Source organism: Providencia sp. PROV261 (assembly GCF_028477945.1).
Classification (GTDB): Bacteria; Pseudomonadota; Gammaproteobacteria; order Enterobacterales; family Enterobacteriaceae; genus Providencia; species Providencia stuartii.
The window spans coordinates 115344-230686 of record NZ_JAMPMC010000010.1; the positions used below are offsets into that span (position 1 = coordinate 115344).

Consider the following 115343-nt stretch of genomic DNA (forward strand, 5'->3'; position numbering starts at 1 on the left):
TGACATTTAAGATCTGCTCTTGGGGAAAATCAATCGCGGTTAACATCTCAACCACTTTATCAAAATTACCTAAATATCCCGCATAATGTGAATCAGAGCCCAATGAAACCCAGCCACCCACTTCTTTCACTGCTTTAGCTATTGCCAGACAATTTGATTCACTGCCAACGCGAGAATGCAAAAATGATGAGTTATTCATTTCCAATGCGACATTACACTCTTTTGCTGCTTGAGCAACCGCACGAATATCAATCGGGTATTTAGGGTTCCCCGGATGCGTAATAATGTGTACTTTGCCGCTTTGAATTGTGGCAATCATCGCTTCTGTATTATCCGCCTGACTTTGTGGTGCAAGAACTGGTTCATGAAAGCCCGCTAAGATAATATCTAATTGCCTGTTCATTTTTTCATTACAGTCGATTTCACCTTGCTTATTTTTAATATTCGCTTCAATACCGTAGAGCAAACCAACGCCATTCACAATACGTGGCAAAATAGGCATATTGGCAAAATGCCACTGATGTGGAGCATCGTCCATTTCAGGGCCATGATCTGTAATGGCAAACAGTTTTATCCCTCTACGTGCTGCCTCGGAAAAATACTCATTAACCGTGCTATAGGCATGTGTGCTGGCAATAGTATGCGCATGCAAATCAACTTGATACATATGCTACCCTTCTAATTCTATTGTGTGCCTTCCGACACTATCAAATAATCAAATGATCATTCAAGCTAACATATCAAGATGTTATTACGATAGCGATGCCATAACTCATATTTTAATGGATACGCCAATATCAGCAGTGACACGCCTAAATAACAAATAAAAAGAGCGAATATCTACTCGCTCTCTTTTCCTACTGCAATGCTATCTTTAATCGACAAGAATACGTTTGTTGGTCGCTCCCCAAAGAATTGACATTTCAGTAAATAATGCTCCACTGATATCTTCAACCTCTTCGGCAGTGATTTCACCATTACCTTGTTTACCAAAGAAAACAACTTCATCTCCGGGTTGGACTTGCTTTAAGTCAGTCACATCGACCATCACGGTATTCATTGATGTCTTTCCTAATACAGGCACCGTTTGCCCATTAATTAATGCGTGCCCCGCATTGCTGAATACTCGGCGGTAGCCGTCAGCATAACCGACAGGAATATTAGCCAATACAGAGTCACGTTTTAGCGTATAGGTTCTGTCATAACCGACCGTGTTTCCTTTAGGGTAATGATTCACCGAGGCAATATTCGATTTTAATGTCATGACACGCTTATAGTCTTTCGTTGCTACCGTGTCACCATAGAAAATACCGCCAACACGCACCATATCAAGCCATGACTCAGGTACAGTGATGGTTGCATAGGTATTCGCCACATGCAAAATGACATCTTCACGCTTCAATCCAGTTACATCAAGGACTTGTTGTGACTGCTTTTTAAACTTCGCTAAATCTTTGCGGATTTGAGCCTCATCTTCTTCAGGATAATGCGACATGATGCCAACAACTTTTAGCTGAGGTAATTGAGCAATCATTTTTGCGTCATTGAGGCCTTGCGCATGACTCACTTCTAGCCCATTACGTGACATTCCCGCTGAATTCAACGCTAAATGGATTGGTATTACTTTATTTTGCTTTTTACCAATATCATTTAAACGCTGTGCCATATCGAGATTACCGATAAGCTCTTCAACGTCATAGGCTGTTGCTTGTGCCATTTCTTGTTCAGTGGCATTACGCACTCTCATCAAACGGCCTTTGAAACCTAACTCTCTGACTTGTTTAAATTCTTGATTATTTGTTAAGCCAATACATTGCACATTATTTTCAATCATCAGAGGCGTTACCAGCGTCAAATCATGACCATACGCATCCCCTTTCAATACAGCACAAAGCGATGACTTATCCCCCAGCAACGCCTGCACTTTTTTAATATTGAAATCGAGTGCACTACGAGAAATTTCTATCCAAGAATTATTCACAATAATGGGTTGGACTTGTGCGTCAGGGATCGCTTTGGTGTTGGTGTTTGCAGGTTGCTGGCAAGCTGTTGCGACCAATAGAGGAAGTAAAGCAAGATATCTCAACCGAAATGACATCTTTTATATCCTTAGTAATCAATGAAATAGATTCTCCAATAAATTATTTTTATAATTATGGAGAGTGAAAATATACATTTGATGCATATAGGATAGAAATAATATCAAGTTGAATATTTTGAACAAGCAATTAATGCAGTAAAAGTGAATAATTAATTATTTGATTAAGGGTGAATAATAACCAAGCCATTCAACAAAACAAACATAACCATTTGATAAATTTACATTAAAAAAGGTTTTCCTATCGGCATTAGCTAAAAGCACGTTTCTATGACGTGCATACAAACCCGATTAATCATGCTATTTATCAACATTATTTAGCCCATCATGGAAGTAACATATTTAGTCACTTCCATAAAGCGAGCTTTACATCTAGTTATTTTGACGAATTGACAATATTAGTTAACTTTGTCAACATCCAAATAAGATTATCTAATAGTGTCAAATTTGCATTAGCCTATATGGAGCGTGGATGTGCCAATAAAGATGCACCAAGAAGAAATTAATCAACGACAAACGCATATTTTACAATCTGCTCGTTGGTGCTTCTTAAATTTTGGATTTAAAAAAACCTCACTTGAGGATATTGCGAACAGAGCCCACCTTTCTCGTACACTGTTATACAAACATTTTAAAGATAAAGAGCAAATTTTTATCAACGTATTTGTTGAATGGTTGGTATCAAGGCAACCTAGCGCCAAAAAAGTGGCTCACTCACAACGCTCCTCACAAGAGCGTTTAATGCAAGTTAGCCAATTACTGATCCTCGAACCTTGGGCTGACAGGATAGGCGCACCGATGGGTGCAGAATTTTATGATATCTGTGAGCAGCTTGCCCCTAGTATTGTGCAGCAGCACCAGCAATTTATCCTGCAATGTGTTGCAGTCATTTTACAAGATGAGATGGCAGCAAAGGTCTTTTTATTGGCATTAAATGGCCAACTTGCAGATAACCCAACCACCACCGAATTATTTCAACGCACAAAAATACTCGTTGACTGTTTTACAGCTCCCGTTTCGATTTGTTAAAAAATCAGTCAATCACCATCATGTAGTAAGTTGTTTTCCATATTGAAATTAAGAGCGCGGGGCTTTTTTAGTGCTCATATATTAAGGAGAATTACATGAAAAAGAACCTATTCGGTGCCACCTCCACCGCTGATGACGTTTTAAATAACATCGATTTAAGTCATAAACGTATTCTCGTTACAGGAACTTCTTCTGGTCTTGGCGTTGAAATTGCTAGAGCATTAACCGCACGTGGCGCTCATGTTATTGGTACCGTTCGCCATACTGCTAAAAGTGAAAAGCAAGCTCACGCTATTCGTGGCGCTAACCCACAAGGCAGTTTCGAGCTCGTTGAATTAGATCTTTCATCTCTTGCCTCTGTACGCACATGCTCTGACAAACTACTCGCAGCCGGAAAACCAATTGATATTATCATTAATAACGCTGGTGTGATGGCGACACCATTTGGTCATACTGCCGATGGTTTTGAAACTCAGTTTGGTATTAACCACTTAGGTCATTTTGTACTTGTTAATCGCCTAATACCTTTATTAAATTCAGGCGCTCGTGTTATTAGCGTTTCCTCAGCAGGACACCGTTTATTCGATTTTGATATTAACGATCTTAATTTCTCCTATACTGACTATCAGCCACAACTTGCCTATAGTCGTTCAAAGACTGCCAACATTTTATTTGCTGTTGAATTTGACCGCCGTTATCGCAACCTGGGTATTCGCGCTTGCGCTATTCACCCCGGTAATATTGCTACTAACTTGAGCCGCAATATGTCAGCTGAAGATCAAGCCGAAATTGGCACCATGATCAATTCACTTAACCAGCAAGCCGGTTTATCCAGTTTAGAAACTAAAACAATCCCACAAGGTGCAGCAACCACCGTATGGGCTGCTGCCGTCGCTGATGCGGATGAAATTGGTGGTCAATATTGCGAAGATTGCCAAGTTGCACAAGTTAATGATGGACCGGGTTTTTTCGGTCTTCGCACTTATGCTATCGACCCACAACTTGCCAAAGCATTATGGCTAAAAAGCGAACAAATGGTTGGTGAAGCATTTCCTCAGAATAGTTCACTGCCGATAACTTAATTACCCCTTTGCACGGTAAAAGTTATCTAGTCCATCCGCCCCTTTTCAATTAAGGGGCTTTCAAGCATGTTTGCCTTTACGCGGTTTATCAACAACAAATAAACTAATTTTTATAAAGTTCCATTTTAGTTACTTTAAATGAGTATTTTTATGCTAAAGCTCTTTTTTGGTTACACTACCAGCAACCTTTACTTAATAAAAATAAAGTACCATAATAGTTACATTATCAGTTATTTTTGCATTTAAAGTCACCAAATAGGGTCTTTATATGAATAATAAAATAAGTGCTATTGCACTTGCAGAGCAACTTGGAGAACGATTAAAACAGGCTCGCTTGAATCAAAACCTAACGCAATCTGAGGTCGCAGAATTTGCTGGTGTCGCACGTAAAACAGTTATCAATGCTGAGAAAGGTAAAGCGCAACTAGAAATTTTTATCGCTATCATGCAGGCTTTAAATTTAACGGAGCAACTTGATTTATTTTTACCTGCACAACCTATTTCACCTATACAACTAGCTAAATTACAAGGAAAAAAGCGCCAAAGAGCATCTGGTCAGCGACAAGAGAATGAAGAGGAGCACATTGAATGGTAATGGAAGTTATCATAATCAAACCATCGGTGCACTCAGTTTTGATACAGAGAGAAAGATTGGTGCTTTTGAATATGAACCCAGTTTTCTCAAAAAAGGGATTGAACTATCCCCTTTAAAAATGCCTTTGTCTTCAACAATATTTCGCTTCCCAGAATTAGACTTTAACACCTTTAAAGGCTTTTCTGGTTTAATCGCAGACTCCCTACCCGATGACTTCGGTAATGCAGTCATCGATGAAACGATTGAACATGTCTCGAAATGGCCAACGTTAGCAAAGGAATGGGATGTGCCAAAGTCATTAATCGACGAGGTAAACGCGAATTTAAGGTTGAACATTTAATAAGGCGGCAATCACTTTCCGACCATTCGATTAATACTTCTTCACGCGTAAAAACCATCTATCCATACTCTCTCTCTTAGCTAACGCTTTGTATTTTATCGCCTCTTTAATGATGCTTAGCCTTGTTCTTAATCACCTAATAAAAAATTCAATCTTCAATTATCTTACGCCTAGTAAATTGACATTACGACATCATGATGTCATGATTAGCGAATGAAAATTGAACAAGAACACACACCACTTTATGCTCAAGTCCAAGCGGCTTTAGCAGCTGACATCTCTACCGGTATTTTACCCCCCGGTAGTCAGCTCCCATCCGAAGAGGCAAAGGCACTTTCGTCACAGAGCCTAAAATCACACAAGAGTTGACCGAATTGACAGGCTTTGTTGAAGATATGTTGGCTCTAGGCCGTACACCAACGGCTCGTTTGCTCGGAACACAGGTCGTGCCCGCTAAAGCTGATGTCGCTAAGCAGCTTTCAGTTTCAACAGGCAGCTTGGTGATGCAAATTAAACGCGTCCGTCTAGCCGATGGTGTCGCAATGTCTTTTGATGAGGCCTACCTACCACAGGAGATTGGTGAAAAGATCACTACGCATGACCTTGATGTTGAGCCAATTTTTTCTCTACTGGAAGATAAATATCACTTACCACTGACCGAAGCAGAATATCGACTTGAAGCAGTTACCGCTTCTGCTGAAGTCGCACAGGCTCTCAATATTCAGCCGGGGGGTGCTGTCTTTATGATTGAACGTACATCCTATACTCATGGGCATCGCCCTATTGATTACGAAAAACTCTATTACCGTGGCGATCTAATTCGTTTTGTGACTCGCTTGGTTCGACGTCCACGTGACCGTTCATGATAGGGAAATTAAGTCATGGGATCTTTATGGCTAGTTTTAGCTGCGTTTAGCGCAAGCGCCCTTGGCGGTGTATTAGGTATGGCAAGTGGTATCTTTATTGTACCCATCCTGATATTCATCTTTGGTATTGATATTCATATTGCGATCGGAGCAAGTCTTATTTCTGTGATTGCTTGCTCATGTGTGAGTGCTGCTCCCTTTCTTAAAAGACGCCTTGCAAATGTAAGATTGGCCATCGTTCTTGAAACGGCTACGACGATTGGAGCATTAACGGGTGTGTTTCTTATCGGAATAATTTCAACGCCAGTGTTATATGGGCTATTCGCTATTATTCTTGGGCTTTCTGCTAAACAAATGTTGACTCGAAGGCATCAAACACATCATGTCACTTCTCCACCTACAAGCTGGGCAAGTCGATTACAATTACACGCCAGCTACCCTGATCATGTCGGAAAAGAAGTCAGTTATCAAATAGGGCATTTACCACTCGGTATGTTACTTATGTACGGTGCAGGTTTACTTTCCGCACTACTCGGTATTGGTTCTGGTGTTCTTAAAATTCCTGCGATGGATTCTGCTTTACGACTCCCTCTTAAAGTTTCTTCTGCCACATCAAACTTTATGATCGGTGTTACTGCGACTGCCAGTGCCTGCGCTTATTTTGTTCGTGGTGATATCGATATTGATATTGCGGGGCCTATCACTTTAGGCTCGGTTATTGGTGCGCTCATTGGCGCGCGCTTACTGATGTGGTTACCAGCGGAAAAATTGCGGATCTTTTTCGTTATCATTCTCGCGCTATTGGCAGTTCAAATGCTGTTAAGTGCTTTTGATATCCAACTTTTGGTTGAGTCTGTGTAGAATGAAGAAGCTCACAAGAAATATAGAAATACGGGATCAACTTATTGCGAATTTGCTCTGGTATGGTACATGGTTTGCGACAGTACTGATAGCCATCGGCGTTATTATCAATGCACTTGCTGCCTATTTCCCATTATCATTCGGCGGTTATCCCATCATAAAAATAGGTATTATTTTATTTATTTTTCTTCCTGTTGCTCGAGTCATACTCATGCTAGTGCTATTTTTACGTGAGCACGATTATCTCTACGCTACGATTGCTTGTTTTGTTCTATGTACAATAGCGGCAGGTGTATTTATTGAAATAAACCTCCCCTAGCCTGACGTGTTGTCTATTCTTCTTGGATCACAAAAGTTTATACGTCTGTTTTAGAGCCTTCTCTGTAGAAAATAAGGAACATTATTCACCAGATGGAAAAACTAGCCCAGATGGGAGTTTAGCGTACTTTAGCAATAACTAATCATAATCCTAAAGCAAATTCATTATATGTTTGATAAAAAGGAAACTCTCTATCCTGAATTTCAAAGAATAAAATGAAACGGTTCTATTTATATTTTTTGTTATTATTTTCAATATCATTACATGCCAATGAGCAATGCGATCTTATCGCTTCTATATATGGTGCTGAAGCTGGATTTAATTACCAAACAATGGTAGTCAAAGACGGAAGTAGAGCTTATTTTTATTCTGCACCGGATAAGAATTGCCGATTAGCAACATTTATTATTTCAGGTGATCAAGTAGAAGTCTTCCGTGAAATTGGTGAAATAAAGGGTGTAGAGTATTTATATATTCGTTATCGAGATATAAATAATCAATTTGTCACAGGATGGGTACAAGCACAATTTTTTCAAAGTCTGAAAAGTAAAATCACAACCTCTAAAAAGTGTGCGAATATAAAAGAACAACAAATCGGTATTAGTTTTCCTGTAAAGAATAATCACTATCAAATTATCGGTAATAAAAAAGCGAATTTTTACTCAGCACCTGATGACTCATGCATCGTTGACGACGTATTTGTTATCCCTGGAGACCAAGTTTCAGGGCAAGAAGATGCTGAAGGTACATTTATTCTTGTTAATTATTATACATCAACGGGTGAAATTGTTAGAGGATGGATAAAAAAAGAGCGGTTGTGGCAGTTAAATCATGGTGACAGTTATCGCAATGATATTAATCCATCCAGCCTTGATTTAGCCATTAGAGTTGTTTCGCTCTGGATGAATGTAGAATATTCCTGCCACTTTTATGAAGGTATAAATAATAATAATAGGTTTCGTTTATTAGTACGTGAAGATCACCAGTCGTCGCGCTGTCGAGGGGGAGGTGGTGATCCAGCAACCACTCCCGTTGTCGCTTATTTTGATATTGATAAAATAACAGGTGAAGTCGACTTTGATGGACTAAACAATGAACTATAAGTATATAGGCGATATATTAAGGCTAAGAGATTTTTTGACTACGTAGATAATTAAAGCATTATTCGCTAAATTTTCTGAGTAACTAAGCTCAATTGGATTCTTAATTTTAATACTACCAATAGCTTGATCGCCCTCTTTAGCCATTATTATTTCTGATAGCGTCAAAATTATCGGTAATTATCAACGATTAAAGACTGTTAAAAATAAAAAAAGCAACAGTAAGTAACTGATGCCTTTGAATTTATCGACAACTAAAAACTGTTATCAACAATAGCTAAATTATTCCCACTCAATTATCAATGATAAGAATATTCATTAACATAACAGCTAGTTAGAAAGGTGGATTTTCTCAGTACCATCATCCATACCATACGCAGAATTTTTTTATTTTTTGCTACTTGTCGACGTTTTAGTAGGCTTTAGACCAAGCAGAGGATTCTAAATAGCAGCGTCTAATATCGCTATACTTTTGCCAGTATATTTTCCCTCTAGGAAATGGGCTAACAGTTTTCATAAAGTCACGTACCTTTTGCAGCAGTTGCCTCATCGAACAGTACTGATGACTGCGGTTATCGTGTCATGTAACGCTTGCCAGAGCCATTCAACGTGAATCGCCCATGGTGAATAAACTGACTGATAAATCACCCTGAAATTTGGGTTTTCCTTCAGCTATCACTGTGTTTCCCTGCTTTTGTGGATAACGTAGTCGTCTATGGGAACGAGGTCACTCACTCCACAGAGCCTGACAATGCTGAGGATACAGACAGAGGCCAGGTGGCGTTCTGCAAAAAGTCATATGATAATCTTGAAGTGTCACAATCGGTTCTTGATGAATGGCTGGTTCACTATAATAATGAGCGAACCCATTAGGGGAAAATGTGCTGTGGCCGGACGCCGATGAAAACGTTACTTGATGGAAAGTACATCTGGGCTGAGAAAAACTTAATCCAGATGTAATCTGACAGATACCTTTATAAATAGCTGGTAATTGTCAGATCATGCCTAATCTAATACAACTTAACTGTGTAATAAGCAATACCGAGGATGGATATGAAACCAGAGAAATTTGCTGAAACTGCAATAGGATTTACCAAAAGCCCTCTTGGTATCATTGCACTTTTTATTGTTCTCGTTTATGGATTTGCCTCTTTCGTCGTTGGCTTTGGTAATAGCTTATCAGAGCATATAGCTCTCCTTATTTATTTCATGGTTTTCTTTCCTGTCATTGTGTTTCTTGGCTTTCTCTGGCTTGTTGCAAAACACCATAATAAGCTTTACGGTCCGTCAGATTTCAAAGATGAAAATAATTTTTTAAGAGCACAAATAGCTACAGCAGCATCATTGGCTGCCGCCGCAGCAAAACAGCCTGAAAATAGTGTAGAGGTCACTGAAAGCCAGCTGCAAAAAATCGTCAATGTTGTATCCAATGCAAAACGGCAGAATAAGCATGAAAAATGGCGAAATCGTATTTTATGGGTGGATGATCGACCAGAAAATAATGTTTACGAAAGACATGCATTTGAGGCACAGGGAATAGAGTTCGCTTTAGCTCTTTCAACTAACGAAGCCTTGGAATTGTTAAAAACAAATAAGTTTGCAGCTATTATTTCGGATATGGCTCGCAAAGAAGGAGCGCAAGAAGGTTATGTCTTATTAGAAAGATTACGCGCAATGGGAGACAAAACTCCTTTTATGATCTATGCGTCCTCAGATTTACCAGAGCACAAGAGAATGGCAAGAGAAAGAGGTGCAATTGGCTCCACTAATCGGGCAGAAGAACTCTTTCAAACTGTCATGGGTGCGATTACCAATGGCTCATAACAAAGCCATTAAATTCGCCCTCTACGGTTGCCGGACGCTTACAACGGCCAGTATCTCATTTGTCGATTAGATTGACCTCATCATGCCCTTGTAAGCACTTCCGGCTAGACTGTTTTGGAATACCGCCATTTTATTGGTAATGGCTTTTATTTTTAGGACATAGCCGATGTTATAGAATTACGGCCTTAAAAATAGAAGTCATATACTCAATAAAAAATGCCAGTCAATAAACTGACTGGCATTAAAGTTAGTTGGAAAGGCTTAATTTGCTATTTATAGCCAGCCCTACTCCCATTCGATCGTTGCTGGTGGCTTACCGCTGATATCATACACGACCCTTGAAATCCCATCGACCTCATTGATAATGCGGTTTGAAACACGGCCTAAGAAATCATATGGTAAATGAGCCCAGTGTGCGGTCATAAAGTCGATTGTCTCAACTGCACGTAAAGAAACAACCCAATCGTATTTACGACCATCACCCATCACACCAACAGAACGCACAGGCAGGAATACCGTAAATGCTTGGCTAACCTTGTGATAAAGCTCTGCTTTGTGTAGCTCTTCAATAAAGATAGCATCGGCACGACGCAGAAGATCACAATACTCTTTTTTCACTTCACCTAAAACACGTACGCCGAGGCCTGGACCAGGGAATGGGTGACGATATAGCATGTCGTATGGCAAGCCAAGTTCAAGACCAATTTTACGAACTTCATCTTTGAACAGCTCTTTCAATGGCTCAACTAGGCCTAACTTCATATCTTCTGGTAACCCACCGACGTTATGGTGAGATTTAATGACATGCGCTTTACCCGTCGCTGACGCCGCAGATTCAATAATATCTGGATAGATAGTACCTTGTGCCAACCATTTAACTTGCGTTTGTTTTGAAGCTTCTTCATCAAACACATCGATAAATACATGACCAATCGCTTTACGTTTTGCTTCTGGGTCGTGAATACCTGCTAATGCACTCAGGAAACGATCTTCTGCTTTCACATGGATAATGTTTAGGTCAAATTTACCTGCAAACATCTCCATCACTTGATCAGCTTCGTTTAAACGCAACAAGCCGTTATCAACAAATACACACGTGAGTCGTTTACCAATCGCACGGTTTAACAACAAAGCGGTTACAGAAGAATCGACACCGCCAGACAGTGCTAAAATCACATGATCATCGCCAATCTGCTCTTTGAGGCGTGCTACAGTATCATCAATAATCGCCGCTGGCGTCCACAGAGCTTCACATTGGCAAATATCCTGCACAAAGCGCTTCAGAATATTGAGGCCTTGGTAAGTGTGTGTTACTTCTGGGTGGAATTGAACACCATAGAATTTTTTCTCTTCATTTGCCATGATTGCAAATGGGCAGTTTGGTGTGCTTGCGATAGTTTTAAAATCCGCGGGGATCGCAGTCACTTTATCGCCATGGCTCATCCAGACATCCAGCACTGGCGTACCATTTTCGTTGAGTGAGTCTTGAATATCACGGAACAAATCACATTGCTCAGTGATTTCAACTTTTGCGTAACCAAATTCACGCTCACCAGAAACCTCGACGGTACCACCAAGTTGCATTGACATGGTTTGCATGCCATAGCAGATACCTAAAACGGGTATACCTGCATTAAATACATACTCAGGAGCACGTGGGCTATCATTTTCTGTGGTGCTTTCTGGGCCACCAGAAAGGATGATACCGTTTGGATTGAATTCACGGATTTGCTCTTCTGAAACGTCCCACGCCCAGAGTTCACAATAAACGCCAATTTCACGAACACGGCGAGCAATCAGTTGTGAGTACTGTGAGCCGAAATCAAGGATAAGAATGCGATGCTTATGGATATTTGTTGTCATTTGAGGAGAATTCCAAAAATTCAAGTCAAAAATAAAAAATTGGTAGCTCCGTAATTAACTACGGAGCTACCCTGAATCATTATCTGTTATTGTCCCAGACGGTAGTTCGGGGACTCTTTAGTGATGGTTACATCATGTACGTGGCTTTCTTGGATACCCGCACCACTAATACGGACAAACTCGGCTTTAGTACGAAGATCATCAATAGTACCACAACCTGTCAGCCCCATACAGGAACGTAATCCACCCATTTGTTGATGGATAATATCTTTTAGACGGCCTTTATAAGCAACGCGCCCTTCAATCCCTTCTGGAACTAATTTGTCAGCCGCATTATCAGACTGGAAATAACGGTCTGAAGAGCCTTTAGACATTGCGCCTAATGAGCCCATGCCTCGATAGGCTTTATAGCTACGTCCTTGGAAAAGGATAGTTTCACCCGGAGATTCTTCTGTTCCTGCAAACATGGAGCCAACCATAACACAGGCTGCCCCTGCGGCAATCGCCTTAGAAATATCGCCAGAAAAACGAATACCGCCATCGGCAATGACAGGGATACCTGTTCCTTCTAATGCCTCGACAGCATCAGCAATTGCCGTAATTTGCGGTACACCGACCCCCGTCACAATACGCGTAGTACAAATAGAACCAGGGCCGATACCCACTTTAACGGCACTCACACCCGCTTCCGCTAGTGCTTTTGCACCTTCAGCCGTTGCGACGTTACCACCGATAATCGGTAAGTCTGGGTATTTTTTGCGTGTTTCACGAATACGTTGCAATACACCTTCAGAGTGACCGTGTGAAGAGTCGATCAATAATACGTCGATTCCCGCAGCCACCAGCGCATCAACACGTTCTTCGTTGCCCGCGCCAGCACCAACTGCCGCACCAACACGCAGACGACCTTGTTCGTCTTTACAAGCATTTGGTTTACGTTCTGCTTTTTGGAAATCTTTAACTGTGATCATGCCTAACAGGTGGAAGTTATCATCGATCACCAGGGCTTTTTCAACGCGTTTTTCGTGCATTTTTTGCAGTACAACTTCGCGAGCTTCGCCCTCTTTTACCGTAACGAGACGCTCTTTCGGTGTCATTACCGCAGTGACAGGCTGATCCAGATCGGTAACAAAACGAACGTCACGACCTGTAATGATCCCCACAAGCGATTTATCCGCAGCCACAACAGGATAACCAGCAAAACCATTACGTTCTGCCATTTCTTGAACTTCGCGGATCGTTGTCTCAGGGGTAACGGTAACCGGATCAGTTACAACCCCACTTTCATGTTTTTTCACGCGACGAACTTCTTCCGCTTGGCGCTCAATAGACATGTTTTTGTGGATAAAACCAAGGCCACCCTCTTGAGCCAGTGCAATCGCAAGATCAGATTCAGTCACTGTATCCATCGCTGCAGAAAGCATAGGAATATTCAGGCGGATAGTTGCAGTCAGTTGGGTTGATAGATCGGCCGTGTTTGGTAATACGGTTGAGTGTGCAGGAACGAGCAATACGTCGTCGAAAGTTAGAGCTTCTTTTTTTATGCGTAACATAGGCAATATCTCACCAGGCAGCGTTATGGAAAGGTATAAAATATTGCCGCGGCATTATACACACCGAAACCGATTGCCTCCAGTCCTTTTTTGAAAAAAAACTTGATAACTCCTCTGACTAGGTTAGTATCAACCAATTAAGTCATTGTTTTAGAATTTGATCTAGCTCACATGTCGACTCAACAAAATAGTGGAATTTATTCTGTCAGCAAACTCAATCAAGCTGTCCGTGAACTTCTAGACCGCCAAATGGGTAAAATATGGCTGACAGCCGAAATATCAAACTTTTCGCAACCTAGCTCTGGTCATTGGTATCTCACATTAAAAGATGACAAAGCTCAGGTTCGTGCGGCTATGTTTCGCGGACAAAATGCACGCGTCACATTTCGTCCACAAAATGGTCAACAAGTTTTAGTACGGGCAAGTGTCACACTTTATGAGCCTCGTGGTGACTATCAAATTATCATTGAAAGCATGCAACCGGCTGGCGAAGGTCTGCTACAGCAGCGTTTTGAGTTACTCAAACAAATGCTAGGCGCAGAAGGCTTATTTGATGTAACACATAAGCAGCCCTTACCCTCCCCTGCAAAACGCATTGGTGTTATTACCTCAGCAACAGGCGCTGCATTACACGACATTCTGCATATTTTACGTCGCCGTGACCCATCACTCCCAGTTGTGATCTACCCAACAGCCGTTCAAGGAGATCAAGCTCCTGCACAAATTGCCCGAGCGATTGAGTTAGCCAATCAACGAGGTGAGTGTGATGTACTGATTGTGGGGCGTGGTGGTGGCTCATTAGAAGATTTATGGGCGTTTAATGAAGAAATTGTCGCTAGAGCTATTTTTGCTAGCCGATTACCTATTGTTAGTGCGGTAGGTCATGAAACGGATATCACGATCGCCGATTTTGTGGCCGATGTTCGCGCTCCGACGCCTTCGGCTGCCGCTGAATTGGTTAGCCGTAACCAAGTGGAATTAATTCGCCAATTACATTCTGCTCAACAGCGTCTTGAAATGGCGATGGATTATTACCTTGCAGGGCAGCAGCAACGTTTTAGTCGTTTACAGCATCGCTTACAGCAACAACATCCACAACTCCGTTTAGCAAGGCAACAACATCAATTGAGCCTGCTTAATCAGAAACTGACCCAAACTATCACAAGGCGGTTGCAAACCGCTCAGCTACGCCATGATCAATTACAACGTCGGCTGTCACAACAAGACTTGCGGCCTCAATTACAACGGCAACATCGGTCGCTACAACAGACACAATACCATTTACAGAATATGATGACCGAGTTACTGAATAGCTATAAGCAGCGTTTTGCGGTCGCTTGTTCAAAAATGGAAACGGTCAGCCCACTGGCTACATTGGCTCGTGGCTTTAGTATTAGTGAAACCTCTGACGGTGCAGTATTGAAAAAAACTTCTCAGGTGAAATTAGGCCAAAAGCTTAAAACACGCCTAAATGATGGGTGGGTAGAAAGTGAAGTCACTGATATCACTAAAATGAAAATGAAACGTGCACCTCGTTCTGTTTTAAAATAGGCGTAAAGGGTATCAACACGTTGATACCCTGATATTGATTACGAGTTAGAAGCGAACGACACCACCTAGCATATATGAACGCCCTCTTGCCGTTGCGTTATTATTACCACGCACTTCCATAATGGCCGTCGAATTTGAACGGTTCAAGGCGTCAGAATAAACCTCATTGGTCACATTATTCACTGTAAACATCAATGTGACATTTTTATTGATTTCATAATCAGCATACAAGTCAATAACTGTCGGTTGCTTTTCATATTTATCTTTCAATGCATCACCATTATTATCAACTAATGATTCAACGCCAATACGCTTTGCTGGCCCTGTAACAGTAATGACTGAGCCTAATGTCAACTTTTCATCTAATAACCGAACACCTGTATCTAGCGTCAAATAATAGTCTGGTAACTCAGTAAAATCCCCCGCGCTAAAATCAGCAACGCTGGCTATCGAATTAGGCTGGTCACCCGTCTCTTTGGTATAAGATAATGTTGAATAAAAAACGCCTGCATCATAATTAGCTTGTAATTCATAACCCCGTAAGTTGACCTCGCGTGGATCGTTCATATAGATATAACTTTTCTGCATAAAATCCGGGAACTCTTTATCCCAGACACTTTCATTCATCAAACACCATGTAAATTCAGCGTATGATCTTGGTCGACACAACAAATAAGGCTTACTGGTAATATAATCCTTAATTCTAGTATGGAACCAAAGCGCTTTCATCGTGAATTGGTCATCTTGCACGATGAGATCAGGTCTCATGCTGTTGAAACCAATTTGCCATGTTTGTGCTTTTTCTCCTTTTAAGAATGGGTTCATTGAGTTACCGCCATTCTGAGAGAAAAATACCTCTTGGGAATTTGGTGCACGCATTGAGTGTGCGTAACTTACAAAAGGTTGAAATTCAGGAATGATTTCTGCCGAAAGCAATACCCCCGGGTTGAAGCCTCCCTCTTTTAAGTTTATTGATGCGTCGCCTTGAGGGAAACATTTAACGTCATCATCGCAAGCGGGTTTAAACCCTTTTAGCTTGTAATGTGCATAATTCAGATTAAAAGTGGCTGAGTAAATATCATATTTAGCATTGAATTGCGTATACAAACTCATTAAGTCTAATGTGCCACTGGGTGAGAACTGGTTATAAATGATTGTATTTTGGTCAGATACCGAACTTACTTTACGTTCATATTTATTTTTTAACAGCTTAGAACCTATTTTCCATTCATAGTCCGTCTCCCCATAAGAAAAACGACTCGTATTGGCAAGATTGATCCCATCTGCATTATTTTTGGATTCACCTTGACGTAATGCCCAACCCAATGAATCCCCTTCAAATGTCTGCTTACTCTCTCCATGACTAATAATAAGCTCAGTATCAATTAACTCATTAAGTGGCGTATATTTATATTTAAGATAATAATCCTCGCTATTTATTTTACGGCGAGTTAATTTATTTTGATAAAAACGCCCACTAAATTCTAATTCATAGCTATCATCAGGTTTATATTTCAATTTGGTGAGTTGCGATTGGGGTTTTTGTTTAAAAGTATGATCAGTGGCAAAATCATCACTATCATAACCTGCACCATTTTTATAATTCGCGGGGATATTATGACCACTGACTGCAATTAAGCCACCTAAATATCCATCATTGGTATTAACTGGCGTTTTCCCTGCAACGGCAACCATGCCATTATAGCCTAATCCATTATCCCCCCAACGGGCTTTGCTTCTTAAGCCATATAAGTTGCCATCAAAAATCACATCGTCAATACCGATAGTTCTAAAATTAGCGCTACCTACAAGTGCATTGACACTCTCTCCACCATTTAACTGCCCTTTTTCAACTTCAACTTTAACAATAAAATTGGGATCAATTAATGCCCCAAAATCATTATTTGGTTGTTGACCATGGGTGTAGTTACTCGGTGAAATGCCATAATATGTTTGGCTAATACCATCCACCATCATATTAACACGACCAAATCCACTCAAACCGCGGATATTGACATTGACTGTACCTTGGCTCGCGTCCATTTGGGTGTAGGTTCCCGGCATAGTACGAATAATTTTATCTAATCCTTCCAGTTTATTTTGCGTACCTACTGCACTAAATGCCCCTGGCTTTTCCAAGGCTTTAACTAATGGCGTTTGTTTCTCAGTACCTGAAATTTTTAATTTACTAAATTGTACGATACCTTTATTTTGTTGTTGCTGTGTATCTTCTGCAAAAGCAATACTATGAAGCCCAGCACATAATAAGCTGGCTCCTACTATTTTTAATTTATTATTCATTAAACCATTCCTGTAAACGCGATAATTAAACATGCGCTCACATGCATCCAAATAAAATTTAATGCTTTAATTTTGCCATGCAACTGTTCGGCTATCGTTAAGAAACAATAGCCGAACCATTTTACAATAATGAGTTATTAGTATATTCGTTTTTCAATTGTGGAAAATAATGTTTTTTATCTTCCAGCATTAAAATAAAGCTGTAATCTAGGGCAATATCATCCAATGCATTATAGCGGCCTGATTTACCACCATGCCCTGCATTCATATTTGTCTCTAACAATAATAATGAATCTCCTTGTTTATATTCACGCAATTTTGCCACCCATTTTGCCGGCTCCCAATATTGCACTTGAGAATCATGTAAGCCCGTTGTCACTAACATATGAGGGTATTTTTGTTTTTTGACATTATCATAAGGGCTATAGGCCTTAATACGCCAATATGCCTCTTCATTTTCAGGATTACCCCATTCGTCATATTCACCGGTGGTCAATGGAATTGATGGATCTAACATTGTCGTCACCACATCAACGAATGGAACAGAAGCCACAACCCCTTCATACAGTTCAGGCGCCATATTCACTACGGCTCCCATTAACAGTCCACCTGCACTTCCTCCCATGGCATAGACATGGCCTTGTTTTCCATACCCCTGATTTATCAGTGCGTTTGTCACGTCAATAAAGTCAGTGAATGAGTTCATTTTATTCACTGTTTTCCCTTGTAGATACCACCGTTTACCCAGTTCACCACCACCGCGAATATGGGCAATCGCATACACAAAGCCTCTATCTAGCAGTGACAGACGTGAAGAGCTGAATGAGGGATCAATGCTGTAACCATACGCACCGTAGCCATAGACTAATAATGGATTTTGCCCCTCTTTAAATAAATCTTTTCGGTAAACTAATGAAACAGGAACTTTCACACCATCTTGTGCCGTCACCCACAAACGTTCACTTTGATATTTGGATTTATCAAAATCTTTCACTTCTTGCTGTTTTAATAACTGCCTTTCTTGTGTCTGCATATTAATTTCATACACAGAAGAAGGTGTCGTCATTGATGAATAGCCATAGCGCAACTTATCGGTATCAGACTCTGGGTTGTTATCAATCCATGCCATATAGGCGGGATCATCAAAACGGACATAATTTTCAGCTTTGGTTTGCCAATTAATTTGACGGAGATTAACCAAACCGTTTTGCCGCTCTTCCAGTACTAACCATTGGTTAAATAGCTCAAAATCTTCCAAATCCACATCATCACGTGGAGCGACTAAAGTCTCCCAATCGCTTTTGCCATCATGACTTGTGATATACAGACCAAACAATGGGTGTTGATGGTTCGAACGAATATAAAATTGACCGCGAAAATGATCAGGATAATATTCAACGCCCGTTTTACGAGGTTGGAAAACATTAGCCTCATTATGTGGCTTGTTTGCATCAATTAAGCGATATTCCGACGTCTCAGTACTTGTGATTCCAATAAAAATATAATCTTTGGAAGTTGATTTAGAGATGCTGACATAAAAAGTATCATCTTTTTCTTCATACATCATGACATCTTGATGCTGTTGTTCACCGATTTGGTGGCGGAACACTTGATATGGCAACAAGGTTTGTAGGTCTTTATTTACATAAAATAAAGTGTTGCTATCATTGGCCCAAACAATATTGCCCGATGTATTCGTTAACTCATCATTTTTCCACGCTTGGCTGTCTAATGAACGGAAAGAGACCGCATAGTTATTACGACCCTCTCTATCTTCCGCAATCGCCACGATTTTATTGTCTGGTGAAACGGTAAGCGCACCTAAACGGTAGTACTCGCTCCCCTCCGCTCGTTGATTACCATCAACCAGTGTTTGCCACTCTCCTTCGCTATTCACAGGTCTGCGTTCATAAATAGGATAGTTTTTACCTGCTTCAAATCGGCTACGATAGGTATAGCCATTAAAGTCATAAGGTACAGACTCATCATCTTGTTTCATGCGTGAAAGTAATTCATCATAAATCTGTTTTTTTAATGGCTGGCCCAACGCCAGTTGCTGTTGACTATAGGCATTTTCTTTTTCTAAATAATCAATAACTTCTTGTGATTTTCTATGGTCGTCTCTCATCCAATAATAGTTATCGACACGCACATCACCGTGTGTCGTCATTGTATATGGCTGCTTTTTCGCTTTTGGTGCTGACATCTGTTCCTCCGCAAGGGCATGGCCTGCATGTAGTCCAATAAATGCTATTAGACAGAATTTAGCGATTCGAGTGGATACTGACAATAAATCTGTTCTTATAATCATTCTGTTACCCTGATTAACCGTTAGTTTTCAAGTGTGAAGTCTATTGGCATTCTTACCGTAACTTTGCCATTCCTAAGCATTTCGGCTGGAGGGATGGGAAGTGGTTGTGCTCGAGAAAGGACTTTTTCGGCTTCCCTATCAAGAGAGCGAGTTCCTGACCCTTTAATCAGTGAGCTTTTAATAACATAGCCCTGCGCATCAACGTCAAATTCAACCACAGGAATTCCTGTGCGGTTACGTCGCCGAGCATCATCAGGGTAGCGTTTAAATTTATTCAATTGGCCGAGAACGAGAGCCTGCCACGCTTTTTCTGCATCCAGTTGCGATTGTGATTGACTATTGAAATCAGCCGCAATCTTATTGCTCTGTTTCAATGCAGCAGCATCACTAGTCACAGGCGCTGAATTTGATTTTGAGTTATCACTTTCAAGCTTTTTAATAGGCTTTTTAGGCGGTTCTTTCTTCTCTTTTTTAGGCGTCGGTTGCGGCTTTTTCTTTTCGGTTTTGGTTACTAACAGTTCAGCATTTTCATTTACGGGTGCGGTAGGTAGCTCAGACTGCTCAGGTTCAGCTTCTTGGGCTTTACTTGCCACAGAGACCTCCTGCACTTGGCCGATATTCACTTCTGTAACCTGTTTAGCTTCCGCTTCCATGGAAACTTCCACCACAACGGATGGTGGTGGCACGGGATTATCCCACTGTTGATCGTCAGAGCTGCGTAAAAAAAGTCCAATAACTAAAAAATGTAATGCAATTGCAACAATAACCGCACTACCCATTTTCATACTTTGGTTCTGGTAGTGCTCAAATGTAATCGTACTCATTTTAATCTTATTTGCTGTGCTAAAAACTCAAATGATAATCAATTACATATGCAAATGAAAACTATTTTTATTCAAATTTGTTTCATTATCACAATTACATTACAAATAATTATAAAATGATTATTTTTCAACCGCTTGATTTACACTAGGCGTATACCAAACATAATCCGCATGAAGATTATCGATAGCATTCCCTTTTTCTGAAATGATCAGCACAGTAAATTCAGCATCAGGAGCCAGATCTTGCACATGTAACGGTACACCAATAGCTCGTGTCGCATGATATCCCCCCACAAACAACAAGGCTGGGGTTGGTGCTTGTAACAGTGATTTAGCCATACGACGATCACGCATTTGTTGAATAACCGTCATCTTTTCAACCTGCTCCGGTGTTAATTTGCCGTCATGAGAGGTTTCAATCGTCTTACTGATCAACTCCTGCACGACAGGTTGAGTCGAATATACGCCATTTAATACTGGTGGATTTTTGTATGCTTCCTTGACCTCTTCCTTATTCAAATTTGCTGAAAGTAGTGGGTACGGGGCTTTTAATAGTTGTTTAGTCAACTCGCCATACTGCTCCCACGGCCATCCACTATTCCATTTAATCGACGACTGCAATTTTTCATCGCGAATATACGGATCTCCCTGCATTTGTGCTTTCACTGAGTTAATACTTTTTTGCTGATCTGGTTGGAGCATTTCAAGTAACACTGAGCCTTGTGGACGCGTTTTGTGCATCTCTTGAGCCAGCCACTGCTCTATTTGGTGATGATACATATTGTCGTGTTTTTCACCGACAATAACGCGAGATGATTGAGATAACTGCTCAATAAGCTGTTGAGGTGTAATGGATTGACCTGATTGTAAGTCAATGATTTGCCCTTGTCCGGTAAGCTGACTATCTAGCTCTACCGGCTTTTGTTCTATTTGCTGTGCACAACCCGCAACCAACAATAGCGCCATTGCGATAAGGGAGGACTTTGCCTTCAATGTTACTGATATCATTATCTTTTCCATCTATTGAGTACAGGATTACCCAAAATACAGATAATGAGAATGATTTTCAATTAAAAAGGCCTCTAAATATTAAAATTTAGAGGCCTTTAGATATTAAGTTAAATTATAGTGGATGTGTTTGTGCTTCAACAGCAGCCAATGCCACCATATTAACAATACGACGTACAGAAGCTATCGCGGTGAGAATGTGTACAGGTTTTGAAACCCCCATTAACACCGGACCTACCGTCACACCATCAGAGCTTGTTACACGTAATAAGTTATAGCTAATACGTGCCGCTTCCATATTTGGCATGATCAACAAGTTTGCTGACCCTTTTAGTGGGCTATCAGGCATGACATCTTTACGGATAGATTCAATCAATGCAGCATCGGCATGCATTTCGCCATCGATTTCAAGATGCGGTGCTTGAGCCTTGACCAGCGCTAATGTATCACGCATTTTTTGTGCGGATGCACAATCAGAAGAGCCGAAACTGGAACGGGATAACAGTGCCACTTTCGGTTCAATACCAAAACGGCGCACCGTATCGGCTGCCATTAAGGTAATTTCCGCTAGCTCTTCTGGTGTTGGATCTTCGTTCACATAGGTATCGGCAACAAACGTGTTACCCGTTGGTAATAATAGTGCGTTCATCGCCCCTGCTGCATGAGCGCCTTCACGGAAACCGAACAGATTTTTTACTACGCTATAGTGTTCGCTGTAACTACCAACGGTTCCACAGATCATACCATCCGCTTCACCACGAAGTACCATGATACCGCCGATTAAAGTCGGGTTACCAATCACCGCACGACGTGCCATCTCTTGTGAAACACCACGGCGTTTCATGATTTGGTAATATTCTTGCCAGTACTCTTTGAAACGTGGATCGTTTTCATTGTTAACCACTTCAAAATCTTTCCCTAGCTCAATATGCAGGCCAAGTTTTTGAATACGTTTCTCAATCACACTTGGGCGTCCAACTAGAATTGGGAATGCTAAGCCAAGGGAAACCAACTCTTGTGTCGCATGTAATACGCGCTCTTCTTCCCCTTCTGCCAAAACAATACGTTTTTTCTCTTTTTTGGCTTGTGAAAAGATAGGCTTCATAAACAAGTTTGTTTTATAGACAAACTGGTTCAGTTTTTCGATATAAGCATCAAAGTCTGCAATTGGACGTGTAGCAACCCCTGAATCCATCGCCGCTTTTGCCACTGCTGGCGCAATTTTAACTATCAAACGTGGATCAAAAGGCTTCGGAATAATGTATTCAGGGCCGAAGAATAAGTCTTGGTTGCCATAAGCAGAAGCAACTTCCTCACTCTGCTCTGCCAACGCTAAATCAGCAATCGCATAAACACAAGCGAGTTTCATCTCTTCGTTGATGGTCGTTGCGCCAACATCCAACGCGCCACGGAAGATGAACGGGAAACACAATACGTTGTTCACTTGGTTAGGATAATCAGAACGGCCTGTACAAATAATGGCATCTGGACGTACTTCTTTTGCTAATGGCGGTAAAATTTCAGGTTCAGGGTTAGCAAGTGCTAAAATAAGCGGGTCTTTCGCCATGGTTTTCACCATGTCTTGGGTCAGCACACCAGGACCAGAACAACCTAAGAAAATATCTGCATTTGGGATCACATCCGCAAGGGTTCTTGCGCCATTATCTTCAATGGCATAGGCGGCTTTTGTGACATCCATTTTTTCATCACGGCCTTTATAAATCACCCCTTTGGAGTCGCAGACTGTGATATTTTCGTGTTTTAAACCTAGTGCAACAAGCAGGTTCATACATGCAATTGACGCTGCACCTGCACCTGAAACGACTAGGCGAACATCACCGATATCTTTTTTAACAATACGAAGGCCGTTGATCACCGCCGCCGTACAAATAATTGCGGTTCCGTGCTGATCATCATGGAACACAGGGATATTCATTCTTTCGCGCAGCTTCTGCTCAATATAAAAACATTCAGGCGCTTTAATATCTTCTAGGTTGATACCCCCAAAAGTTGGCTCAAGAGAAGCAATAATATCAACAAGTTTATCGGGATCGGTTTCATCAACTTCGATGTCGAACACATCAATGCCAGAAAACTTCTTAAATAGCACCCCTTTCCCTTCCATAACGGGTTTACCCGCCAAGGCCCCAATATTACCTAATCCCAAAACCGCTGTACCGTTTGAGATCACACCGACAAGGTTCCCTTTCGCGGTATAACGATACGCTGATAGTGGCTCTGAGGCGATTTCAAGACATGGAACCGCAACCCCTGGTGAGTATGCAAGAGCCAAATCGCGTTGAGTCGTTAATGGTTTAGTCGGTGTTACAGTTATTTTTCCTGGATGAGGAAACTCATGAAAATCAAGAGCACTTTGTTTTAATTTATCATCCATCATCAAGTCCTTTCAAAGTAGGTAGGGTAAAAGCAGTAAACAGTATAAACAGTTCAGACAAGCAAATCATGATCTTGATGACAATTTACAGAAAATTCTTTCGGTTACATCAGTTAGTAATACGAGTTAGCCTAAAATATCACCTCAAACTCTCACTCAATCAATATACTTGAAGGCCAATTATATATTATAGATATAATTACTTTTGATAATTTTAATCATATAAAAATCGAGTTATTATTTTTTTGGTTTTCTATTTCGGGGTTCTGAATATTAATTATATAAATTAATAATTAAATACAATGAGCATTAAAAAATAGTAATAAAGGTGAAAACTGAAGGCTATAACATATTTAATGTAATGGCGTGTTTGCTATTAAGCTGCCCTCTTTTATTATTGTCAGGCATAAAAAGGAATCTACTATGTCTTCCCAAACCGTTATGATTATTGATGAACATCCTATTTATCGCTATGGTTTACGGCACCTTATCGACTCAGATGCATATTTCACTGTCGCAGCTGAATGCTGTAATTGCTCTGAAGCACTTGATATTGCTGACAAACTACAACCTGACATAATACTAACTGATATCAATATTTATGGTACTAAAACATTCGAAACAATTCGCTTATTACGTAAACGCTGCCTTAAGTCGTATTTATTAGTTTTATCATTTTCAGCTTTAAAAACAGATATCTACAATGCTATTGATGCAGGCGCACAAGGCTATCTGCTTAAAAATAGTGAACTTGATATGCTGATGAATAGCATGCGAAAAGCAGCGGCTGGGCACCATGTATTTAGCGAAAAAGTCTATCAATATCTCGTTAATCGCCATAAAATTAATGACCCATTATCATCATTAACGCGCAGAGAATGCGAAATATTGCATGAAATGGCGGCTGGATTAAAAAATAGGGAAATTTCCCAATTACTTTTTATTTCAGAAGAAACAGTAAAAGTGCACATCCGTAATTTACTTAAAAAACTAAATGTACGCTCCCGATTAGAAGCAAGTCTAATATACATGAGAGCAAAATAATATATTTACTATAATTAATTTATTATGAAATAATTTAATTAACTATTAATTTAATCATTAGATTAACTTTTCTTTCCCACAGAAAGCTAGATCCTGAATAGATTTTCGCGCATTATGTAGGGCTAACAGTAAATCATCAAAGGAAAATTTTATGTCAAACAGCACTTCTTCCCCTTACATTATGTATGGTATTAAAAATTGTGACACGATCAAAAAGGCGCGTCGCTACTTGGAAGATAATGGCATTAATTATCAATTTCATGATTACCGTGTTGAGGGGATTGATGATGCCTTATTATCGACGTTCATCGCTCAGCTCGGTTGGGAAGTTTTAGTTAATAAAAGAGGCACAACTTGGCGTAAACTCAGTGATGCTGAAAAAAATGCCGTTGTTGATGCTGAAAGCGCCAAAAAAGTGTTATTGGCTGAACCTGCGATGATCAAGCGCCCAATTCTCGTTTCAGCAGACAACCGCTATCTTGTCGGTTTTTCCGCTGATGAATATCAACAATTTACTCAATAAGCCGGAGCGCAGTGATGGATTGTCCTGTTATACAACTCGCTCAAGAGCTTATCTCTCGCCCATCAATTAGCCCTGATGACCAAGGGTGTCAGGCATTATTAATTGAACGACTCGAAAAAGTAGGGTTCACCGTTGAAAAAATGTTATTTGATGATACGGCTAATTTCTGGGCTTATCGAGGTACCGACGGCGAGACCTTAGCATTTGCAGGCCATACAGATGTCGTTCCCGCTGGGGATGAGACAAAATGGCAAACGCCCCCTTTCATACCAACCATTATCAACCAACACCTTTATGGTCGTGGTGCAGCGGATATGAAAGGCTCCGTTGCAGCTATGGTCGTCGCTGCCGAGCGTTTTGTACAAAAACATCCCGATCATCGTGGTCGGTTAGCCTTTTTAATCACGTCCGATGAAGAGGCAAAGGCGACAAATGGTACGGTTAAGGTCGTTGAAACGTTGATGCAACGTAATGAGCGGTTAGATTACTGTTTAGTGGGTGAGCCTTCTAGCCAAACTCAACTCGGTGATATCGTTAAAAATGGCCGCCGAGGCTCTATCACGGCGAATTTAACGATTTTAGGCACGCAAGGGCATGTCGCATATCCGCACCTTGCCGATAACCCAGTACATCGAGCGACAAATTTTTTACAAGAACTTGTATCAACACAGTGGGATCAAGGTAATGAATTTTTCCCCGCGACCAGTATGCAGATCGCCAATCTTCATGCGGGTACTGGTGCGACAAATGTTATTCCGGGTGAGTTTTTCGTTCAGTTTAATTTCCGATTTAGCACAGAATTAACCGACAAAATCATCCGTGAGCGTGTTGAAGAGATGCTAGCACGACATCAATTACGCTATGAAATTGAATGGAAGCTTTCGGGCCAGCCTTTCTTAACCCGTACAGGGAAATTAGTCGACGCCACCGTGCAAGCCATTCATGAATTCACGGGGCGCACTACAGAGCTCTCAACGAGTGGTGGGACATCTGATGGGCGTTTTATTGCTCAAATGGGGGCACAGGTCATTGAATTAGGGCCACTCAATGCCACTATTCATAAAGTTGACGAGTGTGTCAGTGTACATGACCTACAGCAACTGGCACGGATTTATGAACGCATAATGGAGCTACTGTTACTATGATGACCATCGCCATGCTCACCGGCCGTTCAACCGACCATCTCGTGACATTAGGCGGTAATCACCGCCTACAATTTAATGCGACAAAAGCATTTTTGTCCATGCAACAAGCGGCGGCGAAGGCTGGCTTCAAGCTCCAATCCGCCAGTGCATTCCGTGATTTTTCACGTCAGCAACTGATTTGGAATGAGAAGTTTACCGGAAAGCGCCCCGTTCTTGATAAACAAAGTAATCCGCTAGATATTAGCGTATTAAGCGAAGGCGAATTATGTGAAGCTATTTTGCATTGGTCCGCCCTGCCGGGCGCAAGCCGCCACCATTGGGGCACGGAAATTGACGTCTATGACCCATTGCGTCTCCCTGAAGGGCAATCACTGCAACTTGAGCCATGGGAATACGAACAAGGCGGTTATTTTGCTGAGCTGAATCAGTGGCTAAGTGACAATATGGCCACATATGACTTCTACCGCCCTTTCACCGCTAAAAATGCAGGTGTTGCCTATGAACCTTGGCATATTAGCTATTGGCCCTTATCCCATGACGCTGAGCAACTGTTGACCCCTCAAGTGGTTCAATCTGTTTTACAAGAAGAAGTTATCTTGGGTAAAGATTGGCTATTAGCGAATCTAGAATATGTTTTTAATCGCTACATTAAAATTCCAGAATAGCCTCAAAAAGCGCCAAATCTCTTGGCGCTTTTTCATTTAACACCATCATACTTTATTATCATTCGGTACAGGTTTATCTATCACCGGTAATCGATACATAAAAATCACTAGCCAGCATAACAGGACAAATAGACCTAACTTTAACCACCAAAAGTTCACAACCCAAATTGAAATCGTAAACGTAACTAATATCACGGCTATCGCTTTAGGTTTAGCACCTTTTGGCAAACCTTTATACGTTTGCCAATGTCGGATATAGCCACCAAACCATGAACGATAAAGTAACCAGTGATGAAAACGCGGCGATGAGCGAGAAAAGCACCATGCTGCCAATAAGAGAAAGGGGGTTGTTGGCAGTACCGGCAATACAACGCCTAAGCATGCTAATATTACCGCGAGCCAACCTATTAGGATCAACAATCCTTTTTTTATATTCAAAATGGCTCTCCCAACGGCTTCAAAAACATGATTAAATAAACCCAATGACTAGGGTATACCCTATCGAAATTCAAATAGTAATGTGATGCCAAATGTGTGCCTGTAAAAGTTTCAACTTTTCATCCACCTTTTTAATCACCTCTTATTAGCAAGCACAAAGGCGACATATGCATTGGTTAGCAGATTATTGGTGGGTGATCCTACTGATTTTAGTTGGCGTCATCTGGAATTCTATCAAAGAGATGATGCGAGTAGATCATAAAAAATTTCTTGATAATAAACCCGAGCTTCCCCCTCATAAAGATAACAATCATCTTTGGGATGATAACGATGATTGGCCTAAAGATAAGAAGGGCTAATTTTTTGCGCTATCGTTTTAACAAGCTCAGGGTGGTCACGTTGCACAACGTCTTTAACTTCTGCCCTTGCTTGTTGTAACCACGCTTTTTGCCCCGTTAATGATAGCTGTTGGCAAATCTCTTCCAAAGATAACTGTAGTTGAAAATAGAAACGCAGCAGCTTCAACCCACCTTCTTGATGCGCTAATAAACGTTGTATCGCCGCACTACTCGCTGCCAACGTACGATGATAAAAGCCAAATCCAACCAGTTCAATCCAATCTTCAGACGTTAAATGCTGTTTGTCACATGTCGGCAAGTGAAATAGCTCAAGGTCACGACGCCAAAAGAGATCCCTTGGCAAGTTGTGTTTGGCTTGCTCACACATGCGTTGTGCTTGTGATGATAGTGGTAAAATCGCCATCGCCGTGTAACATCCACTGCTTGCTTCAAGGTGTTCACCAACACGTACTAATTGATAACCCGCTTGTTGCCAAAAACGTAATAACTCCGGTGTCAGACCAAAACTCACTGATAAAAAATCTTTGCCTTGGTAAACGGCCTGCTGTTTTTGAGCGTCAAGCAGTTGTGAGCCAATTTTTTGTCGGCGATAAGCAGCCTCAACCGCGATCCTCGTTGCACGTAGTGATGACATCTGAGGCGCCTCAGGGAAGTAATAATGAGCAGCAAGGGATTGGGCCACTAAACTCCCCCTAGGGCGGCGGAGACCAGCCCAAATTTGCCAACTTAGTTGGCTATCTAACCCACCTTCTTCAACCATCCATAAGGCTCCAATCAATTGCGTCGCCGATTTGGCCAACATAAATTGCTGGCGACTTGCATCAAGTAACCGACGAAGATCGAGAGGGGATGTTCGATAATGTGCACTGGTGAGTAATCCATAAAAACTTTTCAGTTGTTTAGGATCATCAACTAATTGTTGCTGGCTGATAGGCTCAATTAGCTGTAATGGCAAGTGATCGTTTACACCTTCAGGCTCTTCTAGTAATAATGCCTGATTGAGCCAATGTTCAAGGGGATCATGCTTAGCCCAGCGGATAGGCTCGACTAAATCGAGAGCAGTAAAACCGCCCAATTGCGCACAAAACTTATTGATAAAGCCTCGCCCTGTTCCTTCATAGCCATCCACCGTTGTCGTTAATAAAACACGTGGAAAATAATTGACCAGTTGGCGCAGAATATAACTTGGAATCGCTGCCGCTTCATCAATAATCAACCAATCAGCTTTTATGTCACCATTCTTCTTACAGTAACGTAATAATTCATCTGGCGCCCAAAAATTGAGCGGCTGACCGGCTGATTTTTCTAGTGTTTGTATCGCGACTTTAGCAGGCGCACAGCACCAGCACTCCCCTTGCCAGTTGCGGATCAACATTCCTGCAAGGGTCGATTTCCCTCGCCCACGGGGAGCGATGATCCCCCAAACACCGTCATTTGCGGATAACAACTGTTCCAGTACATATTGCTGAGCCGGTGTCGCCTCACCCGAAGGTGGTTGCCAATGCTCTTTTTCGGGTAAAAGAGAAAAATGCGCTGGCTTATCTTGTTGCCAAACCAGCACGTCAGATTGCGCCTGTATCAACTGCTGTAAATGATGCACAAAATTAGGCGTGGCGATCATGCCATTTTGCTCATTCCATCGAATACTATCGTTATCCAATGAATACGCCCACTCAGCTTGTGGTGGCGTACATAAAACCAGCAAGCTCCCAGCCTTTAATGCCCCAGCAAGCATAGCGAGAGCCTCGCTATGCAAACCTTCTCTTGCATCAAAGACCCCATGTAAAAACTCTCTGCCTAATAATAAATGTGCATTTTTAACGGGCAATGCCCCCGTTATTGTTGATGAAAGGGCCTGCCAATCACCCGCGATAATTGATTGAATTTCATTTAATCGTTTATCTATCCACAAGCTCTCACCAGAGAGCACCAACAAGCGCCGATGACCACAATCATTAAGTTGAGCACAGATTTTAGGAAGTGAATAATTCATATACCCGCTAAGATTTACCGATCAATAATGACAAGATCCCTGCTGCGATAAGAGGACCAACAGGAACACCACGGAAGAGTGCTACGCCGATAACCGTGCCAACAAGTAGGCCTGCTACTGTTGAAGGTTGATGTGACATTAACGTAACACCACGGCTTCCCAACCAAGAAACTAACACCCCGATCACAATAGCAAGCAGTGATTTCCAATTTAAAAAGGAACCTAATACATCTTGTGCTGAAATTTTACCACTAGCAATAGGAGCCATCACACCAATAGTTAATATTAATATCCCAATCGTTAACCCATATTTCTCTACCCAAGGAAAGAAATTATTTAAAGGTGTGATCCGCACCACCAGCAAAAATAACATAGCTAATGTCACCGTCATATTATGACTGATGATCCCAAGACCCGCTAAAACCAGTAAAATTATCAAGGTAGGATCGACTTGACTCATATTGTATTCCCTGTAAAACGTGCTGCTTTTGCTTATAAAATTAGCGAAAGATAAAAAGTACGGCTTATGTTATTGGCTCACCGAATAAGAAGCAAACGTCACGGCATATTATTGCCCGATATATTGTTGAAATAAGATATTTACAGGCTCTCCTCCGATAGCGATCATTTTATTTTTGAAAGATGCGGGTAAATCACCATTCGACTCGGAAGGTAATGTCATTAATTCAGTAATGAACGGGTCTAATCCTGATGGATTATTGGCGACCTTCTGTAAAATAGTATCTAATTTTCGCCAAAATGTAGCGCCTTGAGAATAGAACTCAGCATAAACAGAGCGATCCCCTGCTTTAAATCGCTTATCTAGTTCAATAAAAGTATGTGTCACTGGAGCATTTAATGGCATCATTGCAGATTCAATTGACGAAACAATTTGTGGCTGGCTTTCCATCTGTTTTAATGCTTTCAAAGCATAATATTGGGCAAGGCCTTCCTCAACCCAAGCTGGCTGCGTTGATTTATTTTCCCTTATCATATCAATAAGTTGATGAAATTGCTCATGGGCAATAACAAGTTGGGTTTTTGCATTATTGAGGTTAATGTTTTTATCATCCTTTTTATCAGAATATAAATAGTTAGCCACGAAACTGCGACCACCCGCCGCCCCACCAATAAAGCCATTTTTTTCATTACTGCCGAGCCAAATCACCAACAATGTATTATCACGCTTGTCTTGAGGTGAAATTGATAACGCTTTGGTTAAATACTTTAAGGCTTGTTGGTGATAACCATTTAGCTGATATTGATCGGTTAACGTGACGTTGTCACTAAAATAGCGAACTTTCATATTCATTAAGTCCACTTGTTGCAATCGAATATCCCCCACTAAATAAAATTCAGGCGCCTTATAATAGGCAGGAACCGACCACGAGCTTGTATTTTCAGCTTTCGCGCCATAGATAGCGATCCCATCGGCAGCACGAATAATCCCCTCTTCATCATTGACTAAGCGCAATAATGACGTAGGCTCAGAAAGCAATATCTGTTTTTTGTTTTGATATTCACTGGTAATGAAAATAGTCGCTTGCTTCGAGGCGTCAACATGCCCTTTTGCAACTTTATTAGGGAGGACATGCCACGAAACCCGTTCACAACCTATAGGCACAATCCATTCATTTTCGGTATTTTTCTTTAACAACGTACCTTGGCACTGAGGATGGTTAATTTGCGGTTTTAACCCCCACGCTTCCCCTCTCACGATCAATTTTTGTTCCTGCTCGGATTTAGGTAAATCCATGGAGAGCGTTAACATCCCCTCCGTTGATAGATCATCAATGGTATAATGGGTTTTCGCTGACGCATTTATCAACCCGAAAAATAAAAGCGTGGTTATCAATATGGTACGCGTCAAATGGAACACTTTAACCTCATATTTGGGCAGGTCATACATTAATATAGAGCGACTTCCCACTCTTCAAAAGGAGGGTCAGCGTTAAAAGAAGCATCACAGTAACTTCGAATATAATCCGTTGCTCTTTTCTGCGCATGAGTAAAATTCAATACTTCCCCTGCCTCATCAATTTCCAGTGTATTGATAAATATTGCGTACGCTTGTTCAATAGCACTCGGCTCCTCGCCATACAGTGACAAATAATCAATCCCCTCGAGCATGTAATGTGAACCACTTGCCATAAAATAGCTGAAAGTTCTAATCGCCCCACTAACGCTATGGCTGAGCTTCATCTGAGCCTCCTTAAAATGTATTTTGCGCTGAAAAGGTGTTGCAGCTATTGATATCTCCCGTCTCAAACCCTTTTTTAAACCAAAAATAGCGCTGTTGTGAGGTGCCATGCGTAAAACTATCTGGGATCACGCGACCTTGGCTCTGCTGCTGTAATCTGTCGTCACCAATTGCCTGAGCCGCATTCAACGCGGATTGTAAGTCGCCATCGTCTAAGATGCCCTCTTTATCCATATTGTGCCCCCAAACACCCGCAAAACAATCGGCCTGTAATTCAAGTTTCACCGACAGTTTATTGGCTTCTTTTGTACTTACACCTTGCTGTAATTTTCTTACTTGCTGTTCAATGCCTAATAAGTGCTGCACATGATGGCCGATTTCATGAGCCACGACGTACCCTTGCGCAAATTCACCACCAGCCCCTAATTTGGTTTTCATGTCATTATAAAATGACAGGTCGATATAAATTTTATTATCAGCTGGGCAATAAAACGGCCCCATAAATGCTTTACCTTGCCCACACGCTGTCGAAGTACCATTGCGATAAATGACTAATTTAGGCTGCTGGTATTGTTTGCCTAGCTTTTTAAATTCCGTTTGCCAAACATCTTCTGTGGAAGCAAGCATCACTGACGTAAAGTCGGCTAACTGTGCCTCTTGTGGGCTAATGGTACGATTTTGGGCTTGTTGCGAAGAGTGATTACCGATAGGCTCTCCGGTAATTAACCCCGTGAGATCAACGCCATAATAGCCAGCTACGACAATAACAATCAGAATAACAACGCCACTTTTTCCTCGTAATGGAATTCGTATCCCCCGACCATTGCCTTGAAAACCCCCTGATGAATTTTCTGATCTTCTATCTTCAATATTGTCGCTACGACGACGGTCTTGCCAACGCATAATCACCTCTATAATCAGCAAATAAACGGTTTAGTCACAGTTTAAACTCAAAATCGTTACAATTGACTTAATTATTTTTATTCATACCACGTCATCGCCTGCTTAGCACTCTGAACTAACACAGATGTTCAACATTTTAACCTTATTAATTAAGTGGATATATTGTTTTTTAACTGATTGTTTTTCACTTAACGCAAATTAATCGCAATTCCAATTAAATAAGCAATAGAAAACACTTCGTTACTGATATCTCCTAGATTGTTACTTATAATAATATGAGGTCAATATAAAATTATTATCACTGACGATATCACTGTATTTCGCCGAGTTGACAAATCACCTTACTATTCAAGTCGTCATATAATTAGGATCACTCATATGAATGTAGCTTTCCCTCCCGCCTCCAATGCGCGCTATTTTGCCCTGCGATTACGGCCCGGCGAGGATGTTATTCCAACACTGCGTCATTTTATTCAGCAGAACCACTTAAAAGCCGCTTTCATTGCTGGCTGTGTTGGTAGCTTAACTCGCGTTAATTTGCGTTTTGCAGGAAAAGAGACAACCGATCAATTTGTTGGTCGATACGAAATTGTTTCACTTATCGGCACATTAGATAGCGAAGGCGAACATTTGCATTTAGCCATTTCAGATGAAAATGGTCATGTGCAAGGGGGGCATATGATGCTGGACTGTACCGTTAGAACAACGTTAGAGCTTGTTATTGGGGAATTAGAGCATATCACTTTCACTCGTCAATATTGCGAATTATCTGGATATGACGAATTAGCAGTTTCTGAACGCACGCCCCACAACTCCCATTCTTCTGTTCATCGCTAAGGAGCGGTGTATTCATGCCAAAATCATCTACTCTTTCGAGCCGTACTTTAGCGTTAATTGTTTTTTCAATCGCTATTAACATGTTAGTTGGGCAAATAAGCTCAAGCATTAAGTTGCCAATTTTTCTTGATTCAATTGGCACAATCATTTGTGCTTTATTAGCCGGCCCTTGGATCGCTGCATTAACCGGATTATTAACCAATCTATTATGGGGATTACTCAGTGGCCCAATTGCCGCCGCTTTTGCCCCTGTTGCAATGATGATAGGCCTCAGTGCAGGGTTACTCGCTCATGCTGGATTTTTTCGGACGTTACCTAGAGTTATCTTTTCCGGCATCGTCATTACATTAGCATTGATGTTAGTTGCTGTGCCTATCCGTACTTATTTATTTGCAGGTACAACAGGTAGCGGAGCCGATTTTTTCGTCGCTTACTTCCATGCTGTGGGAGAAAACCTACTTGAATCTGTTGCCATTACCGTACTAGGAGCCAACATTGCAGATAAAATAGTGTCGGCACTCATTGCGTGGTTATTAGTGCGTCGCTTACCGCTGCGTGCACAACAAAACTTTCCAAATATGGCGCGAGTAAGATAAATATGCATCCTTTTACCTCGCTGACATTATGGTTCTGGCTCAGCTTTACTGTTGTTCTATTACCATTTGACTGGCCGTTAATTGTCGTCAGCCTGGTGACTTTTGCTATGCTACTCGCATGGCGCCAAGCACGTTACCGCTATCGCTATGTTATTGGCTTGATGCTACCAATGGCATTAGGGCTATGGCTGATCCATAGTGGTTGGCTAACCTACTGGCTGACAGGCGAGTTTTCTGTTGCGACACAGCAACAAAAAGCCTTGGCTTTATGGTTTCGGCTTTTAGCCATTATCAGTAGTGCACAACTGTGGCTACAGTATGTGTCGACTGAAAAATTGATTAGAGCGCTATTTGCTAGCCGTTTACTAACCAGCTTTTCATATTTATTAGCTGGGCCACTCTTGTTTGTTGAACAACTACGGCAACAAATCAGCAGTATCAAAGAGGCACAGTTGGCACGAGGCGTCCCCCTTGATGGCAATCTGTTACAACGATTTATGTCATTACCGGCATTGATACTGCCACTCGCGACCCAAGCACTCAGCGAACTGGCTATCCGTGGAGCTGCCTTGGATATGCGTGGTTTTCGTGCCGTGAGTCAGCGAACAACGTTGGACGCCCCAAAAGACAACCTCTTTCAAGCCATTTGTCGTTATGCCATTTTAGTCATTATCATCATTGAAGGAGGGATCGACTGGTGGTGGTAAATTTACAACGACTATGTTTTACCCACAAAGGTGCGGGATCAACCACCTTAGGCCCTATTGATATACAATTAGCAGCAGGACAGTGGCTTGCCATCTTAGGGGGCAACGGTAGCGGTAAAAGTACACTCGCTCAACTGCTCTGTGGTTGGTTACCTGAATTGATTACAGGTGAACTTAGTGGTGTCGCTGAGGTTTTATCACAACCCATATCACAAGGCCACTTAGCAATACTCAGTGCGCAACGCCAACTGATCCAACAATCACCACAATTACAATTATCCGGTTGCACATTCAATGTGGAACAAGAAATTGCCTTTGGCCCTGAAAACCTTGGGTTACCTGAAGCACAAATCAGGCAGCGGGTTAACGAAGCCATTGCGCTTACGGACTGCGAAGCTTTACGCCATCGACACCCCGCGACCTTATCAGGTGGAGAAGCCCAACGCGTTGTCATCGCAAGCGCACTCGCCATGCAGCCTAAGTTATTATTATTGGATGAGGCATTTAGTCGCCTCACACCAAAAGCCGCCCATACCCTGCTACTTGCGTTGAAACGCTATTCTCAACGTACCAATTGCAGTGTGATCCTGTTTGAGCGCCAACTACTTCCTGCGATGAGTTTTTGTGAGCAACTGATGTTATTAGATGCAGGTAACGTCATCGCCACAGGTACTGATAGAAAAAAACTTTTTTCGGCGGCACAAACCACCATTAATATGCCCGATGCTTGGCGTGCACTTGGTTATTTAATCAATCAAAATGCTTGGCCTACTGACATTCCCAATGATAACAACGCATTACTTAAGGCATTTAAGGAGTATTATGCTACTTTTTGAACATATTGATTATCGTTGGCCTAAAAGTACCCAAGAGACCATTTCACAGCTTTGTTTGCGTCTCGAAGCGGGCGAATGGGTTGCATTAGTTGGTGACAATGGTGCTGGAAAATCGACACTCCTGCGGCTTGCTGCGGGTCTATTGCGCCCAACACAAGGTGAGATCCACTTTAATCACCAAAAACTTGCCGCACTGAACGCTATACAACGTGCCAGTCAAATTGGTGTTTTATTCCAAGAGGTCGAAAAACAAGTTTTCCATAGTCGAGTAAAAGATGAAGTCGCGTTCGGCCTTAAACGACAAAAGCTATCTCAATCAGAGATAGAAAAACGGACGTTGGAAGCCCTTGAATGTTGCCATTTGCAAGATGTTGCCAATAGTCACCCTCTTGATTTAGATGCAGGCCAACGGCGTATGGTGGCTGTCGCCAGCCTGAGTGCGATTTCCCCCAAAGTGCTGCTATTAGATGAACCTACTCGTGACTTTGATGCACGTTGGCTCGCTTGCTTTGAGCGTTGGTTGGCATTACAGCGTACGATGGGCACGACGCTACTCGCCATTAGCCATGATCTTGATTTTGTTGCTCGCCATTTCAAGCGGGTTATTCATCTATCAGCAGGTAAAATCATTGCTGATGGTCCGCCTGAAACCGTACTTAACCACCCTGATTTACAACCGGAATCCGTGCTTCCAACACCAACACTGTATTCATTGAGTCACGCATTGGATATCGCGTTAGAAAGCGACCCTAAACGTTGGGCTGATAAATTTATCCGTATTAGCCGCGAGCCAATCTGACTTTTCAGCTTGAACGTTATCAGTTTTTATATGGTTGTCGACCCTTGATATCAACACTAAGGTTTGATTTATTGCGGTGATAACGTCTTAGCTTATATCTAGATATCGATATCAGACAGGTAAAAAATACCATGTTAATGGTAAACTATCCCGAGTCAAGGTTGGACAAGTGTGTGTCATGCTGCTCTGTTTTATTATTTGTAGCATGATAGGCCCGATGTATATAAATAACCCGTAAGAGAACTTTGGCTGTATGGACGAATTAAAACCAGAAAACTAATTATCTTCCTAAGTAAAAGCTGTAAACATCCATTATGCAGCTTCCCCGCTAAAACAGCTCAGTAAAACCGATAACCTAAACGCCAAGATGTTAGTTAAAGCGTCAATACAGTTGTATAATGAAAAGTGGTCACAATTATCTGTGTTATATGTATGAAACTAAAATATGAATTCCTTAAATATCACTTTGTATTCTATGATCTGATCTTCGAACAGATGACTAAGGTTTAATCATGCGGGCAATCCAAGCGCTATTTTGTATCTTCTCCCTACTATTTTCGGTGATAGGATACTCTGCTGACAATAAGTTAACCTTAGTTATTGCAGGTATGACTTCGCAACAAGTGGTTTCTATTATGGGGGAACCTTCTGATTCAGCAACGATAGAAAATGCCACCCTATTGCTCTATACCAAGCGCCCCACCATGCTTAAAATGCAAAATACTATTCAACACTTTATTTTCCTTGATAACAAATTGGTAGAGTATGGTGAAAAGCATATTGAACCCACACATTCAGCCTATAACCTGATATCTGCCACTGAGCAACTACAGTTATGGTTAGCAGAGCAAGGCAAAGATCTTAATCCATCTGCGGCGGCTCATGACCTTACGACCAACAAAAAATAGCACCAATAATAGCGGCTTAGCTTTCTAACATCCCCCTCATTTAAGGGCATTTCGTCCAAAAAATCGAATGTCGAGTGTATTCGCAAAGTTACACATCGTATTTTCAAAACTAAAAATGTTGATAAGACAGCCGTCATTCTCCTTATCGCCCATGAATAACAGATGAGCAGCTAAAGGCACCAAACCAACTCATCGCTGACATAATCAACTCGCCCTTTACACCATGATTTTTAGAAAAAGGAAATTCCTTGAAAACGAAAAATGAGCAACATGCGTGTCCATTGTAATGCCATGTTTCTCATCTACGACACGATAATTGATAGGTGGTCGTTCTTCGGTTGTGTCGGTGTACAACAGCATCACAGCATCGATTTTGCGAGTGAGATGATTTTCGACCTAATGCCATGGTTTCGAACTGACATCATTGAGGGGAAGGTTTTTTAGGTTGCCGCTTAGTGCATTATTCATACTGATTAGTTCAAAACCCTCACTAAACAGCGAGGGCTTTGTCAGCACTCTAAGCGACTTTTTAAAACCGATTAGATAACAAATTAATCTAATTTTACGCCGATACGACGCGCAACTTCCTCGTAAGCTTCAATTAAGCCACCGAGGCTTTGACGAAAACGGTCTTTATCCATTTTATTGAGGGTCTCTTTATCCCACAGGCGACTACCATCTGGAGAGAACTCATCACCAAGTACGACCTTGCCTTTGAACAGGCCAAACTCCAATTTAAAATCAACGAGGATCAGCCCTGCATCCGCAAAAATTTTTGATAACACTTCATTGGCTTTATAACTTAAGCGCTTCATTTCCGCCAAGTTTTCTTTGTTCACCCACCCAAAAGTTTCACAATACGACTCATTCACCATCGGGTCATGTTTTGCATCATCTTTTAAGAACAAATCAAACAATGGTGGATTTAATTCCATCCCTTCTTCGACGCCAAGACGTTTAACCAAAGAGCCTGCTGCACGATTACGAATAACGCACTCTACGGGCACCATATCCAGTTTTTTTACCAATGCTTCTGTGTCAGAGAGCAACGCTTCCATCTGTGTTGGAATACCCGCCTCTTCTAATTTGCTCATAATAAAATGGTTAAACTTATTGTTTACCATCCCTTTACGCTCGAACTGCTCGATACGCTCGCCATCGAGTGCTGATGTATCATTACGGAATTCCAGAATTAAAAGGTCAGGATCCTCAGTGGTATAGACCGTTTTCGCCTTACCACGATACAACTCAGCTTTCTTTTGCATCTTACACACTCCAGAGATGGGATTATTCAATTAGGGTATCAACCTGCAAAATTGTGTCTGCAGATCCAGATAAGTAACAATAAAATGGTTGAAATTTACCCTTTTACCGTTACTTTTCTGCTCTGTTTCAATAAGTTATTGAATAAAAGAACCTGACAAGCTAACTAACTGATATTCAATATTTTATCTACTGTACCTAATTATAATAATAAAATCCACGCACAGACGCAAACGATTACTTAAGCTTAAACACTGGTTTTTTGTCCATTTCGCTGACCATAAAAATGAAGCTATTAATCGATTGGCATAAAGAAAGGTTGTAGGTATGACTTAAATGCAAAAAAGCCGCAACCTCAAATAGAGGCTGCGGCTCCATAACAAAGTAATAATTACTTGTCGCCGACTTTACTGAAAGCCGCTTTCAGTGCAGACACCATCTCATCATTTTGTTTCTGAGTCAGTGGTGTACCCTTAGTATTAATAAACTGCAAGCTACTGCGGTTATTCAAATCACCGACTTGAATTTTATAATCCGCTTCTGGAATTGATGGGTCATCAATCCCTAAATTTTGCCATTCTGAACTGCTCAGGCCTTTATAAGTTACCATCACAGAGCCATTTGAACGACTGCGATCACCCACTTTCATACCGATGCTTTCCAGTTTACGTGGTAAACGCTCCCAAACAGCATCAAATGGTGCACGTACGATGACAACAGGCAAGCCCGTGGCATCACTGCCAGATTGAACATCAATAATGCCATATGCACTTTGGATACTATTTTTATTGGATGTATCACGTAAAGCATACAGGCTATCGGTTAACTCATTTAGCAATAATTTGTTATAACGCTGAATTTCAGCCTGATCCGTCACCGCTTCTGTACCTTGACGTAGGCCTAAATTCGTTACCGTCAGCGCGATCATGCCCCCTTGAGGTTGCACAGTGACTTTATGACGGCTTTCTAATGGAACGTCTTCATCCGCACGTTCCCATTTTACCCAATCCGTTTCAATCGAGCGCGACCCATCGTCTTTTGTCGTGACTGGAATATTACGCTGTTCCAAAATCATAGTGACTTGTGACCATAGCGCACTATTCTCAGGTGTATTTTCAAGCAACAAGCGGCTTGCTTCCGCGCTATCTTCAGTACGTGAACCCGCTAATTGCGAAATAGACAGTACAGGAGGGCGAATATCGAGTGCTTTACCTACTGGGCCAGATGAGGCAACTTTAGGGACGTCATATTCGCCATTTTGCAATGGTAATGTCATTCCCTGAGGTATATTCAACACTTTCAATGGCGCGGCATCGAGATAATCTTCGTTACCGCTGACCTGACGTTTATAGCGCTGATCGCTGGAACAGGCTGCCAGTAACACAACGAGTGACAGGCCAGCAACCTTCATAACCTTCGATTTTTGCAATAATGTTGCCATTAAAATTCCCTAAATTTTACAGTAGCCCAGCGAATCTCAGGGCCTGCTCCACTTTTTGTTGGCCTGACTCTGTTAACGGTGTCATTGGTAACCGTAATGTAGCGTCAGCAATCAAGCCAAGACGGTGGCAGCCCCATTTCGCTGGAATTGGATTAGGCTCAACAAATAACTGATGATGCAGACCCATCAGACGTTTGTTTAATTCACGAGCCTCAGTATATTTGCCCGCAAGCGCTAAGTCACACATTTTTACCATTTGTGCGGCTGCAACGTTAGCTGTAACAGAAATAACGCCCTGACCACCCAACTGCATGAAGTCGAGTGCCGTTGCATCATCACCGGTGAGCAACACAAAATTATCATCAACCAGTTCTTTGATTTGGTGAACCCTTGCTAAGTTCCCTGTCGCCTCTTTAATTGAAACAATATTCGCCAATTTAGCCAAGCGACCTACCGTTTCAGGCAATAAGTCACAACCTGTACGTGATGGTACATTATAGAGAATTTGTGGCAAGCTCGTGTTTTCTGATATTGCTTTAAAATGCTGATACAACCCTTCTTGTGAAGGCCTATTATAATAAGGTGTGACTGTCAGACAAGCAACAACACCTGAATTTTCAAACTCTTTTGTCAGAGAGATAGCTTCTGCAGTGGCATTTGCGCCAGCTCCTGCAATGATGGGGATGCGTCCGTCTGCCAGTTCTAGAGTTGTATGCACCACTTCAACATGTTCTTTATGAGTTAAGGTGGCAGACTCACCCGTTGTCCCAACAGACACAATCGCAGAAGTGCCGCTCTCAACGTGGTAATCAACTAATCTTTTCAAACTTTGTTTATCCAAACGACCATTTGAATCCATTGGTGTAATTACCGCAACAATACTGCCAGTTAAAAATTGTTTATAGTTTGTGTTTGAGTGAGACATAGCTATACCCCCTAAATAGTTTAGTCTCCATGGTACTTTTTCATTTCAAAGAAGAAAACCACCCAACCACAGGTTTTTAATGAATTTTGTTAATACCGCTAGGATTAACTTAAATAGAAGTAATAATTCTCGATCATGACTCGCAAGAGTGAATCTGCCCTCTTGGCAGATTCTTATTTTTGTGGTTTCCTTACCATCATCACCAAGCAGATTTTGTGCTTGAAAACATTGAGCAAAAAAGCGAATCTGCAAATTAAAAAATAAGGAACAGACTTTGCCTAAGACTGAACAGCAATTTCTTGTAATTACTGCGCTGGGTACCGATCGTCCGGGCATTGTGAATACCATCACTCGATTGGTGAGTGAATGTGATTGCAACATCGAAGACAGCCGTTTAGCGATGTTTGGTAAAGAATTTACCTTTATTATGATGCTTTCGGGTAGTTGGAATGCGATTGCACAAATTGAGGCTATTTTGCCACTAAAAGGGGCTGAATTAGAGTTACTCATTGTGATGAAACGGACGCAGAGCGTACAGACGACAGATTACCCATCAACGGTAACCGTCAATGTCGTCGTCGATGATGCACCACGCATCGTAGAACAATTTACGAATTTATTTACAACCCAGCAATGTAATATCGCGGAGCTTGTGTCAAAAACACAGCCTGCAAGTAATGGTATGCCGGCGCAACTTGAAATACAAATCACGGCACATCATCCATTGGATGATAATGGCATAATTATAAAGAATAAATTTCAACAACTATGTACAATGCTCAACGCTAAAGGCAACATAAGCATTGTAAATAATCCCAAAATGCAGAGTTAACGGAGATATATGTAATGAACCCATTGAAAGCCGGTGATAAGGCGCCTCAATTCAGCCTTCCTGACCAAGATGGTGAAATCATCAATCTTTCAGATTATCAGGGTCAACGCGTATTAGTTTACTTCTACCCTAAAGCTATGACCCCAGGGTGTACCGTTCAGGCATGCGGCCTGCGCGACGAAATGGAGACACTAAGAGAAAAGGGTGTTGAAGTTTTAGGCATTAGCACAGATAAACCCGAAAAATTGTCTCGTTTCGCTGAAAAAGAGCTATTGAACTTCGCACTATTATCAGATGAAGATCATCAAGTATGTGAACAATTTGGTGTATGGGGTGAAAAACAATTCATGGGTAAAACTTATGACGGCATTCACCGCATTAGTTTTCTCATTGATGCAAATGGAACTATTGAACATGTATTCGATAATTTCAAAACAAGCAATCACCATGAAATTGTTCTCGAGTACATAAATACTCACGCTTAACATTTAATTTGATAGGGTTGTTTAGCTTTATGCAACCCTTCTCATCCCCCTTCCCTTTATATCTTTCATTACTGACTAACCTAAAAGCTAAAAGATTTTTAGTCATCTGATTGACTGAATCATTTGAGTTAAATGGCATACTGATGGTAATGAAAGGGAAGATAGAAAAGATAGCCAAATACAGGCTCAACTTAGACTTGTTGAACCTGTTTAGCCATTAATACTATTTGCTACCGTTGAAGCTGTTGTTGGTATAAACGGTAGTTTTCCTCATCGAAGCAAACAAAAATAACTTTCTTTGGCAAGCTATTGGCGGCGAGATAGTTAGCCACAGTTTCACAGGCAATCTGTGCCGCTAATGGCTTAGGAAAGCGATAAATGCCTGTACTGATATTGGGAAAAGCAATGGTTTCGATTTGATATTCGCTCGCCAACCTCAAACTAGATAAATACGCATTGGCTAAGATTTGCGCCTCTTCATGGGTTCCATCTTGCCAAACAGGCCCTACTGTATGGATAACATACTTAGCAGGTAACTTACCTGCGGTGGTGATCACCGCGTTTCCAGGCTTACAACTACCCTGTTTTGCTCTAATTTGCCGGCATTCATCAAGGATTGCACTACCACCCGCGCGATGAATCGCGCCATCAACGCCACTACCACCGAGTAAAGCACTATTCGCGGTATTAACAATCGCATCGACGGCAGTTTTCGTGATATCACCTTGCTGTAGTTCAATTTGAGTTTGCATTTCCCTCTCCATCATTCCAATTTTTGCTGACTCTCGGACGTATCCTCTGGCCACACATTGATAACAGCCTTAATCAGCGTTGCCAATGGAATAGCAAAGAAAACGCCCCAAAAACCCCATAAGCCACCAAAAATCACGACCGATAAAATAATCACTAACGGATGAAGGTTAACCGCTTCAGAAAAGAGTAATGGAACAAATAAATTACTATCTAACCCTTGAATAACAAGATAAACAATAATTAATGACCAAAAATCACTGCCAATTCCCCACTGGAATAGCGCCACCAATACTACCGGAATCGTCACAGCCACCGCACCAATATAGGGGATCAAGACTGAAACCCCAACCAGCACTGACAACAATACTGAATAGCGCAAATCAAAGTAAGCAAATCCAGCGTAGGTACAGACCCCGACAATCACCATTTCGGTCACTTTGCCGCGTAAATAGTTGGTGATTTGCTGATTCATCTCGACCCAAACTTTCCCCACCAACAAGCGGTTTCTTGGCAATACCTTTTGAACGCTACTGATAATTTTTTGTTTATCTTTTAATAAGAAAAACATCATTAAAGGCACGAGTACGGTATAAATTGCCAAGGTAAATACGCCAATGAGCGAGGCCACCGACATTTTAACCACCGATTCCGCCACTCCAGATAAACGGCTGCGGAGATTATCTGCCATCATATCGATAATACCCGCATCAACCAACGCTGGGTAACGCTCTGGTAATGTTTGCGCGAACTCGTTAAAACGCGTTACCATTTTAGGTAAGTCACCAACGAGATTGATCCCTTGTTGCCACGCCGTTGGTGCAATAATTAAAATAACCATGGCACTAATTCCAGCAAACAAGGTCAAAATAATACTGACTGCAACAACACGCGAGCAACCGATACGCTCAAGTAAGTGTGTTGGCCATTCAAGGAGATAAGCCAATACTATCGCGACCAATAAAGGGGCTAAGATATTGCTGAAGAAAAAGATGATACAGAAGCCGACAATGAGCAACGTAAACAGTGCAACAGCCTGTGGATCAGCAAAACGTCGCCGATACCATTGTAATAACATTTCCAGCATTTATTAGCTCCTTGGAAATTAATGCTTTAAAGACAGTTCCTAAATTATCGAAAATTATACCAATTAACAGACATTTCGGTAGCTTTTGCTATCATGGATTGATCTCAAAATTAATCGTTGTACGGGATGCAATTGTTTCATGAATAAAAAACTGAAAAATCCACTTCTAGTTTTATTGATAGCCGCGTGCGTCAACGGCGCTGTGCTCCCTGCTTACAGTGCCGTTGAGGACACACTTCCTGATATCGGTACGACAGCGGGTGGTACACTGAGCATCAATCAAGAAATTATTATGGGTGATGCTATCACTCGCCAGATCCGTGCCAGTACACCATTGATTTACGACCCACTGCTTAATCAATACATCAATAAGCTGGGGATGCGGTTAGTGAAAAGTGCCGACTCCGTGAGAACGCCCTTTAAATTCTATTTGGTGAATAACCCCAATATTAACGCCTATGCCTATTTTGGGGGTAATGTGGTGCTGCACTCCGCACTATTTCGCTATAGCCAAAATGAGAGCCAATTAGCTTCTGTCATGGCACACGAAATTTCTCACGTAACGCAGCGTCACTTAGCACGCATGATGGAAGACCAAAAAAGCACCACTCCCCTTGCGATTGCCGGTACGATTGGGTCGTTATTATTAGTTATGGCAAACCCACAAGCAGGGTTCGCCGCTTTAACGGGAACCATGGCAGGCGTCCAACAAGGAATGATCAGTTTTACTCAAGCCAACGAGCAAGAAGCAGACCGTATTGGCTTACAGACCTTAAGGCGAGCAGGTTTTGATCCTCACTCTATGGCCGACTTTATGCAAGTGATGTCAGATCAAACCCGCTATATGTCAAAACCCCCTGAAATATTGCTGACTCACCCACTACCAGATAGCCGTTTAGCGGATGCGCGTAACCGCTCTAATCAGTATCCAAAGGTTACCATACCTTCATCAGAAGACTTTATGCTAGCCCGTGTTCGTATTTTATCCATGTATACGTCAGGACAACAGCATGCATTAGATCAAATTCTGGATAATTATAGTCGAGGCACTCCTCAAGAAAGGATAGCGGCTGACTATGGTCGTGCTTTGAAGTTATCGCAAGATAAGAAATATGCCGAAGCGACCAAGATCATGAGCAACCTACTGGAAAAACAACCCGATAATCCTTGGTTTATCGATGTTATGACAGATTTGGATATTGAGCAAAATCGTGCAGCCCAAGCGGTGACTCGTTTACAAAATGCATTAAAAAAATCACCAAGCAACCCCGTATTACAAATCAACCTTGCCAACGCTTTAATTAACAATAAGCAGTATCAAACGGCTATTTCATTACTGAACAAATATACCTTCAATTATCCCGAGGATCCTAATGGTTGGGATCTGTTAGCTGAAGCCTCGGCGAAATCAGGTAAGCGTAATGAAGAGCTAGCCGCTTATGCAGAAGGTATGGCGCTTCGAGGTAACTATGATAACGCGATTAATTATCTCAGCGAAGCGAGTCGAAAAAGTCGTCTGGGAAGTTATGAGCAACAACGCTATGATGCTCGCATAGATGAGCTAAGAAAATTACAATTAAGAGACAGTAAAGCTAAACCGTAAGGAATGATGACCATGACGGATACAATTACCATTTATCATAACCCTCGTTGCTCTAAAAGCCGTGAAACGCTTGCATTATTAGAATCTAAAGGGGTCACACCAACAATCGTTGAGTATTTAAAAAATCCCCCTAGCGTTGCTGAAATCAAACGGTTATTAAAGGCATTAGGCTTCTCTGATGCACGGCAATTAATGCGTAGCAAAGAGGATATCTACAAAGAATTGGGTCTTGGAAACGACGCTTTAACGCAAGAGCAATTAATTCAAGCCATGCATGATAACCCAAAATTAATTGAGCGCCCTATTGTTGTCAAAGGGAAAACGGCAAAATTAGGTCGCCCGCCAGAGCAGGTTCTTGATGTTCTCTAATGGCTCAAAAAAAGGCAGTGGATCACTGCCTTTATAATTGGAGGATATCTTTAACAAACGGGATAGTCAGTTTGCGTTGTGCAACGATCGAGGCATGATCCAGTTTGTTCAAAATATCAAACAATGTTCCCATTTTTCTATCTAACCGTTTTAATACAAAACGGCATACATCTTCGGGTAATTCAAACCCTCGCATTCTTGCCCGCAATTGTAGCGCACAAATTTTATCTTCATCGCTAAGTGGATGGAGTTTATAAATCTGCCCCCAATCCAACCGAGAGGCTAAATCAGGCAGTGAGAGATCGATTTGTCTTGGTGGTCTATCACCGGTGATCAGCAAACAAGTTCGACCAATTTCTAAAATGCGATTATACAAATTGAAAACGGCCATTTCCCATTCAGGATCGCCTGCGATACATTGAATATTATCAATACAAACCAGTGAAAGGTGTTCCATCCCATCAAGGACTTCAGGTACAAAATAGGCACGCTTATCAAGCGGAACATAGCCCACGGCCATATCTTGTTCTGATAATTCAGCGCATGCGGCATGCAGTAGGTGACTCTTACCGCCCCCTTCACGAGACCAATAATAAATATAACTACCATGCGATTGGTTAATGGCGAGTTTAATAGCAGATAGCAACGCCTCATTTTCGCCTGCATAAAAGCTGGCAAACGTTTCGTCATCGGGTAGATACAGTGGTAGTGAAAGTTGCGATGGTGTGTTCAGAAGCACCTCTGACTGTGCAAAACAATTAACACTTGCAAGTTTACCATAAATTTCAAGCATAAATGAACAAGAAGAAACTTAATTGCCGATGCTTTCATCACATCGGCAATGAGACAACTGTTTTATTTCGTGGAATGTTTCGTATCAACTTCTTCGATATCTGAGGTTACAAACTGCTTTTCAGGACGAACAAAAGTGATAAAACGGAATAATAGTGCCATGACAATACCCACGATGGTTGCCAATGCCATGCCTTTCAATTCGGCTTGACCAATATGAATAACCGCACCACTAACACCAATAATCAAGATCACAGAGGTCAAGATCAAGTTTTGGGGTTTATTGTAGTCAACTTTAGAGTCGATTAGCACACGAATACCTGAAGCCCCGATCACCCCATAAAGCAGCAAAGACACCCCTCCCATCACAGGTACTGGCACTAACTGAATCGCCGCCGCTAATTTCCCCACACAAGAAAGTAAAATTGCGATGATTGCTGCCCCACCAATGACCCAAGAGCTATACACCTTAGTGATCGCCATTACACCAATATTTTCACCGTAGGTGGTATTAGGTGTTGAACCAAAGAACCCTGACAACACCGTAGAGAAACCGTTTGCAAACATTGAGCGATGTAAGCCAGGGTTTTTCAATAAGTCACGCTCAACAATATTTGCAGTTACCACCAAGTGGCCTACATGTTCAGCAATAACGACTAATGCGGCAGGTAGAATAGTCAAAATAGCGAACCATTCAAAACGTGGCGTATAAAACGTTGGAATTGCAAACCATGGTGCTTCAATAACAGGCGTAAAGTCCACAATGCCCATAAAATAGGATAAAGCGTAACCAACTAAGAAACCAATCAAAATAGGAATGATGGATAAGAACCCGCGGAACACGACAGCACACAAAATAGTCACTGACAGTGTTGTGATAGAAATAATTAACGTATTAGGATCTACCGCGACCCCTTCTTTTGGCAGTAACCCTGCCATACCGGCGGCCGTTTGAGCCAATTCGAGGCCAATAACCGCGACAATCGCTCCCATCGCAGCAGGAGGAAACATGACGTTAATCCAGCCTCGACCCGCCACCTTAACAATCAAGGCCACAATGCAAAACAGTATTCCGCAAATAATAAAGCCACCCAATGCAAGTTCATAACCGAGTGGTAGCAAAATCATGACTGGTGAAATAAAAGCAAAACTCGACCCTAAATAGGCAGGAATTTTCCCTTTACAAATAAATAAATAAAGTAAGGTGCCAATCCCATTGAACAGCAAAATAGTTGCTGGGTTAACACCAAACAAGATCGGTACAATTACAGTCGCGCCAAACATGGCAAACAGATGTTGAAAACTAAGCGGTATGGTTTGTAATAATGGTGGCCTTTCTTCAACACTAATTGCACGACGTGTCATTTCTTTTCATCCCCTTAATGTATTTTTATAATCAAAAAAAAGCCGACTTCTAAAGTCGGCTAATTATTATTTAGTACCAAATATCTTATCGCCAGCATCACCTAGCCCAGGAACAATATACCCGTGTTCATTTAAATATTGATCAATAGACGCGGTATATAGCTCAACATCTGGATGGGCAGCTTCTAATGCTGCAATTCCTTCAGGAGCAGCAACAAGTACGAGTACTTTAATAGATTTACAACCTGCGCCTTTTAATAGATCGATAGTTGCAATCATTGAACCACCCGTTGCTAACATTGGGTCAACAACCAACGCCATACGCTCATCAATGTTTGAAACTAATTTCTGGAAGTAAGAGACAGGTTTAAAGGTTTCTTCATCACGATAAACACCCACCACACTGATACGTGCGCTTGGAATGCTTTCTAAAACCCCGTTCATCATACCAATACCGGCACGAAGGATAGGTACGACAGTGATTTTTTTCCCTTTTATTTGCTCTATTTCTACAGGACCACACCAACCTTCAATGGTGACTTTCTCAGTTTCTAGGTCAGCGGTTGCTTCATAAGTCAGTAGGCTACCAACCTCTGAGGCCAGTTCACGAAAGCGTTTAGTGCTTATATCATGATCTCGCATCAGGCCGAGTTTATGTTTAACGAGAGGGTGTTTTACCTCAACGATCTTCATGGGATTCTCCTACTATTTTAGTCGCCAGCGCACAAAAAAATCGCGGAATTATAACTCTTTTTACAGAAGATGCCACTAGGCAGCGTTTGATTGATGTCAAAACAATCAGAAATAACCTATTTTTATTATTACACTGTAAGTATATCCACCACTATTTTATCTGTTTGATTGAACATGGCAGCAATATCAATGCCATGATAAATACGCACACCAATCTCAATTTAAGATTATAGATGTATCCCATTATTTTACCCTAATGTGATAGACATAAATTCTTGCCATAAAAAGCAGGAACCAGATAACGGCAATGCCTTATTTCCCACCAACCAAAATCCCCTCATTTTTTCATTCACAAAGCTATCGCAAACGTTTGCTTTGCCTGTTAGAATAGTATTTATTGAAGTTTATTTTCCGAAACGCAATTGCCTTGGGGGCCGTAGTGACTGATAAAACCTCTCTCAGCTATAAAGATGCCGGTGTTGACATTGATGCAGGTAACGCATTGGTTGATCGAATTAAAGGTGTAGTGAAAGAAACTCGCCGACCAGAAGTTATGGGAGGATTAGGCGGATTTGGCGCATTATGTTCCCTGCCACAAAAATACCGTGAGCCTGTTTTAGTTTCAGGTACAGATGGTGTAGGCACTAAACTACGCCTCGCGATGGACCTAAACCGTCATGACACTATCGGTATCGATTTAGTGGCGATGTGTGTTAATGACTTAATTGTCCAAGGTGCTGAGCCTCTATTTTTCCTTGATTACTACGCAACAGGTAAGCTAGATGTTGATACTGCCACCAGCGTGATCACAGGTATCGCAGAAGGTTGTAAACAATCAGGTTGTGCCCTCGTGGGGGGTGAAACCGCTGAAATGCCTGGCATGTACCATGGTGACGATTACGATGTAGCGGGTTTCTGCGTTGGTGTGGTCGAACGCGCCGAGATCATTGATGGTAGCAAAGTCAGTGCTGGTGATGCGCTGATCGCCCTCGCCTCAAGCGGTCCTCACTCTAACGGCTACTCTTTGATCCGCAAAATTTTAGAAGTCAGTCAAACTAACCCAGAGGTCACGCAACTGGAAGGCCAATCACTGGCAGATCACCTGTTAGCGCCTACACGTATTTACGTTAAAAATGTATTAGCGCTGATTGAAAAATGCGATATTCACGCCATCGCGCACATTACAGGTGGTGGTTTCTGGGAAAATATTCCTCGTGTATTACCTGAAAACACCCAAGCACAAATCGATGAAAATAGCTGGCAGTGGCCGGCGGTATTCAATTGGCTACAAACGGCGGGCAGCGTGACCACTCACGAAATGTATCGCACATTTAACTGTGGTGTCGGTATTATCATCGCGCTGCCACAAGCTGAAGTCGATGCGGCACTCACTTTACTTAATGGTTTAGGTGAAACCGCATGGCAGATAGGTACCATTGCTGAATTACCTGCTGGTGAAGAGCAGGTTGTTATCCGCTAATGAAAAAAATCGTCGTGCTTATCTCAGGCAGCGGCAGTAATTTACAGTCGCTGATGGATGCCACTTCGCATGATCTTCAAGCGCAAGTTGTGGCAGTGATCAGTAATCAACCTGAGGCTTACGGGCTTATTCGTGCGCAGAAGGCTGGGATCCCAGCCTTATCACTCAGCGCGAGCGCTTTTGCTAACCGCGAAGCATATGATGCTGCACTAATGGGGATGATTGACGAATATCAGCCTGATTTGGTTGTGTTAGCTGGATTTATGCGAATTTTGACTGCGGGCTTCGTTAAACACTATGCAGGAAGAATGCTCAATATCCACCCTTCTCTATTGCCTAAATATCCGGGCCTACACACCCATCGTAAAGCGATAGAAAACGGCGATAGCGAGCATGGAACATCAGTGCATTTTGTTACCGAGGAGTTGGATGGCGGCCCAGTGATCTTACAGGCCAAAGTTCCTATTTTCCCGGATGATACCGAAAAAGAGGTCATTGAGCGGGTAAAGGCGCAAGAGCACAATATTTACCCCCAAGTTGTGCAATGGTTCGTCAGTGGTCGTTTGGCCATGGTCGGCAACCATGCTTACTTAGATGGTCAGTGTTTACCGCCCCAAGGCTATGTAAATGAATAACACTTGGTTATTTCCACATTGATTTATGTTGAGGGCAAAGAGAAATCTCTGCCCTTTTTGCTGTTCACGAAAAGTCGCAGTATAAATAAAGTGCATTAATCTTCACCAGTTAGAAAGAGTCACTGCTTTGTGTCATTATTTTATCGTAAATTAGTGGTATCCTTATCAACTGAGAGTGAAAATAAATTTGCTCTGTTATTTATCGTGATGATCTGCAAAATCGATAATTAACTATCTACTTTTTAAACAAAACTGAGGTGTTATATGACGACCGGGCAAGTTCATCCGTTTAGGTTGCGCCCACTTGAACGTGAAGATTTAGCGTTTATCCACCAACTTGATAATAATGCCAGTGTTATGCGCTACTGGTTTGAAGAGCCTTATGAGGCTTTCGTCGAGCTGAGTGACCTTTATGATAAACATATTCATGACCAATCAGAGCGGCGTTTTATTGTTGAAAATGACAGTGAAAAAGTCGGCTTAGTTGAATTGGTGGAAATCGATTATGTTCACCGTCGTTCTGAGTTTCAGATCATCATCGCACCAAGCCATCAAGGCCACGGTTATGCAACTCGCGCTGCGAAATTGGCTATGGATTACGCTTTTTCTGTGCTCAATCTATATAAGCTTTACCTCATTGTAGATAAAGAAAATATCAAAGCTATCCACATTTATAATAAACTGGGCTTCCACACAGAAGGCGAACTAATTGACGAGTTTTTTGTCAACGGACGTTATCATACCGCGATCCGTATGTGCATTTTCCAGCACCAATATTTTGCGAGTAAAGCACAGTCAACGCATCCTGAAAGTGTTGTCAGCCCGCATGCGACCATCAAACAGCAAGTTTAGTGCTCTATCCTCGCGACGTTATTTGAGGTGCAACTAAACACAAGATAAATGTGTCGCCAGAGAAATACAGAAATCTGTAACTCATGCGAATAAAAATAGCCATAATATGGCGAAAACTTAAGGTGTGCTGTCGCTAGGTTATACACCTTTAAGTTTATGTATTTAGTACAATATGGAGCAACAATGTCCCAAGAACGCCTATACCACGAAAAAGAGTTAAGCTGGCTTGCTTTTAACGAACGCGTTTTACAAGAAGCAGCAGATAAGCGAAATCCTCTTATCGAGCGTATGCGCTTTTTGGGCATTTATTCCAATAACCTAGATGAATTCTACAAAGTCCGTTTTGCAGACGTGAAACGGCGTATCTTAATCAATGAGGAGCGTGGCTCCGCCAGCGGTGCACGCCACCTACTTAAGCGCATTCAAAATAAAGTAGCCAAGCAAGATCAAGAGTTCGACATTCTCTATAACGACCTTTTGCTTGAAATGGCGCGCAACCAAATTTTCTTAATTAACGAGCGGCAAATATCGCCCCGCCAACAAATTTGGTTACGTCAATACTTTCGCCAACATTTGCGCCAACACATTACCCCTATTTTGATTAATCCAGATACCAACCTAGTCGAGTTTCTCAAAGATGACTATACCTATCTGGCTGTTGAAATTATTAACGGCGGTAATGTGCAATATGCTCTGTTAGAGATCCCCTCTGACAAGGTGCCTCGGTTTGTCAATCTGCCACCGGAAATGCCCAAACGGCGCAAATCAATGGTGCTTATCGACAACATTTTGCGCTATACCTTGGATGAAATCTTCAAGGGCTTCTTTGATTATGATGAATTAAACGCTTATTCCATGAAAATGACCCGCGATGCGGAATATGACATCGCCACCGAAATGGAATCAAGCTTACTGGAAATCATGTCATCGACATTAAAACAGCGCTTAACCGCAGAGCCTGTCCGTTTTGTTTATCAGCGCGATATGCCTGATGAAATGGTTGCCGTCTTACGTGAAAAACTGGGATTATCCAATGATGACTCAGTTATTGCGGGCGGGCGTTACCACAATTTTAAAGATTTTATTAACTTCCCCAACGAAGGCAATAAAACCCTTTTAAACAAACCATTGCCACGATTACGCCACCGCTGGTTTGATAACTTCCGTAACGGTTTTGATGCCATTCGCGAACGCGATGTGCTGCTCTACTACCCTTATTACACCTTTGAGCACACGCTCGAGTTGCTCAGGCAAGCCTCATTTGATCCCAGCGTATTATCTATCAAGATCAATATTTATCGTGTGGCAAAAGATTCACGCATTATTGATTCGATGATCCATGCAGCCCATAACGGCAAAAAAGTCACTGTTGTGGTTGAATTACAGGCTCGATTCGATGAAGAAGCGAATATTCATTGGGCGAAACGGCTGACAGAGGCTGGGGTCCACGTCATTTTCTCGGCCCCGGGTCTGAAAATCCATGCGAAACTCTTTATTATTTCGCGAATGGAAGACGGCGAAATTATTCGTTATGCCCATATCGGTACAGGTAACTTTAATGAAAAAACCGCGCGCCTCTATACTGATTACTCGTTGTTAACAGCAAATGAACAGATCACCAATGAGGTTCGTCGGGTATTTAGCTTTATTGAAAACCCATATCGTCCTGTCACCTTTGATAATTTAATGGTTTCACCACAAAATACACGGATCCGCCTCAATGCGCTAATTGACCAAGAAATTGCTAATGCGCAAGCGGGGCTTCCCAGTGGGATCACCTTAAAAATTAATAATCTGGTTGATAAAGAACTGACTGATAAACTGTATGATGCTTCCAATGCGGGTGTTAAAATTCGTCTACTAGTAAGAGGGATGTGTTCACTTGTTGCAGGGCAACCGGGCTACAGTGAAAACATTCAAGTCACCAGTATTGTTGACCGCTTTTTGGAGCATGACCGCGTTTATGTCTTTACTAATGCGGGTGATGAAAAAGTCTTTATCTCCTCGGCAGATTGGATGACTCGAAATATTGATTACCGTATTGAAGTGGCGGTGCGCTTAGTCGATGACCGGCTCAAACAACGGGTTTTAGATATCCTTGAGCTCCAATTTAACGATACCGTCAAGGCACGTTATGTTGACAAAGATCTCAGTAATCATTATGTTCCCCGCGGTAATAAGCGCAAAATTCAGGCGCAACTTGCTATATACGACTATTTGAAATCACTCGAAACGCCTGAGACAAGGTCCTAACATACTATGCCATTAACTAATATATCGACGCCTAGGCCTCAAGAAATTGCGGCTATCGACCTTGGTTCTAACAGCTTTCATATGGTGATTGCACGTATTGTCAACGGTGCACTGCAAATCCTGACGCGTTTAAAAAAACGGGTACACCTTGCTGACGGATTAAGTGATACCAATGAGCTTAGTGAAGAAGCCATGGAACGCGGTTTGGCTTGCCTTGCGCTTTTTGCCGAACGCCTACAAGGTTTTACAGAAGAAAACGTCTGTATCGTAGGCACTCACTCTTTGCGTGTTGCAACCAATGTTGAAGAGTTTTTGAACCGTGCAAAAAAAATAATTCCCTATCCCATTGAAATTATTTCTGGGCAAGAAGAAGCACGTTTGATTTTTATGGGGGTGGAACACACCCAGCCTGAAAAAGGCCGTAAACTGGTAATAGATATTGGTGGTGGCTCAACAGAATTAGTCATTGGCGAGAAATTCGAACCATTATTAATTGATAGCCGCCGTATGGGGTGTGTCAGCTTTGCACGTAACTATTTTCCCAATGAAACCATTACGGCAGATAATTTCAACCGAGCCTACCTCACGGCCTGCTTAAAACTTGAGCAAACCGCCACAAAATTTAAGCGTATGCACTGGGATGTTGCCATGGGGGCATCAGGTACGATTAAAGCGGCTCATGCCGTGATTGTTGAAATGGGTGAGCGCGACGGCATCATTACGCGTGATCGGCTAGAAAAAATTAAGCAAATGGCGCTGAAATATAAAACCTTTTCGGCAGTGGATCTACCGGGTTTATCCGTTGAACGTAAACATGTTTTTGTGCCCGGATTAGCCATTTTATGTGCTGTCTTTGATACATTAGAGATTAAAGAGTTACGGCTCTCAGATGGCGCATTGCGTGAAGGGGTGCTTTATGAAATGGAAGGCCGTTTCCGTCATCAAGACATTCGCCAACGTACGGCACTTAGCCTTGCCGAGCATTATAATATCGATAGAGAGCAAGCTAGACGTGTATTAAAAACCATGGAGGAGCTGTATCACCAATGGAGCCAGCAAAATCCAAAGTTAGCCAACCCGCAACTTGAGTCTATCCTTATTTGGGCGGTTATGCTGCATGAGGTCGGTCTACATATCAACCAAAGTGGGTTACATCGCCACTCCGCCTATATTTTGCAAAATACTACGTTACCGGGGTTTAATCAGGAGCAACAGCTATTACTTGCAACACTGGTTCGTAACCATCGGCGTGCTATTAAATTTGATGATATCCCTAAATTTAATTTATATAAAAGAAAACAATTTTTACCCTTGATACAAATTTTACGCTTATCAATACTTCTGAATAATCAAAGACAATCAACAACTACCCCATCATCATTACGCTTAGAAACCGATGATGGCCACTGGACACTGTATCTACCTGCCCAGTATTTGACTCAGAATGCGTTGATGCAGCTCGATCTTGAGAAAGAAAGCGCTTACTGGGAGGATGTCCCTGGCTGGAAATTAGACATCCGCGAAGAGCCAAATTAGTTATAATATTAATACACTACATGGCGTTTTTTTGCACTACTCATAATGAATCGGTTTTCGCCCATTTGTTATAATTATTAATATTTATTTGGGTTAATGGACAATAAATGGCAAAATAAAGGTATTTATTTGTAAATGGACCCATAAAAGGTACAAAAGTGCCTATAAAGCTTTAAGGATTAAAATGTCACAAACTGCTTTTTCAACCGATGCGGTACAAACAATCAATCCGCACTCTCAAAAACTGGCCTATATCCGCCAGCAAATCCTAACACTATTTTTGGATGACGAGGAGTTCGTCCAAGCTCTGATTGAGCACGACCAACATGTTAGTTTGAGTGATAAAGCATTAAGTGAAAAAATCAATGCTGTAAAAGAATTATTGATTGACTTACATGCCGCGGATATCGCCGATATTTTAGAGATGTTGCCTTATGATGAACGTCTCGCACTTTGGCATCTGATCGATAACACCGAACGCGGTGAGGTGTTAGTCGAAGCTTCTGTCGCTGTTTGGGATAGCCTGATTAAGGATATGTCTGACAGGGAACTTCTACGCGCTGTTGCTAACCTACATGTTGATGAACAAGCGTATATTGCAGAGCATTTACCACAAGATACCATGCGTAGGTTATTGACCTACCTTGATCCAAGCTTACGAAGTCGTATTCGTGAAGTTCTGCAATATGCAAAAGACAGCGTCGGTCAAATGATGGATTTCGAATTTGTCACCGTACGTCCAAATGTCACGCTAAAAACCGTTCAACGCTATTTACGCCAGCGCGGTAAAATTCCAGAAGCAACAGATAAAATCTTTGTTGTCGACAATAATAACTATTTGCAGGGTGAATTACCTCTAACAACCATATTAACGCAATCCCCTGAGCGGATTGTGGCTGACGTGATGAAAACAGACACGGTCACTTTCTTGCCAGATGAAAAAGGCGAAGATGCAGCCAGTGCGTTCGAACGTTATGACTTGATCTCCGCCGCGGTGGTTGACAGCAGTGGTCTATTGATGGGTCGTTTAACCGTTGAAGATATCGTTGATAACTTAAATGAAGAAAACGATAACAGCATCCGTCGTATGGGGGGGTTAAGCCCTGAAGAAGACGTGTTCGCCCCTGTCGGTCAAGCCGTCAAAACGCGTTGGACATGGCTAGCCATCAACCTGTGTACTGCGTTCGTCGCATCACGGGTGATTGGGGTATTCGAAGATACCATTTCCCAATTGGTTGCCTTAGCCACCTTAATGCCTATTGTTGCAGGTATTGGGGGGAATACGGGTAACCAAACAATTACCATGATCGTACGTGCGATTGCGTTACACCAAATCCAAACCGGAAGCTTCTCATTCTTAATGCTCAGAGAGCTAGGCGTTGCCTTTATTAATGGTGTTGTTTGGGGGGGGATCATGGGGGTTATCACCTATTTCCTCTATGGCGACCTTGCAATGGGAGCCGTAATGACGCTCGCGATGATCTTAAACTTACTCATGGCGGCAATTATGGGGGTACTTATCCCTCTCATTATGCTTAAACTTGGTAAAGACCCTGCCATCGGCTCCAGTGTAATGATCACCGCTATCACTGACACAGGTGGTTTCTTTATCTTCTTAGGCTTAGCCACCCTGTTCTTGGTTTAACCGCCTACTTGGCATACCCAGAAAATAATACGCTGGGTATGCCTAATGATAATATTCCGCCCTTCTCGCCTTTGCCGACATATTTAGACTGAAAATTTCCTAAATAACGACTCAATGAATGCTATTTCATTTTTCAGCTATTTTTAATTTTCATTACTATTATTAAGATTATTAATTACGAATAATCAAATTAATAATTTGTTACTTTATCGATGAATTAATCGGCGAAAACAGATGTGAAATAACCAATTCCCCTGCCTTTTTTGAAAAAGAACTATATGATCTGCTGCAAAAAATCATTTATTAACATCAAATAATGTTATTGTTTTAAGCAATAGATGATAAAATCAATCAATATAATACAAATAGAATATTCATCTTGTTTTGAGAGTTGCGGTTTACAAAATATGGAATTTCCTGCTATAAATGAGGGCATGCATAAAGATACAGAGTATTAACTAGGTTATTCCATCCAACGTTTTATACCATTTATCTGCACATACTTAATATTATTTACTGACGCGTAGTCGGTAAATATAGCTGTTATTCCGAATTTAAAACAAAAAAATATATTCGGTATTTTAAAAGGATAATATTATGACATCGCAAACAACCAGCCAGCCCTCGGCAAGGCCATTGAAAAAAGAGGATTATAAAACATTAGGGTTGTCATCTTTAGGTGGAACTCTTGAATTTTATGATTTTGTTATTTTCGTTTTTTACGCGAAAATTATTTCACAACTCTTTTTCCCTAGTGGTAACGCAGTTCTCGCCCTCTTGGCAACGCTCGGTTTGTTTGCGGCCGGTTATCTCGCGCGCCCACTCGGTGGCATCATCATGGCACACTTTGGTGATAAACTCGGCCGTAAGAAAATGTTCACCCTCAGTATTTTCATGATGGCATTCCCGACATTCGTGATCGGTTTCTTACCAACCTATGCGTCTATTGGCGCTGCCGCACCAATATTGCTGTTATTGATGCGTATTATGCAAGGCGCCGCGATTGGCGGTGAAATGCCTGGGGCATGGGTATTTATCGCTGAACATACCCCAAAACAGCGCTACGGCCTCGGTGTTGGAACATTAACCTCTGGTATCACAGGCGGTATTTTATTAGGGTCTATCGTCGCTATCATCATTGAGAACAGTTATACCTCACAAGAGATCCATGACTTTGCATGGCGTATTCCATTTATTCTTGGTGGTATTTTTGGCTTTATTTCTGTTTATTTACGCCGTTTTTTGGAAGAGACACCTATTTTTAAAGAGTTGGCTGCTAAAAAAGCTTTAGCGGATGAGTTACCCGTTAAGACTGTTGTGAAGTCTCATAAACAAGCCTGCTTGATCACCGCGGCATTGACATGGTCATTATCAACAGCCATCGTTGTAACCATTTTGATGACGCCTGATATCGTGCTTCAAGGGATCTATCAAATTGACCGAAATATCGCCTTACAAGCTAACTGTGCAGCAACATTGACATTAACTTTAGGCTGTATTTTTTGGGGTTGGTTCGGCGATAAGATGGGAACGCGCGCTTCAATGACCTTGTCATGGGGTGGTCTGGCGGTGACTGCATTGTATTTTTATTCATCTTTGTCGCCAGAGATTTCAGCAACGACTTTGATTTTTAACTATGGCTTAATGGGCTTTTTTGTTGGCGCGATTGCAACGACACCAATTGTCAGTACGCGCGCGTTTCCACCTGAAATCCGTTATTCCGGCTTATCATTTGCCTACAATATTGCCTATGCAGTCTTTGGGGGTCTGACACCAATGTTAACGGGAACATGGTTGCAACAATCTCATATGGCACCTGCCTACTATGTTGCCGCGGTTTCTTTACTGGCTGTCGCTGTCGCCTATATTCCTTTAGCATGGAAAGGATGGACAGTGAATGCTGAGCAAGACAAAGAAACATTAGGGGCATTAAACACCAGTACAACTCGCTAATTGACCTCATTTCTTTAATCCATTAACGTATAAACCTGTGGTGATTAATTCCCACAGGTTTTTTTATACAATGTTAGTCAACTAATCTGCCGATTCTGCACACTAGTTGACGTTTTTTTCATATTTCCTTCATTTTTACGTGTAACCCCCACGCTAAACTATTAACATATCGCAACTGACTAATTTTTAACTATATAGCAGGTTCATCTCTGCTAATTTAATCATCATAATATGATGCTTTTTTACTCGACTTTGAATTAAGCGAAAATATAAATGAATAAACAAAAACGCCGTACCACTCTAACCCGTTCAGCCATTTTCGTTGCCATCATTGTCGCTGCAGGTGCCGGTTGGTATTTTTATTCTCAAAATACGCCATCTGATACAGCACAAAACAGTGCTCGTCCTACACGATCAAATAGTGCGCCACACCGTATGCTTGCCCCCGTTCAATACGCTAATGCGCAAGAAAAAGTGGTTCCTCGCTATTTAACTGGTCTCGGCACAGTACAAGCTGCCAATGTTGTCACGGTCACGAGCCGTGTTGAAGGGCAATTGATGTCTTTGCATTTTACCGAAGGGCAACAGGTAAAAGCGGGCGATTTGCTTGCTGAAATCGATCCTCGCCCTTTTGAAGTCCAATTAGCTCAGGCAGAAGGCCAACTGGCTAAAGATAAAGCGACGTTGGCAAATGCTCGATTAGACTTAAATCGTTATCAAAAGCTTGCGGGAACAAAAGTGATTTCACAGCAAGAGCTAGATAACCAAAAAGCGCTCGTTTTACAGGCAGAAGGCAGTATTAAGGTCGATCAAGCCGCCGTTGATAATGCGAAGCTACAATTAACCTACAGTAAAATCACAGCCCCTATTTCAGGCCGTGTTGGTTTAAAACAGGTCGACGTCGGTAATTTTATTTCTGCGGGCACAGCAACCCCAATCGTGGTTATCACACAGACTCAACCTGCTGATGTGCTTTTTGCCCTTCCCGAGGGAGACATTCCTGCCGTACAAAAAGCTCAGTCCTCAAATCAACCGGTAAAAGTGGAAGCTTGGGATAGAAATAATATCGCGATGATCAGCGAAGGCTATTTGTTAAGTATAGATAATCAGATAGACCCTGCTACTGGCACACTAAAAATGAAAGCACGTTTTACGAACGAGCTACAAACTTTATTTCCAAATCAATTTGTGAATATCAAAATGCAGATCGAAACCTTGCAAAATGCCGTCGTTATCCCTACTGCGGCATTGCAGATGGGTAACGAAGGTCATTATGTTTGGGTACTGAACGATGATAATCGTGTGAGTAAACATGTTGTGACGGTAGGTATGCAAGATAGCCAGCAGGTGGTGATTGAAAGTGGGCTAACTGCAAATACAAAAGTGATTACTGACGGTGTCGACCGTTTAACAGATGGCACCAGCGTGGAAGTAGTTAACACCGAAACGGCTTCTAAATCCGCAAAACCACAAAAAAATAAAAATACAGCGGAGAAAGCCTGATGCAACCCGGGATCCAAAAAGGTGGCGGCCCTTCCCGCTTATTTATTTTACGTCCAGTCGCTACCACCTTATTTATGGTAGCCATTCTGCTTGCAGGGATCATTGGCTATCGTTTCCTACCTGTATCGGCTTTACCGGAAGTCGATTATCCAACGATCCAAGTGGTCACCCTCTATCCGGGAGCGAGTCCTGAAGTCATGACATCCGCGGTAACCGCGCCGCTAGAAACCCAGTTTGGGCAGATGTCTGGGCTAAAACAAATGTCTTCCCAAAGTTCAGGGGGCGCATCTGTGATCACCTTGATGTTCCAGCTAACACTCCCCTTGGAGGTTGCAGAACAGGAAGTTCAGGCCGCCATTAATTCAGCCTCAAGTTTACTGCCTTCAGATTTACCTTATCCGCCTATTTACAATAAGGTCAACCCAGCGGATCCACCGGTACTCACTCTCGCCGTCACTTCTGACGCCATGCCTTTGACACAAGTTCAAGACATGATTGAGAACCGTATTGCGCAAAAAATATCACAGGTCAATGGCGTGGGGCTTGTCACCCTTGCGGGTGGACAACGCCCAGCGGTGCGAGTGAACTTAAACCCACAAGCGATGGCAGCAAAAGGATTAGACAGCGAGACGATCCGAACCGCGATAAACAATGCTAACGTCAACTCAGCAAAAGGCAGTTTTGATGGCCCAACACGCGCGGTAACCCTCTCTGCAAATGACCAAATGAAATCCTTAGAGGACTATCGCCGCTTAATTGTGGCCTTTCAAAACGGTGCTCCCGTCCGTTTAGGTGATATCGCCACTATTGAGCAAGGGGCGGAAAACGCCTATCTAGGTGCGTGGGCAAATGCACAACAGGCTATTGTTATTAATGTACAACGCCAACCTGGCGCTAACGTTATCGAAACCACTGATACCATTCGCAACCTGCTTCCTGAGCTAATTGAAACACTGCCTAAATCGGTGGATGTGAAAATTTTAACGGATAGAACCAGCACAATCCGTGCCTCCGTTAGCGATGTGCAGTTTGAATTAATGCTTGCGATTGCACTGGTTGTCATGGTGATCTACCTGTTCCTACGCAACGGTATCGCGACACTCATTCCCGGTATTGCCGTTCCTCTTTCCCTTGTCGGCACCTTTGCCGTCATGTATTTCTGTGGTTTCTCTGTCAATAACCTCACTTTGATGGCTCTCACTATCGCCACAGGGTTTGTGGTCGATGATGCCATCGTGGTTATTGAAAATATTTCGCGCTACCTTGAACAAGGTGACAAGCCTGTCGTCGCCGCTTTAAAAGGCGCGGGAGAAATTGGTTTTACCATTATTTCATTAACATTTTCTTTGGTAGCAGTACTGATCCCATTACTGTTTATGGGCGATATTGTTGGTCGGTTGTTTAGGGAATTTGCCATCACCCTTGCCGTTGCCATTCTGATCTCGGCGGTAGTGTCCTTGACACTCACACCAATGATGTGTGCTCGCTTGTTAAAACCTGAATCAGAGCATAAACATAACCGCTTTGAAATCGCCTGCGAGCGCTTTTTTGACCGCATGATTGCAGGATATGCCATTTGGTTAAAGCGGATATTAAATCACCGCTGGCTAACACTTTCCGTTGCTATCGGCACGCTGGTTTTAACCGTATTACTGTATATGTGGATCCCGAAAGGTTTCTTTCCATTACAAGATAACGGGATCATTCAAGGCACCATTGAAAGCCGCCAATCCATCTCCTTTGTGGCTATGTCACAGAAACAGCAGGAAGTGGCTGAAAAATTACTGTCTGATCCTGCGGTAGAAAATATCACCACTTATGTTGGGATAGATGGAACCAATCCGACTCTCAATAATGGGCGCATTCAAATTACCTTGAAGCCTTTAGATGAACGTCCAGATCGCGTCAATACGATTATTCCACGCTTGCAACGTTTAGCTGATAGCGTTTCTGGGGTCAATTTGTATTTGCAACCGATGCAAGATCTCACGATTGATACCCAATTGGCTCGCACCCAATATCAATTTACGCTGCAAGCAGGCTCGCTAGATGAACTTTCTCTTTGGGTGCCTAAGCTATTGAGCCAATTAAAACAACAGCCCGAGTTAGTGGATGTCAGCAGTGATTGGCAGGATAAAGGACTTGTCGCCTACGTTAATGTTGATAGAGATACGGCGAGTCGTTTTGGTATCACGATGGCTGCAATTGATAACGCCCTATACAATGCGTTCGGTCAACGCATGATCTCGACCATTTATACCCAATCGAATCAGTACCGCGTTATTATTGAGCATGATACGCAAACTCGCGATGGTATTAACGCCCTGAATGATATTCGTCTCAAAGGCACCGATGGCGCCATTGTGCCATTAAGCACGTTAGTCAATATTCAGGAAGGCTATGGGCCGCTTGCGATTAACCATTTGGATCAGTTCCCAGCAGCGACCTTCTCGTTTAATCTTGCTGACGATGCGTCTCTTGAGTCTGCGGTTAATGCGGTGAAAAATGCAGAAGCGCAAATTAATATGCCAAAATCCATTACGACTCAGTTCCAAGGCGCTACTTTAGCGTTTGAAGCCGCACTGAGTAGTACGGTTTGGTTAATTGCCGCCGCAATCATCGCCATGTATATCGTTCTTGGGATTTTATATGAAAGCTTTATTCATCCTATTACCATCCTCTCAACACTCCCTACTGCTGGCGTAGGGGCATTATTAGCTCTGATGATGGCTGGCAGCGAATTAGATGTAATTGCTGTTATTGGTATTATTTTGTTAATCGGGATAGTTAAAAAGAACGCAATCATGATGATTGACTTTGCACTTGCCGCCGAACGTGAGCAAGGCATGTCTCCTAAAGATGCTATTTACCAAGCCTGTTTATTACGATTCCGCCCAATATTGATGACCACCATGGCGGCTCTGCTCGGCGCATTACCGCTGATGCTCAGTAGCGGCGTAGGTGCAGAGCTTCGTCAACCACTTGGGATCTGTATGGTGGGAGGGCTGATTATGAGTCAGATCTTAACCCTATTTACGACACCGGTGATTTATCTGTTATTTGATAGCCTTTCAAATAACTTAAAAGCACGCCGCCAAAGTCGCAAACAACAGGTGTCATAATGAAGCGTTTCTTTGCCTTATTCATTAGTCGCCCTGTTGCAACCACACTGATTAGCGTTGCAATCTCGCTATGTGGTGCACTGAGCTTCATTTTTTTGCCCGTTGCACCACTGCCACAAGTTGACTACCCCGTAATAAACGTGACAGCGTCACTTCCTGGGGCATCCCCAGAAACCATGGCATCGTCTATTGCAACGCCGTTAGAGCGTTCATTGGGAAGTATTGCGGGTATCAGTGAAATGACCTCCAGCAGTTCGCTTGGTCGTACCACCATCACCCTCGAATTTAATCTTGATAAAGACATTAACAACGCTGCCCGTGAAGTACAAGCCGCGATAAATGCGGCACAAACCTTGTTACCGAGCGGAATGCCAAGCAAGCCTCGATACTATAAATCGAACCCTTCCGACGCCCCTATTATGATCTTAACCTTAACCTCTAAGACGATGAGTACAGGTGAGATTTATGATATTGCATCAACCCGTTTATCACAGCGTATAGCGCAAATTGAAGGGGTCAGTGAAGTCTCCGTTGGTGGTGGCTCCCTGCCCGCGGTACGTGTTGAGCTCAATCCAACGGCTCTATTTAATCAAGGCGTCTCCTTAGATAAGGTGCGCTCCGCAATCAGTAGCGCCAACGTGCGCCAACCTCAAGGCTACATTAACAACGATGACAGCCGCTGGCAGGTACAAACCAATGATGAGCTAAAAAAAGCAGTGGACTATCAACCTATCATCGTCCACTACAAAGAGGGCAATGCCGTCAAACTCAGTGATGTAGCGAATGTGAAAGATTCGGTTCAAGACGTACGTGCAGCAGGGATGTCAGGTGGTGAGCCCGCTATTTTGATTGTCATCCGTCGCGAAGCGGGAGCTAATATCATTGAAACCGTAAATCGCATTCGCGCAGAGCTTCCTGACTTCCAAGAGATGATCCCTGCCGCGATTGACCTAAAAGTAGCGCAAGACAGAACGCCGACGATCCGCGCTTCACTCGTTGAAGTCGAGCGCGCATTGATGATCGCTATTGCGTTAGTCATATTAGTTGTGTTGTTATTTCTACGCTCTGGTCGCGCCACCCTGATCCCTGCAATTGCGGTTCCTGTATCTCTCATTGGCACCTTTACTGCCATGTATCTTTGCGGGTTCAGTTTAAATAACTTGTCATTAATGGCATTGACCGTCGCAACAGGCTTTGTTGTCGATGATGCGATTGTGGTACTCGAAAACATTTCACGTCATATCGAAAATGGCTGTAAACCCTTTATTGCTGCGGTCAGAGGGGTGAGTGAAGTCGGTTTTACGGTTGTTTCAATGAGCATCTCCCTCGTAGCCGTTTTTATTCCTTTATTATTAATGGAGGGGTTAGTTGGCCGGCTATTTCGTGAGTTTGCGATTACCCTCGCCACGGCAATTGGCATCTCGCTGGTCGTTTCGCTGACCCTCACCCCCATGATGTGCGCCCATTTGCTTAAACGACACAAAGGCAAACAGGCTGAAAAAACGAGTGTTATCGGCGGCTACTTACACCGTATACAAAACGGTTACGGTGCGACATTAAATTGGGTACTGTCTCATAAACGCAGTGTACTCGCTATCTTGTTCGCCACTATCGGATTGAACATTTATTTGTATATCGCTATCCCAAAAACATTTTTCCCTGAACAAGATACAGGCCGTTTACTTGGCTTTGTTCGTGCCGACCAAAGCATTTCATTCCAAGCAATGAAAGAGAAAATGACGCGCTTTATGCAGCAAGTGAATGCCGATCCTGCCGTGGATAGCGTGACAGGTTTTACTGGCGGAAGCCGTGTAAACAGCGGCTCCATGTTTATCTCATTGAAACCGATTGATGAACGTAAAGAGAGTGCCAACGCGGTAATCAACCGACTTCGAGCTAAGTTAGCTAAAGAGCCGGGAGCTAATTTATTTATGATGCCCGTGCAAGATATCCGTGTTGGTGGTCGTCAAGCGCATTCCAGTTATCAGTTTTCATTACTTGCCGATGAACTCAATGCGTTACGTGAATGGGAGCCTGCGGTACGTAAAGCCATTGCCGAACTCCCGCAAGTGACTGATGTAAACTCAGATAAAGAGGATAAAGGTGCTGAGATGGCCATTACCTATGATAGGGATTTAATGGCCCAACTTGGTATTGATGTGCGAGCCGCCAATGACCTGTTGAATAATGCCTTCGGACAACGTCAAATATCCACCATCTATGAACCCATGAACCAATACAAGGTGGTGATGGAAGTGGCGCCTGAATATACTCAGGATGTCAGTTCTCTCGACAAAATGTTTGTTATCAATAGTCATGGAGACGCTATTCCATTATCTTATTTTGCTCGTTGGCAGCCCGCCAATGCCCCTTTGAGTGTTAACCACCAAGGGTTATCGGCATCATCCACTATCGCATTTAACATCGCTGAAGGTTATACCCTCAATGACGCCATTTCAGCTATCGAAAAAACCATGACCACACTTGGTGTGCCATCAACAATACGAGGCACTTTTGCGGGTACGGCTCAGATATTCCAAGATACCTTAAAATCACAATTGTTTTTAATTTTAGCGGCCATTGTCACTGTCTACCTTGTTTTAGGCATTTTGTATGAAAGCTATATTCATCCACTGACCATTTTATCCACACTACCTTCGGCGGGGGTCGGTGCTCTCCTCGCCTTAGAGTTATTTGATACCCCATTTAGTTTAATTGCTCTAATCGGCATTATGCTGCTGATTGGTATTGTGAAGAAAAATGCCATTATCATGGTGGATTTTGCTATCCAAGCACAACGTCAGCATGGTTTAACCGCACGTGAGGCGATTTTGCGTGCGAGCTTACTGCGCTTTAGGCCTATTTTAATGACGACGCTGGCAGCAATTTTTGGTGCCCTACCACTTGCTTTAGGCAGTGGTGATGGCGCGGAGTTACGCCAACCATTAGGTATCACTATTGTTGGTGGCTTAGTGATGAGTCAACTACTCACCTTATTCACAACACCGGTCGTCTATTTATGTTTCGATCAACTCAGACAGCGCTATACCAAAAAAGCGGTAGCTCTAAACGAATAAGGGCTTATATAATGAAACTCAGATTTAATAGCGTCAGTACTCGATTATTTTTGGCTATCTTTGCGACATGCATACTCCTCGTTGTGATCATGCACCAAGGAGTACGTTTAAGCTTCCAGCATGGTTTTACCGACTATATTAAAGAAAATGACCAACAGCGTGCTGAGCTGATCGCTGACGCTCTTGCTGAGCAATACGATGAAACGGGGAGTTGGCGCTTCTTGATCCGTAATGAACGTGCTTTCTTTCATATTTTACGCAGCATTGAACACCACCAGCGCACCCTACCGCCGACTAAACCAAAGGGGTGGCGCTCATATTTTTGGGTTTATGATAGCCAAGACCGCCGAATATTAGGCCGCGATGTTCCTTTACCGGATGATGTTATCCGACAACCCGTCATCTCATCTAATGGCAAAACGGTAGGTTGGGTCATTGCAAGTAGTGGAGATGGGATTAGCAATGAAATTGACCGCCGTTTTGATGATCAACAGATGCTCACCAGTTGGTTTATTGCTGGCTTATCATTAATCGTTGCCTTGATTGCTACATTTTTCTTAGCACGTGGTTTTTTAAGACCCATCAAACGGCTGTTAGATGGGACGAACCAACTTGCCAATGGCGACTTTTCAACCCGCGTTCCTGAAGTCGGTCATGATGAACTCGGTCAGCTAGCAAAAGACTTTAATCACCTCGCATCAACGCTGGAAAAAAATGAGCATATGCGCCGAGACTATATGGCAGATATTTCTCATGAACTGCGCACTCCTCTATCCGTTTTGCAAGGTGAACTCGAAGCCGTTCAGGATGGCGTTCGCCAAGCGACACCTGAGACCATCAATTCATTACTGGCAGAGACACACACATTAATCAAATTAGTCAACGACCTACATCAACTTTCCCTGTCGGATAGAGGCTCGTTGGTGTATCGCATCCAATCTGCTGATATTGTGCCTTTAATTAATATGACCGTTGGGCAATCACGCTGGCGGCTCGAAGAAAAACAGCTTTCAGTTACGCTAAATTTACCTGAGCAGCAGATCATCAATATTGACCCAGACCGAATCACGCAGCTATTTTACAATTTGATGGAAAATAGCCTACGTTATACCGACCCGCAAGGTGAAATAGTCATTCGAGCCTTGGTTGAAGAGAATCAATTTTCTATTTATTGGGAAGACAGTGCACCGGGGTTAACCATCCAGCAGTGTAGCCACCTATTTGAGCGTTTCTATCGAGCCGAAGGGTCTCGTAACCGCGCTAGCGGAGGCTCTGGCTTAGGGTTAGCGATTTGCTATAATATCATTGAAGCGCATAAGGGAAGCATACACGCTAGCCCTTCCCCTTTAGGCGGCGTGTGTATTGCTATCCACTTACCGCTCAATCAAAAGGAAAGTGAACAGTGACAGTGTTAGAGCCTTCAAGTGCCAACGTATTAGTTGTTGAGGATGAGCCAAAACTTGGGCAACTGCTTTATGATTACCTTCAGGCGGCAGGTTATCAGCCTTCAATATTGCAGCGTGGTGATGAAGTCATTGACTATGTGCGTCAGCAACAACCCGACATTATCCTCCTTGATTTGATGCTACCGGGGATGGACGGGCTAACAATCTGCCGTGAACTGCGCAAATTTTGCGAGATACCGATCATTATGGTGACGGCTAAAACGGAAGAAATTGACCGCCTGTTAGGGTTAGAAATTGGTGCCGATGACTATATCTGTAAACCCTTTAGTCCTCGCGAAGTAGTCGCAAGGGTGAAGACTATTTTACGGCGTTGCCAACGCGCGGCTTCTCCGGATAAAAGCAGGCCCCAGCTCATTATCGATGAAAATGCGTTTCAAGTCCGCTATGGCGAACAACTGCTTGAGTTAACTCCCGCCGAGTTCCGTTTACTCAAGTTTATGTCGGACAACGCTGGCACCGTCTTTTCCCGTGACCAGCTATTAGATATTCTGTATGACGATCACCGCATCGTCACCGATAGAACAATTGATAGCCATGTTAAAAACTTACGGCGTAAACTCGAATTACTCGATAACGAGAAAACATTTATTCGCTCTATTTATGGTTTAGGTTATCGCTGGGATGAGGTGTAATCCTAGACATTGAGGCAAGTCAGTTATACTTACTATTTGTAGGGAATATTTTGATTTCCTGAAAAATAGAGTTAAAATCAGCTCCCTTTAAAATGCTTATCCGCCCTAGGGTAAGTACTGACTTGATATCAGACTGAGAAGCAACATGTTTACACCAGAATTATTATCGCCCGCAGGTTCATTAAAGAACATGCGTTATGCTTTTGCTTATGGCGCAGATGCCGTTTATGCAGGGCAACCTCGTTATAGCCTTCGCGTGCGTAACAACGAATTTAACCACGAAAACCTTGCTAAAGGGATCCAAGAAGCCCACGAACTTGGTAAAAAGTTCTATGTCGTTGTTAACATCGCACCGCATAATGCCAAGCTGAAAACCTTTATTCGCGACCTAACCCCTGTCATTGAAATGGGGCCAGATGCGTTGATCATGTCAGACCCTGGTTTGATTATGATGGTTCGCGAAGCCTTCCCTGACATGGATATTCATTTATCCGTACAAGCAAACGCAGTTAACTGGGCATCGGTAAAATTTTGGAAGCAAATGGGTCTGACTCGCGTCATTTTATCACGTGAGCTTTCACTTGAAGAAATCGCTGAAATTCGTAAACAGGTGCCTGATATTGAATTAGAGGTATTCGTTCACGGTGCACTGTGTATGGCCTACTCTGGCCGTTGCCTACTGTCAGGTTATATCAATAAACGCGACCCAAACCAAGGTACTTGCACCAACGCCTGCCGCTGGGAATATAAAGTTGAAGAAGGCAAAGAAGATGATGTGGGAAATATCGTGCATATGCATGAGCCTATCCCTGTCAAAAACATAGCGCCAACTTTAGGTGAAGGTGCCCCGACCGATAAAGTGTTTATGATCGAAGAGGCTAAACGTCCTGGTGAGTATATGACCGCCTTTGAAGACGAACATGGCACTTATATCATGAACTCCAAAGATTTACGCGCGATAGAACACGTTGAAAACTTGACTAAAATGGGTGTGCACTCCTTAAAAATTGAAGGACGCACAAAATCATTCTATTACTGTGCACGTACAGCACAAGTCTATCGCCGTGCAATTGATGATGCGGTTGCCGGTAAGCCATTCGACCCAACTCTCCTTTCGACCTTAGAAGGCTTAGCTCACCGTGGCTATACCGAAGGCTTTTTACGCCGTCACACCCATGATGCCTATCAAACCTATGAATATGGCTATTCGGTTTCTGAAACTCAGCAATTTGTGGGTGAATTTACGGGTAAACGTGTTAACGGCCTCGCAGAAGTTGACGTCAAAAATAAATTTAGTCTAGGTGATAGCTTAGAATTAATGACTCCAGCTGGAAACATTGTGTTTACCCTTGATGCGCTCCATAACCGTAAAGGGGAAGCCATTGACGTGGCACCGGGCAACGGTCATATTGTTTATCTGCCTGTTCCTGATGATGTTGATCTAAATTTTGGCCTGCTAATACGTAACCTATCAGGCACAACGACTCGCTCACCACATCAAACTGAATCATCAACTACGGCTTAATTTCGTTACGCATTAAGCTAATTGATTATAATGCTAGAATTCATTAATTTAATTGATTGAATTTCTAGCATTTTTTATTTTTCCGTTTCAAACTATCTCAGTATAAAACATCAACTTCAATTGATAATCATTCTCATAAATAGTGTTTTACCGTAAAAATGTATTTAATATCCATTTTTATGCAATAGATCACAACAATTAGCTATTCAATGTCGTATAGTCACAATCGAAAATGAAGAACTAGAAAGTCATAAAATAAGACTAGGAACCACCTCCTTGGCTGGCTCAATCTCCCTTGAGCTAGCCATTTCTTTTTTATCTCCCCTATAGAATGATTTAATCTATCAATGTGATTATTGAATTATTGTCATTTATCCCTCCGTTGTGTCTATACTGTGATCACTGTTGTTATCACTACAAGGATCAAAATGGCTATCGATAAACTTCATCGCGCACTTATCATCCTCAACGGTAAACAATCTGCCAACCCTGAGCTAAGAAAAGCCATCTACCAGCTACGTGAAGAAGGTCATACAATTTTGGTGAGGATCCCATGGGAAACCAGTGAATTACCTACTTTTATTGATGAAGCAATCCGCGAAGGTGCAGAAACAATTATCGCCGGTGGCGGCGATGGCACAATTAACGCTGTAGCCAGTGCGTTAATGCGCTTACCTGAAAAGCAACGCCCCGCGATTGGTATCTTACCGCTAGGTACAGCTAATGATTTTGCTACTGGCGCCAACATCCCTATGGATATCCATGCTGCTTTAGCATTAGCAGTAAAAGGCAAATCAGTGGCGATAGATATTGCTAGAGTCAATCATGATGCTTTTTTTATGAATATGGCCACGGGGGGGTTTGGCACTCGGATCACAACAGAAACGCCGGATGCTCTTAAGTCAGCACTGGGTGGCGCAGCTTATGTTATTAATGGCTTGTTGCGCCCTGACACACTAAAAACTGATACCTGTCGGATTGAAACAGAGCATTTTCATTGGGAAGGCGAAACTCTGGTTGTTGCTATCGGTAATGGAATACAGGCGGGTGGTGGACAACAATTAACCCCCGATGCATTAATCGATGATGGTAAATTGAATTTGCTCATCATACCCGCTCGCGATGTGATACCCGCTCTACTGACCAATTTGTTCAGCAATGATAAAAATCAGCATTTAATTGAAAAAACAACTCGTTGGGTAAAAATTTCATCGCCCCATGAAATGGTATTTAATTTGGACGGAGAGCCGCTTTCTGGTGAAACTTTCACCTTTGAATTACTACCTGAAGCGATCCACTGCCGGTTACCGCCTCAATGTGGCTTGTTATCTTAAATTTTATGATTAACATCCCCTAGACTTTTGTTAAATGGAGGAAGTCATGACTGATATCGCTAAGCTGTTAGGTTCCGAAGCTTCAACTCTTTTAGACCATCGTTGCCAAACTATCCCTCGTGAAAACCTTTATCTGCCTGGCTCAGATTTTGTTGACCGTGTGATGATCGATAATAACCGCCCCAATAGTGTACTTCGTTCAATGCAGACTTTATTTAACCATGGTCGCTTAGCTGGCACCGGTTATCTGTCTATTCTTCCCGTTGACCAAGGCGTTGAACACTCAGCCGCTGCCTCATTTGCTGCCAACCCGCTCTATTTTGACCCTAAAAATATTGTCGAATTAGCGATTGAGGCTGGTTGTAACTGCGTAGCCTCTACCTATGGTGTCTTAGCTGCCGTTTCGCGCCGCTACGCGCATAAAATTCCTTTCTTAGTCAAACTGAACCATAACGAAACCCTCAGTTACCCTACTCAATACGACCAAACCTTATATGCCAGTGTTGAACAAGCGTTTGAAATGGGTGCCGTTGCGGTCGGTGCGACTATCTATTTCGGCTCTCCTGAGTCTCGTCGCCAAATTGAAGAGATTTCTGCGGCATTTGAACGAGCACATGAACTCGGCATGGTAACCGTTCTATGGGCTTATTTACGCAATTCCGCATTTAAAAAAGATGGCGTTGATTACCACGCAAGTGCCGATTTAACGGGGCAAGCAAACCATATCGCGGCAACTATCGGTGCGGATATCGTAAAACAAAAAATGGCTGAAAATAACGGCGGCTATAAAGCGATTGGCTTTGGTCACACCGATGAGCGCGTGTATACCAAACTCACAACCGATAACCCAATCGATCTTGTTCGTTATCAATTAGCGAACTGTTATATGGGGCGTGCAGGTCTTATCAACTCAGGTGGCGCTTCTGGACAAAATGATCTGAGCGAATCAGTACGCACTGCGGTTATCAATAAACGTGCAGGCGGCATGGGGCTCATCTTAGGCCGTAAAGCCTTTAAGAAATCCATGCAAGAAGGTGTGGCATTGATCAATGCCGTACAGGATGTTTACCTCAGTAAAGACGTGACTATCGCTTAATTCGCCTCGCATATGCCCTCATACGAGGGCATTTTCAATCTATGCATTACCACCATGCATGAAAATGGTGAACCGGCCCAATCCCCGACCCCACTTCTAAGCTATCAGCTTGCTCTAACGCCGCTTGTAAATAAGCTTTTGCTTCCGGAACAGTCTGTTGCCAATCCTTAAAGCGTGGCCTTAATGCAGCGAGTGCAGCAGACAATGTACATCCCGTACCGTGTGTATGACGAGTATTCACTCTTGGTGAGGTAAAACGCCATTCACCTTCTGAAGTTATTAACCAATCAGGGCTTTCACTGTCGCTAAGATGCCCCCCTTTCATCAAAACAGCTTGGCACCCCATATCCAGTAATCGATGCCCTTGACTTAACATTTGAGATTCTGTTTTGGCAGTGTGTTCACCTAATAGCGAGGCAGCTTCAGGTAAATTCGGGGTAATCAATGATACCAATGGCAACAGCTTTCGTCTCATTGCATCAACGGCATCAGGCTGTAGTAGAGGATCGCCACTTTTGGCAATCATGACCGTATCTAAAATCACATGAGGGATGTTGTACTGCTCTAAAGCCTGAGCAACGACCGCAATCACCTTCTGATTGAACAGCATGCCAATTTTAGCACTGTCAATGCGTACGTCACTGAGTACGGATTCAAGTTGTGCTGCCACGAACGTCTCAGGGAGTTCATGAACTGATTGAACACCACGGGTATTTTGCGCCACCAACGCCGTCATGACACTCGTGCCATAAGCACCAAGAGCCGAAAAGGTTTTTAAATCTGCTTGGATCCCCGCTCCACCCGATGGGTCTGTTCCCGCGATGGTTAACGCATTGATTCTCATGAAATCTCACTCCTAAGCACAACGTAAGGAGCGGTCTTATTGGAAGGTTTATCATTGACGCTTCCGACTTCCCTACGCTGGCATTATCCAGATCAGGTAATACGGGTGCTTCTCAGTCTTTATCGACGCCCCGAGCCAAAAATACTTATAGAGTATCGCATTTTTCCTTGCTACAAACCAGCCTATCCACCACTTGCTGACGCCTGTTATTCAGGAAAAACCGAATAATACTCGCATTAGTATCTAAATAATTAAGACTATTGCCAATATTAGTAAATATCAATTAATGCTGTTATATCGCACCTAGGTAATCTAAAATAATTAATGAGCACAATCATTTCGTGAGCAGTGATATTTTTGGCTCACTACCTCAATCTACAATATCCAAAACATGCATTAACCTGAGTCGGATTTACCATGAGAGTTAACAAAAAATTGCAGCAAGTTGTAGGGGCATCAGCCTTAATGATGACCGCCTTCTGCTTTGCTTCATCCCCTTCTACTGATAAGGAGTCTGAGGGGCTATGGGATAAATTTACCCGAAATGTCAGTACCACTTGGGATTCAAATCAATACGATATCTATGTTCCCGTTTTAACATGGCATAACCGCTTTACTTACGATAAAGAGAAAACCGATAGTTATAACGAAACCCCATGGGGATTTGGGCTAGGTAAATATCGCTATGATGAAGACAATGACTGGCATGCACTATATGCTATGGCATTCATGGACTCTCATAATAAAGTAGAGCCAATCGCGGGCTATGCTTATCAAAAAATGTGGATCCCTGGGGAACTAGACGGTTTTAAAATGGGGGCTGGCTTCACCTTGAGTGTAACCGCGCGTGATGATTATTATTACATCCCACTGCCACTTCCTCTTCCATTAGTTTCTATGGAGTATGACAGATTAGCACTGCAAGCAACCTATATCCCTGGAACATATAACAACGGTAACGTGCTCTTTGCTTGGTTACGTTGGCAATGGTAATACCAACCTTTTATTAAGCACCTAAAAAAATAGCCAGTCACAACGCTCTGTCACTGGCTATTTTATTGTTTAAATGAAGTTATTCAGCAACTTTCCGATAAGTTAAATACCCGATAACGCCACCACCGCCATCTTTTGGGTGATTTACGCCATCCATCACATTGACTGTCTCGAAATCAAAAGGTGAAACACCCTCTAGGCAAGCCACATTGACCCCATACTGTTCAGGGTTTGAACGTCGTTGATGAAAGGTATAAATGCCACACATTGAGCAGAAAAAGTGGGCGGCTTGGCGTGTATTGAAACGATACTCCGTCAATTTATCTTTGCCTTCGATAATTTCAATACCTGATAACGGAGCAGAGACCGCAATTGCTCCCCTCATACGACAGTAGGAGCAATTGCATCTTCTTGCGGTATTCAATCCATCGGATAGTGTGACTTTGAATTTAACGCTGCCACAGTGGCACTGAGCAAACCGTGTATCCATAGTGTCTCCTATCAATGTATTGAATAATTACACTAATTGATATGAGTGCTAATTAATTAGCTGTCGATGCCTTCTTTTTCGCCATTCCTTGTTTTTTCGCACCTGAGAATTGATAGCCAATCCACAGGACGCCTATCCATAATGGCATAATCAGTACAGAAATTCTCAAACTCTCCATCATCAAGATCACAATCAAGATCAATGCCAAGAAAGCGAGACACAAGTAGTTGCCGAACGGATACCAGATACTTTTAAACTTAGTTTCAATACCTTGCTTGTTCATTTGCGCTCTAAACTTTAAGTTAGAAATACAAATCATAATCCAGTTAATGACTAGCGTTGTCACAACTAATGACATTAAAAATACAAAGGCTTTCCCTTCCATCACAAAATTGATCAAGATACCTACCGAAGTCACAATACCTGAAATAATTAATGCCATAATAGGTACACCACCTTTATTGACTTTCGCCAGAAACTTAGGTGCATTATCTTGTTGAGCAAGGCCAAATAGCATACGGCTGGTACAGTATACGCCGCTGTTATAAACGGACAGCGCCGCTATCAACATAACCACATTTAATGCGTTGGCGACCAGAGCATCACCTAAATTATGGAAGATGATATAGAATGGGCTTGTATCGTTATCTAATTTAACCCATGGGTACAACAGCAATAAAATTAATATCGAGCCTATATAGAAAATCAAGATACGATAAACAACTTGGTTAATCGCTTTAGGAATGCTTTGTTCAGGTTTTTCAGCTTCTGCGGCGGTGATCCCGACTAACTCTAAGCCACCAAATGAAAACATAATAATAGCAAGAGCCATTAATAAACCAAGAAAATCGTTAGCAAAGAAGCCGCCATATTCCCATAGGTTAGACAGCCCAGATTCTGAACCACCTCGCCCACTAAACAGTAAATAACAACCAAAGAGGATCATCGCAACAATTGCAACCACCTTGATTAAGGCAAACCAGAACTCAGTTTCACCATAAGCGCGCACATTAATAAAGTTGACCGCATTTACAACGATAAAAAAGACGATGGCAGAAACCCAAATCGGTAAATCAGGCCACCACCCTTGCATATATTTCCCCGCGGCAGTCAGTTCCGTCATCCCAACGAGGATAAACATAAACCAATAATTCCATCCGGAGAGGAAGCCTGCAAAGCCTCCCCAATACTTAAATGCGAAGTGACTAAATGAACCTGCAACAGGCTCTTGAACGATCATTTCCCCTAACTGGCGCATGATCAGAAAAGCAATAACCCCACATAATGCATACCCTAACAATACCGAAGGGCCTGCCATTTTGATGGTTGTTGCTATTCCAAGAAACAGCCCTGTGCCAACGGCACCTCCCAAAGCAATCAATTGGATATGCCTATTCTTTAATCCACGCTTTAGCGTTTGCTGCTCTTGCGCCATAACTTTACCCTTATCATCCTATGTACTTGCTTGTTATCTCTATTGATTGAGCTAAGCATACAAGTTTATTTGAATTTTATTATTAACACTACTGAAACACATACTCTGCCCTATCTTGAGCCTTTATCATATTAAATATTGATGTTATCTGATAAAGATGCGCAAGACGCACAGTATGGCGTATTAAAGGATAAAATCAAAACGGTAACAAGTCAGTTATTTGACATATTCCAAATATAAAATTTTCACCACCTTGGTCGCAAAGGCTATCCATGGCTAAAAGATATAAAAAAATACAGGTTATCACGATGCATACACCGATGATCAATTTGTATTTCAACAATACTCTCCCTTAAAAAAACAGCACCATAATTATTAATTATCAATAAATTACGGTAAAGCTAAGATAAACAGAATGATACTATTGGCGAATAGACTATGTTTTGATGCCAAATGTTACCTCAGCCATCAGAATAAAATTTGAGGAAAATAAGCAGTTCATGTCAATTTTCGTCTTTATGCTTATTTTTCCTACTCATTGCCAAAAATTGTGTTTAATTGGCTTTTTTTTCATCAATTTAATCGTAATACCGCACAAGCGGCCTTTGTCATGATCAAATGAAGTTGTGTATACTTCAGCTACCTTATTTAGCCCATTAGCTATTCGTGTTTATTTTTTAGTCTTACCAATAAATACTTAGCTAATCTCTAAATAAATGAAGCTGGGTAGATACGTTTATGCGAGATCGCTGTACCATGCTAAAAGGGGTATAAACTCGCCCTATGGGGTTCGGATGCAATCTGTTTTACTATTGTTTTCTATTACGTGATTGAGGAATAATGCTTTCGTTGACTCAATTCGACAAAACAGATGTATTTTGAACAAAAATCTAACACCAAAAGGTCAACGACCTCAGTAATTGAATCGAGATGCCACAAGACAACCACTTAGCACTTGTTGATGCTCTAAGCAAATGGATCGAAGAACATTTAGGTCGTGTTATCCATTTGGAAGAGCTTGCCGCCTACTCAGGCTACTCCCTCTGGCATATGCAGAAAATCTTTAAGGAAGTCACAGGGATTTCATTAGGTAAATATATTCGCCAACGTCGACTGGCGGGTGCAGTCAACCTATTAAGAAATAGCGATCAGTCTATTTTTGATATCGCCTTAGACTTTGGATTTGGCTCACAATCACATTTTACCTATATGTTTAGGAAGGAATACGGCATTACACCGTTTGATTTCAGACAAAATGTTGATATTGATTTAGATGTAAAGGAGCCACTGCATTTAACCCATAACGGTGAGTGAAGATGCCTTATTTGCGTTGAGGCCCCTCCCCCTACATCACCCAATGCCATAAGCCATTGTCACTTATGCCGTTTTATTTTCTAACTCAGTTAGGTTATCAATAAGCGGCAAAAATCATTTACTTAATCATTTTAAGATCGTGGCGAACGATAAAATGGCTCATGTTGCACCGGTTTCTCGTTATTGCTCTTTTTTAGCTAATTTACATTTTGTGTAAATAGAGTAAGGTATTTCAATAAAACATCATTAACCGGAGGCGTTGATGTCTATCAAACTGGTAGCGATTGATTTAGATGGCACTTTACTCAACTCTCAACACCAAATCACCCCTGCTGTTAAAGAGGCGGTTATTCAGGCAAAAAATAAAGGTGTCCGTGTCGTACTTGCATCTGGGCGACCATTTTCTGGGATCTTCCCCTACCTTCAAGAACTTGGGCTAGATAATGCATCAGATTATTGCATCAGCAATAATGGTAGTGTGATACATCAAGCCAATGATGGTACCCATTTAATTGAAAACCTTCTCGATTTTGAGGATTACCAATATTTTGTTTCTCTCGCTAACGATGTTGGTGTGCATATGCATGCACTTGCACAAAACACCATGTTCACCGCCAACCGTCACATTAGCCATTACACCGTCCATGATGCTTATTTGACAAATACTCCACTCGTATATTGTCCAGCAAACGAAATGGATCCCAGTCTCAAATTTACTAAAGTGATGATGATAGACCAGCCTGAAAAGCTGAGCGTTGGGATCAGTTATATTCCTGAAGATACTTTTGAAAGTTATTCTCTCATAAAAACCAGCCCTTACTTTTTAGAAATCTCCAGTAAAACGGCAAGTAAAGGCGCAGCACTACAGCTAATTTGTGAAAAACTCGGCATTACACCTGATAAAGTCATGAGTATTGGCGATCAAAATAATGATATACAAATGCTGCAATACGCCAAATTTCCCGTCGCTATGGGAAATGCTATCGATAACGTTCGTGATATTGCAAAATTTGTCACTGCCACCAATAACGAAGACGGTGTCGCCGTTGCGCTAAATAAATTTATTAACCAACAATAATCTTTTTGGCAGTGATATTCACTGCCAATTAATCATATCTTACAGAATCAGACTGCTTGTTTACCCATTCCCTTCCCTATTTCCCTACATCCAAAAGCCAAATGGATGACTAAAACCTTACTTAGCTTTCTAAATTTGATACTATCTGCCCCCTTAAAAATACTGTAATACTAAAATATTCATTGCAAAATATACATTACAAACAGGTAGTAACATGTTTTCGACTAAAGATATGGTAATTCTTGGGATGATGGTCTTCGCGCTATTTTTAGGCGCAGGAAACATTATTTTCCCTCCTATGGCAGGCTACCAATCGGGTACAGATTGGTTCAGCACATCGCTTGGCTTTATTATTACGGGTGTTATCCTGCCCTTTATGACTCTGGTTACCGTCGCCGTTAAAGGCCGTGGTGAGCGCCTGTCTGTGGATTTACCTAAGTGGGTTGCTGTCATTTTTTGGGTGGCGCTATACTTAATTGTAGGTTCAACCTTTGCGATGCCAAGGGTGACAAATACGGCTTTTGAAATGGGCTTCATTCCATTAGGTTTCATTGAAAAAAGCACCACCTCACACCTTACCTTTGCCTTGATTTTTAACGTGTGCTCTTTGTTCTTTATGCTTAAACAAGGCACGATGATCAGCGCAATCGGCAAGTTTATGACCCCAGCCTTGCTTATTCTATTGGTTGTGGTCGGGATCGCTGTGGTGGCAGAGCCATTATCTCCGATTAATGCACCAGTAAAACAATATGCCGATTATGCCTTTTTTGGTGGGGTAATTGATGGCTATCAAACCATGGACGTGCTATCTGCCATGGCCTTTGGTGGGATTGTCGCTCGTGCTTTAGCATCAAAAAATATCACTCAGCCTCGCCAAGTGGCTTTTATTACCATCAAAGCAGGCTTAATCTCTGTTAGCTTACTCGCTGCACTCTATATTTGCTTATTCTATCTTGGCGCAACCAGTGAACTTGTAGCCAATACAGCAACCAATGGTGGTCAAATATTCTCACGTTACGTGGATACATTATTCGGCTCAATTGGCACATGGATCATGTGTGGGATTGTCTTATTAGCTAGCATGACAACCCTTGTTGGCGTAACGAGTGCTTGTGCTGACTACTTTGCGACTTTCCACCATCGCTTAGGTTACCGTTTTTGGGTGGTCTTTTTCACATTGCTGACCACCATTGTCTCTACTTTCGGCCTAGACACATTATTAAGAGTGACTATTCCTGCGCTATTAATGATCTACCCATCTTCGGTCACCATTGTATTCCTGCAATTTGCAAGACGTTATATGGCTGCACCAAGAGTCACTTACGGTATTACTATCGCTGTTATCGTCTTTATGAGCCTATTAGATACATTAAATAATATGACGTTGCTAAGTGATAATGTGAAGGGCTTCCTTGTTTCAAACTTACCACTATTTGAACAAGGTATGGGCTGGTTGATACCGGGTGTTATCGCTTTCATAATTTCACTGTTTGTTGGCAACCTCTTTTGCAACAAAACCGTGCAATTAACCGATGAAAAAGCATAATTAATTACCAACGATAGCGCCCTACTTTATTGGGCGCTTTTTACCTTAGATGGCCGCCGAGTTGCAAGAAAGCAGATAATCGACCCAAGAGTTACCATTACCACTCCTTGCCAAAAACCTAATGTCAGCGCAGTGCTTAATAGAATTGACGAAAACGCCGTTGATATGACAGGTGTAAAGTAAGATAACGTACCTAATAAAGCGACATTGCCTCGGATCACAGCGAGCGTCCATAACGCATTCGCACCGCCTGTTGCTAAGGATGCCACTAACAGCAATGTGATACTGTGCCATGAAATATTGAATTGCTTATTAGGTTCAAACGCAAAAAGTATCCATAACCCTATCGCAGTGAGTAGAAAAAATAGCACCATTCCATTATGCCCCCCAGAAATACGCTTAGTCACATTGCTATAAAACGCCCAGAGGACAGCTCCAATAAAAGCGAGTAAATAACTTAATGGGTTACTTGAAATATTATCCGCAATTGCCGCGACTGAAATAGGTTGATCACCCGAAATGACCCATATTAACCCAGCAAATGCTAACAGTAGCCCAATACCAAGCAATAGAGTAAACCGCTGGCGATTAAACAAAACAGCTAATGCTATCGTAAAGCTGGGCCATAAATAATTCACCATCCCTAATTCAATAGCCTGTTGTCGGTCTTTTGCCAACCCCAGAGCTAATACAAAACACATTTCATAACTAACAAAGAGTAATGTTCCCCAAATTAAGTAGCGCTTAGGATAAGCACGAATTTTGGGAAACCCCATAAATACAACCAGAATGGCAGTACCAAGGCTATAAATTAATGCGGCTCCACCAACAGCACCAAAGTTTTCACTCGCACTTCGCACTAAACCAACAATCGTACTCCACAGTAAAATAGAGACTACGCCATAAAATGTTGCTGCATGTTGCCCTAATTTCATTGTTTACTCAATTTAACCGTTAGTTTTGAATTTATGAGAAAAACCTTAAAGCTCAGCCTATTAGAAAGCAAGTATTATTGATAACCTTTATTAAATTGAGTGAAAATGGGCTAGCTGACATCGGCGTCAATAAGAGGGAAATAAGAGCCAGCCAGAATGACATGACTCTTATTTTTATGATGATTAAATAGATTTTTGCTTATCCCACTGGGCTACATTTTCCTTATCCCAAATCCCCTCTTCTACCTGCGTTTTTAATTCAGGGTGCTGAGCAATATCAAATGTAGGAATTTTTCCTGCTTTCCTTTGCAAGTTATAATCTTTGGTTAATTTAAACGCGATACCAGACAACAGCAAGATGGCAATTAAATTAGTAATTGCCATCAGCCCCATCGATAAATCCGCCATTTTCCATATCAATGGCATCTCGGCTAAGGCACCAAACATCACCATGCCTAATGCAGCTAGGCGCAAGATAAGCAAACCTGCGGTGTGATTATTTTCTAAGAATATCATATTGCTCTCTGCGTAAGCATAGTTGGCAATAATTGAAGTGAATGCAAAGAAAAAGATTGCGATTGCGATGAAGGTTGAACCCCAACTTCCCACGACAGATGACAAGGCCTGCTGCGTTAATTCAATTCCGCTGATTTTATCCATTGGGTTTTCAAGTACACCAGACGAGAGAATAATGATCGCCGTCGCACTGCAAATAACAATCGTATCCATAAAAACACCCAGCATTTGCACATAACCTTGTGAAGCAGGATGTGGGGGATATGGAGCGGCAGAAGCGGCTGCATTCGGTGCAGACCCCATCCCCGCTTCATTCGAAAATAACCCGCGCTGGATACCTTGAGTCATCGCTTGAGCAACACCGTAACCAATTGCCCCCCCTGCCGCTTCCTGTAACCCAAAAGCGTTGCGGATAATCATCATAAAGACGTCAGGTAAGCGTTCAATATGATGTCCAAGTACCCAAAATGCTAGCAGTAAATAAGCCAATGCCATAATAGGAACGATTAGCTCAGCAACCTTTGCAATTGATTTTAATCCGCCAAAAATAACAACACCACTCATCACCACAAGCGCAATGCCAACATATAGAGGGTTAAAATCAAATGCTACAGCAGTTGCTTGTGCAATTGAGTTTGCTTGAACGGCATTGAATACCAATCCAAATGCAATAATTAAAAAGATGGAAAATAACACGCCCATCCAACGGCGGTTTAACCCTTTTTGCATATAGTAGGCAGGACCGCCTCGATAATTTCCTTGGTCATCTTTTGTTTTGTACAATTGAGCGAGGGTTGATTCAATAAATGAGGTTGCCATCCCTAACATCGCAACCACCCACATCCAAAAAATGGCTCCAGGGCCTCCTGCCGTTATCGCAATGGCAACACCGGTTAAGTTCCCTGTTCCCACCCGAGCCGCTAAGCTGGTACACAATGCTTGAAAAGACGATATCCCTGCTTTATCGGCTTGATTACTATTTTTTAAAACACCAAACATATGACCAAAATGGCGAAACTGAATAAATCCTGTACGAAGTGTAAAGTAAACACCTACGCCAAGTAATAAATAGATGAGGAGCGACCCCCAAACAATGTCGTTTAGATAATTTACGATTTCTACCAAACCATTCCCCTTACTTTATTATATGTAAATAAAGATCGCTGTATAATTAATGATAATCTTTGTAATGTTTCATCTCACCAAGCACCCTTTCGATTATAAGAAACCAATCCCTAAACGTGCACAATGAAATACAAAACAAAGAGTCATAAAACTATATTTTTTTATCTTCCGTGTAAAACATTTTTTAAATTTAAATTTTGAGATTAATATTTGTTATATAAATACCTAATATAAAGATGTGTGCTAGATAATACTTTTATTTAAAATCAACAAGTTACACTCACAGCAAGAGTAAAACCATAAAGTTAATCATTTGATTTTATGATATTATCGCTTTATTCACCAGCTTGGTTATATAATAATCAAAATTTTATATTATTCCCTTTTATAAATACATATTTCTTTATTATTAATAATTCCTGCTCTACTAATAAAATGAATAATTTAATTTCATCAGCATATTCAGTTTATTATTCAATAAATTTATTGCCTTATATTAAGGGTGAATACCCTCAAACTGTTTATTAAACAAGCAAATAGAACATTTAAAGAAACATCGTAAAAAGAGTATTGAAAAATGATTATTGCTTCTATTTATACATCACCATAAAATTTACAATTAAATCGAAACCCTATTTAAGGTTAAAAAATGAAAATCACCATTAAAATCTCTGATGATGCTGTATCCCAAAGCCTTTATGACGCATTTGCTTCAGAACTAAGAGCAAGGGTATTAGAAGTTTATCCAGGTAGCGATCTCTATATTATTCATGATACTGGAGCAACTACATTTGAAACTTCTGGTTTTCATGATGACAAAGAAGCTCATATCGTTCTTCATGAATTAGTTGAAGACGTTCTCCATCATGGGCATTGGTCAAAATAATTATTCGCCTATGTTTTAGCCAGCCTTTACTTATATTCATTAAATTAAAGGCTGGTTACTCTCTCCTCCTCCATCTCTCCATAATGGCAATTGCTGATCAAGATCATATTTGTTACAAATAAGCTAATCTTAGTCACAAAACCGCTTTTCTTATTACCGTTGTATGAAAAATTATATAACGTAATTTTCATTTACATTGCTTTTGCTCAATATGGCAGCCAGTGTTTTTACTGGCTCTTTTTTTGTTTCAAAATGCGAAATAATACTTAGGACACCCTCTTTTCGGCCTATTCTGCTATAGTCTCTGTCTATTATCCGATAAAGTTAAAATTCATTTAGTGTAAAACTAGAGGTACTGCCATGAAACGTCTTTTACTTGCTGTATGCTTTACACCGATTATCGCACTAGGCGCTAATGAACCACTAAATATTAGCCAAACTGCCATTGATTATTGTGATATTACAGGCCAAACACTCAATGATGCCTATCGTTCAGATAAAAGCAGCAACGAATTAGCAGCAGATGCACTTACTCAGCTAAAAAGTAAAAATGTTGATCTCGCTAAATTAGAGACAAACGAAGCTGATTTACAAAAGAACTTGGCTGTTGTCATTAAAACCATCCGCGATAATAAAGGTAGCTTTAAGAGCCAGGACGAATTCGCGAAATCGCTAAATGACTCAATCTCCGCTTGCAAAATCCAAACTGAGCTTCTGTTGAACAAAACGAAATAAGCATCAATCTATAAAAATGTACCCAGTCTCTATCGAAACTGGGCACATTCTATTATCTCATGAGCTGTTATGGTTGCTCTTTTTGGCATATCGTCTTGATAGAGGCCTGAATGTCCTCGTTATCGCTCAACAATAACTGATTCTTTCCTGAAAATTGCCCGTCACGAATATCAATATTAGCAACAAAAAGTAGTGCACGACCATCATTACCGACCTGATATGTGCCGCATACGCCTACACTTTCACCTTCTTTGTATTGATTCCGCTTAACGACCTTAACGTCATTGAAGTTCACAGGTTGCTGTGAGGCGAGTTTATTTTCGACCAATTGCTGAGCCATTTTTTGAATGTCGGAGTCATGAATTGCTGTAACATATTGATATACAAAGCCAGCAATAATAATCAAAATGACGATAAACAGTTTGGTTTTTATACGTTTCAATACATAATCCTTCTTGGCATTTAGCTAGTCAGACTAATTATAACGATATTAACTTGTTTTATGTGAACAAAATGAGCCAAGTTCGCTAAAATTTGATTTATTGGTGAATACAACAAGCGTGTTCTATAAGCCGTTATTAAGGATATCTTATCTTTTATTAATTAACTTATAATATTGTCAATTTAATTAATTTTTCATTCAATATAATATTCCATCACATTAATTTGATATTTAATTTTTATATTTTTTCATTATTCATTAATAAAAAAAACGTTTTCTAATTTCACTCATAATATTATAATCGAGAAATGATTATCATTTAAATATGGGAATAGAATGAAAGAGAGGATCGTAAAAAATCTTGTTGAGCTTACTTATGGTACTAACAACGATGTAAAAATAGCGGCAATTAATGCTTTAGGTGATTATAAATGTTCAATCGAGCAAGAAGACGCTATTGATAGATTGTTAGTTTTATGTGACGATTATAATAAAGAGATTGCCGTCGCTTCAATTAGTTCATTGAGTAAATTAGCAAAGTTTTTCTCTGATCTATAACGGTAGCATGCCATAACCAATTTAACCCGTGCCAATCAACATAAAATTACTTATAAATCAATTAATTGCAATTGAAAGAAGAAGCGTATTCAAAATACCAATATGTTTATTACGTATTACTGCCTATAAAAAATAAAAATAGTTACTTTATTTTAAAGATCAATACAACTTTTTTTCATTGTGAAGGAAATAAGAGTAGTTAGTGATGAAACTATGATATATCTCTTTATTTAGGTAAATAACATTGAAATAATAAATAAAAGAGCCAAAATAATTATTAGTCGGTACCCAACAGGAGTATAAATATGAATTATTTAAAGCCTCTTTTTATTTCAGCAAGTTTATTTGCCATTAGCTTTTCTTCTTTCGCATATAACGATAATAATTATTGTGATGGTGCTTGGCATAAAAATGGTTATCACAATCAGCAACAATATAATGACCGCCCTTGTGATAATAACCGTCACTACAACGGTTCTGGCCGTCACTATGGTCGCCATAATGGAGCAATGCAATATTCAACGTCAATTCAGACAACTCAGCCAGATGAGACCCTGAAAAAAATTGCAGCTGATGCGCCAAAGGGAGAAAGTGGTAAACAATACGTTGTTCGAGTCTCCGTTATTGAAATTTCAAACAATAATACCCCTCAACAGCGATAAACGAATTAGGGCAGTTAACACTGCCCTACAACTCACATCATCAAACGACCTACGAGATAAAAATCATATACCGATAGGCTGATAGCCTTGCCATTCAGGCTTAAAATGCTCACCGTCTGGCTGAGGGATAAGGTGAATATAATAATTGCCAATTTGATCCAATAAGAGACAATCATCAACATCCTTTAAATTGTCTTTATGCTGCTGTTGGCAATTAACTAATAATGCATTAATCGCTTTTTGCTTTGCTTCCGCCGCCGATTCAGCAACGAATAGATCAAACTCATGCAGTTCGGCCAGAGTAGATGGCTGATACCCTCCAACATTAATAAAGTATAGCCGCTGTGTCGTTAAAGAAGGCTCCTGATGTAGTTCGATTTTAAATCCATCCACCCAATTAATCGTTGCATAGCCGTCGATATGGATCTTATCCTTATCGCCAAACCAAGCTTCCCGCAATGCAGGCCAAGCATCTGTCGGTTTTTCGGCTACAACGAATTGAATATCATGAACTTCTATATTTGACTTCCCTGCATTGCCACCAACATAAAACATAAATAACTTCATTTTATCATCCAAATTATTATACAACCTTCGATATATAATTCATTATATAACCATTGATGTATGAAAAGAAATTTTTTATCACAACAAACCATAAATTCTGAGTGATTATTTATATTTATCAATATATTAAAGTAATAATTAACCTGTATTTTGCTTAAAGTCCGATCTTAACAAAATGAATAAATAATCACTTGTGATAAATAATTATTTACAACAAATCTATTTTCAGTAATCTAATGATTACTATTTTTTTTGCAAGGAAACACCATGGATCGTCGTTCTTTTCTAAAAACAAGCTCAGCCGTTATGGGCGGATTAGCTGTAAACTCTCTTTTCAATCAAGCTATTGCGGAAACAAAAACGCAATTTTTGCTTGATGCGCAACACCCTTTACTGCTTAATTTTAATGAAAATTCACTCGGCATGTCGCCAAAAGCAAAAGATGCCGTTATTGCCGCTCTACCCGGTTCATTCCGCTATCCTGATGATGCTAGAGCTGACCTAATTGCAGCACTAGGTAAACACTATGCCTTGACCGACAAGCATGTCACATTGGGAAATGGCTCTTCAGAAACCATCCAAGCTGCCGTTGCGATGCTAGCAGCAAAAGCACGCCAACAAAATCAAGGACTTCAACTTATTACGCCCGACCCAACATTCAATTACGCCGAGTTATATACTCAATCATTTGCAGGTAAAATCACTAAAGTTCCGTTAAAAGAAGATTTGTCATTCGACCTAAAAAAAATGGAACAACTTGCTGATGAATTTGATGGGTTATCAATCATTTATATCTGTAACCCAAATAACCCAACGGCGATGATCACACCAGCAAGCGAATTAAGCGAATGGATGCATAAATCTTCAGATAAACAATTTTTCATCGTAGACGAAGCCTACGCTGAATTCGTTGAAGACCCGAAATTTATCAGTGCCATTGAGCTTGTGAAACAGGGTAAAAATAACCTTGTTGTCACTCGCACCTTTTCAAAGATTTTTGCGTTAGCAGGACTGCGTGTTGGTTACGGTATCGCAACCCCTGAAGTTATTGCTGCCATTGATGCGTTTTTACCTTTAGATAATACCAATACGGCTGGCGCCGTTGCCGCTCTTGCTTCTTTGCAGGATAAATCATTTATTGCATATAGTCTGAAATCCAATAACTTATCTAGAAAAATCGTTGAAACCGCATTAGATGAACTCGGTATTACCTATGCCCCTTCACAAGCGAATTTTATCTTTCATAAAGTTAAAGGTGATGTCAAAACATACCAAAAAAGAATGGCCGATGCGCACATTATGGTTGGACGTGAATTTCCACCAGCAATGGGTTGGAGCCGTTTAACGCTAGGTACCCCCGAAGAGATGGAGCAATTTGTTATTGTATTAAAACAGTTCCGCGAGAAAGGTTGGGTATAGTCGCTCGTCTCTCCCCTATATTTAAGACAGGGGAGAGACATATTTAAGCCCTTAAAATGGGCCTTTGAAGATAAAAAAGGCGCCCGCAAAGATCAAAATAAAGCCAATAATATGGTTTATCGAAATACTCTCCCCAAGATAAAGCACAGAAAACACCACAAAGACACAGAGTGTGATAACTTCCTGCATCGTTTTTAATTCAGCTGCACTATAATATTGATGCCCTAGCCGATTGGCTGGAACCGCAAAGCAATATTCTACAAATGCAATTAACCAACTGAAAAAAATGATGCTATACAGTGGCTTATCTGTAAACTTTAAGTGTCCATACCATGCAAACATCATAAAAACATTTGAAATCACTAATAATAAAATAGGATAAGATTTAGCAAGCATTTTGGTTAACGTTGAGCAGATAATTTTGACCATTATGAGATCAAAACAAATAAAATTCATTAGAATTTATTTTTCACTCTCACTATCGACACTGCGGATCCTTATTGGTAAAACCACCTGCTATATTCATCAATAAATGAAGAGATTTTGAGGAATCGTATTATGATCCAGTACCGATTAATGGAAATAACGGATTGTGAAAAAGTTGCCCAATTGTTGCAAATTAACGCACAATCACAAGGTGGTGGGTTATTAGGTGAGTACCCTTTAGGTAAAGTTAAAGGGATGTTTGCTAGCGCAAGTCATACCGTTGTAGCCTATGAAAATGAACATATTGTTGGCGTCGTTTTTAGTTTTAGCCCTCACGCTAAAACCCTCCCTGCATTGGCGCAATATATCACCCAACACTTTGCCCCCATTATAGAAAATAATTGGTTTTACGGTCCCGTATGTATTGATACTGCATATCGAGGGAAAAGTATTCTTAAATCCCTGTATGACACGATATGTGCTAAACAGACCGGTCAACCCGTCGCATTTATTAATAGTAGTAACATACGCTCTTTAAAAGCACATCAGAAATTAGGTATGCAGAAAATTGCTGAATTTACCTTCGAGCATATTCTCTACTATTTAGTTAAACCATAAACCATCATAGCGCTACAGTTCCATTTTCCACAACACCCCCATCAAATGTACTAAGTAGTACATTTTTGTTTTCATTCCTCGTTTCTTACGTTACATTAGTAAAATAATGTTTTGAGGAGTTCTTTTTATGACTGATTTTTTAGCCGCTAATCAAAAAGCATGGGATAAGCAAGCTTTACTGCAACAGCCTTGGTCAATTCCCGTTGACTCTCCGACCATTGCAAAAGCAAAACAAGGTGAATGGCAAGTTCATTTGACGCCTTCGCCATTACCTAAAGCGTGGCTTGGCGATATAAAAGGGAAAAAAATTCTATGTCTAGCCTCAGCAGGAGGGCAACAAGCCCCTGTTTTATCTGCTGCTGGTGCTGATGTCACTGTTTTTGACCTATCAGATAAACAATTAGAACAAGATAGACAAGTTGCTATTCGTGAGAATTTAAAACTAGAAACTATCCAAGGTGATATGCGAGATCTACACGTATTTCCAGATAACCACTTTGATCTCATTTTCCACCCTATTTCTAATCTTTATATACCGGATGTAAATCCTGTTTGGCGTGAATGCCATCGTGTTTTAAATACACATGGCAAACTACTATCCAGCTTTTTTAACCCAATCGTTTTTGTCGGTGACCGTGACCCACAATATAAGGAGCAACAAATAATTAAGCCGACTTATAAAATGCCTTTTTCTGAAATAGAGGCATTAACCCAGGAACAAATCCACTTGAAACAGCAAAATCAAGAAGCTTTTGTTTTTGGCCATTCATTAACCGATTTAATTGGTGGACAAATGAAGGCCGGTTTTCAGCTCGCTGGGTTTTATGAAGATTGGCAACCTAACCCTCGATTTGTTATTGACCATTACCTGCCGACTTTTTTAGCGACATTTGCGATTAAAACCGCCTAGTCATTTAGAAATGATGAAGGCTGATTTTTTGATAAATCAGCCTGCTTGTTTGGCTGGCAATATTTTTCCCATACAAATTCAAATTGTTCTATTGGGATAATGTCATCAATTTCTTCAACAAAAGGAATGGATACCATCGTGTTACCTGACGCATTTTTATGGGAGCGCACGATAAACCGTTTAAAGCCATAGGGTAACTCATTTTTAAACCCAAATACTTCACCACAATAATAACCCGTTTCTTCACCATCCTGGGTTTTATTCAGCACATGGTAATTAACATTTCGATACTTAGCCGCCGTTGGGTAAGCGAGAAAATCTTCTACTGAGTTTTCAATTTTCTTTTTAGTGTCGAATTCTGATACTTGAGCGATATTCGTCATAATACCCGCAATATAAGCACCACCAACCATAAGCAACAGAACTAGGCTTCTTAATAACATTTTTACCACAGCGATTTTTTATAAAACGTACCTAATTACTATATTGAAATTGTAACAAAATGCGACAAATAAGTGAGCGCAGAATGAATTATTTACATTAAAAAATAATTATTCCTGATAAGTAGACATATAACACTGTCTTTTGTGAATTATTGATACATTCTCCAGAGGTAGATCAATATCGCCGCTGAGAGACACCAGACAACCGTCGCAGACCCTAAACAAAACCACGCTGAAAATTTTGTGGCGAGCCAATAGACTGTCAGTAAATACAATAGATATGGAATTAATGACCATATACCAAATAATGCGGTCTTACGTAGTGCTAATGCTCCCTGCTCTTGAACAATGATCACATGGGCGATCAAGGCAAATGTTGGGAACAAAGGTACTAAACCTGCTATATAAAATGTCTTACTTTTTGATAGTAAAGCAATAATTAAAACGGCTAATGCCCCTAATGAACACTTTAAGAACAATGAAAGCATAGTGGTATCTTATTATTTAATAACATTAACAGTTATATTATCTCTAAATATAAAAAAGTAATCAGTTATTTTTTTGCTTAGGTATATTGCTGTGCTACCAAAAAATAATCATTATGAAACAATAAGTTAATTTCAATTTCCTCGATTAAGCCCTCGTTATATTTCGGTTAGCATTCAGTTTGAATATAAAGTATACGCATTTCCTGCCGATACCATTAGGGAATACCTACACCTGACTTCTGTATGACCACCATAAGGTGTGTAGCAAATCACTTAGCGATTTGATCATCACCTTATATCAAATAAGTCGTTTATTTGTACGTGTTGAAACATGTTACCGACAGTATGTAAGGAAATAATAATGATGTTCGCGACTTCACAAAAAACTGATTCCCCTTTTTCCCGGTTCTCATTTTCAGGTCTTAAAACAACAACTCTCATTTGGATATTATCTGGATTACTGATCCTACTATTACTCTCTTCATGTTGGTTATTTTTTAGTTATCTTAAAAATTATCAAACGGCACTAGAAAGACTAGATGATATTTATCAAGAGCAGTCTGCACTAAATGATACATGGCAATCTCTTTTACAGGCTCGAAATACCTTAAATAGAGCCAGCTCAAGACATTTGTTAGTGATAAACAAAATGCAAACTGCTAATACTGATATTGATAGTTTAGTTCAACAATTTCAGGAGAAGATGAATAAAACCGAATCACAATGGGCAACTTTTACAGAATTAACACAAAATAAAAACGAATTAGCATTTAATGAGTTACAACAAAGCTATACTCAATTACATTCAGCGTTAATGGAACTATCTCTATTTTTAGTTCAAGGAAAAACTTATGAATTCTTAAATCAACCTACACAAGGTTTTCAAGATACTTTCGAACAAAATTTCAATTATTATCATCAGCAGTTAAATCAGGGTTATCATGATATCACCGCGGCAAGCGAAGAATTGTATCGCAAAAGTCTGATTGGTATTATCGCGGTGATCATTAGCCTAACATTGGTAACCTTACTCGTACGTTTAGTTCTACAACATTTATTTATTCGCCCTCTTAATCAAGTCATTGATGGCATAGAAAAAGTCAGTCAAGGGGTCCTTCACCATCATTTTGACAATAAAGGGTTAGCAGAAATTAAACTGTTGAAACAGCATGTTTCGAATATGCAGAGTAAGTTAATTAATATCGTCAAAAATATCTATTCTAATACCCATACTATCAAAGATGAGATCGGTGATATCACTCAAATGAATCAGGACCTATCTATTCGTGCAGATCAACAAGCCGCTGCTATTGTGGAAACGGCTGCAAGTATAGAGGAATTAGATTCATCCTTTAAACTTAATAGCGCCCATACTCATGAATCCTGCCAACTAATGGCACAGAACGGCATTACTATTGATAAGAGTAGTGAACTTATTTCTGACGTCGTTGAGAACATGGATGATATCGTCGATTTCTCTAAAGAGATCAGCAAAATCACATCAACCATTGATAATATTGCCTTTCAAACTAATTTATTGGCTTTAAATGCCGCAGTAGAGGCCGCCCGAGTTGGCGAGCATGGCAAAGGTTTTGCTGTTGTTGCAAATGAGGTACGTGAGCTGTCGATGAGCTGTAATCAAGCATCTAAAGAAATCAAAGTGCTGATTGATAATTCAAATGAAAAAATTCATCACTGCTTCCAATTAGCCGCTGATGCTAACGATAATATTGTGGCTATCGCAAGAAGTACCGCTAATATTAATGAAATGATACAGAACATCTCGCATGCGTCTAATGAGCAGACTCATGGTGTTGGACAAATCCATATTGCAATTAATGAACTCGATAACACCACCCAAGCGAATGCGGCAATGACGAAAGAATTGCAAGGTTCATTACAATCCTTAAAAACTCAATCTGAATTACTTGAGGAGATCATTGCGACCTTTCACATTGAACCTACCTCTACACCAACCAAATCGCATAACCAAGAATAAGCCATACTCGTCCAAACAAGGTAGTTACTCAGTAACTGCCTTTACGACTGTCTATAAAAGCATTTTTAATTGGATATTCATTGCTTTTTGTCTGATATAACAGTAAGACTAATTAGCTATTCACCAATTAAATAATGAGTAAAAATGACAATAAAAATATCTGTACTTGTTGATAACAATACCCTTATCGATAGCTACTTTTGTGGTGAGCCAGGTGTTTGCTACCATATCGAAGCTGATGGCCATAAAATTCTTTTTGACACTGGTTACTCCGATATTTTTATCGATAACGCACACACATTAGGGATAGACCTTGCTACGATCACTGATTTAGCCCTGTCTCACGGACATAACGACCATACATGGGGACTGAATCATTTAATACAGCACTACGATAGACGTAATTGCTATTTTCCACAAAAGATCCGCTTGATTTACCATCCAGATGCACTTCTTCCAAAGCAATTTGACACCAAAGTGATTGGTGCCAATATCCCCAAAGATGTATTAAAGGCTTATTTTGATAACTATGAAACAGATAAGCCGTTTTACCTTTCCGACAATGTTATATTCTTAGGGCAGATCCCGAGAAATAATACTTTTGAAGGGAAAGAACCTATTGGAACGACGATTAATGCAGACCATCAAACTATTGATGACTATGTTTGGGACGATAGTGCATTGGCAATAAAAACCACGGAAGGGTTGATTATAGTTACCGGATGTTCGCATTCAGGTATTTGCAATATTGTTGAATATGCAAAACAAGTGACAAAAATAGATAAGATAGTGACAGTCATCGGTGGTTTCCATTTACAAGAAGCCTCTGATGAGGTTTTAAATCAAACTGGGCACTATTTTAGCCAACTTAATGTCGATCAAATACATCCCTGCCATTGTACGGATTTAGCGGCTAAAATTCATCTTTCCAAGTTTGCAGCCATTAAAGAAGTTGGCGTTGGATTAGTGTTAACTTACCCTTCATAATTAAATCAAATTGAGTGACGATAAAAATCTTTTTCGTCACTCTTTATGTTTTTCAGCGAAATAACAGTAAAAAAGTCACCATTGCAACATGGCGTTAACATGATTGACTTATTTTCAATGTTTTTAGTAAATTAATGATAGTGCTATAATTAAACTCGAGAGCCAAGGTCACCATCTGCTTTTTCACCAGCAATCATGCGTGTTAATTCTTCACAACGCACGATTTTCCCTTCAGATAAATGGAAGCAGGCAAATACTTCAAATTCACTGACATCGCCGCTCTTTTTCTCAGCATGTGCAATATGTTGGGTATGTACACAGTCTTGCCCTTCGGCAATGGATTTTATGGTAATACTAATATTATTCGTGGCCTCTTTTAATACCTTAAGATGCGCAACAAATTCTTCATAATTAATTTTTTTACCGTCGACAATTTGTATGTAGTTTGGCGAAAAATATTGTTCAATCACTTCCACTGAACCAATCTCTTTGCCAAGCACATCCGTTAGAGCTTGTTCAACAAATTTTATCTTATTCATTCTTCATCCCATTTAGTTTATATATCATGATTTGATAGATATCTTGGCATCGACGTGTTATTTCAAGCTTACCTTTAAAAAATTATCATAAAATGCCTAGAAACAGATAAAAAGTGCGAACAAAAGCCGACAAAAAATATTTTATTGTTTATGGTTTTTAGCCTTTTACGGAAGGATGATATAATAATTCGGCTCACACATTTATTTGAGGGTAAACAGTCGGTTCTATGACCGCCATTGAAGATAAGTTAACTCAAAACATAATAAAACAGGGCTTCACTAGATATGAAACCCTTTAATTTAACCTGAGCTTATTTTAATTTACTGTTACACAACTCTTGTAGCCGATTAATAAAGCGTGCAACATGGAAGCCATCACAAACTGCATGATGAACCTGTACTGAGAGCGGCAATAACAGTCTATCCCCTTCTTGCTGATATTTTGCCATTGTTATAATGGGTGCAAAATAATCGGTAAAATTAGCAACATTTAAATTAAAGCTATCAAAATTAACCCAAGGTAATGCTGAAATATTTAAATGATTTTCTGGTGTTACCCCTTGAGGAAATAACTTGGTATCACTTTTATAACGTTCCATTACCGATAAATAATTCACCATAAATTGATCAATATCGGATGAGTATGGGCAACTCAGTGCTGAAAATGTCTCTGTTTCTTGATGGAATACGGTGAATTGTGGGTCGACTGAATCCCATACGATCAATTCATCATCTTTTATCGCCATTCTCAACTCATCAAATTGATTCACGGCCTGAGCAATCAGATAGATCATTACCGGATAAAACTTATACGCTGAATCATCCAATGACTTTTTTAACGTCGTGATATCAATTTTGCTTGTTAAGCTAAAACCACATGGTAAACGATGCCGATAAAACTCAAAATGCTCACGGCGAACCCAATTTTTTACATCAAATTTTGTATAGTTCATAACATATCCCTTCTGAATTTTTATTTACTAAATGACTTTAATCAGAAGGGCATTCTCTCTGTCTGGATGGATAACATTTTCCCTCCACTTTTAGCTCAAAATGCGATAGGTAATAATAATAGCAAAATTCCGCACAAACACTAAACCCTAACTAAAAACATCCATCATATTTCTAGCATGTCTAAATGATCCCGTCATTTTTATCGCTGTTGCTCACGATAATCAGCTACATTTCCCGAGTAATTCGCCTTAAGAAGCGGGTTATCTGTAGCAAAAGAGAATATAAATTATTACTACCAATACGATAAGAATAACTATACTAAAAATTATCAAGGTCATCCTTTCTTCATTATCAATCTGTTTTGCTATTACCTCTGGCTTCTCTATTTTCTCCATTTCACGTTGATACTTTGTTACTGATTGCTTCTTTGCTTCCCTGCTTTTATCAAACAGTGACAAAATAATAACCGGAAGGATAAGGACCAGAGCAATAAAACCGATAATGATTGAGAATGTAATAACAATTAGCCCATCCATAAAACTCCTGTTATTAATATGTTATTGTATTACTTTTATACCAATACAAACCAACAAATATTTTTATATCTTCCCCATATATTTTTTTCTAAGCTCTTCAATACTAGGTCTATCACTTTTGTCTTTTGGTAAATTAATTATGGTAGAAATAATATAATACCTACCTTAAGGCAGGTAACCCAAAAAGAACAATCAAATTAATTTAAGACAACAAAAAACGGGAGCCATTACGCTCCCGTTATTAATTATATTACGCAACAAATTACATATGGCTAATAATCGCGTCGCCGAACTCGCTACATTTCAGTAGTTTAGCGCCGTCCATCAGACGTTCGAAGTCATAAGTTACGGTCTTAGCTTCGATTGCGCCTTCCATACCTTTAACGATTAGGTCAGCCGCTTCAGTCCAGCCCATGTGACGTAACATCATCTCTGCGGAAAGAATAATTGAACCTGGGTTCACTTTATCCTGACCTGCATACTTAGGTGCTGTACCATGTGTTGCTTCAAACAGTGCACATTCTGAACCAATGTTTGCACCAGGAGCGATACCGATACCACCAACTTGTGCCGCCAATGCATCAGAAATATAGTCACCATTTAGGTTCATACATGCGATAACATCATATTCCGCTGGGCGCAGAAGAATTTGTTGTAAGAACGCATCAGCAATCACATCTTTGATAATGATGTCTTTGCCATTTTTTGGATTCTTAATTTTCACCCATGGGCCGCCATCAAGTAGCTCACCACCGAACTCATCTAATGCCAGTTGGTAACCCCAATCTTTAAAGGCACCTTCAGTGAACTTCATAATGTTGCCTTTATGAACCAAAGTCACTGAATCACGACCGTTATCGATAGCATATTCAATCGCAGCACGAACTAGACGTTTTGTTCCTTCTTCTGAGCAAGGTTTAACGCCAATACCACAATTTTCTGGGAAACGGATCTTAGTTACACCCATTTCATTTTTCAGGAAATTAATGACTTTATCTGCTTCTGCGCTACCTGCTTTCCACTCAATACCCGCATAGATATCTTCTGAGTTTTCGCGGAAGATAACCATATCAGTGAGTTCAGGTTGCTTAACAGGACTTGGCGTACCTTTATAGTAACGCACAGGGCGTAGACAGATATAGAGGTCGAGTTGTTGACGTAGCGCTACGTTCAAAGAACGAATACCACCGCCAACTGGGGTTGTCAGAGGGCCTTTAATTGAAACACGGTAATCACGGATTAAATCGAGAGTTTCTTGCGGTAACCAAACATCTTTACCATAAACTTGAGTAGATTTTTCGCCGGTATAGATTTCCATCCAAGAAATCTTGCGCTCGCCGTTGTAGGCTTTTTTAACTGCTGCATCAACCACTTTCAACATCGCTGGCGTCACATCAACACCAATACCATCACCTTCGATGTAAGGAATGATCGGGTTGTTCGGAACATTCAGTTTGCCTTTAGCATCAATGGTAATTTTAGCGCCTTCTGCCGGAACTACTACTTTGCTTTCCATTAACCTCTCCTTTCACTTGCGCATTTGCTTGTTAATTTTTTGTAAGAGACCTGTCAATACTACTTCAAACTTTCTCTAACGCCAATGGTTAGTCGTTCAAGGTTTTATGCGGATCGCATTAAACGTACTAACTGACTCACATTTTTTGTTGATTTAGTTAACACATTTCCCATTAAATCAACAAGGTACGATAAAAGTCTAATCTTAAAGAAATTACGTAACCAAGATGTTGCTTCGATGATTTAGTGAATAAATGAATAGTTGTTGAAAAAAGAGACTATTTGCAGTTTATCTTAAATGCTATTAAGAAAAATTCGTTTTGCTCACATAAACTAGGTTTATTAAAGCAATTTATCATTGTAAATTAATAGGTTTTAACAGATTTAATGATTTTAAAGTTTTTTATTATATTATTTGTTTTTTTTAATTAATAACCACTGATAAAAATAAGCTCTATTATTCTTCTATTAAGTTTATCAATAAGATAAGCTCATGCGCCTTAGATGTATAAAATTAACATCTCTAGATAGAGATACAACTTTAAATATAAAAAATTATTCTCAAGCTTAATAAATAATAAACTATCTCCGTCTCCTTATACTTTTATATCTTTCATTTTGAACTTTTTTAAATGCCCTCTTTAAATGACATTTTTTATCTTCTCTTTGTGATTGACAATAAACATCATCTCCCTCCTTGCTCTTTTGTGTCATTTTTCTTAAAAATCAACTACACTGAAAGCTCAGCCAACATTTTGTTGGCCTGTTTTTATCAATATTTAGTTAATCTGTTAAAATGGATTCTCATGTCTACATCGAATTATAAAGCTAGACCACCAGCCAGTAAGAAAGCGCCGCGCAAGTTTGGGTCAAAAGCCACCTCTGAGCATTTTCGTTCTTCATTGTCATCTCGGACTCAATCTAAGCCCCTTACGTCGCGTAAAGTTATCTTATTTAATAAACCTTTCGATGTATTACCGCAGTTTACCGATGAGCAAGGCCGAGATACCCTAAAAAAATATATTCCAATAACCGATGTTTATGCGGCTGGCAGGTTAGATCGTGACAGCGAAGGATTACTCATTTTGACTAATGATGGGAAATTACAAGCGCGTTTAACACAACCGCAAAAAAACACTAATAAAGTCTATTATGCGCAAGTTGAAGGTATCCCTGATGACGCGGCTCTTGTGAAATTTCGCCAAGGTCTGACTCTTAAAGATGGTCCGACACGCCCTGCTGGTATAGAACGAGTCAATGAACCTGATTGGTTATGGCCGAGAACCCCACCAATTCGTGAACGTAAGAACATCCCGACTAGCTGGCTAAAAATCACACTTAGTGAAGGAAGAAATCGTCAAGTTAGGCGCATGACGGCGCATATTGGTTATCCGACTTTGCGGCTAATTCGCTATCAAATTGGTGAGTATACTCTTAATAATTTAGCACCTGGTGAATGGAAGGAGATCACTCTTGTTTAAACCTCATGTTACTGTCGCAACGATTGTCCATGCGAAGGATAAGTTTTTGGTTGTTGAAGAATGGGTTAATGGCAAACCGACGTGGAACCAACCCGCAGGTCATCTAGAAGCAGATGAAACACTATTAGCCGCTGCTGAACGTGAATTATTCGAAGAAACGGGCATTAAAGGGCGACCGCAAAAACTGCTTAAAATTCACCAATGGATAGCTCCCGATAACACCCCCTTTATTCGCTTTCTCTTTGCATTGGAACTGCCTGAGCGTTGTGATACCCAGCCACAAGATAGCGATATCACTTGCTGCTATTGGGTGAGCGCGCAGGATATTTTGAACAGTGATTGCTTGCGTTCACCGCTTGTCGCCGAAAGCATACGCTGTTTTCTCGAAGGCACCCAATATCCACTTGATGTGTTATCCGCATTTGGGGAGCACTTTGGCTGATTCACGTTGTGTCACAACACGGCTGGCTCTAAGCGCTAACAGATACTTATCGTTTGCGGGTATGCCAATACCCATTTCGAGCAGAAATCATGATTAGAATATTCCCCCTGCTAACGCTGGCGTAACAAGGGTACAACATGGTAAAGTATGGGGCTTAATTTTTCCGCAGTGAGAGTATTCCATGTCAGATAACAGCCAAAAAAAAGTCATCGTCGGTATGTCCGGAGGTGTAGACTCATCCGTTTCAGCTTATTTGCTTCAACAGCAAGGGTATCAGGTTGTTGGTCTGTTCATGAAAAACTGGGAAGAGGATGATGACGAAGAGTATTGTTCCGCCGCGACCGATCTTGCTGATGCACAATCTGTTTGCGATAAATTAGGCATTGAACTTCATACCATTAATTTTGCAGCAGAATATTGGGATAATGTGTTTGAACACTTTTTGTCCGAGTACAAATCAGGCCGTACGCCAAACCCTGATATTTTGTGTAACAAAGAGATCAAATTCAAAGCCTTCCTTGAATTTGCCGCAGAAGATCTCGGTGCCGACTATATCGCAACGGGCCATTATGTGCGCCGCCGCGATGTGAATGGTAAAAGCCAATTGCTTCGAGGCTTAGATAACAATAAAGACCAAAGCTATTTTCTCTATACCCTCAGCTATGCGCAAATTGCTAAAAGCCTATTCCCTGTTGGTGAATTAGAGAAACCAGAAGTCCGCCGTATTGCAGAAGAAGTCGGTTTAGTCACCGCAAAGAAAAAAGACTCTACGGGGATTTGCTTTATTGGTGAGCGTAAATTCCGTGATTTCCTTGGGCGCTATTTACCTGCACAACCAGGCCCTATTGTGACCGTTGATGGTGAAACCATTGGTCAACACGAAGGTTTGATGTACCACACGCTAGGCCAACGTAAAGGGCTGGGTATTGGTGGTATGAAAGAAGGCTCGGATGAACCTTGGTACGTTGTCGATAAAGACGTTGAAAATAATCGCCTAATTGTTGCACAAGGGCATGAACATCCTCGTCTGATGTCAACAGGTTTGATCGCCCAACAATTAGATTGGGTCGACAGAGAGCCTTTAACACAAACACTGCGTTGTGCTGTCAAAACCCGCTATCGTCAAGCTGACATCCCCTGTACTGTCACGCCACTTAATGACGGGAAAGTTGAAGTTATTTTTGATTACCCTGTTGCAGCAGTAACTCCAGGTCAATCAGCCGTATTTTACCTTGATGAAGTGTGTCTAGGTGGCGGTATTATCGAATCTCGTATTCAGGAGTAGTTGTGGCTAAAAATTATCGCGATATCACACTTGCGCTCGCAGGCATCTGCCAAGCCAGTTACATGGTTCAAAAACTTGCACAAGAAGGTAGTTGTAACGACCATGATCTTGAAGTCATGGTCAATAGCTTAACCAACATGAATCCATCTTCCACCATCGATGTTTATGGGAATGACCCTGTCAACCTAAAAACAGGTCTTGGTGCGATGCTTGGCATGTTATCTGGCGGCAATAACGCAAGCGCATTATCCGCTGAAGTGACCCGCTATATGCTCAGTATTATCGTACTAGAACGCCGCCTCAATAAGAATCAACAAGCTATGGATAAGCTCGGGCAACGAATCGAACAGTTTGAGCGTCAAGCAAGCTATTTTGACCCTATGTCTGACGGTGTTTTTAACGCATTAGCGGGGATCTACGTGGATGTAATTAGTCCACTAGGCCCTCGGATTCAAGTGACTGGCTCCCCTGATATTTTAAAAAATTCACTGGTTCAAGCGAAAGTCAGAACACTTTTGCTCAGTGGTATCCGCAGTGCTGTGCTCTGGCAGCAAGTTGGGGGAAGTCGTCTGCAATTAATGTTTTCCCGAAGCCGTCTGAGTAATCAGGCGAAAGAAATTCTGTCTCACTTTTAAAATTTGGAGTTGCTACCAATGGAATTATCCTCACTGACCGCTGTATCCCCGATTGACGGCCGTTACGGTGATAAAGTCAGCGCACTACGCACTATTTTTAGTGAGTTTGGCTTACTGAAATTTCGCGTGCAAGTTGAAGTTCGCTGGCTACAAAAACTGGCGGCAACCGCTCAAATCAAAGAAGTTCCATCATTTGATGATGACGCAAACGCTTACCTAGATGCAATTGTTGCGAACTTCAGCGAAAAAGATGCTATGCGCATTAAAGAGATCGAGCGTACAACTAACCATGATGTGAAAGCCGTCGAGTACTTTCTAAAAGAAAAAGTGGCGCAAGTACCTGCATTACACGCTGTTTCTGAATTTATTCACTTTGCCTGTACTTCTGAAGACATTAACAACTTATCTCATGCGCTGATGCTAAAAACAGCGCGAGAAGAAGTGCTACTGCCACAATGGCGTCAAATTATTGACAAAGTTAAAGCAATGGCTCAGGAATATCGTCACCTACCTTTGCTGTCACGTACCCATGGTCAACCGGCAACACCGTCAACAATCGGTAAAGAGTTTGCGAACGTTGCTTACCGTATGGAGCGCCAATACCGTCAGTTAGAGCAAGTTGAGATCTTAGGTAAAATTAATGGTGCGGTTGGTAACTATAATGCGCATATCGCAGCTTACCCAGAAGTTAACTGGCACGAGTTTAGCGAAACATTTGTCACTTCTTTAGGTATTACTTGGAACCCATTCACCACGCAAATCGAGCCGCATGATTATATTGCCGAGCTGTTCGATTGTGTCGCACGCTTTAATACCATTGTGTTAGATTTTGACCGTGATATCTGGGGCTACATTGCACTGAATCACTTCAAACAAAAAACCATTGCTGGTGAAATTGGTTCTTCAACCATGCCACATAAGGTTAACCCTATTGATTTTGAGAACTCAGAGGGTAACTTAGGTTTAGCGAATGCAGTATTGGGCCATTTAGCGAGCAAACTGCCGGTTTCACGTTGGCAACGTGACCTGACTGACTCGACTGTATTGCGTAATCTGGGGGTTGGTCTTGGCTATTCGCTAATCGCTTATCAATCTACCCTAAAAGGTTTAAATAAATTAGAAGTTAATGAGCAACACCTGCTCGATGAATTAGACCAAAACTGGGAAGTACTTGCTGAGCCTATTCAGACCGTTATGCGCCGTTATGGCATTGAAAAACCTTATGAGAAGCTTAAAGAGCTTACTCGCGGTAAACGCGTCACGGCTGAAGGCATGCAGCAATTTATCGACGGACTTGCCCTTCCAGAAGAAGAAAAAACGCGCTTGAAAGGGATGACGCCAGCTAATTACATTGGTTACGCTGTCACTTTTATTGATGAGTTAAAATAATTTTCACCTTTTTAAGTCCTCTCTCTAAGCAAAAGTAGGCAGGAAATATCCCGCCTACTTTTACTGTTTCTGCCCATATCTTGGGTTTGTTTGCCTTTGGTTTACTTAATCACTTGTTGTAAAGCGCTTATCTTTTTACCATAGAGCTTCTAATGCTATTCTTGTTGCAATAATATCGAGCAATTCTCTCTTTTTAATGTGAGGTTTTAGATGCGTATTCTTATCGTTGAAGACAATGCTCTTCTTCGTCACCACCTAACGGTTCAACTCAAAGAGCTTGGTCATCAAGTCGATGCAGCCGAAGACGCTAAAGAAGCTGACTATTTTTTACGTGAAAGCTGTCCCGATATTGCGATGGTCGACCTAGGGTTACCTGATGAAGATGGTTTATCTATGATCAAGCGCTGGCGCAGTACACAAATCAACATTCCTGTACTGGTACTAACTGCACGTGAAAGTTGGCAAGAAAAGGTCCAAGCGCTCAATAGTGGTGCAGATGATTATGTTACTAAGCCTTTTCATCTTGAAGAGCTGGTTGCACGTATGCAAGCTCTGATGCGCAGAAATAGTGGCCTCGCCTCTCAGGTATTAGAATTAGATGGCTTCGTCATTGATTTATCAAGAAAAGAGTTCACGGTAAATGGTGAACCCGTTAAATTAACCGCTTTTGAATACACGATTATTGAAACTTTGCTACGTAATAATGGGAAAGTGGTTAGCAAAGATTCGTTGATGCGCCAGCTCTACCCTGATGCTGAGCTACGTGAAAGCCATACAATTGATGTGTTAATGGGCCGTTTACGTAAAAAAATACAGCAGTTTCATGCTAATGACGTGATAGTGACTGTCCGTGGGCAAGGCTATCGTTTTGATGTGAATGGCTAATATGCGGCTAAAGAAATTTAAATTTAAGCCTTTATCCCTGAGGGCACGCTTTTTGTGTGCGACCTCAGCGGTGATCCTCGCCCTAACGCTCTCCTATGGTATTGTCGCCATATTAGGCTATTTAATTAGTTTTGATAAAACGACCTATACCTTGTTACGTAGTCAAAGCAATCTTATTTATAGTTTAGTGCAGTGGCAAAATAACAAAATTGATATTCGCGTACCGCCTAATTTCACCTTAAATAATCCAACGTTAATCATAATATACAATGAAAACGGGCAGGTCCTATGGCGCCAACGGGAAATGCCTAACGTCGAAAACCTCATTCGCCGTGATTGGTTAAAAAAAGAAGGGTTGTATGAAATTGACACTGATATCGGTGAAACTCGCCTATTGTTACAAAACAACCCTGAATTTAACAGTAAACTTGATGATATGAACCATAATGACGAGCCGCTAACCCACTCAGTGTCCGTCAATCAATATGGTGCGACAGAAAATCTCCCACCGCTGACTATTGTGGTCGTTGATACATTGCCTCAGGACTTACAAAAAACGGGGTTAGTCTGGGAATGGTTTGGCTATGTACTGCTTGCTAATCTTATTTTAGTGATCCCTCTACTTTGGCTCGCCGCTTATTGGAGCTTGCGCCCCATTAAATCGCTCGTTTCACAAATTAGTAGCCTAGAAAAAGGTGAACGCGAGATGTTGGATGAAAATCCACCTTATGAGTTGCGTGGCTTGGTTCGAAACTTAAATAATTTGCTGACTAACGAGCGTAAGCGTTATAGCAAATATCGCACCACGCTTTCTGATTTAACCCATAGCCTAAAAACCCCTCTTGCCGTTTTACAGTCCACTTTGCGCTCACTAAGAACAGGTAAACAGATGACGATTGAGCAAGCAGAGCCTGTGATGCTTGAGCAAATTGGTCGTATTTCTCAACAAGTGGGTTATTACTTGCATCGGGCTTCTGCTCAAGGTGACAATAACCTTATGTTGCGCGAGATATCCTCAGTTCCCTCTTTGCTCGATAGTCTTGCTAGCGCCTTACATAAGGTTTATCAAAATAAAGGTGTCTCGATCACCGTTGATATTTCGCCTGAAGTGACTTGGCTAGGCCAGCCGAATGACTTTATGGAAGTGATGGGCAACATAATGGAAAACGCCTGTAAGTACTGCCTTGAGTTCGTCGAAGTGACCGCCCGTGTTGGGGATGACCATTTAGTGATCACTGTCGATGATGATGGCCCCGGTGTACCCGAAAGCCAACGTAACCTTATTTTTACGCGGGGGCAACGTGTTGATACCTTAAGGCCCGGTCAAGGCCTTGGCTTATCTATCGCCGTTGAAATTATTGACCAATATGATGGCGATATTACGATCAGTGACAGCCCGCTCGGTGGTGCACGAGTGGAAGTAACTTTTCGTCGGCAAGAAGTGAATCAAGATAATTAATCTGTGATCATCGCGCTTGTTTAACCCCTGCTATGGCGGCAAATTCAGGTATACTATCAATAGATATGTTAACGCAGGACAATAAGATGGATTATAAACTGAATCTTGACTGGCAGAGTTTTCTGGATAGTCATTGGCAGAAACGCCCTTTACTCATTAAAAATGGTTTTACACGTTTTATTGATCCTATCTCGCCTGATGAACTCGCGGGACTGGCGATGGAAGATGAGGTTGACAGTCGTTTAGTCAGCCATAAAGAAGGGTTATGGGAAGTTGCTCATGGTCCTTTTGAAAGTTATGACCACTTAGGCGAAGAGAATTGGTCTATCCTAGTACAAGCCGTTGACCATTGGCATCATCCCAGCGCGGCGTTGATGAAACCCTTTAGAGTCTTGTCTGACTGGCGAATGGATGACTTAATGATCTCCTACTCTGTTCCTGGCGGCGGTGTCGGCCCACATTTAGACCAATATGATGTTTTTATCATTCAAGGTGAAGGTCGTAGGCGTTGGCGCGTTGGGGAAAAAGTGCCGATGAAACAACACTGCCCTCACCCTGATCTTCTGCAAGTGCAACCATTCGATGCCATCATTGATGAAGAGATGGAGCCGGGGGATATTCTGTATATTCCACCTGGGTTCCCACATGAAGGTTACGCCATTGAGCCTTCTCTCAACTACTCTGTTGGCTTCCGTGCACCGAATACCCGTGAGCTTATTAGTAGCTTTGCGGATTATTTGATTTCCAATGATTTGGGGAGCTACCGCTATAGTGACCCTGACCTCTCATTCCGAGATAATCCAGCTGAAATCTTGCAGGGCGAACAAATCAAGTTACGTGAAATGATGGAGTCCATGCTCCACGACCCTGAGCTTTTCCGTAAATGGCTCGGTGAATTTATTTCACAATCACGCCATGAGCTAGACCTTGCACCGCCAGAGCCGCCTTATGAGCAAGATGAGGTGTACGATCTGCTTAAAACACAGCAAGAGACCTTGTATAAACTCAATGGCCTCAGGGCATTACGTGTCGGCGATCAATTCTTTGTTAATGGTGAATGCTTAGAAACGACTTGTTATGCTGCGGCAGATAGCCTATGCCGTTATGACGCGGTGAATGCTCAGCAGCTTGGTGATGCAATTGATGACGTGAATTTTATTGCGCTAATGACTGCGCTCATCAATAGTGGTTATTGGTACTTTGATGACTAATCAATAATATCATTCTGCACCTTATGGTGAATTCATAAGGTGCAGACTCTTAGCCTACGCCTACGGTTTAATTGCGCGCACGTTCAGCCGTCAACTCAACAATACGCATTATCACGCTTACAGCCTGCTCCATGCCCTCTTGGGTAATAAATTCATGCTTACTGTGAAAGTTATAGCCACCCGTAAAAATATTCGGGCAAGGTAGGCCTCGGTATGACAGTTGAGCGCCATCGGTTCCACCACGAATCGGCTTCACGATAGGTTCAATACCGCAATCTCTCATGGCTTGGTGAGCTATTTCAATAACATGTGGATGTTTCATTACCTCTTTATGCATATTGTAATAGCTATCATCGATAGTCAGTTCAATGTAGCAGCTTGGGTGTAATCCCTGCCCTACTTTTTCTGCAATACGGATAATATTTTTCTTACGCTCTTCAAATTTTTGGCTATCAAAGTCACGAATAATATAGTTCATTTCTGTTTTTTCAACTGTCCCCTTCATGGAGTTCAGGTGATAAAAACCTTCGTAACCATCGGTATTTTCCGGTGTTTCTTCTCTCGGTAATTCAGCGTGAATACGGTTTGCCAGTGTTAACGCATTCACCATCACCCCTTTTGCCGTACCTGGGTGTACATTATTACCCACGATTTTTATCGCTACATTCGCGGCATTAAAGTTTTCATACTCGAGTTCACCGACCGCCCCCCCATCAACGGTATAAGCCCAGCGTGCGTCAAAGACATTTAAATCAATATATTGAGCACCACGCCCTATCTCTTCATCAGGAGTAAAGGCAAGACAAATTTTACCATGTGGCACATTATTGGCCTTTAAACGCACAAATGCGGTTATTATCTCTGCTATACCTGCTTTATCATCCGCACCAAGTAAGGTTTTACCATCTGTCATGATCAATGTTTTGCCGATCATCTCATGCAATACAGGAAACATCACTGGAGATAGCACCTCATCACCAATGCCTAAAGCAATATCACCACCTCGATAATTTTCTAAAATCTGGGGGGAAACATGTTTACCAGAGCAATCCGGGGAAGTGTCTAAATGTGAAATAAAACCAATAGTAGGAACATCCCAATCAACATTCGCAGATAAACAAGCGGTCACACACCCCTGTTCTGAAAGAGCGACATCTTCAAAACCGAGCTCTCTTAGTTCCTTGACCAGTGCACGAGCAAATTTTAGCTGGCCTGTGCTACTAGGTATTGTTTTAGCATTTAATTTTGATTGTGTATCAAAAGCAGTATATTCAAAAAACCGCTCTAAAAGTTTGTCCATACGTAATTCCCCCAAGTATCAATAAGATTATTATGAGAAAGAACGTATGAACAATTCTTGTTTTAAATCACCTTTGGGGCTAATGGTGGCTTATTTCCGATAAAATAATACTGATAAGATAAATCGAGTACCACTTATTGATAAGTTTTGTCGCCTTATCAATATTTAATAAAATTTATCTTGTTATGACTTATTGTTGATAAAGTTAGGCTTTATTTGCATTAGCTTCTACTTTCCATTGTGCCTTTTTGACATCAATAGCAACAGGTATTAAACGTATCTTCGCGAAGATATTCGCAATATTTTGTTGCTCTAAAAATGCACTATCACTCATACGAATAAAACCATAATTTGTGCGTTGTAACGCTTTTAACCATATTTTTTTATCGAGCCCCGTTGATGCAGACAAAATTGCAGCCGTTGCTTGCGGGTTGGCATTTGCCCACTCACTTTGCTGGCTCAATTGCGTAATAATCGCTTCAGCGTATTGTGGTTGTTTTTCAGCAAACTGCCGACTAGCAAGGAAAAACGTATAGTGAGAAGCTAAATTTTCCCCATTCACAATTTCACGTACAGGCAAGCTTGTTTCAACTTCTGCTAAAAAAGGGTCCCAAATCGCCCATGCATCGACAGCACCTTGTTCAAAAGCCACTCTGGCATCTGATGGTGGTAAATAAACTGGCGTTATTTCGTTATATTTCAATCCGGCCCGCTGTAAGGCAGCAACTAGCAAATAATTAACATCGGAGCCTTTATTTAAGGCAACCCGCTTGCCTTTTAAATCACTTACGGATTGAATGAGCGAGTTTTTAGGTACGACAATCGCTTCTGATTGAGGGTTACTGGGGGAATGGCCTAAATATACAAAATCTGCTTGAGCCGCCTGAGCAAATATTGGTGGTGCATCCCCTGTTGCCGCAAGGTCAATACTGCCAATATTTAAGCCTTCTAGCATTTGAGGGCCTGCTGGAAACTCAATCCAGCGAACATTCACATTATATTCTTTAAATACCGGCTCTAGCGTTCCTCGATATTTAAGCAATGCTAAAATATTCGCTTTCTGATACCCAATATTAATTACTTTCGTTTCTGAATAAGCAAAACTGGTAAAGGTATACATAACCCACAATACCATCAATAAAATAAACTTTTTCACCAAGGCTCTCCTAACACGCTAAATAGTGTTGCATTGCCAACAATAATTATTGGCAAGAATCGAATAAAATAGTGAGGCTAATACCCTACACTGCCTGCTTTGGTCGCATGTGGATACCGATCGTTTCACCAAGTGACCTAACGTGTTGCGGTGATAGCGCGGCCTCTTTATCCACTAACAGCGGCATCACTAATTCTGCAAATTGATGGGCTTCGTCTAAGTGTGGATACCCTGAAAAAATAAATTTGCTGATCCCAAGCGATTGGTACTCCCTGATACGTGCCGCAACTTGCTGAGGATCGCCCACTAAAGCTGTACCAGCCCCAGAACGCACCAAGCCAATCCCCGCCCATAAATTAGGGGCAATGAAAAGGTTATCTTTTGAACCGCTGTGCAATGATTGCATGCGTTTTTGGCCGGCGGAGTCCATCCGAGAAAAGACCGATTGCGCCTTGGCAATTGTTTCATCATCAATGTGTGAAATAAGGCGGTTGGCGGCATCAATGGCCTCTTGCTCCGTCTCTCGCACAATCACATGCAACCGAATACCAAATTCCACATGATTCCCTTTAGCTTGAGCATGTCTTTTCACCGCATTAATTTTCTCACTAACCTCCGCAAGTGGCTCTCCCCATGTTAAATAGGTATCAATCTGTTCAGCGGCAATCTCCATTGCTTCTGGTGATGACCCGCCAAAATAGAGAGGAGGCCCGTATGGTTGTGCCGGAGGAAATAGCAAACTGGCATCTTCGACCTGTATATGTTCACCCTGATAATCAACCGCTTCCCCTCTCATAAGGCGTCTGTATATATCAAGGAACTCTTTAGTTACTTTATATCTGTCACTGTGATTTAAAAAAATACCATCGCCTCTGTTTTCAACAGGATCACCACCTGTCACCACATTGATTAGCACACGACCGTCAGAGAGCCTATCCAATGTTGATGTCATTCGAGCCGCCAATGTCGGTGACTGTAAGCCGGGTCTCACCGCGACTAAAAAGCGTAATTTTTGAGTGACTGAGAGTAAGGATGCCGCCGTTATCCACGGATCCTCACAACTTTTTCCTGTCGGGATCAGGACACCATGAAAACCAAGGCTATCGGCTGCAATCGCAATCTGCTGTAAATATTGGAGTGTGACAGCCCGACCACCTTTTTGAGTTCCTAAATAACGCCCTTCCCCTTGCGTTGGTAAAAACCAAAACAATTGCAGTTTTTGTTGTATCGCCATCTTGAGATTCCTTATTTTCAGTGATCAAGCAAACTTTCGCTCAGTCAACGCATTGAGTACTTGTGATTCCAAATCAATTAAAAAGGCATTGGTTAAGCTTCTGGGGTAGTTTTCGTTGATATTAATATCCAGATGCAGCATCCCTTCCTTTAGCATCAATACTCGCTCCGAGGTCCATACTGCTTCATGAATATCATGCGTGACCAAAACCACCGTAAATTGATACTGGTGCCATAATTTGATCAGCAGTTGTTGCATTTCCATACGTGTTAAGGCGTCCAATGCCCCAAAAGGCTCGTCGAGTAGTAACAAACGAGGCTGATGGATTAATGCTCTCGCTAAAGCGACTCGTTGTTTTTGTCCTCCTGAAAGTTCTTCTGGCCATTCACCCGCCTTGTCTGACAGACCCACGGAGGCTAGCACCTTAAGTGCCTCATTGTGCGACGTTCTGTTTAACCCGAGCGCCACATTTTCAATCACCGTTTTCCAAGGTAAGAGCCGAGGCTCCTGAAACATGATGCGAATATCCCCATGAAAATTGGATAAAGGCTGTTTTGCCACGGTGATCTCCCCTGATGTTGGCGAATCTAAATTAGCCAACAAACGTAATAAGGTACTTTTTCCGCAACCACTGTGCCCCACGATGGTCACGAATTGCCCAGCGGGGATAGCAAAATTGAGTGACCGTAAGACGTTATTTCCCCTAAAGCCTTTTATCACGCCCTCTAATTGAATTGGGATCCCCGTATTGGCTGCAAAACATTGTGTTTTCGTTATCATGCTGTGACCTCTTTTTTATGCCATTTGGGATGCCATTGAAGTAGAACCCTTTCGAGTAAATAGGTGAGTGTATCGGCTGTTTTTCCTAATAAGGCGTAAATAATTAAGGTGAAAACCACGATATCCGTTCTTAAAAACTCGCGAGCGTTCATCGCTAAGTAGCCGATCCCCGCATTAGCCGAAATCGTCTCTGCAACAATTAATGTCAGCCACATCAAGCCCAATGAAAAACGTACCCCTACAAATATTGCAGGTAGTGCTCCCGGGAAAATAACATGGCGAAATAGGCTATAACCGTGTAAACCATAGCTTTTTGCCATTTCAATTAATTTATGGTCGAGATGTTTAATACCATGCAACGTATTCAAATAAATTGGGAAAAAGGTTCCTAGTGCGACAAGAAATATTTTTGCCGATTCATCAATACCAAACCAAAGGATCACCAAGGGAATTAGTGCTAAATGGGGCACATTACGGATCATTTGAATGGAACTATCTAATAAGAGTTCACCTAATCGAGAAAGTCCTGTTATTAATCCCAATATTAATCCGATTGAGCTGCCAATAATAAATCCAATGCCCGCACGTAATGCACTAATTCCTAAGTTCTCCCAAAGTTCACCATTTTTTATAAGGTTCCACCCCGCACTAAAAACTTGTAGAGGCTCAGGTAATATTCGGCTCGAAAGCCAACCTGTACTGACTGAAAATTGCCAAACGATTAATAAACTCAGTGGCACTAACCAACTCAAAATAACAATACGTGAGTAGCCCATACTTAAAGCCTCATTTCATTGATTAATGGTAATTGAGTCTGATAGTTAATATGCTGAAAATAATTTTTATTTAACGTGTGATAAAAAGTCTGTAAATTACTATTTAGTCGCTCAATTATTTCTTGGGAAATAAGATATTGATGCGTATTTTCTGAATACTGAAAATGCTGGTCACTGGTATAGATGCCACTAATAATCTCTTCTGCTTTCAATGCGGTAAGTAATGGTTTAAAGGCATAATCTAATGCTAGCTGATGATGTTCACTCCCCCCTGTCATGATGGGTAATACTGTTTTATGTAATAAAGAGCGTTGAGGTAATAGGTCTATCACGGCTTTAAGTACGCCGCTGTATGAGGATTGGTAAACCGGCGACGCAATAATAATACCGTCAGCTTCTTTGACTTGTTGGATAAACTTTTGAATTTGTGCATGTTGATATTTACCCTGTAACAGCACACTCGCATCAAATTCATTCACACTTATCCGTTGAATTATCAAATTAAACTGACTCAGCCATTGTTGAGCATAATCAAGCAATGCTGATGAACGCGACTTTAGCGCGGGGCTACCTGAAATGATTAAGACATTCATATTTATCTCGCATTAAGAACTAACCGTCCTTAATCTTTATCGAGTTACTCTGATAAACAGAAATAATTATTTGTTCTTAGTCAGAACATATTTATCATAAGCATATTTATTTATATCTAATAACAAATAATAAATTCCATAAAATAAATCGCCTAACCCTATTTTTGATAGCAGCATTCAACAAAATAAAACTATTTTTATACTTATTATTATCCAGTTATCAGGGGATTATTATTTTTTAGTCAACTATTTAACTTTGCCTATTATTTATTTTAGCCATCGCTGAATTAAAGCTTATACTTCCCAATAGCATTATTTTTATTCCTCTATTATTATCTATGCAAAGCAAACCGTCGCGACGGTATCTATTTCATTCAGCTTAAAATAAAGAGAATATCGATGACAAGAAAATTTTTAGTTTATGGTGTCAGTAAAGGGTTGGGAAAAGCATTAATTGAAGGTATTCCTACCGCACAAGATACTATTTATGGCGTTTCTCGCTCTATGCCTTCTTTCTCCAATAACAATTTTCATTGGATCCAAGCTGATTTATCGGAAACGAATTCTGTACAAACCGTAAAGAGCACCCTGCAAGATAGCCCGATTGACTGCCTAATTTATAATGTCGGCATTTGGGAAAAATATGCGTTCACCGACGATTATCGATTTGAATCAACGGATGATGTTGAACTGCTCACGATGATCCAAACCAATATCAGTGCCTGTATCTTGCACCTCAAGGCAATGTTGCCTAATTTACGACTTGGCCAAAATAGCAAAATCATCTTAATTGGCTCAACGTGGGGATTAGATAACCATAACGGTCATGAAGTGGCTTTTTCTGCCTCAAAGTATGCACTACGCGGTATTGTTCACTCGCTAAGGGAGACATTACGCCAAGATAAAATAGCTATTTCTGTGATTAATCTCGGTTATTTAGCAACGGAATACCCCCTATCAGTGCCTGTCGATGACGTTATTTCACGCACTGAAGGTGCATTAATCCCCTTGCAAGACGTCCTTAATGCCGTCAAGTTTATTTTAAGTACGAGTAACGCAACTTGTGTAAAAGAGATTACGATGCCTGCGATGTTAGATGAAAACGTCTAACATCACGCCATGCAAGAAAGTGATATGATGAAGGGGTTTTACCCCCCCTTCATTAAATCGCGTGTTAAATCTTGCTTTCACTCGCCATCGTCAGTTCGGCAATAAGATGCTTCACATAATCAACCACGACCTCACTAGCCAAACCATAATGTTTTTCTTCAAATTCACTCTCAACCTGACTTGGCTCTAAATTTAGCTCGACAGTATGTGCACCATTTAGCCTTGCCTCATGCACAAAACCTGCCGCAGGATAGACGTGACCAGACGTGCCAATTGCGATAAAGAGTGTCGCATTCTCAATAGCCTGATAAATTTCATCCATACCTAATGGCATCTCACCAAACCAAACTATATGCGGCCTTAGCGGTTGAGGAAATTGGCAACAATGGCAGCGTTCATCTGTGGATAAATCCCCTTTCCACTCTAATACCTGATTTGACCAACTACACCGGACTTTTAATAACTCACCGTGCATATGAATAATACGCTTACTACCCGCACGCTCATGTAAGTTGTCGATATTTTGAGTCACTAGCAGAAAATTATCCCCTAACAAATCTTCTAATTGCGCTAAAGCATAATGTGCAGGGTTTGGTTTAATATTCTCTTGTTGAAGTTGGCGGCGGCGTTCATTATAAAAACGCTGCACTAATTGTGGGTCACGAGCAAACCCTTCCGGTGTTGCCACATCTTCAACGCGGTGTTCTTCCCATAAACCATCCGAAGAACGAAAAGTTTGAATGCCTGATTCAGCAGAAATACCCGCCCCAGTTAGTACGACGACTTTCACATTTTTCATATTGGTTATTCTATTTTCACTGTAAAAAAAACGATCGCGAGCTCGTTGACGACGTAACATTTTAATTTTTTTAAGTTTCTTTAGCCTATGACGAAATCGCAACATCAATAAATACCTTTTTCTTCCATGTTGTTATCGCCGCGAGTTTTATACCTTACTCGCAATGATCATAATCGTTACCCAAACCTAATTCGAATGTCAGTATAACGCAACAAATAACAAAAGGAATTGTGAGGCTAAATGTTTATCTATCACTTATCT

107 protein-coding genes, 2 pseudogenes and 1 riboswitch (1 of these 110 only partly in view) are annotated in these 115343 nt (G+C 41.3%); of the genes and pseudogenes, 63 read left to right on the top strand and 46 right to left on the bottom strand.

Going from position 1 to position 115343, the window contains the following annotated elements; all coding sequences use genetic code 11:
- Positions 1–667, bottom strand: partial view of a phosphatase gene (locus PR675_RS06450; RefSeq protein WP_004920468.1) — the 5' portion only. It extends 71 nt beyond the left edge of the window; the window shows 667 of its 738 coding nt (coding positions 1–667); the start codon lies at positions 665–667; its stop codon lies off the left edge, out of view.
- A gap of 207 nt (positions 668–874) precedes the next feature.
- Entirely contained in the window at positions 875–2098 is a 1224-nt protein-coding gene (gene alr / locus PR675_RS06455) for an alanine racemase (protein WP_004920471.1), read from the bottom strand.
- Positions 2099–2572: 474 nt separating this feature from the next.
- Between alr and PR675_RS06460 the strand changes: the two genes are divergently transcribed.
- The 8 genes from PR675_RS06460 to PR675_RS06495 all read left to right on the top strand — a co-directional run bounded on the left by PR675_RS06460 (position 2573) and on the right by PR675_RS06495 (position 8293).
- Positions 2573–3127 carry a TetR/AcrR family transcriptional regulator gene (locus tag PR675_RS06460; protein ID WP_223854793.1) on the top strand — a complete coding sequence of 185 codons (555 nt, stop codon included), beginning with the start codon at positions 2573–2575 and terminating at the stop codon, positions 3125–3127.
- A gap of 95 nt (positions 3128–3222) precedes the next feature.
- Positions 3223–4209 (top strand): SDR family NAD(P)-dependent oxidoreductase, encoded by a 987-nt coding sequence (locus PR675_RS06465; protein WP_060561057.1) that lies wholly within the window; start codon positions 3223–3225, stop codon positions 4207–4209.
- Between the two features lie 268 nt (positions 4210–4477).
- Entirely contained in the window at positions 4478–4804 is a 327-nt protein-coding gene (locus tag PR675_RS06470; protein ID WP_004920481.1) for a helix-turn-helix transcriptional regulator, read from the top strand.
- On the top strand, positions 4779–5144 hold the full coding sequence (locus PR675_RS06475) for a HipA N-terminal domain-containing protein (protein ID WP_060561058.1): 366 nt from the start codon (positions 4779–4781) through the stop codon (positions 5142–5144). The genes PR675_RS06470 and PR675_RS06475 overlap by 26 nt, the downstream gene beginning before the upstream one ends.
- Before the next feature lie 374 nt (positions 5145–5518).
- Positions 5519–6010 carry a GntR family transcriptional regulator gene (locus PR675_RS06480; RefSeq protein WP_204375571.1) on the top strand — a complete coding sequence of 164 codons (492 nt, stop codon included), beginning with the start codon at positions 5519–5521 and terminating at the stop codon, positions 6008–6010.
- A gap of 15 nt (positions 6011–6025) precedes the next feature.
- A complete protein-coding gene (locus PR675_RS06485) occupies positions 6026–6871 on the top strand; it encodes a sulfite exporter TauE/SafE family protein (RefSeq protein ID WP_060561059.1) in 846 nt (281 codons plus the stop codon).
- Between the two features lies 1 nt (position 6872).
- The gene (locus PR675_RS06490; protein ID WP_060561060.1) at positions 6873–7190 is read left to right on the top strand and encodes a DUF1634 domain-containing protein; all 318 of its coding nucleotides are present in this window, start codon (positions 6873–6875) and stop codon (positions 7188–7190) included.
- A gap of 215 nt (positions 7191–7405) precedes the next feature.
- On the top strand, positions 7406–8293 hold the full coding sequence (locus PR675_RS06495) for a hypothetical protein (RefSeq protein ID WP_060561061.1): 888 nt from the start codon (positions 7406–7408) through the stop codon (positions 8291–8293).
- A 409-nt stretch (positions 8294–8702) separates the two neighbouring features.
- On the opposite strand, the pseudogene PR675_RS06500 reads toward PR675_RS06495, so the two are convergent.
- Positions 8703–9007 (bottom strand): annotated as a pseudogene (locus PR675_RS06500) (hypothetical protein); the annotation flags it as partial.
- Between the two features lie 57 nt (positions 9008–9064).
- Here PR675_RS06500 and PR675_RS06505 point away from each other — a divergent pair.
- Positions 9065–9250 (top strand): annotated as a pseudogene (locus PR675_RS06505) (IS481 family transposase); the annotation flags it as partial.
- A gap of 93 nt (positions 9251–9343) precedes the next feature.
- Positions 9344–10114, top strand: coding sequence for a response regulator (locus PR675_RS06510; RefSeq protein ID WP_060561062.1), 771 nt, complete (start codon positions 9344–9346; stop codon positions 10112–10114).
- Between the two features lie 285 nt (positions 10115–10399).
- On the opposite strand, the gene guaA is transcribed toward PR675_RS06510, so the two are convergent.
- Positions 10400–11977 carry a glutamine-hydrolyzing GMP synthase gene (guaA, locus tag PR675_RS06515; RefSeq protein ID WP_060561063.1) on the bottom strand — a complete coding sequence of 526 codons (1578 nt, stop codon included), beginning with the start codon at positions 11975–11977 and terminating at the stop codon, positions 10400–10402.
- A gap of 86 nt (positions 11978–12063) precedes the next feature.
- A complete protein-coding gene (guaB, locus tag PR675_RS06520) occupies positions 12064–13530 on the bottom strand; it encodes an IMP dehydrogenase (protein WP_004920523.1) in 1467 nt (488 codons plus the stop codon).
- Between the two features lie 171 nt (positions 13531–13701).
- Between guaB and xseA the strand changes: the two genes are divergently transcribed.
- The gene (gene xseA / locus PR675_RS06525; RefSeq protein WP_040133219.1) at positions 13702–15081 is read left to right on the top strand and encodes an exodeoxyribonuclease VII large subunit; all 1380 of its coding nucleotides are present in this window, start codon (positions 13702–13704) and stop codon (positions 15079–15081) included.
- Between the two features lie 45 nt (positions 15082–15126).
- Here the strand turns inward: xseA and PR675_RS06530 are convergent, their stop codons facing one another.
- From PR675_RS06530 to maeB, 5 genes are all read right to left on the bottom strand, one after another.
- Positions 15127–17382, bottom strand: a complete 2256-nt coding sequence (locus tag PR675_RS06530; RefSeq protein WP_060561064.1) for a TonB-dependent receptor domain-containing protein — start codon at positions 17380–17382, stop codon at positions 15127–15129.
- Positions 17383–17503: 121 nt separating this feature from the next.
- A complete protein-coding gene (locus PR675_RS06535; RefSeq protein ID WP_081045574.1) occupies positions 17504–19693 on the bottom strand; it encodes a S9 family peptidase in 2190 nt (729 codons plus the stop codon).
- 20 nt (positions 19694–19713) lie between these two features.
- Positions 19714–20517 carry an energy transducer TonB gene (locus PR675_RS06540; RefSeq protein WP_004920535.1) on the bottom strand — a complete coding sequence of 268 codons (804 nt, stop codon included), beginning with the start codon at positions 20515–20517 and terminating at the stop codon, positions 19714–19716.
- Between the two features lie 120 nt (positions 20518–20637).
- Positions 20638–21525 carry a ChaN family lipoprotein gene (locus PR675_RS06545; RefSeq protein WP_041704990.1) on the bottom strand — a complete coding sequence of 296 codons (888 nt, stop codon included), beginning with the start codon at positions 21523–21525 and terminating at the stop codon, positions 20638–20640.
- 115 nt (positions 21526–21640) lie between these two features.
- A complete protein-coding gene (gene maeB / locus PR675_RS06550) occupies positions 21641–23920 on the bottom strand; it encodes an NADP-dependent oxaloacetate-decarboxylating malate dehydrogenase (RefSeq protein ID WP_014656109.1) in 2280 nt (759 codons plus the stop codon).
- Between the two features lie 423 nt (positions 23921–24343).
- Here maeB and PR675_RS06555 point away from each other — a divergent pair, with 423 nt between their 5' ends.
- The 4 genes from PR675_RS06555 to PR675_RS06570 all read left to right on the top strand — a co-directional run bounded on the left by PR675_RS06555 (position 24344) and on the right by PR675_RS06570 (position 27297).
- The gene (locus tag PR675_RS06555; protein WP_014656110.1) at positions 24344–24964 is read left to right on the top strand and encodes a LuxR C-terminal-related transcriptional regulator; all 621 of its coding nucleotides are present in this window, start codon (positions 24344–24346) and stop codon (positions 24962–24964) included.
- Between the two features lie 151 nt (positions 24965–25115).
- Entirely contained in the window at positions 25116–25487 is a 372-nt protein-coding gene (locus PR675_RS06560) for an ArsC family reductase (RefSeq protein WP_014656111.1), read from the top strand.
- A gap of 14 nt (positions 25488–25501) precedes the next feature.
- Complete coding sequence (gene dapE / locus PR675_RS06565; RefSeq protein ID WP_060561066.1) at positions 25502–26632, top strand: succinyl-diaminopimelate desuccinylase; 1131 nt, start codon at positions 25502–25504, stop codon at positions 26630–26632.
- Positions 26629–27297: a M15 family metallopeptidase gene (locus tag PR675_RS06570; RefSeq protein WP_004920553.1), complete on the top strand. Its 669-nt coding sequence runs from the start codon at positions 26629–26631 to the stop codon at positions 27295–27297. Before dapE ends, PR675_RS06570 begins: the two co-directional genes overlap by 4 nt.
- Positions 27298–27342: 45 nt before the next feature.
- On the opposite strand, the gene PR675_RS06575 is transcribed toward PR675_RS06570, so the two are convergent.
- Positions 27343–27729, bottom strand: a complete 387-nt coding sequence (locus PR675_RS06575) for a DUF454 family protein (protein WP_171830834.1) — start codon at positions 27727–27729, stop codon at positions 27343–27345.
- 173 nt (positions 27730–27902) lie between these two features.
- On the opposite strand from PR675_RS06575, the gene PR675_RS06580 reads away from it, so the two are divergent.
- Positions 27903–28094: a YpfN family protein gene (locus tag PR675_RS06580; protein ID WP_004920559.1), complete on the top strand. Its 192-nt coding sequence runs from the start codon at positions 27903–27905 to the stop codon at positions 28092–28094.
- Here the strand turns inward: PR675_RS06580 and PR675_RS06585 are convergent.
- The 5 genes from PR675_RS06585 to ypfJ form a co-directional block, all read right to left on the bottom strand.
- On the bottom strand, positions 28075–30087 hold the full coding sequence (locus PR675_RS06585; protein WP_060561068.1) for a tRNA(Met) cytidine acetyltransferase TmcA: 2013 nt from the start codon (positions 30085–30087) through the stop codon (positions 28075–28077). The genes PR675_RS06580 and PR675_RS06585 overlap by 20 nt on opposite strands.
- 7 nt (positions 30088–30094) lie before the next feature.
- The gene (locus tag PR675_RS06590; RefSeq protein ID WP_004920564.1) at positions 30095–30547 is read right to left on the bottom strand and encodes a DUF441 domain-containing protein; all 453 of its coding nucleotides are present in this window, start codon (positions 30545–30547) and stop codon (positions 30095–30097) included.
- A gap of 108 nt (positions 30548–30655) precedes the next feature.
- Positions 30656–31966, bottom strand: a complete 1311-nt coding sequence (locus PR675_RS06595) for a hypothetical protein (protein WP_239686464.1) — start codon at positions 31964–31966, stop codon at positions 30656–30658.
- Positions 31967–31995: 29 nt separating this feature from the next.
- On the bottom strand, positions 31996–32289 hold the full coding sequence (locus PR675_RS06600) for a DUF7677 family protein (RefSeq protein WP_060561070.1): 294 nt from the start codon (positions 32287–32289) through the stop codon (positions 31996–31998).
- A gap of 10 nt (positions 32290–32299) precedes the next feature.
- Positions 32300–33190, bottom strand: a complete 891-nt coding sequence (gene ypfJ, locus PR675_RS06605) for a KPN_02809 family neutral zinc metallopeptidase (protein ID WP_060561071.1) — start codon at positions 33188–33190, stop codon at positions 32300–32302.
- A gap of 378 nt (positions 33191–33568) precedes the next feature.
- On the opposite strand from ypfJ, the gene PR675_RS06610 reads away from it, so the two are divergent.
- The 6 genes from PR675_RS06610 (at position 33569) to PR675_RS06635 (ending at position 37873) form a co-directional block, all read left to right on the top strand.
- Positions 33569–34027, top strand: a complete 459-nt coding sequence (locus PR675_RS06610) for a PPC domain-containing DNA-binding protein (RefSeq protein WP_014656117.1) — start codon at positions 33569–33571, stop codon at positions 34025–34027.
- 14 nt (positions 34028–34041) lie between these two features.
- Positions 34042–34623 carry a membrane protein gene (locus PR675_RS06615; protein ID WP_014656118.1) on the top strand — a complete coding sequence of 194 codons (582 nt, stop codon included), beginning with the start codon at positions 34042–34044 and terminating at the stop codon, positions 34621–34623.
- A gap of 2 nt (positions 34624–34625) precedes the next feature.
- Positions 34626–35330, top strand: coding sequence for an energy-coupling factor transporter transmembrane component T (locus PR675_RS06620; RefSeq protein WP_060561072.1), 705 nt, complete (start codon positions 34626–34628; stop codon positions 35328–35330).
- Complete coding sequence (locus tag PR675_RS06625; protein ID WP_060561073.1) at positions 35321–36166, top strand: energy-coupling factor ABC transporter ATP-binding protein; 846 nt, start codon at positions 35321–35323, stop codon at positions 36164–36166. Before PR675_RS06620 ends, PR675_RS06625 begins: the two co-directional genes overlap by 10 nt.
- Positions 36153–36965, top strand: coding sequence for an energy-coupling factor ABC transporter ATP-binding protein (locus PR675_RS06630; RefSeq protein WP_004920586.1), 813 nt, complete (start codon positions 36153–36155; stop codon positions 36963–36965). The genes PR675_RS06625 and PR675_RS06630 overlap by 14 nt, the downstream gene beginning before the upstream one ends.
- Before the next feature lie 512 nt (positions 36966–37477).
- Entirely contained in the window at positions 37478–37873 is a 396-nt protein-coding gene (locus PR675_RS06635) for a hypothetical protein (protein WP_060561074.1), read from the top strand.
- 551 nt (positions 37874–38424) lie between these two features.
- On the opposite strand, the gene purC is transcribed toward PR675_RS06635, so the two are convergent.
- The 3 genes from purC to dapA form a co-directional block, all read right to left on the bottom strand.
- Complete coding sequence (gene purC, locus PR675_RS06640) at positions 38425–39138, bottom strand: phosphoribosylaminoimidazolesuccinocarboxamide synthase (protein ID WP_004920604.1); 714 nt, start codon at positions 39136–39138, stop codon at positions 38425–38427.
- A gap of 389 nt (positions 39139–39527) precedes the next feature.
- Entirely contained in the window at positions 39528–40577 is a 1050-nt protein-coding gene (gene bamC, locus PR675_RS06645) for an outer membrane protein assembly factor BamC (protein ID WP_004920611.1), read from the bottom strand.
- Between the two features lie 16 nt (positions 40578–40593).
- Positions 40594–41502 (bottom strand): 4-hydroxy-tetrahydrodipicolinate synthase, encoded by a 909-nt coding sequence (dapA, locus tag PR675_RS06650; protein ID WP_004920614.1) that lies wholly within the window; start codon positions 41500–41502, stop codon positions 40594–40596.
- A gap of 274 nt (positions 41503–41776) precedes the next feature.
- On the opposite strand from dapA, the gene PR675_RS06655 reads away from it, so the two are divergent.
- Both PR675_RS06655 and bcp read left to right on the top strand, forming a co-directional pair.
- Complete coding sequence (locus tag PR675_RS06655; protein WP_004920620.1) at positions 41777–42334, top strand: glycine cleavage system transcriptional repressor; 558 nt, start codon at positions 41777–41779, stop codon at positions 42332–42334.
- Between the two features lie 14 nt (positions 42335–42348).
- Entirely contained in the window at positions 42349–42819 is a 471-nt protein-coding gene (bcp, locus tag PR675_RS06660) for a thioredoxin-dependent thiol peroxidase (RefSeq protein WP_004920623.1), read from the top strand.
- 230 nt (positions 42820–43049) lie between these two features.
- Here bcp and PR675_RS06665 read toward each other — a convergent pair whose 3' ends face one another.
- Complete coding sequence (locus PR675_RS06665) at positions 43050–43571, bottom strand: O-acetyl-ADP-ribose deacetylase (protein ID WP_060561075.1); 522 nt, start codon at positions 43569–43571, stop codon at positions 43050–43052.
- 11 nt (positions 43572–43582) lie between these two features.
- Positions 43583–44656, bottom strand: coding sequence for an AI-2E family transporter (locus PR675_RS06670; protein ID WP_004920629.1), 1074 nt, complete (start codon positions 44654–44656; stop codon positions 43583–43585).
- Positions 44657–44795: 139 nt separating this feature from the next.
- Here PR675_RS06670 and PR675_RS06675 point away from each other — a divergent pair, with 139 nt between their 5' ends.
- Together PR675_RS06675 and arsC are read left to right on the top strand one after the other, a co-directional pair.
- Positions 44796–46259, top strand: coding sequence for a beta-barrel assembly-enhancing protease (locus PR675_RS06675; RefSeq protein WP_004920633.1), 1464 nt, complete (start codon positions 44796–44798; stop codon positions 46257–46259).
- 12 nt (positions 46260–46271) lie between these two features.
- On the top strand, positions 46272–46628 hold the full coding sequence (gene arsC, locus PR675_RS06680; RefSeq protein ID WP_014656124.1) for an arsenate reductase (glutaredoxin): 357 nt from the start codon (positions 46272–46274) through the stop codon (positions 46626–46628).
- 31 nt (positions 46629–46659) lie between these two features.
- Here arsC and hda read toward each other — a convergent pair whose 3' ends face one another.
- From hda to upp, 3 genes are all read right to left on the bottom strand, one after another.
- Positions 46660–47421, bottom strand: coding sequence for a DnaA inactivator Hda (hda, locus tag PR675_RS06685; protein WP_004920642.1), 762 nt, complete (start codon positions 47419–47421; stop codon positions 46660–46662).
- 62 nt (positions 47422–47483) lie between these two features.
- Complete coding sequence (gene uraA, locus PR675_RS06690) at positions 47484–48785, bottom strand: uracil permease (RefSeq protein WP_004920645.1); 1302 nt, start codon at positions 48783–48785, stop codon at positions 47484–47486.
- Between the two features lie 66 nt (positions 48786–48851).
- Positions 48852–49478 carry a uracil phosphoribosyltransferase gene (upp, locus tag PR675_RS06695; RefSeq protein WP_004920648.1) on the bottom strand — a complete coding sequence of 209 codons (627 nt, stop codon included), beginning with the start codon at positions 49476–49478 and terminating at the stop codon, positions 48852–48854.
- A 439-nt stretch (positions 49479–49917) separates the two neighbouring features.
- Between upp and purM the strand changes: the two genes are divergently transcribed.
- The 15 genes from purM (at position 49918) to fbaB (ending at position 73587) form a co-directional block, all read left to right on the top strand.
- Positions 49918–50958 carry a phosphoribosylformylglycinamidine cyclo-ligase gene (gene purM, locus PR675_RS06700; protein ID WP_036940555.1) on the top strand — a complete coding sequence of 347 codons (1041 nt, stop codon included), beginning with the start codon at positions 49918–49920 and terminating at the stop codon, positions 50956–50958.
- Positions 50958–51593: a phosphoribosylglycinamide formyltransferase gene (purN, locus tag PR675_RS06705; protein WP_004920661.1), complete on the top strand. Its 636-nt coding sequence runs from the start codon at positions 50958–50960 to the stop codon at positions 51591–51593. Before purM ends, purN begins: the two co-directional genes overlap by 1 nt.
- Positions 51594–51857: 264 nt before the next feature.
- Complete coding sequence (gene speG, locus PR675_RS06710) at positions 51858–52445, top strand: spermidine N1-acetyltransferase (protein WP_004920666.1); 588 nt, start codon at positions 51858–51860, stop codon at positions 52443–52445.
- A 183-nt stretch (positions 52446–52628) separates the two neighbouring features.
- Positions 52629–54698, top strand: a complete 2070-nt coding sequence (gene ppk1, locus PR675_RS06715) for a polyphosphate kinase 1 (RefSeq protein WP_014656128.1) — start codon at positions 52629–52631, stop codon at positions 54696–54698.
- Between the two features lie 6 nt (positions 54699–54704).
- Positions 54705–56234, top strand: a complete 1530-nt coding sequence (gene ppx, locus PR675_RS06720; RefSeq protein ID WP_004920671.1) for an exopolyphosphatase — start codon at positions 54705–54707, stop codon at positions 56232–56234.
- 184 nt (positions 56235–56418) lie between these two features.
- Entirely contained in the window at positions 56419–57879 is a 1461-nt protein-coding gene (gene mgtE, locus PR675_RS06725) for a magnesium transporter (RefSeq protein WP_004920674.1), read from the top strand.
- Between the two features lie 597 nt (positions 57880–58476).
- A complete protein-coding gene (locus PR675_RS06730; RefSeq protein WP_004920676.1) occupies positions 58477–59832 on the top strand; it encodes an MFS transporter in 1356 nt (451 codons plus the stop codon).
- Positions 59833–60105: 273 nt separating this feature from the next.
- Positions 60106–61335, top strand: a complete 1230-nt coding sequence (locus PR675_RS06735; RefSeq protein WP_004920679.1) for an MdtA/MuxA family multidrug efflux RND transporter periplasmic adaptor subunit — start codon at positions 60106–60108, stop codon at positions 61333–61335.
- Positions 61335–64457, top strand: coding sequence for an MdtB/MuxB family multidrug efflux RND transporter permease subunit (locus tag PR675_RS06740; RefSeq protein WP_040133231.1), 3123 nt, complete (start codon positions 61335–61337; stop codon positions 64455–64457). Before PR675_RS06735 ends, PR675_RS06740 begins: the two co-directional genes overlap by 1 nt.
- Positions 64457–67534, top strand: a complete 3078-nt coding sequence (gene mdtC / locus PR675_RS06745) for a multidrug efflux RND transporter permease subunit MdtC (RefSeq protein ID WP_004920683.1) — start codon at positions 64457–64459, stop codon at positions 67532–67534. The genes PR675_RS06740 and mdtC overlap by 1 nt, the downstream gene beginning before the upstream one ends.
- A gap of 11 nt (positions 67535–67545) precedes the next feature.
- Complete coding sequence (gene baeS / locus PR675_RS06750; protein WP_004920685.1) at positions 67546–68940, top strand: two-component system sensor histidine kinase BaeS; 1395 nt, start codon at positions 67546–67548, stop codon at positions 68938–68940.
- Positions 68937–69632, top strand: coding sequence for a two-component system response regulator BaeR (gene baeR / locus PR675_RS06755; protein ID WP_004920688.1), 696 nt, complete (start codon positions 68937–68939; stop codon positions 69630–69632). The genes baeS and baeR overlap by 4 nt, the downstream gene beginning before the upstream one ends.
- 145 nt (positions 69633–69777) lie before the next feature.
- The gene (gene trhP, locus PR675_RS06760) at positions 69778–71157 is read left to right on the top strand and encodes a prephenate-dependent tRNA uridine(34) hydroxylase TrhP (RefSeq protein WP_004920692.1); all 1380 of its coding nucleotides are present in this window, start codon (positions 69778–69780) and stop codon (positions 71155–71157) included.
- A gap of 428 nt (positions 71158–71585) precedes the next feature.
- A complete protein-coding gene (gene yegS / locus PR675_RS06765; protein ID WP_004920694.1) occupies positions 71586–72491 on the top strand; it encodes a lipid kinase YegS in 906 nt (301 codons plus the stop codon).
- Between the two features lie 46 nt (positions 72492–72537).
- Complete coding sequence (gene fbaB / locus PR675_RS06770; protein ID WP_036940565.1) at positions 72538–73587, top strand: class I fructose-bisphosphate aldolase; 1050 nt, start codon at positions 72538–72540, stop codon at positions 73585–73587.
- Positions 73588–73633: 46 nt separating this feature from the next.
- On the opposite strand, the gene thiD is transcribed toward fbaB, so the two are convergent.
- Positions 73634–74431, bottom strand: a complete 798-nt coding sequence (thiD, locus tag PR675_RS06775) for a bifunctional hydroxymethylpyrimidine kinase/phosphomethylpyrimidine kinase (RefSeq protein WP_004920698.1) — start codon at positions 74429–74431, stop codon at positions 73634–73636.
- A 52-nt stretch (positions 74432–74483) separates the two neighbouring features.
- Positions 74484–74574: riboswitch (TPP riboswitch) on the bottom strand.
- A gap of 274 nt (positions 74575–74848) precedes the next feature.
- On the opposite strand from thiD, the gene pagP reads away from it, so the two are divergent.
- Positions 74849–75424: a lipid IV(A) palmitoyltransferase PagP gene (gene pagP / locus PR675_RS06780; protein ID WP_014656133.1), complete on the top strand. Its 576-nt coding sequence runs from the start codon at positions 74849–74851 to the stop codon at positions 75422–75424.
- A 79-nt stretch (positions 75425–75503) separates the two neighbouring features.
- Here the strand turns inward: pagP and PR675_RS06785 are convergent, their stop codons facing one another.
- The 3 genes from PR675_RS06785 to mgrB all read right to left on the bottom strand — a co-directional run bounded on the left by PR675_RS06785 (position 75504) and on the right by mgrB (position 77656).
- Entirely contained in the window at positions 75504–75914 is a 411-nt protein-coding gene (locus PR675_RS06785) for a GFA family protein (RefSeq protein ID WP_036940567.1), read from the bottom strand.
- A gap of 52 nt (positions 75915–75966) precedes the next feature.
- Positions 75967–77349 carry an amino acid permease gene (locus tag PR675_RS06790; protein ID WP_060561076.1) on the bottom strand — a complete coding sequence of 461 codons (1383 nt, stop codon included), beginning with the start codon at positions 77347–77349 and terminating at the stop codon, positions 75967–75969.
- Positions 77350–77545: 196 nt separating this feature from the next.
- On the bottom strand, positions 77546–77656 hold the full coding sequence (mgrB, locus tag PR675_RS06795) for a PhoP/PhoQ regulator MgrB (protein WP_376738365.1): 111 nt from the start codon (positions 77654–77656) through the stop codon (positions 77546–77548).
- A gap of 623 nt (positions 77657–78279) precedes the next feature.
- On the opposite strand from mgrB, the gene PR675_RS06800 reads away from it, so the two are divergent.
- The 3 genes from PR675_RS06800 (at position 78280) to brnQ (ending at position 81287) form a co-directional block, all read left to right on the top strand.
- Positions 78280–78663, top strand: coding sequence for a helix-turn-helix domain-containing protein (locus tag PR675_RS06800; protein ID WP_004920708.1), 384 nt, complete (start codon positions 78280–78282; stop codon positions 78661–78663).
- Between the two features lie 262 nt (positions 78664–78925).
- Positions 78926–79741, top strand: a complete 816-nt coding sequence (yidA, locus tag PR675_RS06805) for a sugar-phosphatase (RefSeq protein WP_004920710.1) — start codon at positions 78926–78928, stop codon at positions 79739–79741.
- A gap of 214 nt (positions 79742–79955) precedes the next feature.
- On the top strand, positions 79956–81287 hold the full coding sequence (brnQ, locus tag PR675_RS06810; protein ID WP_004920713.1) for a branched-chain amino acid transport system II carrier protein: 1332 nt from the start codon (positions 79956–79958) through the stop codon (positions 81285–81287).
- Between the two features lie 26 nt (positions 81288–81313).
- On the opposite strand, the gene yddG is transcribed toward brnQ, so the two are convergent.
- Together yddG and PR675_RS06820 are read right to left on the bottom strand one after the other, a co-directional pair.
- On the bottom strand, positions 81314–82222 hold the full coding sequence (yddG, locus tag PR675_RS06815) for an aromatic amino acid DMT transporter YddG (RefSeq protein ID WP_004920715.1): 909 nt from the start codon (positions 82220–82222) through the stop codon (positions 81314–81316).
- Between the two features lie 183 nt (positions 82223–82405).
- The gene (locus PR675_RS06820; protein WP_004920719.1) at positions 82406–83863 is read right to left on the bottom strand and encodes an alanine/glycine:cation symporter family protein; all 1458 of its coding nucleotides are present in this window, start codon (positions 83861–83863) and stop codon (positions 82406–82408) included.
- A gap of 649 nt (positions 83864–84512) precedes the next feature.
- Here PR675_RS06820 and PR675_RS06825 point away from each other — a divergent pair.
- Complete coding sequence (locus PR675_RS06825; RefSeq protein WP_004920724.1) at positions 84513–84749, top strand: DinI-like family protein; 237 nt, start codon at positions 84513–84515, stop codon at positions 84747–84749.
- A gap of 360 nt (positions 84750–85109) precedes the next feature.
- On the top strand, positions 85110–85484 hold the full coding sequence (locus PR675_RS06830) for a hypothetical protein (protein ID WP_004920727.1): 375 nt from the start codon (positions 85110–85112) through the stop codon (positions 85482–85484).
- A 67-nt stretch (positions 85485–85551) separates the two neighbouring features.
- On the opposite strand, the gene PR675_RS06835 is transcribed toward PR675_RS06830, so the two are convergent.
- Positions 85552–85926, bottom strand: a complete 375-nt coding sequence (locus PR675_RS06835) for a hypothetical protein (RefSeq protein WP_014656135.1) — start codon at positions 85924–85926, stop codon at positions 85552–85554.
- A 336-nt stretch (positions 85927–86262) separates the two neighbouring features.
- Between PR675_RS06835 and PR675_RS06840 the strand changes: the two genes are divergently transcribed.
- Together PR675_RS06840 and PR675_RS06845 are read left to right on the top strand one after the other, a co-directional pair.
- Positions 86263–86484, top strand: a complete 222-nt coding sequence (locus PR675_RS06840; RefSeq protein ID WP_004920733.1) for a hypothetical protein — start codon at positions 86263–86265, stop codon at positions 86482–86484.
- A 305-nt stretch (positions 86485–86789) separates the two neighbouring features.
- Positions 86790–87146, top strand: a complete 357-nt coding sequence (locus PR675_RS06845; RefSeq protein ID WP_004920739.1) for a hypothetical protein — start codon at positions 86790–86792, stop codon at positions 87144–87146.
- Between the two features lie 63 nt (positions 87147–87209).
- Here PR675_RS06845 and PR675_RS06850 read toward each other — a convergent pair whose 3' ends face one another.
- Complete coding sequence (locus PR675_RS06850) at positions 87210–87713, bottom strand: DUF1543 domain-containing protein (RefSeq protein WP_014656136.1); 504 nt, start codon at positions 87711–87713, stop codon at positions 87210–87212.
- 267 nt (positions 87714–87980) lie between these two features.
- Here PR675_RS06850 and PR675_RS06855 point away from each other — a divergent pair, with 267 nt between their 5' ends.
- A complete protein-coding gene (locus PR675_RS06855; RefSeq protein WP_014656137.1) occupies positions 87981–89132 on the top strand; it encodes a pyridoxal phosphate-dependent aminotransferase in 1152 nt (383 codons plus the stop codon).
- Positions 89133–89183: 51 nt separating this feature from the next.
- Here the strand turns inward: PR675_RS06855 and PR675_RS06860 are convergent, their stop codons facing one another.
- Positions 89184–89528 carry a DMT family protein gene (locus PR675_RS06860; RefSeq protein WP_036943916.1) on the bottom strand — a complete coding sequence of 115 codons (345 nt, stop codon included), beginning with the start codon at positions 89526–89528 and terminating at the stop codon, positions 89184–89186.
- A 162-nt stretch (positions 89529–89690) separates the two neighbouring features.
- Here PR675_RS06860 and PR675_RS06865 point away from each other — a divergent pair, with 162 nt between their 5' ends.
- Positions 89691–90176, top strand: a complete 486-nt coding sequence (locus PR675_RS06865; protein WP_060561077.1) for a GNAT family N-acetyltransferase — start codon at positions 89691–89693, stop codon at positions 90174–90176.
- 127 nt (positions 90177–90303) lie between these two features.
- The gene (locus PR675_RS06870; protein ID WP_060561078.1) at positions 90304–91086 is read left to right on the top strand and encodes a class I SAM-dependent methyltransferase; all 783 of its coding nucleotides are present in this window, start codon (positions 90304–90306) and stop codon (positions 91084–91086) included.
- Here the strand turns inward: PR675_RS06870 and PR675_RS06875 are convergent.
- Positions 91083–91529 carry a hypothetical protein gene (locus tag PR675_RS06875; RefSeq protein WP_004920756.1) on the bottom strand — a complete coding sequence of 149 codons (447 nt, stop codon included), beginning with the start codon at positions 91527–91529 and terminating at the stop codon, positions 91083–91085. The two genes, PR675_RS06870 and PR675_RS06875, sit on opposite strands and share 4 nt — an antisense overlap.
- Positions 91530–91678: 149 nt before the next feature.
- A complete protein-coding gene (locus PR675_RS06880) occupies positions 91679–92017 on the bottom strand; it encodes a GlpM family protein (protein WP_004920759.1) in 339 nt (112 codons plus the stop codon).
- Between the two features lie 361 nt (positions 92018–92378).
- On the opposite strand from PR675_RS06880, the gene PR675_RS06885 reads away from it, so the two are divergent.
- On the top strand, positions 92379–94016 hold the full coding sequence (locus PR675_RS06885; RefSeq protein ID WP_036940590.1) for a methyl-accepting chemotaxis protein: 1638 nt from the start codon (positions 92379–92381) through the stop codon (positions 94014–94016).
- A 144-nt stretch (positions 94017–94160) separates the two neighbouring features.
- Positions 94161–95003, top strand: coding sequence for an MBL fold metallo-hydrolase (locus PR675_RS06890; RefSeq protein ID WP_014656144.1), 843 nt, complete (start codon positions 94161–94163; stop codon positions 95001–95003).
- 149 nt (positions 95004–95152) lie between these two features.
- On the opposite strand, the gene PR675_RS06895 is transcribed toward PR675_RS06890, so the two are convergent.
- The 4 genes from PR675_RS06895 to icd all read right to left on the bottom strand — a co-directional run bounded on the left by PR675_RS06895 (position 95153) and on the right by icd (position 98548).
- Positions 95153–95542 carry a nuclear transport factor 2 family protein gene (locus PR675_RS06895; protein WP_004920765.1) on the bottom strand — a complete coding sequence of 130 codons (390 nt, stop codon included), beginning with the start codon at positions 95540–95542 and terminating at the stop codon, positions 95153–95155.
- A 311-nt stretch (positions 95543–95853) separates the two neighbouring features.
- Positions 95854–96495: a type A-3 chloramphenicol O-acetyltransferase CatIII gene (locus PR675_RS06900; protein ID WP_004920769.1), complete on the bottom strand. Its 642-nt coding sequence runs from the start codon at positions 96493–96495 to the stop codon at positions 95854–95856.
- A gap of 261 nt (positions 96496–96756) precedes the next feature.
- Entirely contained in the window at positions 96757–97032 is a 276-nt protein-coding gene (locus tag PR675_RS06905) for a hypothetical protein (protein WP_014656146.1), read from the bottom strand.
- Between the two features lie 262 nt (positions 97033–97294).
- Positions 97295–98548: an NADP-dependent isocitrate dehydrogenase gene (icd, locus tag PR675_RS06910; RefSeq protein ID WP_060561079.1), complete on the bottom strand. Its 1254-nt coding sequence runs from the start codon at positions 98546–98548 to the stop codon at positions 97295–97297.
- 805 nt (positions 98549–99353) lie between these two features.
- On the opposite strand from icd, the gene rluE reads away from it, so the two are divergent.
- The 8 genes from rluE to PR675_RS06950 all read left to right on the top strand — a co-directional run bounded on the left by rluE (position 99354) and on the right by PR675_RS06950 (position 107334).
- Positions 99354–100028, top strand: coding sequence for a 23S rRNA pseudouridine(2457) synthase RluE (rluE, locus tag PR675_RS06915; RefSeq protein WP_014656147.1), 675 nt, complete (start codon positions 99354–99356; stop codon positions 100026–100028).
- Positions 100021–100470 (top strand): NUDIX domain-containing protein, encoded by a 450-nt coding sequence (locus PR675_RS06920; RefSeq protein ID WP_053109924.1) that lies wholly within the window; start codon positions 100021–100023, stop codon positions 100468–100470. Before rluE ends, PR675_RS06920 begins: the two co-directional genes overlap by 8 nt.
- Positions 100471–100651: 181 nt before the next feature.
- Positions 100652–101755: a tRNA 2-thiouridine(34) synthase MnmA gene (gene mnmA, locus PR675_RS06925; protein WP_060561080.1), complete on the top strand. Its 1104-nt coding sequence runs from the start codon at positions 100652–100654 to the stop codon at positions 101753–101755.
- A gap of 2 nt (positions 101756–101757) precedes the next feature.
- Complete coding sequence (gene hflD, locus PR675_RS06930) at positions 101758–102390, top strand: high frequency lysogenization protein HflD (protein WP_004920781.1); 633 nt, start codon at positions 101758–101760, stop codon at positions 102388–102390.
- Between the two features lie 18 nt (positions 102391–102408).
- Complete coding sequence (gene purB / locus PR675_RS06935; protein ID WP_060561081.1) at positions 102409–103779, top strand: adenylosuccinate lyase; 1371 nt, start codon at positions 102409–102411, stop codon at positions 103777–103779.
- Positions 103780–103989: 210 nt separating this feature from the next.
- Positions 103990–104664, top strand: coding sequence for a two-component system response regulator PhoP (phoP, locus tag PR675_RS06940; protein ID WP_004920785.1), 675 nt, complete (start codon positions 103990–103992; stop codon positions 104662–104664).
- Between the two features lies 1 nt (position 104665).
- Entirely contained in the window at positions 104666–106123 is a 1458-nt protein-coding gene (gene phoQ, locus PR675_RS06945) for a two-component system sensor histidine kinase PhoQ (RefSeq protein WP_272582707.1), read from the top strand.
- An 86-nt stretch (positions 106124–106209) separates the two neighbouring features.
- Positions 106210–107334, top strand: a complete 1125-nt coding sequence (locus PR675_RS06950) for a ribosomal protein uL16 3-hydroxylase (RefSeq protein ID WP_036940747.1) — start codon at positions 106210–106212, stop codon at positions 107332–107334.
- 67 nt (positions 107335–107401) lie between these two features.
- Here PR675_RS06950 and pepT read toward each other — a convergent pair whose 3' ends face one another.
- The 6 genes from pepT to ssuE form a co-directional block, all read right to left on the bottom strand.
- On the bottom strand, positions 107402–108634 hold the full coding sequence (pepT, locus tag PR675_RS06955) for a peptidase T (protein WP_004920791.1): 1233 nt from the start codon (positions 108632–108634) through the stop codon (positions 107402–107404).
- A gap of 205 nt (positions 108635–108839) precedes the next feature.
- Entirely contained in the window at positions 108840–109769 is a 930-nt protein-coding gene (locus PR675_RS06960) for a sulfonate ABC transporter substrate-binding protein (protein ID WP_060561180.1), read from the bottom strand.
- Between the two features lie 106 nt (positions 109770–109875).
- Positions 109876–111024, bottom strand: coding sequence for an FMNH2-dependent alkanesulfonate monooxygenase (gene ssuD / locus PR675_RS06965; protein WP_060561082.1), 1149 nt, complete (start codon positions 111022–111024; stop codon positions 109876–109878).
- Positions 111025–111048: 24 nt separating this feature from the next.
- A complete protein-coding gene (locus PR675_RS06970; RefSeq protein WP_040133239.1) occupies positions 111049–111804 on the bottom strand; it encodes an ATP-binding cassette domain-containing protein in 756 nt (251 codons plus the stop codon).
- Positions 111801–112580, bottom strand: a complete 780-nt coding sequence (ssuC, locus tag PR675_RS06975) for an aliphatic sulfonate ABC transporter permease SsuC (protein ID WP_004920799.1) — start codon at positions 112578–112580, stop codon at positions 111801–111803. Before ssuC ends, PR675_RS06970 begins: the two co-directional genes overlap by 4 nt.
- A 2-nt stretch (positions 112581–112582) precedes the next feature.
- On the bottom strand, positions 112583–113173 hold the full coding sequence (ssuE, locus tag PR675_RS06980) for an NADPH-dependent FMN reductase (RefSeq protein ID WP_060561083.1): 591 nt from the start codon (positions 113171–113173) through the stop codon (positions 112583–112585).
- 399 nt (positions 113174–113572) lie between these two features.
- Here ssuE and PR675_RS06985 point away from each other — a divergent pair, with 399 nt between their 5' ends.
- Positions 113573–114283 (top strand): SDR family oxidoreductase, encoded by a 711-nt coding sequence (locus PR675_RS06985; RefSeq protein ID WP_060561084.1) that lies wholly within the window; start codon positions 113573–113575, stop codon positions 114281–114283.
- A gap of 64 nt (positions 114284–114347) precedes the next feature.
- Here the strand turns inward: PR675_RS06985 and cobB are convergent, their stop codons facing one another.
- Positions 114348–115184 carry a Sir2 family NAD+-dependent deacetylase gene (gene cobB / locus PR675_RS06990; RefSeq protein WP_014656156.1) on the bottom strand — a complete coding sequence of 279 codons (837 nt, stop codon included), beginning with the start codon at positions 115182–115184 and terminating at the stop codon, positions 114348–114350.
- Positions 115185–115343: the final 159 nt, after the last annotated feature.

Excerpts from the sequence above, each read along its gene's own strand:
- thiD (WP_004920698.1), bottom strand. The coding sequence starts at position 74,431 with ATGAGAATCAATGCGTTAACCATCGCGGGAACAGACCCATCGGGTGGA.
- bcp (WP_004920623.1), top strand. The coding sequence starts at position 42,349 with ATGAACCCATTGAAAGCCGGTGATAAGGCGCCTCAATTCAGCCTTCCT.
- PR675_RS06730 (WP_004920676.1), top strand. The coding sequence starts at position 58,477 with ATGACATCGCAAACAACCAGCCAGCCCTCGGCAAGGCCATTGAAAAAA.
- PR675_RS06960 (WP_060561180.1), bottom strand. The coding sequence starts at position 109,769 with ATGGTATTGTGGGTTATGTATACCTTTACCAGTTTTGCTTATTCAGAA.
- PR675_RS06535 (WP_081045574.1), bottom strand. The coding sequence starts at position 19,693 with ATGATTATAAGAACAGATTTATTGTCAGTATCCACTCGAATCGCTAAA.
- PR675_RS06950 (WP_036940747.1), top strand. The coding sequence starts at position 106,210 with ATGGATTATAAACTGAATCTTGACTGGCAGAGTTTTCTGGATAGTCAT.
- ssuE (WP_060561083.1), bottom strand. The coding sequence starts at position 113,173 with ATGAATGTCTTAATCATTTCAGGTAGCCCCGCGCTAAAGTCGCGTTCA.
- PR675_RS06785 (WP_036940567.1), bottom strand. The coding sequence starts at position 75,914 with ATGGATACACGGTTTGCTCAGTGCCACTGTGGCAGCGTTAAATTCAAA.
- PR675_RS06735 (WP_004920679.1), top strand. The coding sequence starts at position 60,106 with ATGAATAAACAAAAACGCCGTACCACTCTAACCCGTTCAGCCATTTTC.
- upp (WP_004920648.1), bottom strand. The coding sequence starts at position 49,478 with ATGAAGATCGTTGAGGTAAAACACCCTCTCGTTAAACATAAACTCGGC.
- mdtC (WP_004920683.1), top strand. The coding sequence starts at position 64,457 with ATGAAGCGTTTCTTTGCCTTATTCATTAGTCGCCCTGTTGCAACCACA.
- PR675_RS06790 (WP_060561076.1), bottom strand. The coding sequence starts at position 77,349 with ATGGCGCAAGAGCAGCAAACGCTAAAGCGTGGATTAAAGAATAGGCAT.
- baeS (WP_004920685.1), top strand. The coding sequence starts at position 67,546 with ATGAAACTCAGATTTAATAGCGTCAGTACTCGATTATTTTTGGCTATC.
- PR675_RS06495 (WP_060561061.1), top strand. The coding sequence starts at position 7,406 with ATGAAACGGTTCTATTTATATTTTTTGTTATTATTTTCAATATCATTA.
- PR675_RS06585 (WP_060561068.1), bottom strand. The coding sequence starts at position 30,087 with ATGAATTATTCACTTCCTAAAATCTGTGCTCAACTTAATGATTGTGGT.
- PR675_RS06475 (WP_060561058.1), top strand. The coding sequence starts at position 4,779 with ATGAAGAGGAGCACATTGAATGGTAATGGAAGTTATCATAATCAAACC.
- PR675_RS06860 (WP_036943916.1), bottom strand. The coding sequence starts at position 89,528 with ATGCTTGCTAAATCTTATCCTATTTTATTATTAGTGATTTCAAATGTT.
- purB (WP_060561081.1), top strand. The coding sequence starts at position 102,409 with ATGGAATTATCCTCACTGACCGCTGTATCCCCGATTGACGGCCGTTAC.
- PR675_RS06875 (WP_004920756.1), bottom strand. The coding sequence starts at position 91,529 with ATGTTATTAAGAAGCCTAGTTCTGTTGCTTATGGTTGGTGGTGCTTAT.
- PR675_RS06885 (WP_036940590.1), top strand. The coding sequence starts at position 92,379 with ATGATGTTCGCGACTTCACAAAAAACTGATTCCCCTTTTTCCCGGTTC.
- PR675_RS06510 (WP_060561062.1), top strand. The coding sequence starts at position 9,344 with ATGAAACCAGAGAAATTTGCTGAAACTGCAATAGGATTTACCAAAAGC.
- PR675_RS06740 (WP_040133231.1), top strand. The coding sequence starts at position 61,335 with ATGCAACCCGGGATCCAAAAAGGTGGCGGCCCTTCCCGCTTATTTATT.
- alr (WP_004920471.1), bottom strand. The coding sequence starts at position 2,098 with ATGTCATTTCGGTTGAGATATCTTGCTTTACTTCCTCTATTGGTCGCA.
- PR675_RS06590 (WP_004920564.1), bottom strand. The coding sequence starts at position 30,547 with ATGAGTCAAGTCGATCCTACCTTGATAATTTTACTGGTTTTAGCGGGT.
- PR675_RS06970 (WP_040133239.1), bottom strand. The coding sequence starts at position 111,804 with ATGATAACGAAAACACAATGTTTTGCAGCCAATACGGGGATCCCAATT.
- PR675_RS06675 (WP_004920633.1), top strand. The coding sequence starts at position 44,796 with ATGAATAAAAAACTGAAAAATCCACTTCTAGTTTTATTGATAGCCGCG.
- PR675_RS06610 (WP_014656117.1), top strand. The coding sequence starts at position 33,569 with ATGAATGTAGCTTTCCCTCCCGCCTCCAATGCGCGCTATTTTGCCCTG.
- PR675_RS06465 (WP_060561057.1), top strand. The coding sequence starts at position 3,223 with ATGAAAAAGAACCTATTCGGTGCCACCTCCACCGCTGATGACGTTTTA.
- PR675_RS06900 (WP_004920769.1), bottom strand. The coding sequence starts at position 96,495 with ATGAACTATACAAAATTTGATGTAAAAAATTGGGTTCGCCGTGAGCAT.
- purN (WP_004920661.1), top strand. The coding sequence starts at position 50,958 with ATGAAAAAAATCGTCGTGCTTATCTCAGGCAGCGGCAGTAATTTACAG.
- PR675_RS06830 (WP_004920727.1), top strand. The coding sequence starts at position 85,110 with ATGAAACGTCTTTTACTTGCTGTATGCTTTACACCGATTATCGCACTA.
- dapE (WP_060561066.1), top strand. The coding sequence starts at position 25,502 with ATGGATTGTCCTGTTATACAACTCGCTCAAGAGCTTATCTCTCGCCCA.
- PR675_RS06470 (WP_004920481.1), top strand. The coding sequence starts at position 4,478 with ATGAATAATAAAATAAGTGCTATTGCACTTGCAGAGCAACTTGGAGAA.
- PR675_RS06880 (WP_004920759.1), bottom strand. The coding sequence starts at position 92,017 with ATGCTTTCATTGTTCTTAAAGTGTTCATTAGGGGCATTAGCCGTTTTA.
- guaA (WP_060561063.1), bottom strand. The coding sequence starts at position 11,977 with ATGACAACAAATATCCATAAGCATCGCATTCTTATCCTTGATTTCGGC.
- fbaB (WP_036940565.1), top strand. The coding sequence starts at position 72,538 with ATGACTGATATCGCTAAGCTGTTAGGTTCCGAAGCTTCAACTCTTTTA.
- ppk1 (WP_014656128.1), top strand. The coding sequence starts at position 52,629 with ATGTCCCAAGAACGCCTATACCACGAAAAAGAGTTAAGCTGGCTTGCT.
- PR675_RS06620 (WP_060561072.1), top strand. The coding sequence starts at position 34,626 with ATGCATCCTTTTACCTCGCTGACATTATGGTTCTGGCTCAGCTTTACT.
- speG (WP_004920666.1), top strand. The coding sequence starts at position 51,858 with ATGACGACCGGGCAAGTTCATCCGTTTAGGTTGCGCCCACTTGAACGT.
- PR675_RS06530 (WP_060561064.1), bottom strand. The coding sequence starts at position 17,382 with ATGAATAATAAATTAAAAATAGTAGGAGCCAGCTTATTATGTGCTGGG.
- PR675_RS06630 (WP_004920586.1), top strand. The coding sequence starts at position 36,153 with ATGCTACTTTTTGAACATATTGATTATCGTTGGCCTAAAAGTACCCAA.
- icd (WP_060561079.1), bottom strand. The coding sequence starts at position 98,548 with ATGGAAAGCAAAGTAGTAGTTCCGGCAGAAGGCGCTAAAATTACCATT.
- PR675_RS06850 (WP_014656136.1), bottom strand. The coding sequence starts at position 87,713 with ATGAAGTTATTTATGTTTTATGTTGGTGGCAATGCAGGGAAGTCAAAT.
- hda (WP_004920642.1), bottom strand. The coding sequence starts at position 47,421 with ATGCTTGAAATTTATGGTAAACTTGCAAGTGTTAATTGTTTTGCACAG.
- guaB (WP_004920523.1), bottom strand. The coding sequence starts at position 13,530 with ATGTTACGCATAAAAAAAGAAGCTCTAACTTTCGACGACGTATTGCTC.
- PR675_RS06905 (WP_014656146.1), bottom strand. The coding sequence starts at position 97,032 with ATGGATGGGCTAATTGTTATTACATTCTCAATCATTATCGGTTTTATT.
- phoP (WP_004920785.1), top strand. The coding sequence starts at position 103,990 with ATGCGTATTCTTATCGTTGAAGACAATGCTCTTCTTCGTCACCACCTA.
- purC (WP_004920604.1), bottom strand. The coding sequence starts at position 39,138 with ATGCAAAAGAAAGCTGAGTTGTATCGTGGTAAGGCGAAAACGGTCTAT.
- mnmA (WP_060561080.1), top strand. The coding sequence starts at position 100,652 with ATGTCAGATAACAGCCAAAAAAAAGTCATCGTCGGTATGTCCGGAGGT.
- pagP (WP_014656133.1), top strand. The coding sequence starts at position 74,849 with ATGAGAGTTAACAAAAAATTGCAGCAAGTTGTAGGGGCATCAGCCTTA.
- PR675_RS06670 (WP_004920629.1), bottom strand. The coding sequence starts at position 44,656 with ATGCTGGAAATGTTATTACAATGGTATCGGCGACGTTTTGCTGATCCA.
- dapA (WP_004920614.1), bottom strand. The coding sequence starts at position 41,502 with ATGTCTCACTCAAACACAAACTATAAACAATTTTTAACTGGCAGTATT.
- PR675_RS06580 (WP_004920559.1), top strand. The coding sequence starts at position 27,903 with ATGCATTGGTTAGCAGATTATTGGTGGGTGATCCTACTGATTTTAGTT.
- yegS (WP_004920694.1), top strand. The coding sequence starts at position 71,586 with ATGGCTATCGATAAACTTCATCGCGCACTTATCATCCTCAACGGTAAA.
- xseA (WP_040133219.1), top strand. The coding sequence starts at position 13,702 with ATGTCGACTCAACAAAATAGTGGAATTTATTCTGTCAGCAAACTCAAT.
- PR675_RS06635 (WP_060561074.1), top strand. The coding sequence starts at position 37,478 with ATGCGGGCAATCCAAGCGCTATTTTGTATCTTCTCCCTACTATTTTCG.
- PR675_RS06800 (WP_004920708.1), top strand. The coding sequence starts at position 78,280 with ATGCCACAAGACAACCACTTAGCACTTGTTGATGCTCTAAGCAAATGG.
- PR675_RS06855 (WP_014656137.1), top strand. The coding sequence starts at position 87,981 with ATGGATCGTCGTTCTTTTCTAAAAACAAGCTCAGCCGTTATGGGCGGA.
- PR675_RS06840 (WP_004920733.1), top strand. The coding sequence starts at position 86,263 with ATGAAAGAGAGGATCGTAAAAAATCTTGTTGAGCTTACTTATGGTACT.
- PR675_RS06665 (WP_060561075.1), bottom strand. The coding sequence starts at position 43,571 with ATGCAAACTCAAATTGAACTACAGCAAGGTGATATCACGAAAACTGCC.
- mgtE (WP_004920674.1), top strand. The coding sequence starts at position 56,419 with ATGTCACAAACTGCTTTTTCAACCGATGCGGTACAAACAATCAATCCG.
- arsC (WP_014656124.1), top strand. The coding sequence starts at position 46,272 with ATGACGGATACAATTACCATTTATCATAACCCTCGTTGCTCTAAAAGC.
- PR675_RS06600 (WP_060561070.1), bottom strand. The coding sequence starts at position 32,289 with ATGAAGCTCAGCCATAGCGTTAGTGGGGCGATTAGAACTTTCAGCTAT.
- rluE (WP_014656147.1), top strand. The coding sequence starts at position 99,354 with ATGTCTACATCGAATTATAAAGCTAGACCACCAGCCAGTAAGAAAGCG.
- PR675_RS06870 (WP_060561078.1), top strand. The coding sequence starts at position 90,304 with ATGACTGATTTTTTAGCCGCTAATCAAAAAGCATGGGATAAGCAAGCT.
- ppx (WP_004920671.1), top strand. The coding sequence starts at position 54,705 with ATGCCATTAACTAATATATCGACGCCTAGGCCTCAAGAAATTGCGGCT.
- PR675_RS06570 (WP_004920553.1), top strand. The coding sequence starts at position 26,629 with ATGATGACCATCGCCATGCTCACCGGCCGTTCAACCGACCATCTCGTG.
- PR675_RS06865 (WP_060561077.1), top strand. The coding sequence starts at position 89,691 with ATGATCCAGTACCGATTAATGGAAATAACGGATTGTGAAAAAGTTGCC.
- ypfJ (WP_060561071.1), bottom strand. The coding sequence starts at position 33,190 with ATGCGTTGGCAAGACCGTCGTCGTAGCGACAATATTGAAGATAGAAGA.
- phoQ (WP_272582707.1), top strand. The coding sequence starts at position 104,666 with ATGCGGCTAAAGAAATTTAAATTTAAGCCTTTATCCCTGAGGGCACGC.
- PR675_RS06545 (WP_041704990.1), bottom strand. The coding sequence starts at position 21,525 with ATGATATCAGTAACATTGAAGGCAAAGTCCTCCCTTATCGCAATGGCG.
- PR675_RS06825 (WP_004920724.1), top strand. The coding sequence starts at position 84,513 with ATGAAAATCACCATTAAAATCTCTGATGATGCTGTATCCCAAAGCCTT.
- pepT (WP_004920791.1), bottom strand. The coding sequence starts at position 108,634 with ATGGACAAACTTTTAGAGCGGTTTTTTGAATATACTGCTTTTGATACA.
- PR675_RS06485 (WP_060561059.1), top strand. The coding sequence starts at position 6,026 with ATGGGATCTTTATGGCTAGTTTTAGCTGCGTTTAGCGCAAGCGCCCTT.
- bamC (WP_004920611.1), bottom strand. The coding sequence starts at position 40,577 with ATGGCAACATTATTGCAAAAATCGAAGGTTATGAAGGTTGCTGGCCTG.
- ssuD (WP_060561082.1), bottom strand. The coding sequence starts at position 111,024 with ATGGCGATACAACAAAAACTGCAATTGTTTTGGTTTTTACCAACGCAA.
- PR675_RS06845 (WP_004920739.1), top strand. The coding sequence starts at position 86,790 with ATGAATTATTTAAAGCCTCTTTTTATTTCAGCAAGTTTATTTGCCATT.
- trhP (WP_004920692.1), top strand. The coding sequence starts at position 69,778 with ATGTTTACACCAGAATTATTATCGCCCGCAGGTTCATTAAAGAACATG.
- PR675_RS06555 (WP_014656110.1), top strand. The coding sequence starts at position 24,344 with ATGTCTTCCCAAACCGTTATGATTATTGATGAACATCCTATTTATCGC.
- yidA (WP_004920710.1), top strand. The coding sequence starts at position 78,926 with ATGTCTATCAAACTGGTAGCGATTGATTTAGATGGCACTTTACTCAAC.
- PR675_RS06560 (WP_014656111.1), top strand. The coding sequence starts at position 25,116 with ATGTCAAACAGCACTTCTTCCCCTTACATTATGTATGGTATTAAAAAT.
- PR675_RS06895 (WP_004920765.1), bottom strand. The coding sequence starts at position 95,542 with ATGAATAAGATAAAATTTGTTGAACAAGCTCTAACGGATGTGCTTGGC.
- uraA (WP_004920645.1), bottom strand. The coding sequence starts at position 48,785 with ATGACACGTCGTGCAATTAGTGTTGAAGAAAGGCCACCATTATTACAA.
- PR675_RS06540 (WP_004920535.1), bottom strand. The coding sequence starts at position 20,517 with ATGAGTACGATTACATTTGAGCACTACCAGAACCAAAGTATGAAAATG.
- PR675_RS06985 (WP_060561084.1), top strand. The coding sequence starts at position 113,573 with ATGACAAGAAAATTTTTAGTTTATGGTGTCAGTAAAGGGTTGGGAAAA.
- brnQ (WP_004920713.1), top strand. The coding sequence starts at position 79,956 with ATGTTTTCGACTAAAGATATGGTAATTCTTGGGATGATGGTCTTCGCG.
- PR675_RS06890 (WP_014656144.1), top strand. The coding sequence starts at position 94,161 with ATGACAATAAAAATATCTGTACTTGTTGATAACAATACCCTTATCGAT.
- yddG (WP_004920715.1), bottom strand. The coding sequence starts at position 82,222 with ATGAAATTAGGGCAACATGCAGCAACATTTTATGGCGTAGTCTCTATT.
- PR675_RS06615 (WP_014656118.1), top strand. The coding sequence starts at position 34,042 with ATGCCAAAATCATCTACTCTTTCGAGCCGTACTTTAGCGTTAATTGTT.
- maeB (WP_014656109.1), bottom strand. The coding sequence starts at position 23,920 with ATGGATGATAAATTAAAACAAAGTGCTCTTGATTTTCATGAGTTTCCT.
- ssuC (WP_004920799.1), bottom strand. The coding sequence starts at position 112,580 with ATGGGCTACTCACGTATTGTTATTTTGAGTTGGTTAGTGCCACTGAGT.
- PR675_RS06490 (WP_060561060.1), top strand. The coding sequence starts at position 6,873 with ATGAAGAAGCTCACAAGAAATATAGAAATACGGGATCAACTTATTGCG.